This window comes from Acinetobacter sp. 22323, assembly GCF_052044895.1.
Taxonomy (GTDB): domain Bacteria; phylum Pseudomonadota; class Gammaproteobacteria; order Pseudomonadales; family Moraxellaceae; genus Acinetobacter; species Acinetobacter schindleri.
Genome location: NZ_JBQEOL010000005.1, coordinates 1 through 115,343, shown reverse-complemented (window position 1 = coordinate 115,343; position 115,343 = coordinate 1). Strand labels below are relative to the sequence as shown.

The 115,343-nt window shown below is 42.2% G+C and carries 109 protein-coding genes, 1 rRNA gene and 2 riboswitches (1 of these 112 running past the window's edge); of the genes, 55 read left to right on the top strand and 55 right to left on the bottom strand.

All coding sequences use genetic code 11. From position 1 onward, the window contains the following. The 3 genes in view from ACTJIX_RS05100 to ACTJIX_RS05090 are tightly spaced (at most 8 nt apart) and all read left to right on the top strand, a layout consistent with a single transcriptional unit that may run on beyond the window. Positions 1–414, top strand: partial view of an isopenicillin N synthase family dioxygenase gene (locus ACTJIX_RS05100; RefSeq protein WP_184103867.1) — the end only. 594 nt of this gene lie to the left of the window's left edge; the window shows 414 of its 1,008 coding nt (coding positions 595–1,008); its start codon lies off the left edge, out of view; its stop codon occupies positions 412–414. Continuing rightward, positions 411–1,292 (top strand): hypothetical protein, encoded by an 882-nt coding sequence (locus tag ACTJIX_RS05095; protein WP_184103865.1) that lies wholly within the window; start codon positions 411–413, stop codon positions 1,290–1,292. The genes ACTJIX_RS05100 and ACTJIX_RS05095 overlap by 4 nt, the downstream gene beginning before the upstream one ends. An 8-nt stretch (positions 1,293–1,300) precedes the next feature. After that, positions 1,301–1,630 (top strand): DMT family transporter, encoded by a 330-nt coding sequence (locus ACTJIX_RS05090; protein ID WP_004280373.1) that lies wholly within the window; start codon positions 1,301–1,303, stop codon positions 1,628–1,630. A 66-nt stretch (positions 1,631–1,696) separates the two neighbouring features. On the opposite strand, the gene ACTJIX_RS05085 is transcribed toward ACTJIX_RS05090, so the two are convergent. The 4 genes from ACTJIX_RS05085 to ACTJIX_RS05070 are packed head-to-tail and all read right to left on the bottom strand — an operon-like array spanning position 1,697 to position 5,106. Continuing rightward, positions 1,697–2,719: an ABC transporter substrate-binding protein gene (locus ACTJIX_RS05085; protein WP_184103863.1), complete on the bottom strand. Its 1,023-nt coding sequence runs from the start codon at positions 2,717–2,719 to the stop codon at positions 1,697–1,699. Further along, positions 2,716–4,524 carry an allophanate hydrolase gene (atzF, locus tag ACTJIX_RS05080; protein ID WP_440611238.1) on the bottom strand — a complete coding sequence of 603 codons (1,809 nt, stop codon included), beginning with the start codon at positions 4,522–4,524 and terminating at the stop codon, positions 2,716–2,718. The genes ACTJIX_RS05085 and atzF overlap by 4 nt, the downstream gene beginning before the upstream one ends. 11 nt (positions 4,525–4,535) lie before the next feature. Further along, positions 4,536–4,979, bottom strand: coding sequence for a CopG family ribbon-helix-helix protein (locus ACTJIX_RS05075; RefSeq protein ID WP_004280384.1), 444 nt, complete (start codon positions 4,977–4,979; stop codon positions 4,536–4,538). After that, positions 4,972–5,106, bottom strand: a complete 135-nt coding sequence (locus ACTJIX_RS05070; protein ID WP_257220109.1) for a hypothetical protein — start codon at positions 5,104–5,106, stop codon at positions 4,972–4,974. Before ACTJIX_RS05070 ends, ACTJIX_RS05075 begins: the two co-directional genes overlap by 8 nt. Positions 5,107–5,717: 611 nt before the next feature. Between ACTJIX_RS05070 and ACTJIX_RS05065 the strand changes: the two genes are divergently transcribed. Beyond that, complete coding sequence (locus ACTJIX_RS05065) at positions 5,718–7,610, top strand: AAA family ATPase (protein WP_440611237.1); 1,893 nt, start codon at positions 5,718–5,720, stop codon at positions 7,608–7,610. Positions 7,611–7,970: 360 nt separating this feature from the next. On the opposite strand, the gene uca is transcribed toward ACTJIX_RS05065, so the two are convergent. The 4 genes from uca to ACTJIX_RS05045 all read right to left on the bottom strand — a co-directional run bounded on the left by uca (position 7,971) and on the right by ACTJIX_RS05045 (position 14,228). Further along, complete coding sequence (gene uca, locus ACTJIX_RS05060; protein WP_334136281.1) at positions 7,971–11,576, bottom strand: urea carboxylase; 3,606 nt, start codon at positions 11,574–11,576, stop codon at positions 7,971–7,973. Between the two features lie 3 nt (positions 11,577–11,579). Further along, positions 11,580–12,242 (bottom strand): urea amidolyase associated protein UAAP2, encoded by a 663-nt coding sequence (locus tag ACTJIX_RS05055; protein ID WP_005025112.1) that lies wholly within the window; start codon positions 12,240–12,242, stop codon positions 11,580–11,582. A gap of 11 nt (positions 12,243–12,253) precedes the next feature. Continuing rightward, complete coding sequence (locus tag ACTJIX_RS05050) at positions 12,254–12,991, bottom strand: urea amidolyase associated protein UAAP1 (protein ID WP_334136280.1); 738 nt, start codon at positions 12,989–12,991, stop codon at positions 12,254–12,256. A gap of 28 nt (positions 12,992–13,019) precedes the next feature. Continuing rightward, positions 13,020–13,131, bottom strand: a riboswitch (guanidine-I (ykkC/yxkD leader). Between the two features lie 203 nt (positions 13,132–13,334). Then, positions 13,335–14,228 carry a LysR family transcriptional regulator gene (locus tag ACTJIX_RS05045; RefSeq protein WP_004809417.1) on the bottom strand — a complete coding sequence of 298 codons (894 nt, stop codon included), beginning with the start codon at positions 14,226–14,228 and terminating at the stop codon, positions 13,335–13,337. A 281-nt stretch (positions 14,229–14,509) separates the two neighbouring features. Between ACTJIX_RS05045 and ACTJIX_RS05040 the strand changes: the two genes are divergently transcribed. Continuing rightward, complete coding sequence (locus ACTJIX_RS05040) at positions 14,510–15,220, top strand: HAD family hydrolase (protein ID WP_334136279.1); 711 nt, start codon at positions 14,510–14,512, stop codon at positions 15,218–15,220. Positions 15,221–15,301: 81 nt separating this feature from the next. Here ACTJIX_RS05040 and ACTJIX_RS05035 read toward each other — a convergent pair whose 3' ends face one another. From ACTJIX_RS05035 to ACTJIX_RS05015, 5 genes are all read right to left on the bottom strand, one after another. Further along, entirely contained in the window at positions 15,302–15,652 is a 351-nt protein-coding gene (locus ACTJIX_RS05035; protein ID WP_034434013.1) for a hypothetical protein, read from the bottom strand. 389 nt (positions 15,653–16,041) lie between these two features. After that, on the bottom strand, positions 16,042–17,205 hold the full coding sequence (locus ACTJIX_RS05030) for a fatty acid desaturase family protein (protein WP_334136278.1): 1,164 nt from the start codon (positions 17,203–17,205) through the stop codon (positions 16,042–16,044). A gap of 27 nt (positions 17,206–17,232) precedes the next feature. After that, entirely contained in the window at positions 17,233–18,255 is a 1,023-nt protein-coding gene (locus ACTJIX_RS05025; protein WP_005222217.1) for a flavin reductase family protein, read from the bottom strand. Positions 18,256–18,572: 317 nt separating this feature from the next. Then, a complete protein-coding gene (locus tag ACTJIX_RS05020) occupies positions 18,573–20,228 on the bottom strand; it encodes a long-chain-fatty-acid--CoA ligase (protein ID WP_005222219.1) in 1,656 nt (551 codons plus the stop codon). 258 nt (positions 20,229–20,486) lie between these two features. Beyond that, on the bottom strand, positions 20,487–20,654 hold the full coding sequence (locus ACTJIX_RS05015; RefSeq protein WP_004894933.1) for a hypothetical protein: 168 nt from the start codon (positions 20,652–20,654) through the stop codon (positions 20,487–20,489). A gap of 185 nt (positions 20,655–20,839) precedes the next feature. On the opposite strand from ACTJIX_RS05015, the gene ACTJIX_RS05010 reads away from it, so the two are divergent. Continuing rightward, positions 20,840–22,252 (top strand): aminotransferase-like domain-containing protein, encoded by a 1,413-nt coding sequence (locus ACTJIX_RS05010; RefSeq protein ID WP_005222221.1) that lies wholly within the window; start codon positions 20,840–20,842, stop codon positions 22,250–22,252. A 38-nt stretch (positions 22,253–22,290) separates the two neighbouring features. On the opposite strand, the gene ACTJIX_RS05005 is transcribed toward ACTJIX_RS05010, so the two are convergent. The 3 genes from ACTJIX_RS05005 to ACTJIX_RS04995 form a co-directional block, all read right to left on the bottom strand. Further along, on the bottom strand, positions 22,291–23,625 hold the full coding sequence (locus ACTJIX_RS05005) for a DcaP family trimeric outer membrane transporter (protein ID WP_171056680.1): 1,335 nt from the start codon (positions 23,623–23,625) through the stop codon (positions 22,291–22,293). A 111-nt stretch (positions 23,626–23,736) separates the two neighbouring features. Continuing rightward, entirely contained in the window at positions 23,737–25,107 is a 1,371-nt protein-coding gene (locus tag ACTJIX_RS05000; protein WP_005222225.1) for an MFS transporter, read from the bottom strand. Positions 25,108–25,522: 415 nt separating this feature from the next. Next, the gene (locus ACTJIX_RS04995; protein ID WP_005222226.1) at positions 25,523–26,437 is read right to left on the bottom strand and encodes a LysR family transcriptional regulator; all 915 of its coding nucleotides are present in this window, start codon (positions 26,435–26,437) and stop codon (positions 25,523–25,525) included. Positions 26,438–26,551: 114 nt separating this feature from the next. Between ACTJIX_RS04995 and ACTJIX_RS04990 the strand changes: the two genes are divergently transcribed. The 12 genes from ACTJIX_RS04990 to pcaD all read left to right on the top strand — a co-directional run bounded on the left by ACTJIX_RS04990 (position 26,552) and on the right by pcaD (position 37,808). Next, on the top strand, positions 26,552–27,661 hold the full coding sequence (locus ACTJIX_RS04990) for a muconate/chloromuconate family cycloisomerase (RefSeq protein WP_005222227.1): 1,110 nt from the start codon (positions 26,552–26,554) through the stop codon (positions 27,659–27,661). 23 nt (positions 27,662–27,684) lie between these two features. After that, the gene (gene catC / locus ACTJIX_RS04985; protein WP_004809440.1) at positions 27,685–27,975 is read left to right on the top strand and encodes a muconolactone Delta-isomerase; all 291 of its coding nucleotides are present in this window, start codon (positions 27,685–27,687) and stop codon (positions 27,973–27,975) included. Between the two features lie 162 nt (positions 27,976–28,137). Next, positions 28,138–29,058 (top strand): catechol 1,2-dioxygenase, encoded by a 921-nt coding sequence (catA, locus tag ACTJIX_RS04980; RefSeq protein WP_004894948.1) that lies wholly within the window; start codon positions 28,138–28,140, stop codon positions 29,056–29,058. Between the two features lie 75 nt (positions 29,059–29,133). Then, a complete protein-coding gene (benA, locus tag ACTJIX_RS04975; RefSeq protein WP_440611236.1) occupies positions 29,134–30,522 on the top strand; it encodes a benzoate 1,2-dioxygenase large subunit in 1,389 nt (462 codons plus the stop codon). Continuing rightward, positions 30,519–31,010, top strand: coding sequence for a benzoate 1,2-dioxygenase small subunit (gene benB, locus ACTJIX_RS04970; protein ID WP_179992594.1), 492 nt, complete (start codon positions 30,519–30,521; stop codon positions 31,008–31,010). The genes benA and benB overlap by 4 nt, the downstream gene beginning before the upstream one ends. 93 nt (positions 31,011–31,103) lie before the next feature. Further along, a complete protein-coding gene (gene benC, locus ACTJIX_RS04965; RefSeq protein WP_008307342.1) occupies positions 31,104–32,120 on the top strand; it encodes a benzoate 1,2-dioxygenase electron transfer component BenC in 1,017 nt (338 codons plus the stop codon). A 17-nt stretch (positions 32,121–32,137) separates the two neighbouring features. Beyond that, positions 32,138–32,923, top strand: coding sequence for a benzoate diol dehydrogenase BenD (gene benD, locus ACTJIX_RS04960; RefSeq protein ID WP_262478334.1), 786 nt, complete (start codon positions 32,138–32,140; stop codon positions 32,921–32,923). A gap of 58 nt (positions 32,924–32,981) precedes the next feature. After that, positions 32,982–34,202, top strand: a complete 1,221-nt coding sequence (gene benE, locus ACTJIX_RS04955; RefSeq protein WP_004894958.1) for a benzoate/H(+) symporter BenE — start codon at positions 32,982–32,984, stop codon at positions 34,200–34,202. Positions 34,203–34,239: 37 nt separating this feature from the next. Next, on the top strand, positions 34,240–34,911 hold the full coding sequence (locus ACTJIX_RS04950; protein ID WP_005222233.1) for a 3-oxoacid CoA-transferase subunit A: 672 nt from the start codon (positions 34,240–34,242) through the stop codon (positions 34,909–34,911). A 19-nt stretch (positions 34,912–34,930) separates the two neighbouring features. Next, positions 34,931–35,584 (top strand): 3-oxoacid CoA-transferase subunit B, encoded by a 654-nt coding sequence (locus ACTJIX_RS04945; protein WP_262478332.1) that lies wholly within the window; start codon positions 34,931–34,933, stop codon positions 35,582–35,584. A 171-nt stretch (positions 35,585–35,755) separates the two neighbouring features. Beyond that, a complete protein-coding gene (gene pcaF / locus ACTJIX_RS04940; protein WP_005222236.1) occupies positions 35,756–36,961 on the top strand; it encodes a 3-oxoadipyl-CoA thiolase in 1,206 nt (401 codons plus the stop codon). Positions 36,962–37,028: 67 nt separating this feature from the next. Then, a complete protein-coding gene (gene pcaD / locus ACTJIX_RS04935) occupies positions 37,029–37,808 on the top strand; it encodes a 3-oxoadipate enol-lactonase (protein WP_005222239.1) in 780 nt (259 codons plus the stop codon). A gap of 67 nt (positions 37,809–37,875) precedes the next feature. Here the strand turns inward: pcaD and ACTJIX_RS04930 are convergent, their stop codons facing one another. From ACTJIX_RS04930 to ureE, 9 genes are all read right to left on the bottom strand, one after another. After that, entirely contained in the window at positions 37,876–38,763 is an 888-nt protein-coding gene (locus tag ACTJIX_RS04930; protein ID WP_440611235.1) for an EamA family transporter, read from the bottom strand. A 100-nt stretch (positions 38,764–38,863) separates the two neighbouring features. Beyond that, positions 38,864–39,976: a hypothetical protein gene (locus ACTJIX_RS04925; protein WP_005222243.1), complete on the bottom strand. Its 1,113-nt coding sequence runs from the start codon at positions 39,974–39,976 to the stop codon at positions 38,864–38,866. A gap of 74 nt (positions 39,977–40,050) precedes the next feature. Then, positions 40,051–41,751, bottom strand: coding sequence for an urease subunit alpha (ureC, locus tag ACTJIX_RS04920; protein WP_262478331.1), 1,701 nt, complete (start codon positions 41,749–41,751; stop codon positions 40,051–40,053). Between the two features lie 15 nt (positions 41,752–41,766). Then, positions 41,767–42,075: an urease subunit beta gene (locus ACTJIX_RS04915; RefSeq protein WP_004809471.1), complete on the bottom strand. Its 309-nt coding sequence runs from the start codon at positions 42,073–42,075 to the stop codon at positions 41,767–41,769. A 9-nt stretch (positions 42,076–42,084) separates the two neighbouring features. Beyond that, positions 42,085–42,387, bottom strand: coding sequence for an urease subunit gamma (gene ureA / locus ACTJIX_RS04910; RefSeq protein WP_005222257.1), 303 nt, complete (start codon positions 42,385–42,387; stop codon positions 42,085–42,087). Between the two features lie 270 nt (positions 42,388–42,657). Further along, positions 42,658–43,539, bottom strand: a complete 882-nt coding sequence (locus ACTJIX_RS04905) for an urease accessory protein UreD (protein WP_005222259.1) — start codon at positions 43,537–43,539, stop codon at positions 42,658–42,660. 30 nt (positions 43,540–43,569) lie between these two features. After that, positions 43,570–44,184, bottom strand: coding sequence for an urease accessory protein UreG (gene ureG / locus ACTJIX_RS04900; protein WP_005222262.1), 615 nt, complete (start codon positions 44,182–44,184; stop codon positions 43,570–43,572). Between the two features lie 17 nt (positions 44,185–44,201). After that, positions 44,202–44,867: an urease accessory protein UreF gene (locus ACTJIX_RS04895; RefSeq protein WP_005222263.1), complete on the bottom strand. Its 666-nt coding sequence runs from the start codon at positions 44,865–44,867 to the stop codon at positions 44,202–44,204. Next, positions 44,854–45,336, bottom strand: coding sequence for an urease accessory protein UreE (gene ureE, locus ACTJIX_RS04890; protein ID WP_008307360.1), 483 nt, complete (start codon positions 45,334–45,336; stop codon positions 44,854–44,856). Before ureE ends, ACTJIX_RS04895 begins: the two co-directional genes overlap by 14 nt. 317 nt (positions 45,337–45,653) lie before the next feature. Here ureE and ACTJIX_RS04885 point away from each other — a divergent pair, with 317 nt between their 5' ends. Both ACTJIX_RS04885 and ACTJIX_RS04880 read left to right on the top strand, forming a co-directional pair. Next, positions 45,654–46,745, top strand: coding sequence for a zinc-binding metallopeptidase family protein (locus ACTJIX_RS04885; protein WP_005222265.1), 1,092 nt, complete (start codon positions 45,654–45,656; stop codon positions 46,743–46,745). Between the two features lie 209 nt (positions 46,746–46,954). Continuing rightward, a complete protein-coding gene (locus ACTJIX_RS04880; RefSeq protein WP_005222266.1) occupies positions 46,955–47,560 on the top strand; it encodes a TetR/AcrR family transcriptional regulator in 606 nt (201 codons plus the stop codon). 42 nt (positions 47,561–47,602) lie between these two features. On the opposite strand, the gene ACTJIX_RS04875 is transcribed toward ACTJIX_RS04880, so the two are convergent. The 4 genes from ACTJIX_RS04875 to cysK form a co-directional block, all read right to left on the bottom strand. After that, positions 47,603–47,797, bottom strand: coding sequence for a heavy-metal-associated domain-containing protein (locus ACTJIX_RS04875; protein WP_005222267.1), 195 nt, complete (start codon positions 47,795–47,797; stop codon positions 47,603–47,605). Positions 47,798–47,825: 28 nt separating this feature from the next. After that, entirely contained in the window at positions 47,826–48,257 is a 432-nt protein-coding gene (gene cueR / locus ACTJIX_RS04870; protein ID WP_004809488.1) for a Cu(I)-responsive transcriptional regulator, read from the bottom strand. A gap of 4 nt (positions 48,258–48,261) precedes the next feature. Beyond that, positions 48,262–50,946 (bottom strand): heavy metal translocating P-type ATPase, encoded by a 2,685-nt coding sequence (locus tag ACTJIX_RS04865; protein WP_005222269.1) that lies wholly within the window; start codon positions 50,944–50,946, stop codon positions 48,262–48,264. 148 nt (positions 50,947–51,094) lie between these two features. After that, positions 51,095–52,093, bottom strand: coding sequence for a cysteine synthase A (gene cysK / locus ACTJIX_RS04860; protein WP_005222271.1), 999 nt, complete (start codon positions 52,091–52,093; stop codon positions 51,095–51,097). Between the two features lie 283 nt (positions 52,094–52,376). Between cysK and ACTJIX_RS04855 the strand changes: the two genes are divergently transcribed. The 5 genes from ACTJIX_RS04855 to ACTJIX_RS04835 all read left to right on the top strand — a co-directional run bounded on the left by ACTJIX_RS04855 (position 52,377) and on the right by ACTJIX_RS04835 (position 57,421). Beyond that, on the top strand, positions 52,377–52,688 hold the full coding sequence (locus tag ACTJIX_RS04855; protein WP_004809492.1) for an ArsR/SmtB family transcription factor: 312 nt from the start codon (positions 52,377–52,379) through the stop codon (positions 52,686–52,688). Between the two features lie 200 nt (positions 52,689–52,888). Next, complete coding sequence (locus ACTJIX_RS04850; protein WP_262478328.1) at positions 52,889–54,640, top strand: SulP family inorganic anion transporter; 1,752 nt, start codon at positions 52,889–52,891, stop codon at positions 54,638–54,640. Positions 54,641–54,950: 310 nt separating this feature from the next. Then, a complete protein-coding gene (sstT, locus tag ACTJIX_RS04845; protein ID WP_005222275.1) occupies positions 54,951–56,147 on the top strand; it encodes a serine/threonine transporter SstT in 1,197 nt (398 codons plus the stop codon). A gap of 46 nt (positions 56,148–56,193) precedes the next feature. Further along, positions 56,194–56,868, top strand: a complete 675-nt coding sequence (locus ACTJIX_RS04840) for a YoaK family protein (protein WP_005222276.1) — start codon at positions 56,194–56,196, stop codon at positions 56,866–56,868. A gap of 16 nt (positions 56,869–56,884) precedes the next feature. Then, complete coding sequence (locus ACTJIX_RS04835) at positions 56,885–57,421, top strand: DUF2058 domain-containing protein (RefSeq protein ID WP_004809500.1); 537 nt, start codon at positions 56,885–56,887, stop codon at positions 57,419–57,421. Positions 57,422–57,496: 75 nt separating this feature from the next. Here the strand turns inward: ACTJIX_RS04835 and ACTJIX_RS04830 are convergent, their stop codons facing one another. Together ACTJIX_RS04830 and ACTJIX_RS04825 are read right to left on the bottom strand one after the other, a co-directional pair. Continuing rightward, a complete protein-coding gene (locus tag ACTJIX_RS04830) occupies positions 57,497–58,144 on the bottom strand; it encodes a ParA family protein (protein ID WP_005222278.1) in 648 nt (215 codons plus the stop codon). 155 nt (positions 58,145–58,299) lie between these two features. Further along, positions 58,300–59,079 (bottom strand): hypothetical protein, encoded by a 780-nt coding sequence (locus tag ACTJIX_RS04825; protein WP_005222280.1) that lies wholly within the window; start codon positions 59,077–59,079, stop codon positions 58,300–58,302. Between the two features lie 358 nt (positions 59,080–59,437). On the opposite strand from ACTJIX_RS04825, the gene ACTJIX_RS04820 reads away from it, so the two are divergent. From ACTJIX_RS04820 to ACTJIX_RS04795, 6 genes are all read left to right on the top strand, one after another. Next, positions 59,438–60,694 (top strand): mechanosensitive ion channel family protein, encoded by a 1,257-nt coding sequence (locus ACTJIX_RS04820; RefSeq protein WP_004809506.1) that lies wholly within the window; start codon positions 59,438–59,440, stop codon positions 60,692–60,694. Between the two features lie 254 nt (positions 60,695–60,948). Continuing rightward, positions 60,949–62,793, top strand: coding sequence for an ABC transporter ATP-binding protein (locus ACTJIX_RS04815; protein ID WP_005222282.1), 1,845 nt, complete (start codon positions 60,949–60,951; stop codon positions 62,791–62,793). A gap of 3 nt (positions 62,794–62,796) precedes the next feature. Further along, the gene (locus tag ACTJIX_RS04810; protein WP_004895014.1) at positions 62,797–63,246 is read left to right on the top strand and encodes a MaoC family dehydratase; all 450 of its coding nucleotides are present in this window, start codon (positions 62,797–62,799) and stop codon (positions 63,244–63,246) included. A gap of 152 nt (positions 63,247–63,398) precedes the next feature. After that, positions 63,399–64,427: an AraC family transcriptional regulator gene (locus ACTJIX_RS04805; RefSeq protein ID WP_180185187.1), complete on the top strand. Its 1,029-nt coding sequence runs from the start codon at positions 63,399–63,401 to the stop codon at positions 64,425–64,427. A gap of 72 nt (positions 64,428–64,499) precedes the next feature. Beyond that, on the top strand, positions 64,500–64,874 hold the full coding sequence (gene gcvH, locus ACTJIX_RS04800; RefSeq protein ID WP_004809515.1) for a glycine cleavage system protein GcvH: 375 nt from the start codon (positions 64,500–64,502) through the stop codon (positions 64,872–64,874). 230 nt (positions 64,875–65,104) lie between these two features. Further along, positions 65,105–66,283, top strand: a complete 1,179-nt coding sequence (locus ACTJIX_RS04795; RefSeq protein WP_262478326.1) for an MFS transporter — start codon at positions 65,105–65,107, stop codon at positions 66,281–66,283. 57 nt (positions 66,284–66,340) lie between these two features. Here ACTJIX_RS04795 and ACTJIX_RS04790 read toward each other — a convergent pair whose 3' ends face one another. The 5 genes from ACTJIX_RS04790 to ACTJIX_RS04770 form a co-directional block, all read right to left on the bottom strand. Further along, complete coding sequence (locus ACTJIX_RS04790; protein ID WP_262478325.1) at positions 66,341–67,546, bottom strand: PilT/PilU family type 4a pilus ATPase; 1,206 nt, start codon at positions 67,544–67,546, stop codon at positions 66,341–66,343. A gap of 407 nt (positions 67,547–67,953) precedes the next feature. After that, entirely contained in the window at positions 67,954–69,132 is a 1,179-nt protein-coding gene (locus tag ACTJIX_RS04785; RefSeq protein ID WP_262478324.1) for a PilT/PilU family type 4a pilus ATPase, read from the bottom strand. A gap of 244 nt (positions 69,133–69,376) precedes the next feature. Then, entirely contained in the window at positions 69,377–70,426 is a 1,050-nt protein-coding gene (locus ACTJIX_RS04780; RefSeq protein WP_004809523.1) for a 3-deoxy-7-phosphoheptulonate synthase, read from the bottom strand. Between the two features lie 521 nt (positions 70,427–70,947). Continuing rightward, a complete protein-coding gene (locus tag ACTJIX_RS04775; RefSeq protein ID WP_004809525.1) occupies positions 70,948–71,478 on the bottom strand; it encodes a hypothetical protein in 531 nt (176 codons plus the stop codon). Between the two features lie 205 nt (positions 71,479–71,683). Continuing rightward, the gene (locus ACTJIX_RS04770; RefSeq protein WP_004895024.1) at positions 71,684–72,796 is read right to left on the bottom strand and encodes an S-(hydroxymethyl)glutathione dehydrogenase/class III alcohol dehydrogenase; all 1,113 of its coding nucleotides are present in this window, start codon (positions 72,794–72,796) and stop codon (positions 71,684–71,686) included. 123 nt (positions 72,797–72,919) lie between these two features. Between ACTJIX_RS04770 and ACTJIX_RS04765 the strand changes: the two genes are divergently transcribed. The 3 genes from ACTJIX_RS04765 to ACTJIX_RS04755 all read left to right on the top strand — a co-directional run bounded on the left by ACTJIX_RS04765 (position 72,920) and on the right by ACTJIX_RS04755 (position 75,753). Continuing rightward, on the top strand, positions 72,920–74,476 hold the full coding sequence (locus ACTJIX_RS04765) for a phospholipase D-like domain-containing protein (protein ID WP_004895026.1): 1,557 nt from the start codon (positions 72,920–72,922) through the stop codon (positions 74,474–74,476). A 186-nt stretch (positions 74,477–74,662) separates the two neighbouring features. Further along, a complete protein-coding gene (locus ACTJIX_RS04760) occupies positions 74,663–75,100 on the top strand; it encodes a hypothetical protein (protein ID WP_017401702.1) in 438 nt (145 codons plus the stop codon). Between the two features lie 125 nt (positions 75,101–75,225). Further along, complete coding sequence (locus ACTJIX_RS04755) at positions 75,226–75,753, top strand: hypothetical protein (RefSeq protein ID WP_051005992.1); 528 nt, start codon at positions 75,226–75,228, stop codon at positions 75,751–75,753. Positions 75,754–75,896: 143 nt separating this feature from the next. Here ACTJIX_RS04755 and ACTJIX_RS04750 read toward each other — a convergent pair whose 3' ends face one another. The 3 genes from ACTJIX_RS04750 to ACTJIX_RS04740 all read right to left on the bottom strand — a co-directional run bounded on the left by ACTJIX_RS04750 (position 75,897) and on the right by ACTJIX_RS04740 (position 78,602). Beyond that, on the bottom strand, positions 75,897–76,481 hold the full coding sequence (locus tag ACTJIX_RS04750; protein ID WP_004895032.1) for a uracil-DNA glycosylase family protein: 585 nt from the start codon (positions 76,479–76,481) through the stop codon (positions 75,897–75,899). A 35-nt stretch (positions 76,482–76,516) separates the two neighbouring features. Next, the gene (locus tag ACTJIX_RS04745; protein ID WP_440611234.1) at positions 76,517–77,227 is read right to left on the bottom strand and encodes an SGNH/GDSL hydrolase family protein; all 711 of its coding nucleotides are present in this window, start codon (positions 77,225–77,227) and stop codon (positions 76,517–76,519) included. Positions 77,228–77,540: 313 nt separating this feature from the next. Continuing rightward, positions 77,541–78,602 carry a fatty acid desaturase gene (locus ACTJIX_RS04740; protein WP_004895036.1) on the bottom strand — a complete coding sequence of 354 codons (1,062 nt, stop codon included), beginning with the start codon at positions 78,600–78,602 and terminating at the stop codon, positions 77,541–77,543. 270 nt (positions 78,603–78,872) lie between these two features. Here ACTJIX_RS04740 and ACTJIX_RS04735 point away from each other — a divergent pair, with 270 nt between their 5' ends. Continuing rightward, entirely contained in the window at positions 78,873–79,403 is a 531-nt protein-coding gene (locus ACTJIX_RS04735; protein WP_184104671.1) for a hypothetical protein, read from the top strand. A 133-nt stretch (positions 79,404–79,536) separates the two neighbouring features. Here the strand turns inward: ACTJIX_RS04735 and ACTJIX_RS04730 are convergent, their stop codons facing one another. The 5 genes from ACTJIX_RS04730 to ACTJIX_RS04710 all read right to left on the bottom strand — a co-directional run bounded on the left by ACTJIX_RS04730 (position 79,537) and on the right by ACTJIX_RS04710 (position 83,946). After that, positions 79,537–79,878 (bottom strand): hypothetical protein, encoded by a 342-nt coding sequence (locus ACTJIX_RS04730; protein WP_440611233.1) that lies wholly within the window; start codon positions 79,876–79,878, stop codon positions 79,537–79,539. 179 nt (positions 79,879–80,057) lie between these two features. Next, a complete protein-coding gene (locus tag ACTJIX_RS04725) occupies positions 80,058–80,801 on the bottom strand; it encodes an SDR family oxidoreductase (protein WP_005222300.1) in 744 nt (247 codons plus the stop codon). A 36-nt stretch (positions 80,802–80,837) separates the two neighbouring features. Beyond that, a complete protein-coding gene (locus ACTJIX_RS04720; RefSeq protein ID WP_005222301.1) occupies positions 80,838–81,536 on the bottom strand; it encodes a histidine phosphatase family protein in 699 nt (232 codons plus the stop codon). Beyond that, complete coding sequence (locus ACTJIX_RS04715; protein ID WP_184104669.1) at positions 81,533–82,654, bottom strand: phosphotransferase family protein; 1,122 nt, start codon at positions 82,652–82,654, stop codon at positions 81,533–81,535. The genes ACTJIX_RS04720 and ACTJIX_RS04715 overlap by 4 nt, the downstream gene beginning before the upstream one ends. 50 nt (positions 82,655–82,704) lie before the next feature. Further along, positions 82,705–83,946: an acyl-CoA dehydrogenase family protein gene (locus ACTJIX_RS04710; protein WP_004895058.1), complete on the bottom strand. Its 1,242-nt coding sequence runs from the start codon at positions 83,944–83,946 to the stop codon at positions 82,705–82,707. 91 nt (positions 83,947–84,037) lie between these two features. Between ACTJIX_RS04710 and ACTJIX_RS04705 the strand changes: the two genes are divergently transcribed. Beyond that, on the top strand, positions 84,038–84,955 hold the full coding sequence (locus ACTJIX_RS04705; RefSeq protein WP_005222303.1) for a LysR family transcriptional regulator: 918 nt from the start codon (positions 84,038–84,040) through the stop codon (positions 84,953–84,955). A gap of 232 nt (positions 84,956–85,187) precedes the next feature. After that, on the top strand, positions 85,188–85,742 hold the full coding sequence (locus ACTJIX_RS04700; RefSeq protein WP_108675274.1) for a thermonuclease family protein: 555 nt from the start codon (positions 85,188–85,190) through the stop codon (positions 85,740–85,742). Between the two features lie 332 nt (positions 85,743–86,074). Here ACTJIX_RS04700 and ACTJIX_RS04695 read toward each other — a convergent pair whose 3' ends face one another. Further along, entirely contained in the window at positions 86,075–86,794 is a 720-nt protein-coding gene (locus ACTJIX_RS04695) for a hypothetical protein (RefSeq protein WP_262478323.1), read from the bottom strand. 254 nt (positions 86,795–87,048) lie between these two features. Between ACTJIX_RS04695 and ACTJIX_RS04690 the strand changes: the two genes are divergently transcribed. Both ACTJIX_RS04690 and ACTJIX_RS04685 read left to right on the top strand, forming a co-directional pair. Further along, positions 87,049–87,489: a MarR family winged helix-turn-helix transcriptional regulator gene (locus ACTJIX_RS04690; protein WP_005222306.1), complete on the top strand. Its 441-nt coding sequence runs from the start codon at positions 87,049–87,051 to the stop codon at positions 87,487–87,489. Beyond that, positions 87,482–88,678: an MFS transporter gene (locus tag ACTJIX_RS04685; protein ID WP_262478321.1), complete on the top strand. Its 1,197-nt coding sequence runs from the start codon at positions 87,482–87,484 to the stop codon at positions 88,676–88,678. Before ACTJIX_RS04690 ends, ACTJIX_RS04685 begins: the two co-directional genes overlap by 8 nt. 7 nt (positions 88,679–88,685) lie before the next feature. Here the strand turns inward: ACTJIX_RS04685 and ACTJIX_RS04680 are convergent, their stop codons facing one another. After that, on the bottom strand, positions 88,686–89,666 hold the full coding sequence (locus tag ACTJIX_RS04680; protein WP_034434244.1) for a GlxA family transcriptional regulator: 981 nt from the start codon (positions 89,664–89,666) through the stop codon (positions 88,686–88,688). Between the two features lie 113 nt (positions 89,667–89,779). Here ACTJIX_RS04680 and ACTJIX_RS04675 point away from each other — a divergent pair, with 113 nt between their 5' ends. Further along, entirely contained in the window at positions 89,780–91,567 is a 1,788-nt protein-coding gene (locus tag ACTJIX_RS04675) for an acyl-CoA dehydrogenase (RefSeq protein ID WP_262478320.1), read from the top strand. A 66-nt stretch (positions 91,568–91,633) separates the two neighbouring features. Here the strand turns inward: ACTJIX_RS04675 and ACTJIX_RS04670 are convergent, their stop codons facing one another. After that, positions 91,634–92,848, bottom strand: coding sequence for an alkane 1-monooxygenase (locus ACTJIX_RS04670; protein ID WP_248603751.1), 1,215 nt, complete (start codon positions 92,846–92,848; stop codon positions 91,634–91,636). 178 nt (positions 92,849–93,026) lie between these two features. Here ACTJIX_RS04670 and ACTJIX_RS04665 point away from each other — a divergent pair, with 178 nt between their 5' ends. After that, on the top strand, positions 93,027–93,959 hold the full coding sequence (locus tag ACTJIX_RS04665) for an AraC family transcriptional regulator (protein ID WP_262478363.1): 933 nt from the start codon (positions 93,027–93,029) through the stop codon (positions 93,957–93,959). Positions 93,960–93,971: 12 nt separating this feature from the next. Here ACTJIX_RS04665 and lpxB read toward each other — a convergent pair whose 3' ends face one another. Further along, positions 93,972–95,144: a lipid-A-disaccharide synthase gene (gene lpxB / locus ACTJIX_RS04660; protein WP_262478319.1), complete on the bottom strand. Its 1,173-nt coding sequence runs from the start codon at positions 95,142–95,144 to the stop codon at positions 93,972–93,974. A 559-nt stretch (positions 95,145–95,703) separates the two neighbouring features. On the opposite strand from lpxB, the gene ACTJIX_RS04655 reads away from it, so the two are divergent. The 3 genes from ACTJIX_RS04655 to ACTJIX_RS04645 all read left to right on the top strand — a co-directional run bounded on the left by ACTJIX_RS04655 (position 95,704) and on the right by ACTJIX_RS04645 (position 98,400). After that, entirely contained in the window at positions 95,704–96,594 is an 891-nt protein-coding gene (locus ACTJIX_RS04655; protein ID WP_262478318.1) for a sulfite exporter TauE/SafE family protein, read from the top strand. Between the two features lie 127 nt (positions 96,595–96,721). After that, entirely contained in the window at positions 96,722–97,813 is a 1,092-nt protein-coding gene (locus ACTJIX_RS04650) for a 3-deoxy-7-phosphoheptulonate synthase (RefSeq protein ID WP_111810749.1), read from the top strand. 62 nt (positions 97,814–97,875) lie between these two features. After that, complete coding sequence (locus ACTJIX_RS04645; RefSeq protein ID WP_262478317.1) at positions 97,876–98,400, top strand: protein tyrosine phosphatase family protein; 525 nt, start codon at positions 97,876–97,878, stop codon at positions 98,398–98,400. Here ACTJIX_RS04645 and ispF read toward each other — a convergent pair. Continuing rightward, complete coding sequence (gene ispF / locus ACTJIX_RS04640) at positions 98,388–98,876, bottom strand: 2-C-methyl-D-erythritol 2,4-cyclodiphosphate synthase (RefSeq protein WP_262478316.1); 489 nt, start codon at positions 98,874–98,876, stop codon at positions 98,388–98,390. The two genes, ACTJIX_RS04645 and ispF, sit on opposite strands and share 13 nt — an antisense overlap. Positions 98,877–98,975: 99 nt before the next feature. On the opposite strand from ispF, the gene ACTJIX_RS04635 reads away from it, so the two are divergent. Then, positions 98,976–99,635, top strand: coding sequence for an A1S_1983 family putative colistin resistance protein (locus tag ACTJIX_RS04635; RefSeq protein WP_262478315.1), 660 nt, complete (start codon positions 98,976–98,978; stop codon positions 99,633–99,635). A 46-nt stretch (positions 99,636–99,681) separates the two neighbouring features. On the opposite strand, the gene ACTJIX_RS04630 is transcribed toward ACTJIX_RS04635, so the two are convergent. The 5 genes from ACTJIX_RS04630 to ACTJIX_RS04610 all read right to left on the bottom strand — a co-directional run bounded on the left by ACTJIX_RS04630 (position 99,682) and on the right by ACTJIX_RS04610 (position 105,562). Beyond that, positions 99,682–100,929: a D-amino acid dehydrogenase gene (locus ACTJIX_RS04630; RefSeq protein ID WP_392390188.1), complete on the bottom strand. Its 1,248-nt coding sequence runs from the start codon at positions 100,927–100,929 to the stop codon at positions 99,682–99,684. A gap of 131 nt (positions 100,930–101,060) precedes the next feature. Then, positions 101,061–101,148: riboswitch (glycine riboswitch) on the bottom strand. Between the two features lie 240 nt (positions 101,149–101,388). After that, a complete protein-coding gene (locus ACTJIX_RS04625) occupies positions 101,389–102,297 on the bottom strand; it encodes an AEC family transporter (protein WP_340817530.1) in 909 nt (302 codons plus the stop codon). 405 nt (positions 102,298–102,702) lie between these two features. After that, the gene (gene aroC, locus ACTJIX_RS04620; RefSeq protein WP_248603746.1) at positions 102,703–103,797 is read right to left on the bottom strand and encodes a chorismate synthase; all 1,095 of its coding nucleotides are present in this window, start codon (positions 103,795–103,797) and stop codon (positions 102,703–102,705) included. 12 nt (positions 103,798–103,809) lie between these two features. After that, entirely contained in the window at positions 103,810–104,820 is a 1,011-nt protein-coding gene (prmB, locus tag ACTJIX_RS04615; protein ID WP_340817531.1) for a 50S ribosomal protein L3 N(5)-glutamine methyltransferase, read from the bottom strand. Between the two features lie 358 nt (positions 104,821–105,178). Beyond that, positions 105,179–105,562, bottom strand: coding sequence for a hypothetical protein (locus ACTJIX_RS04610; protein WP_005222329.1), 384 nt, complete (start codon positions 105,560–105,562; stop codon positions 105,179–105,181). Between the two features lie 199 nt (positions 105,563–105,761). Between ACTJIX_RS04610 and ACTJIX_RS04605 the strand changes: the two genes are divergently transcribed. The 10 genes from ACTJIX_RS04605 (at position 105,762) to ACTJIX_RS04560 (ending at position 114,520) form a co-directional block, all read left to right on the top strand. Beyond that, entirely contained in the window at positions 105,762–106,070 is a 309-nt protein-coding gene (locus ACTJIX_RS04605) for a hypothetical protein (RefSeq protein WP_005222330.1), read from the top strand. Between the two features lie 147 nt (positions 106,071–106,217). Continuing rightward, positions 106,218–107,591 (top strand): ABC1 kinase family protein, encoded by a 1,374-nt coding sequence (locus tag ACTJIX_RS04600; protein WP_004809593.1) that lies wholly within the window; start codon positions 106,218–106,220, stop codon positions 107,589–107,591. A gap of 246 nt (positions 107,592–107,837) precedes the next feature. Continuing rightward, complete coding sequence (locus ACTJIX_RS04595; RefSeq protein ID WP_005222332.1) at positions 107,838–109,133, top strand: acyl-CoA dehydrogenase family protein; 1,296 nt, start codon at positions 107,838–107,840, stop codon at positions 109,131–109,133. 28 nt (positions 109,134–109,161) lie between these two features. Next, complete coding sequence (locus tag ACTJIX_RS04590) at positions 109,162–110,361, top strand: acyl-CoA dehydrogenase family protein (RefSeq protein WP_005222334.1); 1,200 nt, start codon at positions 109,162–109,164, stop codon at positions 110,359–110,361. Positions 110,362–110,473: 112 nt separating this feature from the next. After that, complete coding sequence (locus ACTJIX_RS04585; RefSeq protein WP_005222337.1) at positions 110,474–110,959, top strand: GNAT family N-acetyltransferase; 486 nt, start codon at positions 110,474–110,476, stop codon at positions 110,957–110,959. A 133-nt stretch (positions 110,960–111,092) separates the two neighbouring features. Next, a complete protein-coding gene (locus tag ACTJIX_RS04580; RefSeq protein WP_005222339.1) occupies positions 111,093–111,674 on the top strand; it encodes a lytic transglycosylase domain-containing protein in 582 nt (193 codons plus the stop codon). A gap of 484 nt (positions 111,675–112,158) precedes the next feature. Continuing rightward, on the top strand, positions 112,159–112,518 hold the full coding sequence (locus tag ACTJIX_RS04575; protein WP_005222341.1) for a hypothetical protein: 360 nt from the start codon (positions 112,159–112,161) through the stop codon (positions 112,516–112,518). Between the two features lie 54 nt (positions 112,519–112,572). Further along, a complete protein-coding gene (locus tag ACTJIX_RS04570; protein WP_440611232.1) occupies positions 112,573–113,544 on the top strand; it encodes a hypothetical protein in 972 nt (323 codons plus the stop codon). A gap of 12 nt (positions 113,545–113,556) precedes the next feature. After that, entirely contained in the window at positions 113,557–114,093 is a 537-nt protein-coding gene (locus ACTJIX_RS04565; RefSeq protein ID WP_004895107.1) for a GTP-binding protein, read from the top strand. Between the two features lie 10 nt (positions 114,094–114,103). Further along, positions 114,104–114,520 (top strand): roadblock/LC7 domain-containing protein, encoded by a 417-nt coding sequence (locus ACTJIX_RS04560; protein WP_163165868.1) that lies wholly within the window; start codon positions 114,104–114,106, stop codon positions 114,518–114,520. Positions 114,521–115,253: 733 nt separating this feature from the next. Here the strand turns inward: ACTJIX_RS04560 and rrf are convergent. Continuing rightward, positions 115,254–115,343 (bottom strand): 5S ribosomal RNA (gene rrf, locus ACTJIX_RS04555); the annotation flags it as partial.

Here is a 115,343-nt window from a genome sequence, read left to right as displayed (position 1 = left end):
TGCTTTACCCTGCTGTTACCCACCGCGCCCGGCTTACAGGTTTTGAATAAAGCCGGCGAATGGATCGACATTCCACTGATTGAGAATACCCTGGTGATGAATATCGGTGACATGATGGAAATTCTATCGAATGGTAAATATCTCGCTACCAAGCACCGCGTGAAAAAGGTCTCGGAAGAACGTTATTCATTTCCGCTGTTTTGCGCCTGCAATTATGACACCGTGATTGAACCGATGATTCACACTGAAAATTCCAAATATTCTGCCCTGATCGGGGGCGAACATCTTTTTAATCAGACCGCCCAGACCTTTCAATACTTAAAACAGCGTATTGCTAGCGGTGAACTGGTCTTAAAAAATGCTGTACCACTTTCCTCTTTTGGACTTGAAGAACAGACGGAGACAGCATTATGAATCTGTTTGAAGTGATTAAGACTTTAAAGCCCACTATCCCGCAGCCAGAAATTATTCCGGGCTTTTTATACGGTGCTTTCCGGCGTAAAAGCATCAGTTTTTATAATGGTCTGACCGATGAAAACACCATTGTGTACTGGTTCCAGTCACGCAGCTTTACTATAGACCTGCGTTTAAAAAGCCAGACGGGAACTGCTGTTCAAGATCGTCAGGGCTGGATTGGCAATACGCTTTGGGATGAATCCAGCCAATTATTGTCCTGGGAAGTGCAAGACTACGCCAATTATCAGAATCATGTGCAATGGCCGGAACCAGCCAAGTTGCATGCAATTGGCAACTGCATTCTGGAATTTTCACCGAGCAATGTCTATGTGGAAGATTGGCGCCAGCAGGTACAGCACGGTTTATTTTTAGGCCTGCGACTGCACTCTGCGATTGATGTTCAATCTGGTCAGAAACTGGAAATGGATGGTGGCCTGATTATTTGTGATGATCATATTGGCTATGCCCTGACGCGTTTGCCAGAAGTGCAAAATGCAGTCGCTCAAATGGATTTGAAAGCAGCCGATCCGACTGTGTTTGCCTTGGTGGAAAGTTTTGAGGTTTCTATTGGCACGGATGGTCAAAGCAAAACTTACAGCACTCGCAGCAGTGAAACAGGCAAAACCTTTAATCTGGAAAATTTTGAAGTTCTCGATGAAACCCGCCTGGTTCAGCACGTAGTTCTCGATGACCGTGAAATCGATCTGATTTTTGAGCTGGATATATACCAGCCGGATTACCAATTTCAATATGCGACCCCCACGACTACACAAGCTGAAAGCTGGCTGAAGTCAGAACAGGATCACCTGATGCAGTATGCAGAACGGGTGTTATAGGAAGAAATATGTCTTTTTTATATCTTTCGATTGCCATTATTGCAGAAGTCATTGCCACTTCTGCATTGAAAGCTTCCAATGGTTTTAGCGTGCTCTGGCCTTCACTTGCCACCATTGCCGGTTATGCCGTTGCCCTGTTTTTCCTGTCACTGACCATGAAAACCATTCCGATGGGCATTGCTTATGCAATCTGGTCCGGTGCCGGGATTATCTTGATCTCAACGGTGGGCCTGTTGGTGTTTAAACAGCAGCTGGATCTTCCTGCGCTGATCGGGCTGGCGTTTATGATTATTGGCATTATTTTTATCAATGTCTTTTCTAAAAGTACGCAGCTTTAATTTATTAGTATTTATTTGATAATAAAAAATCCCCAATCTGGGGATTTTTTATTATCAAATCAGGCTTTATTGCAGCTCTTGTACCAGAGTTGGAACAATCACACCATCTACATTCATTTCTGTCGTATAAATGCCGTTGGCTACATTGAACTTGTTCACATGATAGCTGGAACCATAGATCGAATCGAAGCCATCACCCTTGGTAAAGACTTTCTTGTTGGCGGCCAGATCAAGTAAATGCGTACCATCAATGAACTGCATATAGGTTTTCGCATCGACACCAACCCGCTTGGACATGATCTGTGCAGCATCTTCACGAGTCGCCGGGTCATTGATGTATTTGACAGTTTTATCCCAAACCTGAATCACCTTTTTCCATTGCTCTTTATTGGCTTCCAGATGGGCAGGATTCACGGTCAAGGTATCGTAGATTAATCCTGGCTTGTCTTTAGAGGTGAAAATGATTTTTGAACCGGCCACCGCGGATAAAGCCTGATTCGCCACTGGCTGCCATACCGCAATTGCATCAATATCGGCAGTTGCAAATACCTGTGGCAATTCATTGGTCATGGTATTGACCAGTTTGACTTCATTCAGGCCAACTTTGGCATCATCCAGTGCCGTAGATAACAGTAAATGATCGACCAGACCTTTTTCAGTTGCTACGGTTTTACCGCGCAGATCCTGAATCGAATTAATACCATTCTTGGCAATAATCACGTCATTCCCGGCTGAATAATCGGTTGCCATGATCATCACGCCCTTGGTCCCACCAGAGCCTGTAACCAGATTATCACCATTCGTGACCATGACCGCATCCAGCTGGTTGGCGGCAAAGGCTGAAAGTGAAGCTGAATAGTCAAACCATTTAAAATCAGCATTGACTCCAGCTTCCTCTAACCAGCCTTTTTCAATCGCTACCTGCCAAGCCACAAAGCCCGGCCAGTCGCTATAACCAATACGGATAGGTTGAGTATTTACAGTACCTTCAGCCTTGGCATTCGGTTCAGGAACTTTGGCAGTATTGTCACAGCCCGCCAATAAAATTGCAGACAGCACAGAGACTGACATCAGTGCTTTTTTGATCATTTTGCGACTTCCCCTATGCATTCACATTTAAATTTGGTATTTGAAAGTTGTTTAGATTTCATAAATTCGCGCCAGCCACCGAAAAGACTGATATCTGTTGCATCTTCAAGTGCATAGCCTTCACAGATAAAGCCTTTGACCCAAGTACCATCAATCAGCTGGACATTACCGATCCCCAAAGGTGCCGGCACTTCTGCAACAATGTCCCCGAACAGTGCACGCGGAATATCCCAGACCTCGACTTCAATTGAACAACCTTTCGCGCTGTATTGCAGGCCGGGTTTTGGCGGTGTCGTATTTTTTAATGCATACAGTTTGTAATGCGAAGCAGTCCGGGTCTGCTTGATCAGGGTACCACCACGTGTGGTCAGCTGAAAATTCAGCGGCATTCCGCTTAGATGTGCACCGACGACAGCCAGTTTGACGCTGTGACCCGATGAGATTTCAGTTGTTTTTTCATAGCTAAATTCAGATGTGCCTAACTTTAACTGGCTCGCCTGCTGCCATTTTTGCCCGAATTTGGCCAGTGCTTCATCCATCCAGGCTGGTGCAATAAAGGTCACGCCCGTTGGCAAACCATCGACACGAATGCTATTGGGTAGCGCCAAAGCCGACAGATCGGCAAAATTGACAAAATTGGTATAAGCACCCATGTGGCTGTTTTTTACCAGAGGATCGGCTTCTACTTCTGAAATGCGATAAATGGTGGGTGCAGTAGGCACCATCAAGGCATCATAATCTACCAGTGTATTTTGAATAACGCGGCTCAGGCGGGCACGTTCATATTCATCTTGCATGGCATCGACCGCATTGAACCGGTCTGCCTGCGCAATAATCTGGCCAATTACCGGATGGGTCTGCTCGCGTTGCACCATTTTTTCTACGGCGCTGGTACGTTCAGCCACCCAAGAGCGGTTATACAGGGCTGCTGCCAGTTGCTGAAATGGCGCAAAATCAATTGGCTCTACCGTATAGCCCAAGCTTTGTACGCGCGCGATAGCCAGTTGAAATGCCTTTTCAGTTTCGGCATCGCCATAAAATTCCAGCGTATCGGGAACGGCGATTTTGCCTTTTGAAAATTGGTTCGGTACATTTTGAGGATGCATTCTGGAATAATCATCACTGGCATCATAGCCCTGCATGACTTGCGCCACCTGCCAGGCATCATCCACCGTTAAGGCAAAAATCGAAATCACATCGATGGTGCGACAAGCCGGAATCAGGCCTGTAGTCGAGAACCAGCCTTTGGTCGGCTTAAGTCCGACAATATTATTGTGCCCTGCCGGTACACGTCCTGAACCTGCAGTATCTGTGCCCAGACTGAATGGCACTTGTCCATTTGCTACAGCAACACTTGAACCGGAACTCGAACCACCACTGATATATTCAGGATTAAAGCTGTTCTTCACCGCGCCGTATGGGGAGCGCACACCGACCAGACCCGTCGCAAACTGGTCCAGATTAGTTTTACCCACGACAATCGCGCCGGCAGCTTTTAATTTGGCTACTGCTGTTGCATCGGAAGTCGCCAGATAAGCTGCTTCTTTACATGCTGCTGTGGTATAAAACCCTGCAACATCAATATTGTCCTTGACTGCAAACGGCACCCCATAAAGTGGCAAGCTTGCACTATCTGCACCAGTCAATGCATCAATTTGTGCCTGTAATTGTTCTGTTGTCGCAATTGAAATCCAGGCATGATCATCATTCTTAAACTCGGCAACATACTGAATCAGATCACTGAGCTGGATATTTTTATTCTGGTAAGCGTGTTGCCAGTCCTGTACAGTCCATAAGTTGTGCACAGCTGTTCTCCTTAAGTGTGTTCGGTATTTTGTGGAATAGGCGGCATGACAGCATCCATCAGTTCGAGATGCCCTTTAATCACGCCTTTCAGTGCAATAAATTGTTCGCTTATTTCTTTCAGATCACTGCTCGCGCCCTGCATCAGCATGACTTGCAGGATTTTTTCATCATCCAGCTGGATATGAAGTGAATTGATCACTTGTGCCAGATACTGCTGCTGCAGATCGACCAGCTGACTGCGCAGCGGCTTCAAACTGACGTCATAGAGCAAGGTAAGTGTACCGACCATGACTTCATCGCGGATCACCAGATCATCAATCAGGTGGCGGTTAATCATGTCGACAATGGCCTGCGAGCGGCTTTCATAGTGCTGCTCGACAATTTTTTGATCCATCGCATGTAGCGTGGTTTCTGGCACGGTGATACTGATCCGTGCCAATTTTTGTTTAGGCACGATGTTGATCCTTGGGTTGTTGGTATTGTGAAGACTGTTTAATGTGAAAGCCTGCGCGTACACTGAGCAGCTCAACCAGAAAGTGAAGCCATGGATGCATTTTTTTATTTGATGTCGGATTGTTCATGTGCATCTCCTTTGGATATTACAAAACTAGAATTTCGTATTACTTAGGAAAATGCAGAAAGCGTGCCAGTTTTTAGTTATTTGGATGAGGTGAATAAACTTTTATAAAGGGGCGAAAAAAAGCCCCATAACAGTGAGATAGGGGCTTGTTCTAAAGCAAAAGTAAGTTGTGTATTTCACCGGTTTATTCCATTTTGATTGCTCATGTCCTTGCTATTCTTTTTATACATGAATGGTTAACCGATATTTGTAATTGATTGATCAAGTGTATTGCTCTCCTCTATTTATGTTGTATATAAATAAATGCATTAAGCGTGCCACAATATAAAATTGAATAGATTTAAGCACAATGCTTTTAAAATCGGTCACATACATATATAAGCCAGAATAAGGATGATTTAATTTTATTAAGTGCGGCTAAAAAATAGCCCATTTTGCACCATTGGGGTTCGAGAGTGCATCAAAGTGTGGCTGAAAGATTCAGGCCGTTATCTATCTAGGGATTATACTTCTAAAACAAACACAACCAGATTTGAATTAATCACTATTTCGCAACTCATTTGAAAAGTAATGAATTAATGCTAAATTAGCTCCCATATTTGGGGGCTTTTTATGACTGAAAAATTATATTATTGGGCTGAAAGTTTAGAGAATTACATTTCTGATAATGAAGTACAAAATGATCAACTATTGGAAATAAAAAGGCTTAATTTTTTCATAGGAAAAAATAATGCAGGAAAAAGTAGGTTTTTAAGAACTCTTTTTATGAGTAATTACCCAAGTGGATTTTATAATTTCCCTGAATTAGTAAAAAATTTAAATATCCTTAAGATACGTTTACCAGAGTTAGAAGCAGAATTTGGCTACACCTCTAGCTTTTCAAATATAAAAAATAATTACCAAGATTTGATCAAAGATTTAGAACAAAGTAAGACAAGTCAGTTAATATTCCTAAACTCTTCAATCAAAAGTACTTTAGAACGAGATAGTAAAATAGCAAACTTGTTTATGAACTATAATTTTTTCGAAATAACCGATGAGCAAGTTTCTAAAATTTCAGAAGTATTTTTAAATCAATTTTACATCCCTATTCTACGTGGTATGCGACCTGTAACTGACCTTCAAAATAAGCAACCTTACATAGATCGTGCTCAAAAAGATTATTTTATTGATACCAATAAATTCAATGCCAAAAATATTATTACTGGTGAGTGTTTATATCATGAGCTAAAAATTCATCTTCTAGGTGAACCTGAACAACGTGAAATTATTAAAAGTTATGAAGAAAAATTAAGTCAATATTTTTTTGATAATGAACCTGTTTCACTCATACCTAAACATGATCAAGATGTTGTAAATATCAAGATTGGGAATGATGCTCAACGTCCTATATTTGAACTCGGTGATGGTCTGCAACAAGCAATCATTTTGACTTATGAAGCATATATAAAAAGCAAAGACAAAGAAGGTAACTTAGAAACTCATGCTTTCTTTATTGAAGAGCCTGAGCTTCACATGCATGCAGGTATGGTTCGTCAGTTAATGAACTTTTATTTGAATGAAACTAAACACTATTATTTCTTCACAACGCATTCCAATCATCTACTCGATATGGCAGATGAATCTGACCAAGTCATGATTCAGAAGTTTGTAAAGCAACCGAAAGAAGATAATCCAAACGAATTCGAATTTAAAATTTATCGTTGCGACCGTGATCGTGACTTACTTGCATCATTAGGCGTACGTCCTTCTTCTGTGTATTTGGCTAACTGTACGATTTGGGTCGAAGGTATTACAGATAGGCTATATATCACTAAATATATGGAAAAGTATTTAGCAGAATTAGAAAAAATTGATGAAGAGCTTTATAAAAATTATCGACGTTTTATGCCAAATTACCACTATACATTTGTGGAATACGCAGGAAGTAATTTAACACATTGGTCTTTTGATGATGATTATCCTAAAACTAGAGAAGAAAGGATCAGTTTTCTACAACAAGACCGAGGTCAAAGTGCGACTGCCGTTGCCAGTGATATGCTATTAATCGCTGATGGTGATATACAAAAAAATTCTGAGAAAATAAAATTCTTAAGAAAGGAATTAAACAAAGATAATTTAATTATTTTAGATTGCAAAGAAACCGAGAATACTTTGCCAAAAGACTCAATTATCCGAGTTGTTAAAGCAAAATTTCCTCGTCTTAAACAAGTCAAACCGAGCTATGATATTTCTTTAATTGATCATATTACTCAAGATGATTATTTCGATAATGCTCAATATGGTATTGGTCGATTAATTGATGAAAAAATTAAAAAACCAACATCAACTACAACCAAAACAGCTTTTGCTGATGGTATTGGCGTAGGAACTATTAAAGATAAATTAAAATTTTGTCGTGAAATTATTAAAGATTTTGATGAGTATTCTGATTGGAAACTTACACCTAAAGCTAAACAATTATGTGAAAGAATTTTTAATCATATTGAAAAGTGTAATTCATGATTTTTGAACACTTAGGCAAACGCCCCAAATTGGGAGCTGATCACACCAACGATACTCATTTGTACATTTTCAAACATGCTTGCCTGTTTGAATAATTTGTTGTTGCGATTTAAATTGATTGCTTCCTTCATAGATACCTCCAGTGACTGAGTTGATTGATTTAATAAGTTAAACTTTTTGTAGCCTAATTCATTACTGAGCATAATGCCCAACCATACAAACAGTGTGATCAGCCATATTAATGGAACGTCGCCCAAGCTCAACGCTTGCCTAAATATTCTCAAATAAAGATATACCAAAATTATTCTTGAAATTCAATAAGAAAACCGCCCTTACGGACGGTTTTTTATTTCTATTTCATCAAGCCACTGGCGCCAAGGTAAACAACACCTGCCCCGTTTTCACCGTTTGCCCTTTTTCAATAGTAATCGCTTCAACCTTCATACGCTCAGGCGCAATAATTGGAATCTCAATCTTCATTGCTTCAATCACGGCGAGCGTTGCACCTTCTTCCACAATATCCCCCGACTGACATTCAATTTTCCAAATTGAACCCGGCATGTGTGACTCAACCGCACAGCCCCCTTCAGGTACTTCAACGCCTTCACCATCATCCACAGCATCAAGGCTTTCAGACACATATTCTGCAAGCCCTGCTTCATGCCAGCGACGGCGCTCTGCATCAAAGTTAGCTTGTTGCACCGCTTTAAAGGCAGCAATCGATTTCTGGTTTTCTGTTAAGAAGTCGTTGTATTCTTTCAGGTTAAGTACACCCTCTTCAATACGCAGTTTTAAACGACCTGCTTTAAAGTCCTCACGCATGTGCATCAGTTCAGCTTCGGAGACTTCATAAAACTTAATTTGATCAAAGAAGCGTAATAACCACGGCATACCCTGTTCAAAATCAGGGTTTTTACGGTAGCGTGACCACATTTGCGAGGTACGACCGACAAACTGATAACCGCCCGGGCCTTCCATGCCGTAGACACACATATACGCACCGCCAATACCCACAGCATTTTCAGGGGTCCATGTCCGTGCAGGGTTATATTTGGTGGTGACTAAACGTTGACGCGGATCAAGTGGCGTTGCCACAGGCGCACCCAAGTACACATCACCCAAACCCATCACCAAATAACTCGCGTTATAAACCACATCTTTCACGGCTTGTTTGTCTTTTAAACCATTAATACGACGGATAAATTCGATATTGTCCGGACACCATGGCGCGTCAGGACGTACGGTTTGCATATAGCGTTCTGTTGCCAATTGGGTTTGTGAATCTTCCCACGCTAGCGGTAAATACACGGTACGTGATGGCACTTGCATCTCGGTCACATCAGGGAGTTGTGCTTCACCGACTTGGAGCATACGCAATAAATCAATCTGATCGAGCAGAGTCGAGTCAAAATGAATTTGCAGTGAACGAATGCCCGGTGTCAGATCAATAATGCCTTGGATGTTTTGATCTTTGACCCATTGCATCAGCGCATGAATACGGAAACGTAGGTTTAAATCTAAAACTAACTCGCCATATTCCACCAACATATAGTTGTTACCGGCAGGACGATACACCACATCAGGCGTGCCATTTTGACCTTTTAGGGTATCTAAAATGGCAGATTTCAGTGTGCTGATTTCAGGATAGAACGATTCATCAAAGGTGACTGCTTGTGTATCTTGAGCAGTTAATTGCGCATGATATTTTTCATTCAGCAATTTGGCTTGATGGTAGCTCACAGGCACAAACTTCACTTTATCGCCTGCTTTCAGTTGACCGAGTTTCCACAGTTCAGAATTGATCACCACCGCAGGACACACGAAACCACCAAGGCTTGGACCATCTGGCCCCAAGATAATTGGCATATCACCGGTGAAGTCAATTGCACCAATTGCGTATGCATTGTCATGAATATTCGATGGATGTAGACCTGCTTCACCACCGTCCTGACGTGCCCATTCAGGTTTAGGTCCAATCAAACGAATCCCTGTACGGCTTGAGTTAAAGTGAATTTCAAACTCGTTGGCAAAGAAGTTATCAATATCGTTTTTGGTAAAGAAATCCGGTGCGCCATGTGGACCATACATTACCGCAATTTCCCAAGAATTGGAAAATGTCGGGATTTGATCTTGGTTTAATGCTTTTACTTCATCCGATGTAAATGCCGTGATTGGAAGCATATCGCCAATCAATAAATTACGCCCTGCATGACCGCCAAACTGACCTAAGGTAAAGGTTGCTTGTGAACCCAAATAGTCAGGCACATTGAGACCGCCTTTAATACCGATATAAGTACGGCAACCTGTGGCGATCTTGCCACATTTTAATACCTGACCTTTACGCACATTCACGGTCTGCCACATTGGTACAGCCACGCCATCCAAAGTCGATGGCATATCACCACCTGCAAGCACGATTTGGCTATCGCAATGGAATTTTAAACTAGGCCCTTGTAGCGTACATTCCAAACCTGCGGTATTCGGTGCATTGCCTAATAATTGGTTCGCAACATTTAAAGACAGTGGATCAATCGCACCTGATGGCGGAACACCAACATTCCAATAGCCCAAACGACCTGTGACATCTTGCACAGCAGTTTGAATGCCTGCTTGCAGGACTTCAATCTTTTGGGTTTTCCACTCAAAGGTATTTAAGAAGCGTGTGGTTTGCGTACCCGCTTTAAATACATCACAGTCGATAATGTTTTGTAGATATTCAAGGTTGGTTTCAATGCCTGCCACAGAAGTTTTGGCAAGTGTATCGGTCATGGCTTGAATGGCAGAATCACGATCATCCGCAGTCACAATAATTTTGGCAATCATTGGATCATAGAATGACGATACGTTGGAGCCTGTTTCTACCCACGTTTCATTACGGGCATTGGCATCAAACTCGACATGAGTCAGTAAACCTGCGCTTGGTTGGAAGTTTTTAATTGGGTCTTCAGCATATAACCGCACTTGAATAGAATGACCTTTAGAATCAAGCTGTGCTGTTGGTGGCGTCCAATCACCACTGCCTAAAGTCACCATCCATTCAACCAAGTCCACACCAAACACTTGTTCGGTGACACCATGTTCGACTTGTAGACGAGTATTCACTTCCAAGAAATAGAATTCTTGCGTGTCGGTATCCATCACAAATTCAACCGTACCTGCCGAGCGGTAGTTCACCGATTGCATCAGTTGGATCGCAACATTTTGAATATAGGCACGTTGTTCATCGTTTAAATGTGGTGCAGGTGTTTCCTCAATCACTTTTTGGTTACGACGTTGTACCGAACAATCACGCTCGCCTAAAGCCAAGACTAAACCGTGACCATCACCAAAAATTTGCACTTCAATATGACGGGCATTTTGCACGAACTTCTCTAAGTACAAACCTGCATCTTTAAAGTTGGCTTGCGCTAAATATGACACCGTTGCATAAGCATCTTTCAGCTCTTCAGCATTCCAGACCAAACGCATGCCGATGCCACCACCGCCTGCGGTACTTTTCAGCATCACAGGATAGCCAATACGTTCCGCTTCTAGCAGTGCTTCGGCTTCATCAGCCAACAATTGACTGCCCGGAAGTAATGGCACATTGGCTTGAATTGCCAATTCACGTGCGGTGTGTTTCAGACCAAAAGCTTTCATTTGTTCGGCATTTGGCCCTAAGAATACGATGCCTTGTGCTTCACACAGATTACAGAATTCGGCATTTTCAGAGAGGAAGCCATAGCCCGGGTGAATCGCTTCTGCACCGGTTTGTTTTGCGACTTCTAAGATTTTATCGACATTTAAATAGCTTTGGCTCGCAGGTGCATCACCAATGAAAACAGCTTCATCTGCTAAAGTCACATGTAATGAATCACGGTCGGCTTCTGAATAGACGGCAACCGATTGGATGCCTAATTTTTTAAGGGTACGAATAACACGACACGCAATTGCACCACGGTTGGCGATGAGAACTTTATTAAACATGGCTTATTCCTCGCCTTCACGGACAATCAGTTGAATTTTTGTTGGGTTATAGGCATTACACGGATTATTCAGTTGTGGGCAGTTTGAAATGAGGACAATCAAATCCATCTCCGCTTTAATCTCCACATATTTCCCCGGAGCAGAAATACCATCATCAAATTTCAAATGACCATCTGAAGTTACAGGTACATTCATAAAGAAATTAATATTTGGACCGATATGGCGCACATTCAAATCATGCTTTTTCGCAATCGGATGTTGTGACAATGCAATCATGAAATTGTTACGGCAACTGTGCATTGGGTATTTGTCATGGGCATAGCGCACTGTGTTACTTTCACATGAACATGCACCGCCTAAGGTGTCATGGCGACCGCAGTTATCATCGTTGATGGTGGCGATTTTATTGCCAAAATTGGTGTATAACGCTGTGCCTTTTTCTAAATATATTTGACGATTCATCGCCAAAGTATCGGTTGCGCTATAACGCTCTTCAGGGTTATGTGCGGAGATAAATAAGGTATCTACCGCCTGGTTGCCTTCTAGATCTACAATACGGAAATACTGTCCTTTTTTGACTTCGCACATCCACGCTTCACCGGCAGGACAAACTTCGCTGAGTACTGGTTTTTCATGATTTTGTGTTGGGTTTACGAGTGCAGTCATGATCATTCCCCTTAAGCAGTTAAAGCGTAGTAGCGGTTATTATTTTGGAATGCACGCTGATTTTGCGGGCATGAATCACGGCAGACATCTGTCTTGCCTAAAGGAAGTGCTTTAAAGAGTGATAGTTGAATATCAGCTGGTGCATATTCAGATGAGTTATCTAAGGCATGCGGTGCACTCGATAAAAACACCAGACAATCCATTTCAAAACGTAGTTCAATCACTTGATGAGTATTGTCAGATGCCACATAGCTGAGGTTGCCGTTATCATCAGGTTGAACTTTAGAAAACAGATTTAAAGTACTGCTGAGGTCAGTTGCCGATAATCCAAATTTGGTCATTTCCAGTAATAAACTGTCTTTGCCGTTGCGGTACATCTCATTACGGGCATCTTGAAACGTTTTTGAACCAAATTGTTTTTCGATTTGTTGTACGGTGCTCGGTGCACAAAAAGCATCATTCCAACCGTGATCATCTTTCACAATCGAGATCATGGCACGACCCAAATCAGAGGCTAAAATGTGCCCTATACTTAGAAATGCGGTATGTTGCCCTTTTAAGCTGTCTGGCATGTTATAGCGTTCAAGTTTATCTTCACTGTTGACGCAGTACAGTGCGACATTGGCATTTTTGCCTAAAGATTTCAGTTGTAAGACTGCGCCGCGCTGAATGCGTGCAGACCAGTGATGTCCACCCGGTAAACGTTCAGTCCATAGGACCTGATCTTCGTGATAAGTTATTGTGCTCATATGCATCTACCCTAATCTTTGACGGTTTACCTCCCGGGCTTTTATCCCTCCGTGTAGCGATCAGTGTTTCCTTTCGCCGTGAACTCTCGGTCTCAGACATACATGAAACTTCATGTATCGGAACCCTAGATCACTTTATGATGTGTTTGATAGATGCAAAGGCTGTGCCAATTTAGTAATACTGTTTTTCCATTTAGTAATACTTTTTGGGGTTTTAACTGATCAATTCAGGTGCAAGAATCTGTTATAGGCATCAAGATGCACCAAAACACAAAAATCCCAGCATAGGCCGGGATTTTAAAATTTATAGATGAGGGCTAAGTCCGGGTCTATAGCTGCAGGATTATTTACTTAAAATCTCATGCAATATATTGCGTAACCATTGATGACTGGTTTTATGATGACAGGACATGTGCCAATACTGCTTCACAGAATAGGTCGGGAATGCAATCGGCGCATTAAAAATCTTGAGATTGCCACGCGATAGTAATACTTCACTCAAATAATAAGGCACAGTCGCAATTGCATCGGTTTCCTGCACCACCAGTCCTACGCCTAAATAGCTTGGCAAGCGCATCAGAATGTCTCGCTTGAGTTCCAGATTCAGCAATTCGTTTTCAATATGGTAATGTCCCATCCCGGCATCAATATCAATATGCGTTTCACGCAAATACTCTTCAATAGTCAGGCTGTCGCCAACCAGCCGTGGATGGTCTTTGGCTGCAATCACTACATAATACTGTTCAAACAATTTCTGCTGATAGAAACCATTTTCCAGATTCGGCAAAAAACCTAAAGCCAGATCAATTTCTCCATTGGCCATTTGATAGCTGGTTTCTGAAGTAATTGGACGCACATTCAGACGAATATGCGAAGCGTGCTGTTTTAGATATTGTGAAATTTTTGGCAACAGGACCAGATGCGATACATCGGTCATTGCCAGAGTAAAACGCTGCTGGGACGTGGCCTGATCAAAATCAATAGTAAAATTATTGATGGTTTCGACTTTACTTAGCGCCTCACTGACCAAAGGAAATAGCTGCTTTGACAGATCCGTTGGCAGCATTTCATTGCCAATACGCAAAAATAAAGGATCATTATAATGCTGACGGATTTTATTGAGCAGGTTACTCACCGTCGGTTGGCTCATATCCAGATAATCGGCTGCATGGGAGACGTTCTTAAATTTGTAGACATAATAAAAGATGCTGAGCAATTTACAGTCAAGTTCAAACACAGAAACACATTTCCTTCAATTTTTTAATCATTTTGGCGGATCTATCATCCGCGCAATTTGATCTAGTGCCAATGTCCAAATATAACACTTTGTAACTATCTATATGATCATTCAGGATGTGTTTTGCAATAAAAATACTGTTTACCCGATCTGTAACTCTGTCAAATACCACTTCATGTAAAATGGATAACCCTTATCTTTTATTTCAGCTGAAACACTTAAGTCGCATGTTATATACTCAGCCGCACAGAATAGACTGTGGAAATTAAGGGAAAAGTGTCATGTTTCAGAACAAAAAATTGGTATGTTTTGACCTAGATGGCACCCTGATTGATTCAGTCGGTATCTGGAACCAAGTTGATGCAGCCCTGATTCATGAACTTTCCGGTATAAAAGCCAATTTAAAATTGATCCAGCAGCAGCGGGATCTACAGTTGACAGCCTTTCGACATTTGCCTGATCCTTATCTGGAATATTGTGGTTATTTAAAAGAACTATACGGTTTTGAACTAAACAAAGAAGACGTCAAAAACCGCCGTTACAGTATTTCACGACATTTTCTGGATCATGTGGTCGAATTAAAACCTCAGGCGGAACTTATAATCCAGGCCCTGAAAAAACAAGAGATTCCACTGGCCTTAACCACAACCACTAGTTTATTCAATGTGCAACGTTATCAGGACAATAATCAAAATATTAACGCTAAAATCAGCTTTGATGATGATTTTGCCTTAATCCTCACCCGCGAAAATGTCCAGAACATCAAGCCACATCCAGAAATTTATCTGAATGTTCTTGAGCATTTCAAAATTGAAGCCAAAGATTGCCTGATTATTGAAGATTCTTTAATTGGTGTAGAAGCTGCGAATAATGCAGGAATAGAGGTAGTGGCAATTTATGATCAGTATTCTGCTCATGAAATCGAGCTGATTAAAGCCAGAGCAAATTATTTTGTGCAGGATTTTACCGAATTATTAGGGCATATTGCTTAAATATCTATATAAATAAATGTCATGAATAATTCCATTTCATGACATTTATGTTGTTATTTCTAAACGGATTAGATTAGAGTATTATTTGGCTTTTTTATAGACTGAACCTGACCCTACAAGGTTGCCAGTTTTCTCATCAATTACAAAATCAACCATTCCTGCCCCTGCATTCAACTGAAGCATGCCATTTTCATTCACAGCCGCGGGCATCGGGTTCTTTTTCTCTGTTTTACCAGTTTCTTTATCTTTGATGGTATTAGTAATCAGATAATTTTCACCATTTTTAGCAATTACCAGGATATTTTCAAGTTTTGGATTTTCCAGAGTGTTCTTCCAGTTGCCCTGATAATCTGGAGCTGGCGCTTCAGTGGTGTTACAAGCGGTTAATAGCAATAATAAGGAGATTCCTGAAAAATATTTAAGATATTTCAAAACTAAGACCCTGAATGTTAAGACGCCGCCATTATAAAAAGAACCTTCCTAAAGTTTAGCGAGTTGTTGTAGACAAAGCGTTTCAGCCGTACCAAGTCTGTTTTGCATGAGTGTTTTTTTGAAAAGAATTCTTCACATTTTATCCATAAAATATGATGTATTACTTAATTATTCTAATGAATCAAATATTTTACAATACTTGAATTTGATAAGGTATTGGCATTTTTTAAGCTTATTGGAACTAATATTACTAGATCCAAGACAATCTACAACCAAGTTGATATGTATAAGAAGCTCAGATAAAAAAATCCTCAATAACCCATCCAAAGTTATTGAGGAGTACCAAACTGGTTAAGAAACATCAATATAATGCTGTTAAAGAAAAGTGATTAAAAGAACTTGGCTTTTACAGCATTCAATATAGATTTTGCGCTTTGCACTTTTTCTGCAATTTGTGCATGCCATTCGTTTGGTACAGAGCATTTTGCAACGCGAACCCAAACGGTCGAAAACTGCTTCATAAAACTGGCTTCGTTATAGTGGATACCATATTCAGCACATAATGCTTTGATTTTTGGTGCCACTTCTGAATAACGGTTCGCTGGCATGTCCGGGAATAAATGGTGCTCAATCTGATGGCTCAAGTTACCACTTAGAATATGTAGCCATTCGGTACCACTGAAATTACTCGAACCGCGGATCTGACGCAGATACCATTCCGCACGGGATTCATTTTCTGTATTGTCCATTTCAAAAGTTTCAGCATCTTCCGTGAAATGACCGTTAAAGATCACAGCTGAAGCCCACAGACTACGAATCACATTGGCCACTGCATTGCCAGTAAATACTGGAATGGCATTTGGGCCGGCAATAATCGGGAAGAATACATAATCTTTTAGTACCTGACGGCGCATCTTTTTACGTAGTGGCGCTGCTTCATCCCAAACCTGTTTCCAGGTTTTAGTTTTGTAGGCAATGAGATCTTCCAGATGCAGGCGCTGTAGACCCACGTACCATTCGAAGAACACCATTAACTGAATTGTTAGTGGAATATTAAACAGAAAACGGGGTTCCCATTTTTGCGATTCACTCACACGAATCAGGCCATAACCAACATCATGGTCCATACCGACAATATTGGTATAAGTATGATGAATATAGTTATGAGTATATTTCCAGTCATCACCGGTGGCGATGGTATCCCAGTCATAAGACGAACCATTCAGACTTGGATCATTCATCCAGTCAAACTGGCCATGCATCACGTTATGACCAAGTTCCATATTTTCTACGATTTTGGAAATACCCAATAAGCCTGTACCGAGTAGCCAGACTGGTGGCAACCAACCGGCTACCATCAGCATGCCCCGGGAAGCAATTTCGCTATAGCGGACAAAATTACGGATTTTATAGATGTATTCAGCATCTTTTTCACCTAAATCATCCATCACCTCACGGCGGATCGCATCCACCTTGGCACCAAATTCCTGAATCTGTTCAGGGCTTAAAAATTGGGTCTTACTGTGCCGCTTAAAATCAATTTGCATATTCATGGGAGTACCTTCTTATTTTTCTAGGGATTAAAGATTAATCACCACAGGACTAACGGCCTGGGAGATACACAATTTGATCGGGGTATTACTCTCGTGATCGATTTCACCAGTCAAGATATTTTTTACTGAGCCACTGACTTTGGTGCAAGAACAGGTATTACAAATTCCCATTCGGCAACCATGTGCAGGACGCAAACCTGCCTGTTCAGCACTTTCCAGAATGGTAGAGCTGGCCTGAAACTCCTGATGCGATCGCTGGAATTGCACAGGTTGTGCTTTAACTTTTTCATCCACCACGATCTGGAAGTATTCAGAATGGAAACTGGATTTCACGGAAAGCTTTTCAGCAATACGGTGTGCTGTTTTCATCATGGCCGCTGAACCACAGGCATAAATTTCACGTTGCTCAAAATCAGGCACCAGCTTGTTGAGTAACTGTAGGCTTAGATGCTGCTTATGCTCCACAGTATTAAAATGATGATATTTCAGATGTGGATGCATCAGTGCCAAGGTTTTAATTTCAGCATGAAACGCATCATCACGGGTGAAGTAGATCAGATCAATCGGATGCTGAAACTGCACTACGGCTTTTTGCAGTAAGGAGTAAATTGCAGTGATGCCGCTGCCTGAGGCCAGCATTAAAATGGGTTTAGGGGAATTCAGCAGGGTGAATTCGCCCTGTGTCTGTGAAAGCTCTACCACAGCACCCAGTTGTGAGGAGCTCAAGGCACGGGATACTTTACCCTGCTGTTTAACAGCGATAATTACATCACCATTTTTTAGCATTGTAACGACAGAATAATGACGCTGATGCAAAATACCATCCAGCCTTAAAGTCACAGCCACATTCTGTCCTGGTTGAAATTTTTTAGCCTGAAAGTTGAAATTTGGACGTAGCTGGATCTTATAAAAATCATTGCCAATAACCTGGATGCTGATCACTTCTGCCTTCACTTTTTTCAATGCCAAAGTTGGATGAACTTTTTCAGCAATGAAATCAATGAAGTCTTCTCGGATCCAGTGAGGCTTGTAGCTTTGCATACTTGTCATTTTTATTACCTCATACAGAAACAGAATTAATGTACATCTGTCTATTTATTATGTATTCAGAATATAGGCTTTTATGATTCGTTCCATGTCAATTCGGGTCAAATCATGTTTCTGTCGGTAGAATTCCTGTTTTTTGTCGGACAAAATGATGTGCTTTTGATTAAAGTTCGGTTTCGGCATGTAAATCGGAAAGGCATTTCATGCCAGTTCGACTATTTGGATCGAATATTTTTCTATGAGCTTTATGGCTATAAATATGCAAAAGGCTGACCACATTTCTGTAATCAGCCTTGTTATTTTGGAAGAGTTTATAGGTATTATTCTACAGCTGGGCTGAGCTCTGTCTGCTGATCCAGCAATACTGTTCCAAACTTTTCACGCAAGTCTTTTTTCAGCATCTTGCCAGTACCACTCAGTGGAATTGCATCGACAAAAATTACTTTGTCTGGCACCTGCCATTTCGCCACTTTGTCAGCAAAATAATCCAGCAATTCTGGCTCGGTGAGCTGACTGTCAGGTTTTTTAATCGCAATCAGGATTGGACGCTCATCCCATTTCGGATGCTGTGCAGCAATGACAGCTGCCATGGCTATTTGTGGATGACCCATGGCCAGATTTTCCAGTTCCACCGAGGAGATCCATTCTCCGCCCGATTTGATCAGATCCTTGGCACGATCACTGATTTTCATAAAGCCATCTTCATTTAAGGTGGCAATATCCCCCGTATCAAACCAGCCATCAGCAGTTAAAGAAGATTCTTCCTTGCCAAAATAGTTATTGATGATCCAGTGACCACGAATCTGCAGATTGCCTGTGGTTTCACCATCGCGAGTAATTTCATTCGATCCATTTTCTTCATCAGTCAAACGCAAGTCGACACCAAATGGTGGACGACCTTGAGAAAGACGAATTTCTAAACGCTCTTCTTCACTCAAATCCAGATGTTTGGCTTTAATCTGATTGGCTGCGCCAAGTGGACTGGTTTCTGTCATACCCCAGGCATGAATGGTTTCACAATCAAACTGTTCTTTAAATACTTTTAGCATTGAAGGCGGACATGCCGAACCGCCGACGACATTGCGTTTTAAGCTTTCTAACTTGGAACCCGACTGTTGCGCTGCTGCAATCAAACCTTGCCAGATCGTTGGTACACCTAGTGCAACTGATACTTTATAGCTGTCAATTAAATTGACTAAACTTGCGCCATCTAGCCCTGGGCCTGGCAATATCAAAGTACAGCCGACCATCGCTGCTGCATATGGTGTCCCCCAGGCATTGACATGGAACATCGGTACTACAGGCAGCATGATATCTCGTGCAGATACATTCAGTGAATCCGGCAAACTGATCGCAAAACTATGTAATGTCGTTGAACGGTGACTATATAAAACCCCTTTTGGATGACCTGTAGTTCCAGAGGTATAACACAGTGAGCTTGCTGCATTTTCATTGAGTACAGGCCAATCAAAATCATCAGATTGATCGGCAATCAGCTCATCATAGAATTTCACATCTGGAAGAGCTTCAAGGATGGCCTCATCTTTTGCATCCAGACAGATAAAGTGCTCCACCTTGCTTAACATCGGTTTGACGGCTTTAATTAATGGTACAAAGGTTTTATCAAACAGGATTACGCGGTCTGATGCATCATTAATAATAAATACCAACTGTTCCGGGAATAAACGTGGATTAATCGTGTGGCAAACAAATCCACTTCCAGAAATGGCATACCAGGATTCCAGATGACGATGGTTATTCCATGCAATGGTCGCGACACGGTCGCCATGTTGCAGTCCCAGCTGATTCAGCACATTGGCGAAACGTTTGGCATTGTTACGAATTTCGCCCCAGGTCGTATGGGTCATGCTGAGATCAGTATTTTTTGAAATTACCGCAGTATCGGCATGATAGCGTCCTGCATGTTCAATCATGCTGCTGATCAGTAAGGGCTGAAACATCATATTTCCAAGCATGTTGTGCTCCTTTATCCTTGTTATACGTCCATATTGTTGTCGAGATTTTTAAATATTTTTATTTAAGCATGATGCGCAGATTAGCAGACACTGCAAAATAAACGCATCACTTGCTTGAATCTAGCAAGGAAAAATATGAAAGCAAGTAGCAAAATGTGACAAAAACTACGGCGTCTATGAAAGTATCAAAAACTATCATTTTTTATAATGGAATAATTATATGAATAAACATCCCGGTCATTAAACCGGGATTCTTTATTATTTGAGTCCTGAGAAGAACAGGTTATCAGCGTTGACCACTAAAACCACCCCCAGACAAAACAACCCTGCATAAATAGCGAACCAAATAATCATCTTTTTGAAAGCTTCATCAGAAATACTGCTGTCTGCATATTTCGGTGCTTTTTTCTGTTCGTCTGGAGTCATATGCTCACCTGTCGCTGGATTTAGGGACTATCCTTATTTTCAGCCCGATTGCAAAAAATGAGTAGATACAAATACTGCCTAAAAAAATATAACAGATAAATCATAACTGCTCCAACTGTTATATTTAACCTGACTAAATATGCTATATATGCAGATAAACTTCCATTTTTTATTTTTCTTGATGTATGTATAAATTTGAGAAACTCGCACTCAGTATTCGCCATATGATTGAAGATGGCATCTGGAAAGCCCATAACAAACTCCCTTCATTGCGTGAGCAGTCCGAACTTTCCGGTTATAGCCTGATGACAGTGTTAAATGCCTATCAGGAACTTGAGGCACAAGGCTGGCTGTATGCCAAAGATAAATCCGGTTATTACATTGCTGAACGTGCTGATCTTGCAATAACTTCCATTAAAGAAACATTAGCAGCTCACGAGAAAATACAGATCAATTCGGTGGTATTTAACTATCTTAAAGATACTCAGGCAACAGATATGATCCCGTTGGGATCGGCATTCCCCAATCCTGAACTGCTATTTAATAGCAAATTTATGCAGTTATTATCCCAGCATTCCAAACGTAAAAACAGCTATCTGAATCATCCAAATATGCCACCGGGTAATCTGGAGCTGCGCCAGATCATTGCCGGACGTTATCAATTACAAGGTATATCATGCCATTCAGATGACATTGTCATTACGTCCGGTGCGCTAGATGCTCTAAATTTGTCTTTACAGGCACTCACCCAACCGGGTGATTATATTCTTTTACAGGAAACCGTATTTTATGGAGCCTGGCAAGCTGCTGAAAGACTGGGACTAAATGTCATTACTCTTCCTGATGATCTTGAACGTGGTTTTGATCTGAAAGCTTTTGAAAAAGTCCTGAAACAATATCCGATCAAAGTCTGCTGGCTGATGTTGAACGCACAGAACCCGATTGGCTATACAGTTTCTACAGAAATCAAAGAAAATATTGCACAGTGCTTAGCTCAGTATCAGGTGCATCTGATTGAAGATGACGTTTATCAGGAACTGAACTTTGGCAAGGAAAAACCAGTTCCAGTGAAATATTTCGACCAGCACAATCTGGTACTGCACTGTGGTTCATTTTCTAAAACGCTGGGCATGGGTGCACGGGTCGGCTGGGTCTTTGCAGGCCCATATTCCAATGCCATTCAACATCTACAGTTGATGAGTACTCTGAGTGTGAGTCCGCTTTTACAGAATACATTGGTAGATTTTGTTGCGCATCATCATTATGAAAAGCATTTGCGTAGTTTGCGCCGTCATTTAAATCAGAACAAAAAACGTTTTTATCAGGAACTCAAAGCCAGATTACCTGAAGACTGTAAGATTCACTATTATCCAACGGGCTATTTTTTGTGGGTAGAGCTGCCTGAAGATATGGATTCGCAGCAGCTCTATACAGATTTGCTTGAACAGAAGATTTCCATTGCACCGAGTCTGCTGTTCAGGCCTAAACATGCAGCACAGAACTTTATTCGATTAAATTGTTCTTTTGAATGGACAGATGAACTTGCTCAAGCTGTAGAACAGATCATCGATCAAATTGAACACAATAAAAAAGCGTAAACTGGGTTCACGCTTTTCAAAATATAATCTGAGAAGTATTAAAAGCTATAGATCGCAACGGCGTTAATCCGGTTATCTTCACCCTTAGTGCTACCATTCGTGGCTGCACCTAATGCTTCACGTTCACCATATACATATTCAAAACCAAAGCTGAGTGGCTTGGAAGGGTTATAAAATACATTGGCCCATGCCTGCCAAAGGTCCTTGTTAATTGCTGTTGGATTCGCGGTAGCAGTAACATATCCATTATCTTGCTCGAAATTCATATAACCATAGCCCAAGGTACCACGTAACTTGTCATTAAACTGCTGGGTTAAACCGACAGTAATCGAGTCGAACTCACTCTGTAAAAGATCCCCGTTCGTCGCTCTGACTACACCAGGATTAGCATAAGACACAAAGCTGCTATCCCCTTTGACATGATAATAGTCGGCTTTTAAAGTAATACTGGGTACGACTTCATATTTTGCACCAAGTCCTACACCCCATGCCATTTTTTCATCTCCATTGACACGCTTTTCATTCCCCATGGCACGGGCACTGACGGAAAGATTATCAGCAAACTTATGATTTAGACGTACTGTCAAAGCCGGTAAACGCTGTTTAATACCAATAATGGTTCCATCTTTTGGATCTTCTACTGCAAGGACCAGATTGGTAGCAGGACTAAAGGTACTGGTATGACGAACCTGAGGCGTACGCTTTACTGCACCACCTGCATAAGCTAAAGCATCTACAGTTTCTGGCATATAATCCGGTATAGCAAAGTTTGACCAGGTCTGACCAATCAGCCAGTTGGCATAACTCATATAAGCATGACGGATACGTAAATTATCCAGACTTGCGCCACCCAGGAAATCTACTTCAACTTTAGCACTCAGGGCTTTGTCCCCAGCACCTACAGGGGCTTTAAAGTCCATCCCTAGACGGGTTGCAGAAAGTGTTGATTTGAACTCATCACTGCGCTCGCCTACACCCTCAAGTGGAACAGCATTAATCTGGTTGTACATACGTGTAGCTGCACCGCCTTCAGCCTGATAAGAGGCATCGGCACGGACATTCCCGTAAAGATTGAATTCAGCACCACTAGCAAGTTTCATCACAGGTTTGGCTGCTGGTGCTATAGCTGCCGGTGTTGTTGCCTGTGCTGTATATGTAACTTGTCGAGACTGTTGCTGTTCAAGCATGGCACGCAAGGCTTTGACTTCCTGACGTAACTGCTCGATTTCATCCTGACTGGATTGAGCTGTGCTTTGCGCTATAGCTGACAGGCTGATACCGCCTATACTTATTGCCATCATGCTCATCAAAACTTTATGTTTGAAGGTTGAATTGTTGATTGATTGTTGATTAGTGAATTGCGACATGTTCATCCTAAACTCGCTTTTTTATTATGCAATTTAATTCCAGTAACCGGTCACCACCATTTATGATGGTGACCTATTCCATTGAAATATTTAACTTATTAACTGATATTTTCTTTATTAATTCGCTTCTTTGGCAAGTATGGCTTCGCCCGATTCAGAGGTTTCAAGGACTTCACCATCTACAGAAGCTTTCAGGTTCACCAGAAAAATGGCCAGCGCTGCAATCACGCCCGGAATCGCGATGGCAAAGAAGTTCATTTGGTGTGGTAGTTCCATTGTCAGCAATGCACCTGTCAAAACGGGCCCAACGATGGCACCAATACGACCAATTCCCGATGCCCAACCCATTCCGGTAGAACGCACAGTAGATGGGTAATATTGTGCAACAAAGGTATATAACAAGATCTGTGAACCGATCGTTGCAGCACCAGCGATTGCAATCAGGGTATAAAGTACAAACTGCGGGCTGTTAAAACCAAGCAGAATTAAGGCAGATGCGCCACACAGGAACATAATGGTCAGCACTTTTTTGATATGGAATTTATCAGCCAGATAACCCCCGCCAATTGCGCCAATCATGCCGCCAATATTCAAGGCGAACAGGAAGATCATACTAGCACCCAATGAGTAACCCGCCTGAATCATCAGCTTTGGTAACCAGCTTCCCAATGCATACACCATCAATAGACACATAAAGAAAGCAATCCAGAACATGAAGGTACTGAATGTACGACCTTTCTGAAATAATGCTTTTAATGGTGCTTCATCACCCTTTTTCACTTCATTCAGGACAAATTGAGAATTTTCTGTAATATCTTGAGCAGGTGAAATCTTTTTAATGATGTTTCGTGCTTCTACAGTCTGATTTTTGACGGTTAGATACATCAACGATTCAGGCAGGAATTTCCAGATTAACGGTAAAGCCAATAAAGGAACACCGGCAATATAGAACATGATCTGCCAGCCAAACTGTGGTACCAGCCATGCACCTAAAAGTGCAGACGTCATACCGCCAATCGCATAACCACTAAACATCAGGGCAACCAAAGTGCTACGGATACGTTTTGGCGCATATTCGGTCATTAGCGCTACAACGTTTGGCATAACTCCGCCAATGCCAAGACCAGCCAGAAAACGTAAAATTCCAAACTCTACCGGTGAGCTGGCGAATGGCCCCAGGAAGGTAAATCCGCTAAAAATTGCCACACAGAGCATAATCGTTTTCTTACGCCCGATTTTGTCGGACAGCGTGCCGAAACTCATGGCACCAAACATCATGCCGAACAAGGCAGTACTAGCTAACATCCCTGCCTGTACCGCTGTTAAAGACCATTCCTGCATTAATAATGGTAAGGCTACTCCATAAATCACCAGGTCATAGCCATCAAAAATAATAATGATCAAACACCAGATCAGAACACCCCAGTGAAATGGTGTAAATTTCGCTTCATCAATTAATGTATTGATATTGACTTTGGTTGCTTCCATCTTTGCCTCCTGCAAATGCAACGTTCCAATTAATGGAGCAACAATGCAGCATGGCTGGATAAATGTCCAAAACCGAATATATCTATATCTATACCTTCAAAGTTGTTTACAGGCAGAATCGACCTTCCAGGACCGATGTTTTCATCATAAATCGGGTTTGCTGGCTGAAATACCTGGTTTTTATATAGGTTTAGGGTATGAAAGAACCTAAAAGGTTGAATGTCAGAGCACTTTGATCAGCAATCAAACAAAATAGGTATAAAAGGAGGATTTAAAATTTTCTTCTATATCAAAATTTCCCGATTGCACTAAAGTCGTAGATCACTGCATACTTTTTTTAGAGGGTAAGGAGAAAATTCCGCCCAAGCCTTAAACTTAAGTCTAAGGCGCGGTATATTCAGGGATAAATTCATGTCTAAAAACTGTTTCTATCATATTTAATTGCTTCCAAATCATACACTTGGTAAATACAATCAAATAAGGACATGATATCTTCACTCTCGTCCATATTGCGCATAGTCAGAAAAACCGGGCTGACTGCGCTCTCGTCCAGAATCGGGATATAGTTAAGGTGAGCTAACTGAATCGAATGAGCACTTTCCGGTACAATACATACACCCTCACCCGCTGCGACCAGTCCCAGCGCCAGCTGGATTTCCCTTACAATTCGGACATGTTGTGGTTCCAGATTATATTCTGAAAATAATCCCTGTACCTGGGTGGCGAAACTTGGAGAGGTATGGTTAGGATAGAGAAATAATTTTTCATCAACAATATCAGCAAGATATATCCCTTTATTATGGGAAGATAAAGGATGGCTGGAATGTACACCGAGTACCAGACGTTCTTCACGCAACAGTACCCGCTTTAATGCCGGATCAGAAATACGTAAACGCCCAAAGCCAACATCTATACGCCCTTCTTTCAGTGCCTTAACCTGTTCCATGGTGGTCATTTCCACCAGTTCAATTTTCAGGTGTGGCTGTTGCTGCCTATATAAGTAGACAATGCGCGACAGCAATCCATAAAGCAGAGATCCAACAAAACCCATGGTAACCGTGCGTTCCACCATACCAATACGCCTGGTCATGGACTTCACTTCTTCAGCATTGGCCAGAATTTTTACCGCATGCTGGTAGAAAAAATAACCAGCCTGAGTGGTTTTAAGTGGTCGACTGCCACGCTCAAATAACGCAATACCAAGTTCTGCCTCAAGATTTTGAATCTGACGGCTTAATGGGGGCTGGGCAATAAAAAGTTTCTCTGCAGCTTTAGTAAAACTTTGCTCTTCAACTACTGCTACAAAATACCTTAAATGTCTGAGCTCCATAACGTGCATACCTTTTAAATATAATAAAATGCAAAAATGGTCTTCGACAGCCATTTATGATTCTTTTAAGGTATATCAAGTCAAAGCATTAAAGCAAGAATGTGAACCCGTATTATGTATAAGTCAGTTGAAACCTTGCTGGTAGAAATTCCAACCATTCGTCCTCACAAGATGGCAGTGGCGACGATGCAAACCCAGACCCTGGTATTGGTCAAAATCACCACTGAAGATGGTTACATCGGTTGGGGTGAAGCAACAACTATCGGTGGCTTAGGTTATGGTGATGAAAGCCCTGAAAGTGTCAAAGTAAATATTGATACTTATTTTGTACCGCTTTTAAAAACATTATCAGGCTTAAATGTTGCACAGACATTACAAGCAATCAAAAAAAATATTAATGGCAACCGTTTTGCGAAATGTGCCATTCAAACTGCCCTGCTGGATATTCAGGCGCAGCGTTTAGGTTTACCACTTTCTGAACTTCTAGGCGGTCGTTTACGTGATGGCGTACCGGTCCTCTGGGTACTGGCTTCTGGGGATACTGAAAAAGACATTGCTGAAGCACAAAAGATGCTGGCTGCAAAACGCCATAACTTCTTCAAGCTAAAAATCGGTTCACGTCCAGTAGAAGCAGATGTTGAACATGTTCTGGCAATTAAAAAAGCCTTAGGCAATGACGTTTCTATTCGTGTCGATGTGAACCGTGCCTGGTCAGAGCTAGATGCGATTAAGGGCATTACTCTACTACAGGAAGGTGGCGTTGACCTGATTGAACAGCCTTGTGCTATTGACAATATTGATGCCATGCAACGTCTGACCCGTCGCTTTGATATTGCCATTATGGCCGATGAATCACTGATGGGGCCAAGCACTGCCTATAAGCTGGCTCGTACTAATGCAGCTTCTGTATTTGCAGTTAAAGTGGCGCAATCAGGTGGTTTGCTGGAAGGCCGTGATGTCGCAACAGTAGCTAACCTTGCAGGGATTGACCTGTATGGTGGCACCATGCTGGAAGGTTCAGTAGGAACAATTGCATCCGCTCACCTGTTCTCGACCTTTGAGAATCTGGCCTATGGTACTGAACTATTCGGCCCGCTACTGCTGACAGAAGAAATTCTGAAAACACCACTGCAATATCAGAATTTTGAGCTGCATCTACCGCAAGGTGCCGGTCTGGGCATTCAGCTGGATGAAGACAAGATCGACAATTTACGCCGTAAATAAGCAATTAGATTGAGGAGTGAGACATGCTGTTTCATGTACGTATGGATGTAAATATCCCGCTGGATATGCCTGCCGAGAAAGCCAACGAAATCAAGGCTGTTGAAAAAGCCTATTCACAGGATTTACAGCGCCAAGGTAAATGGCGCCATATCTGGCGCATCACAGGCCAGTATTCAAACATCAGTATTTTTGATGTGGAAAGTAACGAAGAGCTGCACAACATTTTGCAGGGCTTACCACTGTATCCATATATGGATATCGAAATCATGGCACTAAACCGCCACCCTTCTTCAATCCGGGAAGATGACACCTGATCACAATGACCGAGACCTGGAACATGCCAGGTCGGTCAAATCTGAACACATCCGATGAGGGTATTCAGAGGGTAATTAACAAAGGACTGTGGCAGCCAAGTTTCAGCCATAAGGATTGAAACAACAGCCACCAATAAACAGACATACTTAAGGAGCAATAGTATGAACCGTCAACAAATTGATGCATTAGTTAAACAAATGAACGTGGATACAGCCACAGGTCCTGTAGACGAGCGTGTCCAGCAAATCGTTGTGCGCCTGCTAGGTGACCTTTTCCAGGCGATCGAAGATCTTGATATTTCTCAGTCAGAACTGTGGAAAGGTCTGGAATACTTTACCGATGCCGGTCAAGCTAATGAATTGGGCCTACTGGCTGCAGGCTTGGGTCTGGAACACTACTTAGACTTACGTGCTGATGAAGCAGATGCCAAAGCAGGTATTACTGGCGGTACGCCACGTACGATTGAAGGTCCGTTATATGTGGCGGGTGCTCCTGAATCTGTCGGCTTTGCCCGTATGGATGATGGCTCTGAAGAAGGCAAAATTCCGACACTGATCATTGAAGGTACAGTTAAAGATACTGACGGCAATATCATTGAAGGTGCCAAAGTTGAAGTTTGGCATGCCAACAGTCTGGGTAACTACTCATTCTTTGACAAGTCACAGTCTGACTTTAACCTACGCCGTTCTATTTTCAGCGACCAGGATGGTAAATATGTGGCTTTAACCACTATGCCAGTAGGTTATGGCTGTCCTCCAGAAGGCACGACTCAATTCGTACTGGACAAATTAGGCCGTCACGGTAACCGTCCATCACACGTGCATTACTTCGTTTCTGCACCGGGTTACCGCAAGCTGACAACTCAGTTCAACATCGAAGGCGACCAGTACCTGTGGGATGACTTTGCATTCGCTACTCGTGAAGGCCTGGTTGCAACTGCGGTTGATGTAACTGATGAAGCTGAAATTGCAAAACGTGGTTTGAAAGGTCCTTTCAAACATATTCAATTTGATATTGAACTTGTGAAAGAAAAAGCAGACGCACCTTCTACTGAAGTTGATCGTCGCCGCGCAAGCGCTTAATGCAAAATGGATTCGGGGTGTAATCATTAGATTCATCCCGATGACTTCCCCTCCTTGGAAAGTCGGAGAACGGACATGCCTCGTATTCCTGTAATTAACACCAGTCATCTTGATCGTATTGATGAGCTTCTAGTTGACGATTTTGAATCTGGTGAATTTAAACTTCACCGGTCTGTATTCACAGACCAAGCTCTGTTTGACCTGGAGATGAAATACATCTTTGAAGGCAACTGGGTTTATCTTGCACATGAAAGCCAGATTCCAAACAATAACGACTTCTATACTACCTATATTGGTCGTCAGCCGATCATCATTGCACGTAACCGTCAAGGTGAACTGAATGCCATGATCAATGCCTGTTCGCATCGCGGTGCACAATTGTGCCGTAACAAGAAAGGCAATAAAGCAACTTATACTTGCCCATTCCATGGCTGGACATTTAATAACTCAGGTAAGTTATTAAAAGTCAAAGATCCGGCTGAAGCGGGTTATTCAGACTGCTTTAACAAAGACGGTTCACATGACCTGAAAAAGGTTGCCCGTTTTGAAAACTATAAAGGTTTCCTGTTCGGCAGCTTGAATCCGGATGTTCCTTCTCTGGAAGAATACCTGGGCGAAGCGACCAAAATCATTGACATGATCGTGGGTCAGTCTGAGCAAGGCCTGGAAGTTTTACGTGGTTCTTCGACTTATACCTATGAAGGTAACTGGAAGTTGACTGCTGAAAACGGTGCCGATGGTTATCACGTGTCTGCAGTACACTGGAACTATGCTGCAACGACTCAGCAACGTAAAGAAAAAGAAGCTGGCGATAACATCCGTGCTATGAGCGCAGGTTCATGGGGCAAGCAAGGCGGTGGTTCTTACGGCTTTGAACACGGTCATATGCTGCTTTGGACGCAATGGGCTAACCCGGAAGACCGTCCTAACTTTGCCAAGAAAGATGAATACACTGCGCAATATGGCGAAGCTATGGCGAAGTGGATGATCGAACGTTCACGTAACTTGTGTATCTATCCAAACGTTTACTTCATGGATCAGTTCGGTTCACAAATCCGTGTCTTACGCCCGATTTCTGTCGATAAGACTGAAGTGACGATTTACTGTATCGCGCCTGTAGGCGAAGAGCCTGAAGCACGTACTCGTCGTATCCGTCAGTATGAAGATTTCTTTAATGCTTCAGGTATGGCGACACCAGACGATCTTGAAGAATTCCGTGCCTGTCAGGCCGGTTATGCTGGGATCGCGCTGGAATGGAATGATATGTGCCGTGGTTCTAAGCACTGGATTCAAGGGCCAGATGATGCAGCCAATGAAATTGGCCTGAAACCAAAACTGTCTGGCATTAAAACTGAAGATGAAGGCCTGTACCTGGCTCAGCACCAGTACTGGCTAGAACTGATCAAAAAAGGCATTGCGACTGAAAAAGAAATTGCTGCAAGCACTGAAGGAGAAACCGCATGAGCGACATCACTTTAGAAAATATTGCACAGTTCCTGTATCAGGAAGCCCGCTTTTTAGATGATGAGCAATGGGATGACTGGTTACAGTGCTACGCCCCTACTGCTTCTTTCTGGATGCCAGCCTGGGATGATGATGACCGTCTGACTGAAGATCCACAGTCTGAAATCTCACTGATCTACTATCCAGATCGTCAAGGTTTAGAAGACCGTGTATTCCGGATCAAGACGGAACGTTCATCTGCCACCATGCCGGATACCCGTACCAGCCACAACATCTGCAATATTGAAATTGTGGAACGTGATGGCGACAAGGTCACTGTACGTTTTAACTGGAATACCCTGAGTTTCCGCTACAAAACCAGTTACAGCTACTTCGGTATGTCTCGTTATGTAATCAATTTTTCAGGCGAAAAACCACAGATTTTAAGCAAATACGTGGTGCTGAAAAACGATTACATCAACCAGGTTATCGACATCTATCACCTTTAAGACTGTTTTTATTACAGCCAGGTAAAACCTTTCAGCCAGATGGAAAATTGGCTGAAAGGTCCAGTTACAAAGATTTATATAGGATATTCAGCCATGTCAAACCACAATGTTGCACTTCAATTTGAAGATGGCGTTACACGTTTTATTTCTGTTGCCCAAGGCGAGACCCTGTCTGATGCAGCTTACCGTCAAAAGATCAATATTCCTTTGGACTGCCGTGATGGTGCTTGTGGAACGTGTCGTGCGTTTTGTGAATCAGGTTCATTTGACATGCCTGAAGAAACTTATATTGAAGATGCATTAACCCCAGAAGAAGCAGCTGAAGGCTACATTCTTGCTTGCCAATGTAAACCGACCTCAGACGCCGTATTTCAGATCCAAGCTTCTTCGGAAGTATGTAAAACTGAAATTCACGCATTCCAGGGTACTTTGGCGCGTGTCGAAAACCTGTCTGACTCGACCATTACCTTTGATATTCAGTTAGATGAAGGTCAACCAGACATTCACTTCCTTGCTGGTCAATATGTGAACGTGGGTATTCCAGGTACAACTGAAACCCGTTCTTATTCATTCAGCTCTAAACCAGGCAACCGTTTAACCGGCTTTGTGGTACGTAACGTACCGAACGGTAAAATGAGTGAGTTCTTGAGTGCCAATGCCCAAGCTGGCGACAAGATGACCTTTACTGGTCCATTTGGTAGCTTCTACCTGCGCCCTGTGACCCGTCCAGTATTGATGCTGGCGGGTGGTACAGGTATTGCACCATTCATGTCGATGCTGCAAGTGCTGGAAGAAAAAGGTTCAGAACATCCAGTGCGTTTAGTATTTGGTGTGACCAATGATTTCGACTTGGTAGCGATTGAAAAACTGAATGAACTACAAGAAAAATTCTTATGGTTCGAATACCGTACAGTGGTTGCTAACCCGGAATCGGCACATGAGCGTAAAGGCTATGTGACCGGTCATATCGAAAACGAATGGCTGAATAGCGGCGACGTAGACATCTACCTATGTGGTCCAGTACCAATGGTAGAAGCGGTTCGCGGCTGGTTAGATGCTGAAGGCGTTAAACCTGCAAGCTTCCTGTTTGAAAAATTCTCTGCCAACTAATAGAGGGAATTTGTTCAATGTCTAACCGTCAAAGATTTGAAAATAAAGTTGTAATCGTGACCGGTGCCGCGCAAGGCATCGGTCGCGGTGTCGCGCTGCAAGTGGCGAGCGAAGACGCCCAAGTCGTCATGGCTGACCTTTCCCCTTATGTAGAAGAAGTTCTGGCTGAAATTGAAGCGACTGGCGGTGATGCGATTACGGTCAAAGCCAATCTGGAAACGTTTGCCGGTGCTCAATCAGTCGTTGAAAAAGCGCTAGAAACCTATGGCCGTGTCGATGTCCTGATCAACAACGTCGGTGGCGCGATCTGGATGAAACCTTTCGAAGAATTTTCTGAAGAGGAAATTATCAAGGAAGTGAACCGTTCATTGTTCCCGACACTGTGGTGCTGCCGCGCAGTTCTTCCGGAAATGATTAAAAATCAGAAAGGTACCATTGTAAACGTATCTTCTATTGCGACACGCGGCATTAACCGTGTGCCATATTCAGCATCCAAAGGTGGTGTGAACGGCCTGACCGCTTCCCTTGCATTTGAACATGCCAAAGACGGCATCCGTGTCAATGCAATCGCGACGGGTGGTACAGAAGCACCGCCACGTAAAGTACCGCGCAATGCCAATCCACTGACTGATTCTGAAAAAGAATGGATGCAGCAAGTGGTTGTTCAGACCATTGACCGTACTTTCATGGGACGCTACGGTACGATTCAGGAGCAAGTGAATGCGATTGTATTCTTGGCTTCGGATGAATCATCTTATATGACAGGTACAGTGGTACCGGTCGGTGGTGGTGATCAGGGCTAATCCTGATCATCACGATTTTTAACAGGCTCATGGTTCGACGCAAGGAGGCACATCACCAATGAACACCCTGTTTCAGACATTAAAAAATGATTGGTCAATTTCAGCAACTGTTGCAGGATTTTTAGCAGTGCTGATCTCCTATTCGGGGCCACTGATCATTTTTTTCCAGGCGGCACAGCAAGCTCAAGTTTCCCCGGACATGATGATTTCATGGATTTGGGGAATTTCTATTGGTGCTGCGCTAGCAGGTATCTTTTTATCCATTAAATACAAAATACCTGTCGTCACCGCCTGGTCTGCGCCCGGAACGGCTTTATTAGTCACGCTGTTTCCCGATATTTCGCTCAATGAAGCGGTTGCTGCCTATATCACCTCTGCTGTGGTGATTTTTTTCATTGGGATCACCGGTTATTTCGACAAATTGCTGTCCTGGATTCCTCAGGAAGTGGCTGCCGGGATGATGGCGGGGATTTTACTGCAGTTTGGTTTAGGGTTGTTTACCGCGACCGATACCATGCCCTATATCGTCTTTGGCATGCTGGCGGTATTTTTACTGGCCAAGCGTTTCAGTCCACGCTATGCCATGGTCTGGGTGCTGGTTGCTGGTGTGGTTTTAAGCATGCTCCTGGGCAAGATTAACCCGGTCACGGCAGATTTCAGTCTGGCGATTCCGCAATTTATTGCACCGGAATGGACCTGGAGTTCCACCCTGAATCTGGCCCTTCCCCTTATTCTGGTCAGTCTCTCTGGCCAGTTTTTACCGGGAATGGCGATTATCAAACTCAGTGGTTATGACATGCCAGCCAAGCCGATTATTAGTGCAACCAGTATTGCCTCGCTTGCAGTCGCCTGTGTGGGGGGTATTACCATCGTACTGGCCTCGATCACAGCTGCATTGTGTTTAGGCAAAGACGCACATGAGCTAAAAGAAAAGCGTTATATCGCCGGTGTGGCGAATGGGCTTTTTTATATTTTGGGCGGCTTATTTGCCGGCAGCATTGTCATGCTGTTTAGCCTGATGCCCAAAGAACTCATTGCAGCTTTGGCAGGACTGGCATTGCTCGGTGCGATTGCTACCAACATTTCCGTGGCCATGGGCAAAGAATCACAACGTGATGCAGCATTGATCACCTTTTTAGCGACTGCTTCCGGCATGCATTTCTTAGGACTGAGTTCAGTCTTTTGGGGAATTTGCATTGGCTTGGTCGCACATTTTCTGCTGTCACAGAAAAACCGTAACGCAGTTCCAGTTACAGCATCAGATTCAAAACGAGTTTAAAGACATCCATCAGTTTAGGATATGTAAGGACCAGATTATGATAGATAAAAGTTCATTATCATTGAAAGAAGCACTCTCCCAGATCAAGGACGGTTCTACCATTATGATCGGTGGTTTCGGTACAGCGGGTCAGCCTGCTGAACTGATTGATGGTCTGATCGAATTGGGTATTAAAAACCTGATTATTGTCAACAATAATGCCGGTAATGGCGATTACGGCCTGGCGAAACTGCTTAAAGCTGGCGCTGTCCGTAAAATCATTTGCTCTTTCCCGCGTCAGTCTGACTCGTGGGTATTTGACGAGTTATATCGTGCAGGCAAGATTGAACTGGAACTGGTGCCGCAAGGTAATCTGGCTTGCCGTATTCAGGCAGCAGGTATGGGCTTAGGTCCAATCTACACGCCTACCGGTTTTGGTACTTTGCTGGCTGAAGGCAAACCGACCATGAACTACGAAGGTAAAGACTACGTTTTAGAAAATCCAATTAAAGCTGACTTTGCTTTAATTAAAGCTTCTAAAGGCGACCGTTGGGGCAATCTGGTCTACCGTAAATCTGCGCGTAACTTCGGCCCAATCATGGCAATGGCAGCAGATGTGACCATTGCTCAAGTTTCTGAAGTGGTTGAACTGGGTGCACTGGATCCAGAGCACATCATCACCCCGGGAATTTTTGTTCAACACATTGTTCAAGTTAAGCCTGCACAATAATTGGCATCGGAGATAAATAATGAGCTATAGCAAACTGACCCGTGACCAGATCGCTGAACGTGTGGCACAAGATATTCCTGATGGCACTTATGTGAACTTGGGTATTGGTTTACCAACAAAGATTTCAAGCTATCTGCCAAGCGATAAAGACGTCTTCCTGCATTCTGAAAATGGCCTGTTGGCTTTCGGTCCTCCTCCTGCTGAAGAAGACCGCGATCCTGAACTGATTAATGCTGGTAAAGAATTCGTGACCTTACTTGAAGGCGGTTCTTTCTTCCATCATGGTGACTCTTTCGCAATGATGCGTGGCGGTCACTTAGACATCGCCGTACTGGGTGCTTTCCAGGTCGCTGAAAATGGTGACTTGGCGAATTGGCATACTGGTGCTCCAGATGCAATTCCTGCAGTCGGCGGTGCGATGGATCTGGCTGTGGGTGCAAAAAAAGTCTTTATTACCACAGATCACGTGACCAAAAAAGGCGAGCCAAAAATTGTGGCTGAACTGTCTTATCCTGCGACTGGATTGAAATGTGTCGACCGTATCTATACCGACCTGTGTGTGATTGATGTGACCAACGAAGGTATGAAAGTGATTGAGAAAGTCGAAGGTCTGTCATTTGAAGAATTGCAGTCATTGACTGGCGCCAAGTTGATTGATGCGACTCAAGGTTAAGACGCTTTAAAGAAATTTAAAATCCTCCTCATCCTCCTGAGCAAAACTTAAGCATTACTTTAAGTTGATGCGCAAGAAAGGGAGACTTTATATCGAAACTCAAAGCTTTTTGAGTCCGGGTAAGTCTCCCTCCTTTCAGGAGGGATTAAGGGAGGTAAAAGGATTAAATAAATGAAAAACGCATATATTATCGATGCTATCCGTACCCCATTCGGTCGTTATGCCGGTGGCCTCGCCCCTGTCCGTGCAGATGACTTAGGTGCTGTACCAATCAAAGCCTTGATGGAACGTAATCCATCGGTGAACTGGGAACAGGTCGATGACGTGATCTATGGCTGTGCCAACCAGGCTGGTGAAGACAACCGTAATGTCGGTCGTATGTCATCCCTGCTTGCAGGTGTGCCTTATCAAGTGCCGGCAACGACCGTGAACCGCCTGTGTGGTTCATCGATGGATGCAGTTGCGATGGCAGCACGGGCGATTAAAGCCGGTGAAGCCAATCTGATTATTGCCGGTGGTGTAGAAAGCATGTCGCGTGCTCCATTCGTGATGGGCAAGTCAGAAACGGCGTATGGCCGTAGCCAGAAGATTGAAGACACCACCATGGGCTGGCGTTTTATCAATCCGAAACTGAAAGAAATGTACGGTGTAGAAACCATGCCGCAAACGGCTGAAAATCTGGCGGAACAGTTCAACATCAACCGTGAAGATCAGGACAAGTTTGCCCTGACCAGCCAGCAACGTACCGCAGCAGCGCAGGCCAATGGTTTCTTTAAGAATGAAATCGTGCCTGTGGTGATTCCGCAGCGTAAAGGCGATGCGGTGGTTGTCGATACTGATGAACATCCACGTGCCTCTACCACAGCAGAAGCATTGGCAAAACTGAAACCAGTGGTGAAAGCAGACGGTACGGTAACGGCGGGTAATGCTTCTGGTATTAACGATGGTGCGGCTGCTCTTTTAATCGCATCTGATGAAGCGGTTGCTCAACACGGCTTAAAACCACGTGCCAAAATTATTGGCTCAACAGTTGTGGGTGTTGAACCACGTATTATGGGCTTTGGTCCAGCACCTGCCATCAAAAAGCTACTTGCTCAAACCGGCTTAACGCTAGAGCAAATGGATGTAATCGAACTGAATGAAGCTTTTGCTGCTCAAGCACTGGCATGTACCCGTGACTTGGGTATCGAAGAAGGTTCAGAGAAAGTTAATCCAAACGGTGGTGCAATTGCTTTGGGTCATCCACTCGGTGCATCTGGCGCACGTCTGGTGACGACTGCGCTCAACCAGCTGGAACAAACCGGTGGTCAATACGCTCTATGTTCAATGTGTATTGGTGTCGGTCAAGGCATTGCTTTGATTATTGAACGTGTTTAATTATTAAATGCTCTCTCGATCCTCCTTTCGTAAAGGAGGGATTGAGGGAAGATGAAGGATTTAAAAAATGCCAACATTTACATCGAATGATGCACAGATCAACTACCAGACCTTTGGTGATGCATCTAAGCCAGCCTTGATTTTTTCTAATTCACTGGGCACCAAATTCAGCATGTGGCAACCACAAATTGAATTTTTCCAGCAAGATTATTTTGTAGTGTGTTATGACACTCGCGGTCATGGGGCTTCATCTGCACCGCAAGGTCCGTATAGCCTTGATCAACTGGGTCAAGATGTTGTAAACCTACTTGATCATTTAAAAATTGAGAAAGCTGCGTTCTGTGGTATTTCAATGGGTGGTTTAACCGGTCAATGGTTAGCAATCAACAAGCCCGAACGTTTTAGCCACGTGATTATCTGCAATACTGCTGCCAAGATTGGTCAGGAACAGGCCTGGAATGACCGTGCCGCGCTGGTGCGTGAACAAGGTTTACAACCGATCGCATCGACAGCAGCATCACGCTGGTTTACCGATCCCTTTATCCAGAGCAACGCAGCGATAGTTGCAGAGCTTTCAAACGACCTTGGAGCTGGCAGCCCGGAAGGTTATGCGAGTTGCTGCGAAGCTTTGGCTAAGGCGGATTTACGCGAACAGATCAAAACCATTTCTGTGCCGGTACTGATTGTGGCTGGTCAGCAAGACCCTGTGACAACAGTTGCAGATGGTCAAGCCATGCAAGCTGAAATTGCACAAAGCCAGTTGTTTGAAATCAATGCCTCGCACATTTCCAGTGTGGAGCAACCGGAGGCCTTTAATCAGGCCGTTCAGAAATTTATTGCAGCTTGAACACTAGATGCAAAGAAAAAGCCACTGTTGATCAGTGGCTTTTTTTCTGGATCAAATTAAGTAAGAATTAAGCCCAAATCACTAAGATTGCTGCAATCACCACCAGCACCAGTCCCCAATGTTCAGCCTTGGCCAATTTATCTTTAAAGAAATACGCCGAGATCAGCATACTAAATAAAATCTCGATCTGCCCTAAGGTTTTCACCACCGGTACACTCATCATGCTCATGGCAGTAAACCAACCAAGGGATGCTGTGAAACTACAAAAGCCTACTTTCATAGTCAGTCCCATACGTTCACGCATAGCAACGAGTGTTTTACGGCTAAATAGGCTTAAATAAATGAGCATGCTGATGCATTGGAAGCCAATGACTAAAATTAATACCCAAGATGCACGGTGTAATACAGGCAAATTAGTTAGTTCTAGACTGGCTTCTCGAACTAAAAGGGACGTAATGGCAAAACAAAGCCCACTACCTACCCCGATCATCAACGTTTTAGCAGAAAGTCCACTCAGTTGGTTGTCTTTACTTAGTAAAAATACTGCATAACCGCCAATGAGTACGCCAATCCAGGCTAAGAACGATAAATGATCTGATAGAAAAGCCACGCCAATAATCGCGGCTAAGATAGCTTCACTTTTGGCTAAACCAACACCAATAGCATAATTTTTTTGTTTAAACAGTTGCACCATCAGTACAGTGGCAAGAATTTGGCTCACTCCTGCAATGAAAATATATATCCAATACTTTGCAGTAAAATGCACAGCTTCAATGACTGGGTAAAAATGGTACAGTAGTTGGATATATATAAATGCAAGTGGAAAACCAAACAAGAAACGCGCAAGCGTTACGCCCCAGACGTCAACAGTCGAACTCAGTTGTTTTTGAAATGCATTACGCCATGCCTGCATGAATGCAGCCATTAAGGTAAAGAAGATCCAACTGATTGCCATGTCTAATCTGCTGTTAGGTTAAAAGTGAAATAATTTTATGCCTTTGCAGATGAGATGACTAATTATAAATATGATCGGAATTGATAGCAGAAAGTTTGGATTACCTTCTAAATTCACTCACTAATTTGGCAAGTTGCTCCATTCCATCAAAAGTGGTGGGAATTTTATCGTCTGATGAAACTAATGGTGAGAAGATAATATTTTCAAATTTCTCAAAACCTGCTTTATTTTTAGTATGCAATTTTTCAGAGTCTTCTGCATAGTTATGAATAAACTGACAGAGTGCCATTCGAAGTTCGAGTTGCATCATTTGAGATTGAACTGAACGCACATGCTGCAATCCTACTCGAGTAAAATAAAACAGAAACAACATTAATGTCGTAATTGGTATTGCTAAAAACCACATTGATGCTAATTTAGCTTCGTAGCCTGTCAAAATTAAAATAATGATTGCAATAATTACAGCTAATGGCACACATACTAGGGTAGCTCCAAATTGCGAATAACCTTCTCTTCTTTCTTTTAACTCTAATTTTTTCTGTTCATAAAGCTCCTTAAAACCTTTATTTAATAAGACAAAATCATAAGTTTGCTTACTATGCTCAAGTTTATTTTCCAATTCTGAAACAATTTTTTGTTTATATTCAAAAGTTTCTTCCCATTTTTTTATCATTTCAAAAGTTGTTGTGTTGGTTTCGACAAAGCTTTTGAACTCTGAAAAATCTTTTTCCTCTAAAAAAATTCTGATTTCATTTAATCTCGTATCACTATATATCTCTTTGCAAATTCTGTATGGTAATTCATCTAAATAATCAAAGTATATTTTATATTTTTGATATTCTTCTTTTTTTAAATCATAAACTTTATCCTTAAACTTATTAAAAACTATATTTTCACTATATTCACCTAATCTAAAATATGCTTCTTGAAAATAAATAAAAACAATGATCGTAGTTACTTTCAATAGTTCTAAATCATTATTTTTATTATCAGCATATGCGTCGACTAAATTAAATAAATTCCATTTCTTAGTTTCATGTAAGTTATTTTCTAGTTGCTCTATGGATTCATTATTAAATACAAAATCAACTCTCAAAAGGTTTTGAGCCCAATCTTTAAGAATCGGATCAGATGATTCCATAGCTTTGCTAATTACTGCTTGGATACGATTGATTGCACTAGTAAAATCATTACTTTGTAAAGAAAATCCCACAATTGCCTCTTATTTTTATTTAAGTAAATAATTTAACTATAAATTAAAAGCCCCAATTTTTGGGGCTTTTTATATCAAAACAAGAAATACCTTTGCGCCATCGGCAATACTTCCGCGGGTTCACAAGTCAACAATTTCCCATCTGCCCGAACTTCATAAATCTCCGGGTCAACTTCCATCACAGGACAGTAAGTATTCAACTTCATATCTTTTTTCTGAATATCCCGTGTGCCTTTACACGGACTAATCAACTTTTTCAGACCGAGCTTTTCATGCACACATGCCTCTATCGCCACTTGCGATAAGAAGGTAATACAGGTGTTATGCACACCACGCGCATTGGCACCGAACATCGGACGATAATGCACAGGCTGAGGTGTTGGAATGGACGCGTTAATATCGCCCATTGGCGCAGCTGCAATCATCCCACCTTTAATAATCATCGACGGTTTAACGCCAAAAAATGCAGGTTTCCATAAGACTAAATCGGCAAGTTTACCTACTTCCACCGAACCAATTTCATGACTTAAACCGTGCGTGATGGCAGGGTTAATCGTATATTTGGCGATATAACGCTTTACACGATTATTATCATGTGTGGCATTGTCACCCTCCAAAGGTCCACGCTGCACTTTCATTTTATGTGCGGTTTGCCATGTGCGAATCACGACTTCACCGACACGCCCCATTGCTTGCGAGTCTGATGACATCATGGCAATTGCGCCCAAATCCTGCAAAATGTCTTCCGCTGCAATAGTTTCACGGCGAATACGACTTTCCGCAAATGCCACATCTTCAGAAATTGCAGGGTCTAAATGATGGCACACCATCAACATATCCAAATGCTCATCAATGGTGTTGATGGTATATGGACGGGTTGGGTTGGTCGAAGATGGCAATACGTTCGGCTGACCAATAGCTTTTAAAATATCAGGCGCATGTCCGCCACCAGCGCCTTCAGTATGGTAGGTATGAATGGTCCGGTTTTTAAATGCTGCCAAAGTTTCTTCTAGAAAGCCGCTTTCATTTAGTGTGTCTGTATGAATCGCCACCTGTACATCATACTGATCTGCGACGGTTAAGCAGTTATCAATAGCTGCAGGTGTTGAACCCCAATCTTCATGCAGTTTTAAACCGACCACACCCGCTTTAATTTGCTCGGCTATCGGTTCAGGTTGACTTAAATTACCTTTGCCCAATAAACCAATATTCATCGGTAAATCATCAATGGCTTGTAACATAGTCGAGATATGCCACGGCCCCGGTGTCACTGTGGTTGCTGATGTGCCTGCCGCAGGTCCTGTACCACCGCCAATCATGGTGGTCACACCTGACATCAATGCCGTTTCCACTTGTTGCGGGCAAATCCAGTGAATATGGGTATCCACACCGCCAGCAGTGAGAATCTGCCCCTCACCTGCAATGACTTCGGTTGCAGCACCCAATGGAATAGTAATATCAGGCTGAATATCAGGGTTGCCTGCTTTACCAATTTTCCAGATGCGGCCATTTTTCAAACCAACATCTGCTTTGACAATACCCCACCAATCGACAATTAGTGCATTGGTAATCACAGTATCAGCAACGTCATCGGCTAAAAGCTGAGATTGCCCCATTCCATCACGAATGACTTTACCACCACCAAATTTGACCTCTTCCCCATAGGTGGTGAGGTCTTGTTCCACTTCAATAAACAGTTCGGTGTCGGCTAAACGGACACGATCGCCAACCGTTGGACCAAACATTTCCGCATAAGCACGGCGTGACATTTTCATTTTATAAGTATTCCTTTAGTCCAACTTGCCCATGACCCGACCTGCAAAGCCATACACTTCGCGCTTACCGGCTAAAGCCACCAATTCAATATCACGGCTTTGTCCAGGCTCAAATCGAACGGCTGTTCCTGCTGCAATATTTAAGCGATAGCCATGGGCTTTTTCGCGGTCAAATTGCAAAGCATCATTAGCCTCGGCAAAGTGAAAATGTGAACCCACCTGAATCGGACGATCACCCGCATTAGCCACGGTCATCTTTAAAGTTTGTCTACCCACATTCATTTCAATATCAGTATCTGGCGTAAAAATTTCACCCGGAATCATATGACGCTCCTAGACAATCGGTTGATGCACAGTGACGAGCTTAGAGCCATCAGGAAAGGTCGCTTCAACCTGAACTTCGGCAATCATTTCAGGTATACCTTCCATGACATCATCACGGGTCAGTAAAGTCGTGCCGTAGTGCATCAACTCGCTCACACTCATGCCATCACGTGCACCTTCCAGTAAAGCAGCAGAAATAAAGGCAATGGCTTCCGGGTAATTTAATTTCAGCCCGCGTGCCTTACGGCGCTCTGCCACCAGTCCTGCAATAAAAATCAGCATTTTGTCCTTTTCAGTCGGATTTAGTTCCATGTCTATTTCCTATTTCTTCAATATTTTTAATGCAAAATGTGTGCACGTTATAGAAACCTCTCCCTAACCCTCTCCTTATAGGAGAGGGAAATTCACCTGTATGTAAAAACTCCTTCTCCCTTTGGGAGATGAGAAGCACTGCTTCACAAGGAGGGATTAATAAAATTGTCCTAAATCCATTTCTATAAATCTCCCCAATCTCTCTTTATGAAAGAGGGGCTTTTCTCCTCCCTTTTTAAAGGGTGAGTAGCACGGCTACGCAAGGAGGGATTACGTCCGCCAAATCCTCGGAAACTCTTCATCTAGTCCAAACCAGTAACGACGCAGTCGTGCACGAATCGCAGCAAATGCATCATGACACTGGCGCACGTCATCCCCGAGATAACGCGCCGTCAGCACATCATCCAGTAGTGTTAATGTCACCGGTACATCCATACGCATGAGGAGTTCACGAATCAGATCGATGTGCTCATCCAGATAAAAACTTGCACGATATTTTTCAGGCGGTACAGCCCATAGATTGCCCATCACAGCATGTCCATTCATACCCAGACAGGATTTTAGCCAGCGATCCTGTCCTGAGAATTTCAGCTGATCTGCGACCAATAGCTTTGCACCGCGATACAGTAAAAAACGGCTGCGATACCCGCCCTGCTCGAACTGCTCGTATCTTGCCTGACGGCCAATCACCAGCATGTCCCAACCAATAAAACTGGCAGTTTGATCTAAGTGAATGGTGGTGGACGCATGTGCATTGGCACCATCAAATAGCATGGTTTCCTGCGGCAGCCATTCAAAAATCCCTTTTTCTTCCACACGAATATCAATATGCTGATAGGCCTGTTTCAGATTAGTCTTGTACCATTTACCGGCACCTGGTGTGGTCACCAGTCCGTGCGCATTTGCTCCGACGCGCATATCGAAACTCAGATGATCTCCTCCGGCAATTCCGGCAGGTGGATGTACAATAATTGCATGACAGACTCCGGTTTTTTCAGGCCACAGCATTTTTTGCACACGAACCGGGCCCTCATGCTTGCGATGCTGCAGAATGGTTCGCCCATTACTGCAATCTGCCTCAAAACCCAGTTGCAAACGTGCAAACCAGAGTTTTGCTGCTGAGCCGTGTTCTGCTTCTACCACGCTATTCATTTCGTTGTGCACTTATCCTGACTAACTAACCTATGCCTTAAACAGACCTTGTTTTTCGATAAATTCAATAATTTGCTCAAGACCATCTTTGGTTTTCATATTGGAAAATAAAAATGGTTTCTCGCCACGCATACGTTTTGCGTCTTGATCCATAACATCCAAATTTGCCCCCACCATCGGTGCTAAGTCGGTTTTATTAATGATCAGTAAGTCCGATTTGGTAATACCCGGGCCACCTTTACGTGGAATCTTTTCACCACCAGCAACATCAATCACATATAAAGTCAGATCAGACAGCTCAGGACTAAAGGTTGCAGCCAGGTTATCTCCACCACTTTCAATAATGATCAGCTCCAGTCCATCAAACTTTTCACACAGGTCATCAATAGCTGCCAAGTTAATCGAGGCATCTTCGCGAATCGCAGTATGTGGACAGCCACCAGTTTCAACACCGACAATACGGTCAGGCGACATGGCTTCATTACGGGTCAGGAAGTTCGAATCTTCCTTGGTATAAATGTCATTGGTGACCACGGCCATGTTGTATTTATTTCGCAATACCTGACACAAATTCAGGGTTAAAGCAGTTTTACCTGAACCCACTGGGCCACCGATTCCAACGCGTAATGGACTACGTTCTGACATAATTTTTCCTTTAATTTTTAAGATCTAAATAAACGGGAATACTGATTTTCATGGCGCATGCTCAGCATGGCGTAATTCGGCAAAGCGCTACTCATCTCATCATCACTCAGGTTAATGGCACGCTCGATAAGTGCCGGAATTTCTCCATGCAGATGCCAAAGAATCCGCTGACCACTCATTTGCCCCAAAGGCACTGTTTTCACAGCGGCTAATACCTGATTTTCCAGAACAGCAAATGCATAAGCAGTCAGGACATCATCGACTTCTAAATGCAATTCGCCACACAACTGGGCATAGACTGGAACGTAGCCATACTGTTTTTTAACTTTTACTGGTCGCTTGAGTACATCGCGAATCCAGGCATTCAGCGAAAATGCCAGCTGCTGGGATTCTGCCAGTAATTCCTTACTTTCACGGCTTGCCCTGTAAATTTCAGCCCAATGCTGAAATATGATTTCATCGTCATAACTTTGCATTAAGCATTTTAAAATTGGCAGTTCGAACCGCAGCAATAGCATTTCCAACACTTCATTAAAGTAGGCAATGCTGGAAGCTTCGTCATGAATCAAGCCGGTATCAATCGCGCTTTCAACCCCTTGTGAATAGCAGTAAGCACCGACCGGTAGTGCCGTCGAAGACAGGGTTAGCAGGCTGAGTAGTTGCGAAGCCTTAATGTGCGACATGATGCAGTGACTTGATTGGGCTTAAACGGTGATCATGCTGGTGCTGTGCATAAGCGCCGCTCTCTGGTTCAAACGGATGTTGTACTGTATCTACATGTAAACCCAAACCTTCGACCATTTCAGCCAGCACATGATCCGGTTCAAAGTAGAGTGCCGTTGGTGTCAGCATCAGCGGCACATGACGGTTACCCAGGTGATAGGCTGCCTTCAAAAGATCAAATTCATGATCTGCGGTGACCTGCATCAAGGTTTCTGGCTTGGCATTAACACGCAGCAATTCACCACGATCGGTGGCGATGACTGAACCACTACGTAAAATCCCGGTACGTGGCAGGTCTGCACCAATATCGGTGCCATTTTTTAGCGTAGCGCGGAAACGGCTTTTTTGACGCGTATCAAAGCTAAGTTCAATGCTTTCAATATCAGTAGAGTGACTGGCATCTTCCAAACGTTGGGTAAAAATCTTCATCTTGGCCCTATATGCATCAATTTGATTCATCACGTTCCAAAGCGGAACAATTGATCAAAAAACAGAAAATATTGCATCAAAATAAAGCATTTATCGTGCCAAGATATTGGATTCAATTTTCTTACATAAAAATTACGAATGACATTTCACCTATCTTCAACTGCGGCTAAAATATAAGAGCAGCCAGCTGAGTTAAGAGTTTAGTTATTTTGATTCAAGTATCTGAATTATTTAGTTTTATTTAAATGAAATGATAGCAACTGGATTTAAGTAAAACTACTCGGGCTTAGCGGTTCCACGCTTTTCACGGAGTGAAAATGAAATATTTTGAATGTCCCAAATGTGAGCATCAGATCTTTTTTTATTCAACTGAATGCCATCACTGCAAATCTCCGATTGGTTATATCGCATCGGAAAAGGACATGTGCACTTTTGAAAAAATCAGTGAAGATGAATGGATTCCGCTGAAATCAGAATATCGTGCCACGCACTATAAGCCTTGCTATAACTATACCCATTATCAGGTCTGTAACTGGATGATTCCGGGCGATTGCGATGAGGATTACTGCGAGTCCTGTCAGCTGACCCATATTATTCCCAATCTGGATGATCCTGACGTTATTACCTACTGGCGGCGACTTGAAGAGGCCAAACGGCGCTTTTTATATCTTACTCAGCGCATGAATATGATGCCGCGTCCAAAACGTACAGATGATGATGTATTTGGTCTGCGTTTTCACTTTTTATTGCCTATGGATGGTAAGCCAGTGTTAACCGGACATGCCAATGGCCTGATCACCATGAATGCCATTGAAGCAGATGTGGTGTATCGGGAAACCACGCGTATTGATATGGGTGAAAATTATCGCACTCTTTTAGGTCACTTCCGCCATGAAAGTGGGCATTTTTATTTCAGTATCATGCAGCATCTTCATCCAGAACTAATTGAAGAATTTAGACTTTATTTTGGTGATGAACGTCAGCATTATGCCACTGCGTTGCAGCGCCATTATGAAGAAGGTGCGCCAGAAAATTGGCAAGAAAAATATATCAGCACCTATGCGACGGCACACCCATGGGAAGATTGGGCCGAAACCTGGGCGCATTATCTGCATATTATGGACACTCTGGAAACCGCTTTTTATGGTGGCCTGCGTGTTGATGGAAATGGTAAAACCTTGGCCAGCATGTCCTTTAATGAATGCCCGATTGGCGGCAAAGACATTGAACACATTCTGGATAACTGGATCACTTTAACGTTTAACCTGAACGCCCTGAATCGTAGCATGGGACTGGAAGATGCCTATCCGTTTACGCTTACCGAAGTTGTGAAAAACAAGCTGCGCTTTATTCATAGTCATGTACTGGACAAAGCATTTAAAGAAGCTGATTCAAAATTACCCAGTTAAATCGCTGCCCCGTCACGTCCTAAAACAATGAGAATTATCTTCTAAATTGCCGTTTAGCCACCAGATCCTGGTCATTTTTATGAATTTAGTCAGTAAATGATCAATTATCCAACAATTTTATTACCATGCACGACCATAGTTTGATATTCATTTAATCTGAAAATAATTAGGCTGTTATTGTTCTTTTTCGACACGTTAGTAAAGATAAGATGAGTAGTGTAAGACAACAGAACTTTCTTCTGCGTAAAGAAAAAATTCTGAGCATGGCCGAGAACCTGCTTCTAGATAATAACGAAGACATTACCCTGAATGAGCTTGCCAGTGAAATGGATATTGCCAAGGGGACCATTTACAAGCATTTTAAAAGCAAAAACCAGTTATATCTGGAACTGATTATTTTAAATGAACAGCGTCTTCTAGAGATTTCCAAACGTTTTAATACTGACTTCCGGACTTATGTATTGGAATATATGCTTTATCATTTGCACAATTCCAATCGAACCATTTTACTGCATATGATTGAGGAGCGCCTGACCAATACTGAAAAAGGTCTGAAAGAACTGTTTCAGGAACTGTATCAGGTTCGTGAAGAACGGATTCTGAGTATCCGTGACCTTACTCGTGAATATCTGGATGCCAATAACAGTAACATGTCGATCCGGGATTATCTGTCTTTTATCTGGACAGTGACCTATGGCGCTTCCTTGTTACTGAATTCAACCAGCTATCAAAAAGCTATCGGTTCTCGTGAACGATTGATTGAACTCTATGTCAATCAAGCTTTAATGATTGCACCCAACAATACCTCTGTATAAAAAAGCCTGACACACAGGTCAGGCTTGCTTTCGTAGCGCTACTTATACTGCTACAGGTGGAAAACCGTCTTCAGTCAGTGCAGCAACGATTTCATCCTGATGTACGCCAGTTTCTACTTCAACCAGCTTTTTCTCTACGTCGATTTCAACACGTGCATGTTCATCCAGATCCTTGATGGTTGCAGTAACACTACGTGCACAACCGCCACAGGTCATATTTTCAATACGAAATTTCATGCGCTTATCTCCTTAGGAATGATTTATTCTAACTTGAAGTTGAGTGATGGCTGGAGGGTGGATTTGTATCCAGTCCCTGCTCGATATCTTTTAAAATTGCACAATCGGCACGCTCATCACCAGCACAACGCGCGACAGATTGCTTCAAAATTTTGACCATGGCCTGCATATCCTGAATTTTCTGTTCCAGTATAGTGATATGTTTTTGTGCCAGCTGTTTAACTTCACTGCTCTGCCGCACTTCATTCTGCCATAGGCCTAACAACTCTTTCATCTGTTCCGAGGAAAATCCCAGCTCGCGTGCATGCTGGATAAAACCGAGCATACGGATATCAGCATCACTATAGTCACGATAGCCACTTTCACTACGTTTCGGCGCAGGTAACAGACCAATCTCTTCATAATAGCGAATCATTTTGGCCGAGATACCGGATCGTTTGGCGGCTTGTCCAATATTCACTGATTTACTCCTGTGCTGATAGTGGCTGATACAGCTTTAAACGCAAGGCATTGCTGACAACAAATACCGATGATAAAGCCATTGCACCTGCGGCAAACATTGGCGAAAGCAGGATGCCAAAGAATGGATACAGGATACCCGCAGCAATTGGGATCAATGCAATATTATAGACAAAGGCCCAGAACAGGTTCTGTCGAATATTCTTGATGGTGGCCTGACTGATGCCAATGCCGGTGGCGACATGCTGCATATTGCCAGACATGAGCACTACATCTGCCGCTTCAATTGCAACATCAGTCCCCGTACCAATCGCCATGCCGACATCTGCTTGCGCGAGTGCCGGTGCATCGTTAATACCATCACCCACAAAGGTTACAATGCCATGCTCTTTTTGCAGCATTTTTACGGCATCGACTTTTTCATGAGGTAAGACTTCAGCAATCACATGATCAATCTTGAGTTGTTGTGCTACCGCATTCGCCGTATGTGGGTTATCACCCGTAATCATTGCGACTTTCAGACCTTGACGATGCAATTCTTCAATGGCTTTAAAGCTGGTATCTTTAATCGGATCAGCTACGGCAATAATAGCTGCCAGTTTTCCATTGAGCGCTGCATACAGCGGTGTCTTGCCTTCTTGTCCCAATTTAGAGGCTATTCCAGCAAAGTGCTCGGTATTTAAACCCAGCTGTTGCATCAATCGTTCAGCACCAATCTGGATATCCTGATTATTGATCTGTGCTTTAATCCCGGCGCCAGTAATCGAATCAAATTTACTTACTTCGATTAATTCGATCTGCTGCTCTTTTGCAGCCTGCACAATCGCATAGGCAATCGGATGTTCAGACTTGGCTTCTACCGAGGCGATCAGTTGTAAAACCTGCTGTTTATTAAAACCTTCTAGCACGTGAAAATCAGTCATGACAGGTTTTCCTTCTGTCAGTGTTCCGGTTTTATCGACTGCCACAACTTTAGTTTGCTGCAATAACTGTAGAGCTTCGCCTTTACGGAACAGTATCCCCATTTCTGCCGCACGACCGGTACCGACCATAATCGAGGTCGGTGTTGCCAGGCCCATGGCACATGGACAGGCAATAATCAGAACTGCCACGGCATTAACCAGTGCATAACTCAATTGTGGCTCAGGACCAAGCAGGAACCAGACTATAAAGGTCAATAAAGCCAGACCCATTACCGCAGGCACAAACCATAAGGTAACTTTATCTACAGCTGCCTGAATCGGCAGTTTGGCACCTTGCGCCTGCTCGACCATTTTAATGATCTGCGCCAGTACTGAATCTTCACCCACGGCGGTCGCACGGATTTGCAAGGTTCCATTCTGGTTAATAGTGCCGCCAACCACTCTATCATCAGTATTTTTGGCCACAGGCACCGGTTCACCCGTCACCATCGCTTCATCGACATAGCTATGACCGGAAGTCACTACACCATCTACTGCGACTTTTTCACCCGGGCGAATTTCGATGATCATATCCTGCTGGACTTCGGAAATGGGCAGGTCCAGCCATTGTCCATCCTGTAAGACACGTGCGGTTTTAGGCTGCAGGCCAATCAGGTATTGAATCGCCTGTGAGGTTTTGCCTTTGGCACGTGCTTCCAGGTAGCGACCTAACAGGATCAAGGCAATAATGACCGCTGCCGCTTCAAAATAGACATGTACGGTGGCTTGCGGCAATAAAAATGGGAAGAATGTTGCGATAACGGAAAACAGATATGCTGCCAATGTACCCACCGTTACCAGCGAGTTCATATCAGGTGCCAGTCGCAGTAAAGCTGGAATCCCATGCTGGTAGAAACGCCGCCCCGGAAACAATAATACCAAAGTGGTCAGTACAAACTGGATATACCAGCTGTTCTGCGTACCAATATTATGCACAACAAAATGATGGAAGGACGGAAGCAGATGTGATCCCATTTCCAGAATAAATACCGGTAATGCCAGCGCCAGGGCAATCCAAAGATCACGATACAATGAAGCTGTTTCTTCAGCTTTTTTATGCTGGAAATTCTGCTGCTCGGTGAAATTCACTTTTGCAGTTTTTAGCTGTGCCTCATAACCGGCTTTTTTAACCGCTTGGATCAGATTAGCAATATTCAGGTTTGAACCAGAAACCTGTGCCGTTTCAGTGGCCAGATTGACACTGGCCGCAGTGACGCCTTCCACTTTATTGAGTGCTTTTTCCACCCGAGCGACGCAGGATGCACAAGTCATCCCTTCAATATTTAGTTCAAGCTGATCTGCTTTGACATCAAAACCGGCTTTCTGAATGGCTTTGACCAAGACCTGTTGCTGTAAAGAACTGACTGCAGTGACATAAGCCTTTTCGGTAGACAGATTCACATTGGCTTCCAGCACTTCTGGAATTTTTTTGAGGGCTTTTTCAATTCGGGCAGTACAAGAGGCACAGCTCATGCCTTCAATATCCAGTTCGAATTTCTGTTGTACCACCTTAAAGCCAGCACGCTCTATTTTCTGGATAATCTCGGCACAGGGAATCACATGATCGGCACTAATCGATGCCTTTTCCGTAGATAGATTGACATGAGCCGAAACTACGCCTTCAATTTTCTTTAAAGCCTTTTCTACCCGTGCCACGCAAGAAGCACAGGTCATACCTTCAATCTGTACAGTCGTTTGATACAGTTGAGTATTCGACAGTTCCTGCATGGCACATATCCTTTATATTATTGATAGTTTGAATTTAGTTTATAGCTTAAACCTTCCCATAGTTGGAAGGTCAAGTCTTTATGTGAAAATAAAAAAGCCCGGATCATAAACCCGGGCTTTTAACGTATTGTCAAATACTTGCTAAAAATTATTCCGCAGAAATATCTTCAAATAATATCGATGACAGGTAACGTTCACCACCATCTGGCAAAATTACCACAATGTTTTTACTTGCATTTTCAGGACGCGCTGCAAGTTGTGCAGCCGCAGCCATCGCAGCACCACTTGATATACCCACCAAAATACCTTCTTGCGATGCCGTTTTACGTGCCCATTCCACTGCCGTAGTACTGTCAATCGCAATGACTTCATCTACCAGATCAAGATCAAGGTTACCAGGAATAAAGTTCGCACCGATCCCCTGGATTTTATGTGGTCCAGGCGTCAATGATTCACCACGTTTCGCCTGAGTAATAATTGGTGACTCAGCTGGCTCAACGGCAACCGAATAGATCGGCTTGTTACGGACTTTTTCGAAGTAACGTGAAATACCTGAAATGGTACCGCCAGTTCCTACACCAGCAACCAGAATATCAACATTACCGCCAGTCGCTTCCCAGATTTCTGGGCCAGTCGTTTCTTCATGAATTTTCGGGTTAGCGGGGTTTTCAAACTGTTGTGGCAAGAAATATGTTTCAGGCTGTTCAGTCACTAGACGAACCGCTTCATCTACTGCACCTTTCATGCCTTTCGCAGGTTCAGTCAAAATCAGGTTAGCGCCAAAGGCTTTGACCACTTTACGGCGTTCGATACTCATGCTGGCTGGCATAGTCAGTGTAAGTGGATAGCCTTTTGCTGCAGCAACGAAAGCCAGTGCAATACCGGTATTGCCACTGGTTGGTTCAACAATGTGCATGCCTGGTTTTAACTTACCAGATTTTTCAGCATCTGCAATCAGCGCTGCACCAATACGGCATTTCACCGAAAATGCCGGATTACGGCTCTCAACTTTCGCGAGTACAGTTGCTCCACCTGTGATGGCACGGTTAATGCGCACAAGAGGTGTATTGCCAATGGCTTCTGCATTGTTACTGTAAACCGCTATTCCCAGATTGTTGGGCGTAGGAAATGCTGCATCTGTACTCATTAGTATATCCCTGATGTTATTAGCTCGAAGTGCACTATCATCATACAAGTATTTTCAGATTTTGTAGAAGAAAGTGGAATCTGTACTCTATTATGGCAAATCAACTGTTATATAAGTTATTAATATACAATAAAAATAACTGATTACTTAATGTCAAATATATAATTTTTATTGATATTTAAATTCACAAAAAGCCATAAAAATAAGTGATTTTTACCAAATGTTTAAGGATTCAGACCTTTATAATCATTCGCGCTGTATTTTATCTCTATGGACATTCTGAATGAATACCGATCTTGAAATCACCACCATGCGTGATTCAGCTGATCAGGTGGTTGGCATCCTGAAATCTCTTGCAAACACTGACCGTCTCATCATCCTATGTCATCTTTCCCAAGCGGAACTCAACGTTTCCCAAATTGAAAATCTCACCCACATCCAGCAACCTACACTTTCCCAGCAATTGATGATGTTACGTAAAAGTGATGTGGTCAGTACCCGCCGCGATGGTAAGCAAATTTTCTATTCTATTAAAGATCAGAATCTGGTGGTCATCCTGAATACGCTGTATCAATTGTACTGTGCAAAAGCTTAAGCATTTTATCTAGAGTCTAAACATTCCTCTTAGCACTGGAGATGATCTTCAATATGTAGATCATCTCTTTGAGACAGAATTATTGCTAAGAACTGGTCAGGTCATTTTTTATATGAGGGTTGATCAAGCTCCACTTTTATCCATGATTTCTTAGCAGAAAATGTGCATAATATATCTATATTTGTGATTTAGACTTTTATATGTCCAATTCGAAGTCAAAACTGCTGCAATTATTACCGGCCTGGTCATGGTTAAGCCACTATAGTCCGGTTAAATTCAAGTCCGACGTGCTGGCTTCGTTAATTGTGGTTGCCATGCTGGTGCCGCAAGGTATGGCGTATGCCATGCTGGCTGGATTGCCGCCGATCATGGGGCTATATGCCAGTATCCTGCCTATGATTCTGTACGCTATGCTAGGTAGTAGCAGTACCTTGTCGATTGGTCCTGTGGCCATCATTTCCATGATGACCTTCGCCACGCTGAATCCTTTATTTGAAGTCGGTTCACCCGTCTATATCGCAGCAGCAACTTTATTGGCGCTGATGGTCGGAATCATTTCCCTATTATTAGGCTTAATGCGTTTTGGTTTTTTGATTCAGCTGATTAGCCATCCGGTAATTCAGAGTTTTATTATTGCTTCTGCGCTGCTGATTGCGGTTGGACAGTTTAAGTTTCTGGTCGATGTGCCATTACAAGCCAATAATCTTCAGCAATTTGTGTTTAGCCTGTTGGAATATCTCCATCTGATTCACTGGCCAAGTCTGGTTTTTGGGCTGCTGTCCATTGGCCTGCTGATCTATCTTCCAAAAATTCTGAAATCCCAGTCTGTACAAAGCCGGATTGGATCGACTGATTTTCTGGTGCGTGCTGTACCATTAATGCTAGTCGCTTTAGGTATTTTGGCTGTGGTGTATCTAAATCTGCAAATACAAGGGATCAAAACGGTAGGTGCAATTCCTTCCGGATTTCCACCTTTAAGTTTTCCACACTGGAACTGGGATTTAGTGCTCACCTTGCTGCCAGGCGCGACCATGATTGCGATGATCAGTTTTGTGGAATCGCTGTCTATCGCGCAAGCAACAGCATTACAGCAACGTAGCCAGCTAAACAGTAACCAGGAACTGATTGCACTGGGTATTGCCAATATTAGTGCCGGAGTCAGTTCTGCCTTTCCAGTTACTGGTAGCTTGTCACGTACTGTAGTCAACGCAGATGCTGGTGCCAGAACGCCAATGGCGGGTGTACTGTCTTCTCTGCTGATTATTTTGGTCAGCCTGTTTTTTACTGGTTTCTTTGAAGAGCTGCCACTGGCGATTCTTGCAGCCACGATCATTGTATCGATCTGGAAACTGGTTGATTTCCAGCCCTTTATGAACGCTTGGCGCTATTCCAAAGCAGACGGGATTGCCATGTGGGTAACTTTCTTTGGTGTGGTGCTGATTGATATCTCGACAGGTCTGATTATTGGCATTATTTCCACCTTCGTGCTGATGCTGTTGCGTATTTCCCGTCCGCATATTGCAGTAGTCGGCCTGATTGAAGGCACCCAGCATTTCCGCAATGTGCAGCGCCATCAGGTGCTGACCTCAGATCAGGTGCTTTCCTTGCGTATTGATGAAAATCTAAGCTTCCTGAATGCTAATGCCTTTAAAGGCTTTTTGATTAATGCAGTCAGTGGTAAAGACCAGCTCGAGCATGTCATTTTGAACTGTTCCAGTATCAGTGCCATTGACCTTAGTGCTCTGGAAATGCTGGAAGATCTGAATACAGAACTGTCCAAACTCAATATTCGTCTACACTTTGCGGAAGTGAAAGGACCAGTCATGGATCGCTTACAGGAATCCAAATTGCTTAAACATCTCAGTGGACAGATTTATCTGACGCACTATCAGGCAATTCGGGATCTCTCTCCCGATCTGTTTAATGATCACAGTAAAGATTATTCCATTTAACTCATTTGACTGTTCCAGGAACAACGTGATTAATTTTGAAGGCATCTCGTAGTATCAGCAAAATTGATCACTTTTTTAAGAGCATTTCTATAATAAATATATGGTATACATTTTCATCTTAAAATTTTGTCCAAAACTTGATTTTGATTAAATTATAGACAAAAAATATAGGTGGTTTTCTATAATTATTATTTATTTTCATAAACTTATATTTAAACTAAAAATATATTTTAAGCACATAGAATTTTAAGTATAAAATAACGCAAATTTTTTCCGCATTTAGCCCTCGTAATTTACACAAGGCAACCTTATGTTCTCTGCCCTTTCGCGTATGAGTTTAGTCTCCCGAATCATCATTGCCATTATACTTGGTATTGGTGTCGCGCTGGTTTTTCCAGAATATGCGCCCTACCTCAGTCTGCTAGGCGACCTTTTTATTAAAGCTCTTAAATCTGTCGCTCCTGTCCTCGTTTTCATTTTAGTTCTGGCTTCCATTGCTAACTTTAAAGTGGGTCAAGGAAACTCCCGTATGCGCCCGATCATGTACATGTATGCGATCGGCATGTTCCTGGCCGCAGTGAGTGCTGTAATTGCCAGCATCATGTTTCCAAGTACGCTGTTCCTGGACGTCGCTGCACAAGGTGACTTACAGCCACCAGGCAGTTTAAGTGAAATCCTGAAAAATCTGCTGCTCAGCTTTGTTGCGAACCCGGTGGTTGCAATTGCTGAAGCAAATTTCATTGGTATTCTGGCTTGGGCTGTGGCACTGGGCATTGCATTCCGTCATGCATCTGAAACCACTAAAACCGTATTAAATGATGCAGCAAATGCCATTAACCATGTGATCCGTCTGGTAATTAGCTTTGCACCTGTCGGTATTTTTGGTCTGGTAGCAGTTACTTTTGCCGAAGCGGGTCTGGAAACTTTAGAAAGCTACGGTCATTTGCTGGCAGTATTGCTTGGTACGATGGCCTTCGTAGCACTGGTGGTGAATCCATTACTGGTTGCATTGGTGACACGTGCCAATCCTTATCCACTAGTCTTTACCTGCTTGCGCGAAAGTGGCATCACTGCATTCTTTACCCGTAGCTCAGCTGCAAATATTCCGGTAAATCTGGATCTGGCGAAACGCTTAGGTGTGTCTGAATCCACTTCAAGTGTAGCCATTCCACTGGGTGCAGCCATTAACATGGCGGGTGCATCTGTAACCATTACCGTGTTATCGCTTGCAGCGGTAAATACGTTAGGCATTCATGTTGATTTAACCACCATGATTATTCTTTCTGTGGTTGCAACTGTTTCTGCCTGTGGTGCCTCTGGTGTTGCCGGCGGTTCATTGCTGCTGATTCCAGTTGCATGTGGTCTGTTTGGTATTTCTTCTGATATCGCAATGCAGGTCGTTGCAATCGGTATGGTGATTAGCGTATTGCAGGATTCAACTGAAACTGCACTCAACTCATCAACTGACGTTTTATTTACTACAGCTGTAGACCGCGCATCTAATTGATCTTATATTGATAATTCAATATTTTGCCAATAGATGTTGAGTTCTTATGCCATTACAGCGTTTACCCATCTGGGTTCAACTGGGTGCATTTTTTCTTGCCGTGAATGCCGGCATGATTAATGTACTCGGTCTGGTTACTCTCCTGCACCAATCCGTTTCCCATATGACCGGCAATATCAGTATGCTGGCCATGGCACTGGTGCAATGGCAGCCTGAACAGATTCTCTATCTGTGCCTGGTTACTGCGTGTTATGTCATTGGCTCAATGTATAGCGGTCTTATCTTGGGAAATAGCCACTTTCAGCTAGGCCGCCGTTATGGATATCCGCTTAGTCTGGTGGCTCTTTTTATTATCCTGTGCTGGATCTTGTTACCATATTTTCCTCATTATGGCTTGCTGTGGGCCTGTGTGGCGATGGGTGTGCAAAATGCCATGGTCAGTCACTATAAAGGCACGATTATCCGCACTACGCATTTATCTGGTGTATTAACCGATCTTGGGCTGTCATTAGGCTATAAGTTGCGTGGACTGGAAGTCGAATTTCGACGGACTATCCTTCATTTACTGATCCTGATCGGATTTTTAATTGGCGGTGTTCTTGCCAGCTGTATTTATCCTTATTTAAAATTAAACGCATTCCTGATCCCGGCAGCACTCAGCCTTAGTCTAAGCCTGATTTACTGGATCATTTATTTACGTTATCGACGCTTAAAGCATTAATTCTCTGGAAATACTCATGGTTAAAAACGCACTACAGGCACAATTGTTAAAGGCAGGTCTGGTCGATAATAAGAAAGCAAAAAAATTGTCAAAGCAGGCCGTTCATGAAAAGCGCACTGGTGATAGCAGTGAAGCTGAAATCAAGGCGAAAATTGAACAGGCCAAACAGGAAAAGCTGGCAAAAGATCAGGCCATTGAACAAGAGAAAAAGGCAGCGCTGCAGGAAAAAGAACTCAAAGCTGCCATCATGCAAATGATCAATCAGCATAAAATTCGGGATACTGATGGGGAGATTTCCTATCAGTTTATTGATGATTCTAAAATCAAGAAAGTCTATCTGAATCAGCAAATTTATAATGCCCTGGTTGCAGGCAGTTTGGTGATCGCCCGCGAAAATGACAGCTATGCTTTCCTGCCTAAAGCGCTGGCGGATCGTATCAATGCCAAAATGGAAGGCTTCATCATTGTGAATAATTCTGAGAAGAATGAACAGACCACCGATGAAGAAGATCCATATGCAGCATATGTGATTCCGGATGACCTGATGTGGTAATCCATGAAAGCCAAAAGCTCCCTATTTCGGGAGCTTTTTTTAAGCACTATTAACATAATGATTCGAGGTAGACAATCAAACTGGCTGTGCTGTATCAGCCATTAGCTCCTGAATAAATTGATCAAAACGTTGCCCTTGTGCTGGTGAATGTTCCCAGATGCTACAGCCCAAGTTTTTTGCATCATCAAAGGCTTCATCCTCATAAATAATAGTATTCAAAGAATGTGCACCAGGAATGCCTTTGAGTAAATTCTGATTTGCTTCAATTTGCGAGATTTCGATCTGCTGAGGTACACGCATCAGTATTCCATAGACTTTTAACTGGGTATTGAACTGTGCAACACTGATGGCCAGTTGCAGCATCTCAGTATACATCTCCTGCTCTTCAGCCTCTGCTGACATAGGAATAATCAGTTTATCTGCTCGCATTAACACCGAGCGCAATGCATAACTATCATGCCCGGCGATATCAATCACGATATCATCATATTGAGTTTTGACCTGTTCTACACGCCGCATTAACTCATCTGGATGGTCTTTTAAAGAAATATGTTCAAAGCCAAAACCTGTACGATGCAAAGCCACCCATTCAAAATTCTGCTTGTCGTCATCAGTATCAATATAGAGTGTTCTGGCTTGAAGACGCAGATATTCTGTCAGATTCATCGCCAAGGTACTTTTACCTGACCCTCGTTTCGGGCTGGTCACCACAAAGATCGTCATGTTATTCCCGCATTTTTAATCAAAAATATTATTAAATACTTAAAATAATTATGGTTTTAAAATGAATGATTTAATTTAAAAAGTCAAAACTCATTTTCATTAGACTGTAAAAAAGCACCCTCAGATGCTTTGTTTAAAAAGCTTTCTAACTGAGATCAATTTTGAGTTTTCTGTCCAATAAACAGAATTGCATCCTGCTGATTGCTGTTCTCGGCCATCATATAAATTGACTGGCTATCAATCTGATTCAGCAATATCCCATCTACTTGCTGTGCCCCATTCAAACAGTCGGAACTTGCAGAACCTGTTAAGACCAGATGAATATTAAAATATGGTGCATTGTTTTCCGAACTCACTCTTCCTGCAAATGCACATTTGTCCTGATCGCCGACAATTCCTGTCACCACTCCGCTACGGTCGATATTGACTGTAGTAATTACATTATTGGTTAAAGTTGTAGTTCGACCGCTATAGCGCCCTTGCAGGCTGGATATACTGGTATTGTCACGACTGTAATCTCTATTATAAATAAGGTTAAAAGGCCGATTATTGGTATTATTGACATTTCCCTGCAGGTTCTTTTCCGGCGTATAATGACCATTCAGGGTTACACTAGCAGTTTGATTGAAGGCAAAATTATAGTCGCGAATGTTGGTCGCACTAAAGCGATTGCCCGATAAAGAAAACTGCCCACGCATGATACCGGTATAACCATTATCTGCTGGCAGTGAATACAATAACCAGAAATTACTATTTTTCTCGATCACACCCAGAATAGAGCGCGGACTCAGATTTTCATCTGTAAAACTGCCGAGATAGACACCTGTCAAGCGGCTTGAGGATGAACCATCTACACCTCTAAAAATATCATCATTCCCATCACCGCAGGCATTCAGCGCTAAGGCTAGACCGACAATTGCTAACTGTTTTTGCATAATTCTACCCTTTGTATTTTTGTAGGAGGGTGATCTTTGATGTGCATCTTTGTCATAGCTGGGCTACTTAGAAGCTGATATGAAATGCCGATAAAGTCTCCTGTTCATCTGATGTAATTAACAGTTTTAAAACTTTCCTGATCATTTCAACAAGTCATAAGGATGACCGCTGGTTAATCAAATTTTAAATAAGCAGGATCTGCTTCTCTATCCGTTTTTGTATCTTTTTATAAGCATAATATTGAAGGATCAAAATGCTGTAACGGGACAGATATGTTTTAAAACGTTATTCAAGGTTAATAAATAATTTCTAAGCCTATAAACTGTATGGCATTTTTACATTGAAGAGAAAGATCAGTTGGAACAGTTTAGATTTATTCAGAACATTCAAGATTGGGCAGATCAATACCCTTGGCTGGAAATGCTGTCTTCTTTAAGCATTGTGATTGCGGTGGCTTTTATCGCCAATCTGTTTGCCAAACAGGTTGTTGTTCGTGGAATTCGTAAACTGATTTCCAAATTACCTTTTGCCAACAACACGATCTTTGCGGAACACAGTGTAATTCGCCGTATTGCCAATATTGTACCCGCCATTGTGATTATGAATGGGATCAGCACGGTTCCACACTTGTCAGATAAAGTGCAGACCTTTGTACAGATGGGCGCTCAGGCTTTTATTTTTCTAACCATTGCCCTAGCACTGGGTGAATTGCTGAATATTTTTAACCTGATTTATCAGCGCAACCCCAAATCACGCAATAAACCGATTAAAGGCTATTTGCAGCTAGTGAAACTGCTGATTTTTATTGTCTGTGGATTGATGATTCTGGGTACCTTCCTGAAAAAGGATGTGTTTACTTTGCTGGCGGGTTTCGGTGCGATGGCTGCCGTGCTGATGCTGGTGTTTCAGAACACGATTCTTTCATTGGTGGCTTCAGTACAGATTTCTTCTTATGACATGGTGCGTATCGGTGACTGGATTGAAATGCCTTCACTGAATGCGGATGGTGATGTAATTGATATGTCATTACATACTGTGACCGTGCAAAACTTTGACAAAACTGTTACGACCATTCCAACCAATAAGTTAGTGACGGATACGTTTAAAAACTGGCGAGGAATGCAGGAAGCTGGTGCGCGTCGTATCAAACGTTCGATTCATATTGATCAAAGCAGCGTGCATTTTATGAGTGAGGAAGAACAGACCAAACTCAAAAACTTTATCCTGCTGGATCATTATCTGAATACCAAGACTGAAGAACTGGTCAAATTCAACCAGCAGTTACAGCATAATTCCCAATATAATCAGCGCCGTTTAACCAATTTAGGAACGTTCCGTGCCTATCTGGAATTTTATCTGCAACAGCATCCGGGTATTACTAAAGACTTTTCTCTAATGGTGCGTCAATTACAGCCGACCAGTGAAGGCTTACCGCTAGAAATCTATGCCTTTACCAATACCACGGTGTGGACTGAATATGAGAATATTCAGTCTGATATTATGGATCATGTATTGGCAATTATTCCGGAATTTGGCCTGAAAGTGTATCAGGCACCTTCAGGCAGCGATTTTAAGGAAGTATTTACAGCGCCTGCTTCGCCAATTATTACTTAATTTAAACGCAGTTACTCCAAGCCTGAAATGATACGTCATCTCAGGCTTTTTTTATTGACGTAGCTATGCAATTTCATCGATGTTTTTTTAAATTTTTTATTTACCTGAAATCAACTTTTCTAGGTTTTAAACTTTGCAACCTAAAGTTTGATTTAGTTAATCATTTTGTGGCAATTTCACCTTAATTCAGCCTTATAAAAACAGAATCCTTTATAATCCGTGAAAAGCAAAATGCATGAGAAAAGAGCACACTAATGTTTCGATGGCTTGAACGGCTGGTAGATCCCTATCCCACCAAAAATCTGAACCAACCCTTGCCCACCAGTTTTTTCCCTTTTGTCTGGCAAGCGGCTTATGGCGTACGCCGTTATCTGTTGATTCTTGTCCTTTGTACTGCCGGTGCAGCCAGTTTCGAGGCCTTGCTATATGCTAAAATTGGCGATCTGGTCAATTGGCTCAGCCAAAGTCAGCCAGACACCTTTTTGGAGCAACATGCGGCCAACCTGACTTTACTCACTGTAGTCCTGCTGGCCAATATTTTCTTTGCCAGTGCGCAGTCCTTGATCAAGCACCAGATTTTATACAGTAATTTCCCAATGCGTTTGCGCTGGCGTTTCCATAATCTGCTGCTCAAGCAAAGCCTAGATTTCTTCCACAATGACTTTGCCGGTCGTTTATCTGCCAAGGTCATGCAGACCTCACTAGCGATCCGTGAATTCTGGGTCATTCTCGGCGATATGCTGGCCTATGTAGTGATTTATTTCATTACCATTAACATCGTACTCGGTTCAATTTCTGCTTATCTGATTATTCCACTGATGGTGTGGCTGCTGCTGTTTATCTGTGCTGCCAGCTATTTTATTCCCCGTCTCAGCAAAATCTCACATGAACAGGCCGATGCCCGTGCGGTAATGACTGGCCGTGTGACCGATGCCTATACCAATATTCAGACCGTTAAACTTTTTGCTCATGCAGGCCGTGAAAGCCAGTATGCCAAAGCATCCATGCAAGAGTTTATGGTGACGGTTTATAAACAGATGCGACTGGGTGCCCAGTATGAAATCAGTATTTTGCTACTGAGCCTCGTACTCTATGGCGGTGTATTAGGGACAGCGATCTGGTTATGGATGGAAGGTCAGGCTCAGCTCGGCATTATTGCTGCAACTACGGCGATGGTACTGAAACTGAACAGTATTGCCGAATTCCTGATGTGGCAAACCTCGCAATTGTTTGAAAATGTCGGAACCATTCAGGACGGCATGGGAACTCTGGGTAAATCAATTTCGATTCAGGACAAGCCGGATGCCAAAGAACTGGAACTGAAACAGGGTGAAATCAAATTTGATAATGTTTGCTTTGCCTATAATGACAAAAATGTGATTGATGGTTTGAACCTGACCATACGACCAGGTGAAAAAATCGGTGTGGTGGGTCGTTCTGGTGCCGGTAAATCTACCCTGATTCAGCTATTGCTGAATTTCTATCGTATTGACCAAGGTCGTATTTTAATCGATGGACAAAATATTGAAGATGTGACTCAAGATAGCCTGCGCAAGAATATTGCCATGGTGACACAGGACACTTCACTGTTACATCGTAGTGTGGCTGAAAATATAAAATATGGCCGTCCGAATGCGACAGATGAAGAAATGTTTGAGGCGGTGCGTAAAGCTGAGGCAGAGGAATTCATTCCGCAACTAAGCGATATGCGCGGTAAGCGTGGTTATGAGGCCTATGTTGGCGAGCGTGGCGTCAAGCTGTCTGGTGGTCAGCGTCAGCGTATTGCGATTGCCCGTGTCTTTCTGAAAGATGCACCTATTCTGATTCTGGATGAAGCAACCAGTGCACTGGATTCAGAAGTTGAAGCAGCAATTCAGAGCAGTCTGGATGAGCTGATGAAAGGTAAAACTGTGATTGCGATTGCTCACCGTCTTTCTACTATTGCGCAAATGGACCGGTTGATTGTGCTGGATCAGGGTAAGATTGTTGAACAAGGCACACATGATGAACTGGTGGCATTGAATGGAATTTATGCGCATCTGTGGCAACGTCAGACTGGCGGATTTTTAATGGAACACGACACAAAAAAACAAGGATAGAACATGTTATATCTGGAAGACCTGCAGATTGGTGATGAGTTTAAAAGTCGTTCTTACCGCATGAGTAAGGACGAAATTCTAAAGTTTGCTCATGCCTATGACCCGCAGCCGTTTCATGTCGATGCGGAACAGGCCGAACAGCATCCGATCTTCCGGGGTCTGGCCGCCAGTGGCTGGCATACTGCTGCAGTGGTCATGCGTTTATGGACCGAATGTTTCCCGGTTGCTTATGGTCTGATTGGGGCGGATTCGCATGTGCGTTGGCCCTGCCCGACCCGCCCTGATGATGAAATCCGGGTGATTGTGACCATCACTGATATTCAACCTTCCAAACGTAAACCTGATCGTGGCATCGTTCGCTATGAAACCCAAGCCTTGAACCAGCAAGATCAGGTTCTGTTTAATTCAACCACAAATATTCTGGTATTTAAGCGAGAATTTACAGCAGTTTAGTTTGATTTTTACCCACATTTCAGGCTAATCTGCTTGAAGTGTTTGGGTAAGGCTCGGCATTTTGTCCAACAATTTTAAAGATAAAACTGGCTAGTTCATGCCAATATGGGCACATAAATAGAAAAAATTTGACTGAGTGCAACGGATCGCGCATGAAGATGATTGTTCCACGCCAAGACCAAGGCATCCCGGGTGTTTATGGTCTTTTGCTTCTCGACGTTATCTCCCGCTGGGGCTATAACGATGAGTCGCTATTCAAACCTTTTGGGCTAACCAGCGAACAGCTGGCAGACCCTGAGTTCCGAATTCCAACTGCCATTGCCAATGATATGGTTAAACACGCACTCAAGCTGACGGGTGAACCGACCTTGGGCTATCACCTCGGCACACAGATGCGTATTTCTATTCATGGCTTTATTGGCTATGCCATCATGACGGCAAACAATATTACCGAAGCTTTGGTGCTGGCCAACCGTTTTATTCAGTTGCGTTTGCCCTTCCTGCAACTGTTCTTCTCGACCTTTGGGGTCAAGGCCACAGTACAGCTACAAACTGATATTCAGATGGAACCGCTGCGTACTGAAATTTCAATCGCCCTGATGATCGGTCTGATCAGTATGGCTAAAGCCATTACCGGGATCAGCGATGCAACCGGAGAAATCGATTTCGATTTTAAAAAGCCGGAAGGTTTTGAACGCTTTATGGTGAAATTCCCCACGCATCAGTTCCGTTTTGAACAGCCACATCTGTTACTTAGCTTTGATAAAAGCTATCTGATGAACAAACTGGTGCATGCCGATCCAATCGCCAGCCAGATTGCGATTAACCAGTGTGAAACAGAACTTTCTGCCCTGGGTGAACGACATCGTATTGCCATGCGGGTACGGGATATTTTGACCAATTCAGAACAGCATTATCTTAGTATTGAAGCAGTCGCCGACCGTCTGCATATGTCGGATCGTACCTTGAAACGTCAGCTGGCCGCAGAAGGCACTTCTTTCTCGACACTGGTCGATGAAGTACGTTATCGTCATGCAACTTCCCTGCTTTCACGAACAGACTTCACTCTGGAACAGATTGCCGATGAACTCGGCTATAGTGATGTCGCCAACTTCAGTCGTGCCTTTAAACGCTGGAGTGGTCGCAGTCCAAGCAACTGGCGTAAAGATCCGTATCTATAAGCCTTTTGTTTTGCAGCAAAAGAATGTATAAATCATGTCAAAAATGAACCTAAGCGATTTAAGGAGTTATCAATGAATCATCCTTCAGAATTAAAGTACGCAAGTACACATGAATGGGTACGCATTGAGGGTGATCTTGTGGTGACCGGTATTTCTGACCATGCACAGGATGCTTTAGGTGACCTGGTCTATGTTGAAGCGCCAGATCTTGATTCACACGTGACCGCAGGTCAGCAAGCAGGTGTTGTCGAATCTGTAAAAACTGCGTCAGATATCCATGCGCCTGTTTCTGGTATCGTTGTTGAAATTAACCCGGCACTGGAAGATGATCCGGATTTCATTAATGATGACCCGTATGGCAAAGGCTGGATTTACAAAATCAAGCCAGATAATATCGCGGATGTCGAAAAACTGCTCAGCAATACTGAATATGAAGCAGGCCTTTAATTTAACCTGTTTTAAGAATCAGCCTGCGGGCTGATTTTTTTATACCTAAATTTTTAAGACCTTTTACATATTAAAATGACCCCACATTTGTCGGTTTTTATTGTATTATTCACATAATCTCCCATATAGTCTTCGTGACGCGCTTTGTTGCTGAATATCGCATTCAGCATGTTCCATAAAAAAAATACTAATTTTGGCCTAGCGTTTCACATTAAAATTTCTGGATCATGATGAACGCAACTGTAACGCCGTTGTGGACAAAGTCCTTTTTGCTTTGTCTGGCAAATAATCTGTTTTTGTTTATTTTTTATTTTGCCCAGACTACGATTTTACCGATCTATATTCTTAAAGAACTTGGGGGCAGTGTAACCCAAGCCGGATTAACCCTGACGCTATTCATGGTTTCTGCGATCTTGATTCGCCCATTTAGTGGTTTGATTATTGATAAATTGGGACAGCGTCGTACTTTAATTATCTCCGCGACGATGTTCTGTTTCATTGCTTTTGGCTATTTATTTATTAGCAATATGACCAGTTTATATATCCTGCGTTTAATCCACGGGGTCTGGTTTAGTATCCTTACTACCGTCTGTGTTCCTGTGGTAAACCAGTTTATTCCCGATAGTCGCCGAGGCGAAGGCATGGGTTATTATGCCATGTCGGTGAATCTCGGAATTGTACTCGGCCCCCTCATTGGCCTAAGTCTTATTCCTTATTTAAGCTATACCATGGTGACTGCTGTACTGGTGGCCATGATCTTTATCGGTTATATCTTCTGCTTTCTAATTCCGGTGCAAGAAGTCAAACAACCAGACAGTGAAGCTGAAAAAACCAAGTTGGGTTTAAGTAATTTTATTGAGAGAAAATCCCTGACTGTTGCCTTAATGGCCATGATGATTTCCTTCTCATATGCCAGCATCATGTCTTTTATTGCCCCCTTTGCCAGTTCAATTCATCTGATGCAGTACGCAGGCTTATTCTTTGTGGTTTTTGCCATTTCCATGATGAGCCTACGCCCGATTACTGGCAAAATTTATGACCGTAAAGGTCCACAATATGTAATTTATCCTGCGGTTCTTACCTTTAGTCTGGGGCTATTGGTTTTAAGTCAGATTCATACCCTGACTGGATTTATGCTGGCAGCCGTACTGATCGGATTAGGTTTTGGTAGTGCTCAACCTTGCTTGCAAACTCTCGCCATTCAACGTGCTCCCAAGCACCGGATTGGCTATGCCACTTCGACTTTCTACACCTGCTACGACATCGGCATTGCCATTGGCTCATTAGTCGTTGGGATGATGATTGCCAAGCAAAGCTTTAGCTTCGCCTTTATTATTTGTGCCGCTCTAACAGCCTTGAGCCTGCTGTATTTTAAATTCGTGGTTCAACGTACAACTGTTATAGCTTAATCCAGTAATAAAAACCGACCTTATTTCATGTCGGTTTTTAATTTAAGCCTCTCAGATTTATGAGCTTTGTTCTGTACTACTGGCATCTTCATCCGTTTCATTATCCGGCTTTTTCTCTTCCATCATGCTAAATGCGGTGGCCGTATTATTCATGGCTGGATTAGCACGCGTACTTTTCAGTTTGATTTGCAGACGAAGTTCATTGGTCGAATCAGCATTACGCAATGCTTCTTCATAAGAAATCGCACCTTCATTATAAAGATCAAATAATGCCTGATCAAAAGTCTGCATACCAAGTTCACGTGATTTGCCCATAATTGCTTTTAATTCATGGAAATCACCTTTCAGAATAAGATCTGATACCAATGGTGTATTCAGCATAATTTCGACTGCGGCACGACGTCCCTTGCCATCTTCAGTACGGACCAAACGCTGAGAGACAATCGCTTTCATATTGGAAGATAGATCCATCAATAACTGATTACGGCGTTCCTCCGGGAAGAAGTTAATAATCCGGTCCAGTGTCTGGTTGGCATTGTTAGAATGCAGTGTCCCCAGACAGAGATGCCCTGTTTCGGCAAAGGCAATCGCATGTTCCATGGTTTCCGTATCCCGGATTTCACCAATCAGAATCACATCGGGTGCCTGACGCAAGGTATTTTTTAAGGCATTATGCCAGGAATGGCTATCTACCCCGACCTCGCGATGGGTGATCATTGACTTCTTATGTTTATGTACATATTCCACCGGGTCTTCTACGGTAATGATATGGCCAGCTGAGTTTTCATTACGATAATCAATCATCGCAGCAAGCGAAGTCGACTTACCTGAACCTGTACCGCCCACGACGAGTACCAGACCGCGCTTTTCCATAATCACATGCTTGAGTGACTCTGGCAATTTTAACTTCTGGAAATTCGGAATTTCTGCAGTGATGGTCCGGATCACCATACCGACATTGAGTTGCTGCTGGAATACGTTGACACGGAAACGTGAAACGCCTGGTACAGTAATGGCAAAGTTACATTCCAGTTCTGCTTCATATTCTCTACGCTGCTTTTCGTTCATCAGCGCATAGGCAAACAGTTTGGTTTTTTCTGGGGTAAGTTCCTGTTGCCCAAAAGGTTTCATTAATCCTTGATGTTTGATACTCGGAGGAAAGTCTGCGGTAATGAACAGGTCTGAACCACCATATTCAACGACCTTGGTCAGCATATGGTGCATAAACTTACGTGCTTCTTCTAATAACTCTGCCGTGAACATATTTTCCTCTGTAATGCACAATGGTATAAATCTTCAAAAAAGACTCATATCAATATATTTTGATTTTATTGTGCAGCGTTTTTTCAAAAGCCTCAAATACATTTGATTTATAAAGATAATTTTTTCAAATAATTCTGTGACCTGATTCAAGAAAAATAAAAATAAAGGGAAATGATCTCAATGAAATTAAAATCTAATAGTTATAACTATTGATAAACTAGAGTTCAGATTTTAGAAAAGTAAATTGGAAACCCATCGAAATGAATCCGTCCACATATTTTTTTAAATAAGGAAATTAAATTAAAAGCCTTGATGGCTAAAGCGTTGTGATCTTTAAACCACCGTGGACAAACTTATCATCCAACTCAACTGCATTTGAATGCAGCTTGATTTCAGCAAAATGCTGGTCAGATTCTGGAAAGTGTAGTTTCCTTGGATTGTTCCAGTATCGTCATCCTACTCCCTTCTTCCTGAAGAGCGGGATTGATGCGACTGCTTTTTAATTTGATCTGCAAACGCATTTCATTACTTGAATCCGCATTACGCAAAGCTTCGTCATAAGAAATAATTCCCTGGTTATACAAATCAAATAATGCCTGATCAAAGGTCTGCATGCCGAGTTCACGCGAACGCGCCATAATAGTTTTCAGCTCGTAAAAATCTCCTTTACGGATAAAATCAGACACCAGCGACGTATTCAATAAAATTTCAACGGCAGCACGACGACCTTGCCCATCCTCGATACGGATCAAACGTTGCGAAATCACAGCTTTCATATTGGCGGATAAATCCATTAACAGCTGATTGCGGCGTTCTTCCGGGAAGAAATTAATAATGCGGTCTAAAGCCTGATCGGCATTATTAGAATGCAGGGTGGCCAAACACAGATGACCGGATTCAGCAAAGGCAATCGCATGCTCCATACTTTCGGTATCCCGGATTTCACCAATCACGATCACATCCGGTGCCTGACGCATGGTATTGATCAGCGCGTTATGCCAAGAAACACAATCTACGCCAATTTCACGTTGGGTAATCATGGACTTTTTATGTTGATACACGTATTCCACCGGATCTTCCATGGTAATAATATGTCCTTCAGAATAGGTATTGCGGTGATCAATCATGGCTGCCAGTGTGGTGGATTTACCAACACCTGTCGCACCTACAATCAGAACCAGCCCACGTTTTTCCATAATCACTTGTTGCAAAGAGTTTGGTAGTCCTAATTGCTGAAAGCTTGGAATCTCCGTAGTAATGGTTCTGATTACCATCCCAACATTATGCTGTTGCTGAAAGACATTGACCCGGAAGCGTGATACACCCGGTACACTGATACCGAAATTGCATTCCATCACTGATTCAAATTCCTTGATCTGTCGTTCATTCATTAAAGCATAGGCAAACAAACGGGTTTTATCCGCTGCCAGTTTTTGCTGACCAAAAGGTTTCATCAAGCCCTGCTGTTTGATACTTGGTGGAAAATCTGCGGTAATAAAAAGATCGGAACCTCCATATTCAACCACTTTGGTCAGCATATGGTGCATAAATTTACGTGCTTCATCGAGCAATTCGGGTGTATACATATCCAGGTCCCTCAGATCATGTCCATCGCGCGATATAAAACGGTTTGATGCAGATCCTGAAAAATTATTGTTATTGTGAAATCACTTATTTTTTGATGTATTTATAAATATATTTTTTATGATTATTATTCTGTATGTTCTACATAGTAACGGTGCTGATCGAAACTTTATAAGCAGTCTTCCTCTCAGTAGCATTCACTCATGCCTTTCCCCCAACAGTGTGAGGAAAGGCATGACCGTAAATTTAAGCACTACGCTTTAAACCTTCCAGTCGCAGTGAATCTGTCATATTTAACAACAGTTGTTCGGTTTTTGTCCAGCCCAGACATCCATCTGTAACCGACTGTCCGTAAACCATACCATCTGAAATTTTCTGATTGCCATCAACCAGATGACTTTCCAGCATCACACCGCGAACATTGGTCTGTAGGCGTTCTGCCACGATCTGCTCTAAAACTTCCGGTTGTAACATCGGATTTTTGGAACTGTTGCCATGGCTACAGTCAATCACTAATGCTGGCAATTCCGCTGAATGTTTGGCTTTGATTTTCTCGATTTCAGATAACTGGTAGTTCGGACCACTATTTGATCCACGCAGAATCAGATGGGCTTTTGGATTGCCTTTGGAATTTAAAATACATGGTAAACCCGATTGGCTCATGCCCAGGAACTGATGCGGATGTGAAGCTGACTGAATCGCATCTAAAGCAATCTGAATCGAACCATCAGTGCCATTTTTGAAACCGATGCTGTATGGCATTTGGCTAGAAATTTCGCGGTGGATCTGAGATTCACTGGTACGTGCACCAATCGCACCCCACGCCAGTAAATCATCAAAATACGCCGTCGCCATTGGACTGAGGATCTCCGAAGCAATCGGTAAGCCCATGCCAATAATGTTCAGGTAAAGTTCGCGGGATTTTTGCAGACCCAGCTGCATATTGGATGAACCATCCAGTGCAGGGTCGTATAGAAAACCTTTCCAGCCGACTGTGGTACGAGGCTTTTCAATGTAAGCTCGCATGACCAGGAAAATCTGATCAGAAATTTGAGCCTGTAACTGTTTTAATTTTTCTGCATATTCAAGTGCGGAGGCTTCATCATGGATGGAGCATGGTCCGGTAATCACCATCAGACGGTGATCTTTACCCTCTAGAATGTTCTGTATGGTTTGTCGCTGTCCGGCAATCTGTTCAGCCAATTGTGGAGACAATGGCAATTGTGCTTTCAATTCTGCCGGCAGGCTTAATAGAGTTTCAGTTTGCTGTTGTTGTGATGTAATAACGCTATTCATGACTTTCATCCTTTGGACTGATCAATACAGTCCGAACTTTTATTTGAGCTTTATGGGTCTATGTGTCTGTGTGCTAAGGTTCATCAACTGGTTAAAGTAGAACCAATAAAAGTTGCTAAAGTATGAATAGTTAAAGTAAGTCATGGCTGTCTCCAAAATTAGTAAATATAACAAGCATAAAAAAACCTGATCAGGGTTGCCGATCAGGTATAAACTGGGTGGGCAACCTTTTACTTGCCCGAACGCATTCAGGCAATCATCTAAACTGCCAGAAATAATAATAAGCGTTTAAGTTTACAGGTTGCTTGAGCATGTTATGTAATTCATAAAAATGTGAATATGAAATTTAAAATACGCGGTATATCAGTATTTGACAAGTAAAAATTGTAAAAAAAATATTTATTAGTGTGGCTATTTTTATTTATCAATCCACCTATTTGTCATAGCTATACCAAAGTTTGACAAGATCTGAAGCTACCTCAGACCTTGTCAAGATTCAGTGACTCATTATTAAAGCAGAATCAACGTGAAACACGGTTCCAGGCATCGCGGATCGCATATTTAGCCTGCTCCCAGTTCAGACGCGACTCGCCTTTTACCTGTTCCCATTTGATTCTTAAATCGGATTCGGCATCTTCAAAACGGGTGTTAGCATCATAATGGGCACGATTTTCATAACCGACCTGATACGCCGTATGATAATCACGATCATAATCCAGATCGCTATAACTTGTACGTGCTTCAGTATAATAAGGCGTATTTAATGAATTTTCACGCCAATATGCTTCTTCTTCGGTTGGGTTTACCACTTCACCTACACCATGACCCGCTAACCCGCCAACCACTGCACCGACTACGCCACCGACAGCAGTTCCAACCGGACCTGCAGCAGAACCAATTGCTGCACCTGCAGCTGCACCGCCTGCAGCACCGACACCTGTACCTACCGGATGCGCACCCGGTTCACCAGTAATTGGATCGGCATTTAAATCATCACGTACTTCTTTCGGAGAATTCTTGATTAAATCACGATCAAAATTATCATTCGACATAGAGCTTATCCTTATTGTTGAAAATGGTTTTCTTAACGCATATCAATATGCTTTCATCACTATAAAGCTCTGAACCAAAATGACTTTAGAAGGCTTGTGCGGATTCAGTTAAGCTCTGTGAGGGTTTGAGAGGCAAATGTATCCAATTTAAAATAAATAAACATAAAAAAGACCGGTATTTACCGGCCTTTTAAAATTGATCCGCTTAGTCAAAATGAATCACTGTACGGATCGACTTGCCTTCATGCATCAGATCAAATGCTTCGTTAATCTGCTCAAGCGGCATAGTATGGGTTACAAATGGTTCTAGCTGGATATCACCTTTCATGGCCTGCTCAACCATTCCTGGCAATTGTGAACGACCTTTTACGCCACCAAATGCAGTCCCCATCCATTTACGGCCAGTCACGAGCTGGAATGGACGGGTCGAAATTTCTTTACCTGCACCAGCGACACCAATAATGACTGATTGACCCCAGCCACGGTGTGCACATTCTAGTGCAGAACGCATTACGTCGACATTACCGATACATTCAAATGAATGATCTACACCCCAGCCTGTCATTTCCACAATGACTTGCTGGATTGGCTTGTCATAGTCTTTTGGATTTAAAAAGTCGGTTGCACCGAACTGTTTTGCCAGTTCAAATTTGTCAGCATTGGTATCTACTGCAATAATACGGCTGGCTTTGGCTTGACGGGCACCTTGTACCACTGCCAACCCGATACCACCCAGACCGAATACTGCAACCGTATCGCCTTCCTGTACTTTTGCTGTGTTATGTACTGCACCAATACCTGTAGTGACACCACAGCCTAATAAGCAAACGTGTTCATGATTTGCTTCCGGATTGATTTTCGCCAGAGAAACTTCAGCAACCACGGTATATTCAGAGAATGTTGAACAGCCCATGTAATGGTAAATTGGCTCGCCATTATAAGAGAAACGGGTCGTACCATCCGGCATTACCCCTTTACCCTGAGTTGCACGTACAGCAACACACAAGTTAGTTTTGCCAGATTTACAGAACAGACATTCACCACATTCAGCAGTATATAGAGGAATCACGTGATCACCCGGTTTTAAGCTGGTGACACCTTCACCCACTTCAACCACCACACCTGCACCTTCATGGCCCAGAATTGCCGGGAATACACCTTCAGGATCTTCACCAGATAAAGTGAAGGCATCAGTATGACACACGCCCGTATGGCTAATTTTTACCAGAACTTCGCCAGCTTTCGGTGGTGCGACATCAACTTCAACGATCTGTAATGGCTCGCCTGGACCGAACGCTACCGCTGCACGTGATTTCATTTAAAACTATCCTTTGTTTGCTGATTTAACAGATGACTAACAGTAACCTCTTTCTATTCTGAGATTCAACCATTAACATCCTTAATATGGGAAGAATAAAGCCAAATAATTAATGGAAACTCAATGACTCACCGAACTAAAATACTTTGTATCAGTTTTATTAGCTTATCCATTTTTTTGACAGGCTGTGAGTTAGATCCAAACACATCGACTAAAGCAAAAATTACACCGGTACAATCCCAGCACTGGATTCAAAAAACCGAAGCCCGGGAAAATGTTCAGGAAGGTTTAACCGCTTATTTACCGCTATATGACGGTTTCATGAGTATTGCAGCACGGCTACACCTAATCAATCACGCCAAGCATCATCTTGATTTGCAATATTATATCTGGAACGATGATTTTATTGGCAATCTGGTATTGTCCCAGTTGCTGAATGCCGCCGATCGCGGAGTTAAAGTCCGGCTATTAATTGATGACCAGAATGGTACTCAGCTGGATGATAAACTGCTTGCGCTGAGCCAACATCCTAATATCGAAACCAAATTATTTAATCCTTATAAATTTCGTCACTTTCGCGCCCTAGATTATGGGCTGCGTTTAAAGAAAGTGAATCACCGTATGCACAATAAATTGATCATTGCCGATGGCAGTGTGGCTGTCACCGGTGGCCGTAATATCAGCAGTGAATATTTTGAAGCCAGCAATGATTTTCAGTTTACCGATGTCGATATTTTCTTTGCCGGCAATGCGGTCACAGATGCCAACCAGTCTTTTATCGACTTCTGGAATGATACGCTGAGTTATGATATCCAGCAGATCTTAGAGGAAAGGTCTAAACCGGATGATTTGGTTGAATTAAGAAAATTATTTGCTCAAACCCGTTTGGATGCCAAGGAAACCCAGCGTCGCGTCAATATTGCCGAGCAACAAATTGCCAAACAATTACAGTCACAACCTGTGCAATGGGCCAGTGCGCACTTTGTTGCCGATTCCCCCAGAAAAGCACGTCACACGATAAATGATGAAGACTTCATCTATACCCAGATGTTAGATCTGATGGGTGAACCAAAAAATCAGTTAGACCTGGTGTCTTCCTATTTTGTTCCCACCCAATGGGGAACGGATTATCTGAGCAAGCGTGCCCGAAATGGCTTGAAAATTCGGGTAGTCACTAACTCATTTTTGGCGAATGATGTGCCTGTGGTACATGCCTACTATCAGCAATACCGTAATCAATTGCTCAAAAATGGTATAGAAATCTGGGAATTTAAACCTTATATCGAACGTCGGGAACGTACCTGGTATGAAAAAATGACAGGTAATGTGATTCCAGCTAAAAATAAAAACAGCTCCAGCCTGCATGCCAAGTTTTTCCATGCGGATGGCAAAGTCTTTATCGGCTCTTTTAACTTTGATCCCCGTTCAGCACGCCTGAATACTGAAGTCGGACTGGTGATCGAATCAGAGAAACTTCAAAATGAAATTGCAGCATCGTTAGATAAATATCTGCCACGTATTGCTTATCAACTTAAGCTGAATGATAAAGGGGAAATTATCTGGCTGGACCAACAGAAAGACGGAAAAATTTTAAAATTTACCCATGATCCTGAAACAACCCGATTCCAGCGTTTTATGATGCATTTGGTCACGACTTTTCCGGCTGAATGGGCAATGTGATGACAACCAGATGACAAAATTAAATTTCCACCTCATTTTAGAGATTGTTAATTTTAGGATTAATTGAAAATTGTGCAGGTTTTAGACGTTTATTCGATCAATGCGGTCATGATCTGTACCACAGCTCTAGATTGCCTTAAAATTACACTTTTCCAGTTTTATGCGAAGTTTTTTCGCCACACTCCCATGCAATTTTTTGATTTAAGCCGCCAGTTTAAGTTAAGTGATATCCTCACACCAAACAAAACCCTTCAAGAATTATCCGCTCAGGAATGGTTTCTCGCCAAAATCCGTGTAGAGCATGATTGTATTTCTGATACAGAAGTGATTGAAGGTCAGGTTATCATCCAGTCCAATGAAAATATCCAGATTGAAATGGAATGGCTGATTCAGGATTCTGGCTATGATCTGCAGGTGCTCTTTAAAGGTGTAGAAACTGAAGTCAATGAAGAAACTTTGGTCGTCGTCAAAGGTGCGAAACTGGTTGATGAGCAGCAACAATTACTATCTTCACAAGCTTTGAGTTTATGGATCGATGGCACGCTGTTGCCTTTATTACCGAATATTCGTCGTGAAATTAAATCTCGTTTAAATCTTTGGGATTATGTGGAATATGATGGTTAATATTTAAAGCCATCACTAAAACATTTAAGGGCGATTCAATCGCCTTTTTTATTTTAAAATTTCTATAGAGATGAATGGTAAGTCGTAATGTCTCGGCAATTTTATATATGCTCTATGCTATGTTAATGAAAATAATAAAAAATGAAGATAACCTTATGATGGTAAATATTCAGCCTCAAGATTGGCTTAAGATCCGGAATGTCTTTGCTGATGCCCAGCGTGCTGCCATGCACTGCTCGGTATCTACAATCACCTCTGATGGATTTCCTACAAGCAGTCCCATCGGCACTTTATTTTTACATGAATATAAACCCACAGGCTTTTTCTTTGACCGCTACTGTACCAGCCTGAAACAGAACCTTCCACATAGTTCGAAAGCGTGTATTCAAGCAGTAAATAGTAGCCAGTCATTTTGGCTAAAATCTTTAATGAGCGGTAAATTTAGCAGTTATCCAGGAGTACGTTTATATGCGGAAATCAGTGAACTGCGACCTGCAACTGAAACTGAACTGGAGCTGGTCCATCGCAGAATAAAACTATTAAGATGGACCAAAGGCAGCCGCCTGATCTGGTCTGACTTTAGCCATGTTCGGGATTTTCAGGCGCATGGTTTTAAATGGGTGGAATATCCACAAATGATGCCGGATACATAGATTTAATACTTACTATTAGTTGGTAATTAACTATAAATATGCATGCATTTTATTTTCTTAATCCCAAAATGAAATATGTGCTTCAATCAAGATAGATTTAACGTAAACAGTATAAGTATTGCATTCACCTTTATTGCTAAAACCTAAATCAGTCCAGCATCTCTAAACAATTGCCGATAGGCTTCCGCCTTTTTCTCCAAAGCCAATGGATAGGCTCGTGATGATGATGGCATTCGATAGAGTTTTAGTTCACGTCCAGCAAAATGTGCTTTACTCGGCTGCCCGATAGCAGGTTTTTCTGTGCCTTCAGGCATGGATAGCATCAGGGTTTCGGTCGCTTTATCGCCTGTGGTCATAATGCTATGACATAAAGGCATCTGAACAAGCAGTTTGTTGAGGTCAGTTGGCGTAACAATTTCCAGAAATTTATCTGAAGCATTCCCTTTCAATCGCCGGATCTGATACGCCGTATCAAAAATCGCAATACCTTTTTCCAGCAAAAATTCCCGAATCAGCATCTCCTGAAAATTCTTATTGGCAATATCCAGAAAGTAATCTTTATTATGAAAGAAAATTAAACCAAATATCCGCCACATATCATTTTGATAATTTGGATAATAGAAACGCATTTTCCAACGTGTTTCTGGTGGCGGAAAACTGCCCATCATCAGAAGTTTGGAATTTTCCGGTAAAAAAGGTTCTAGAGGATGGGTTTCAATATCCGACATAAAATTCCACTAAATTAGTGTATAGAAATTCTATTCTAAAATTTTTGGCGGATTTTTGTAGCAACTTCCTGTCCCCAAAGCGTATAAACTTCTTTACTCGGGTGAAAACCGTCTTTGGCCATTTCCAGATTGAGTGCCTGATATTGTTTGATATCGTACTCAATCCACTGCATATTGGCTTTCTTGCTGACAAATTTCTCCAGCTCAGAGTTCATGGCTTTGGCATAATGACCAAATAACCAAGCTAATGGATTTGGTAAAGCCGGGAACATGTTCATTGGTGGAACACCGGCCGCGATAATTAACTCAGGACTAAAGCGACTTTCAATCGCCTGATAAAGTTTCTGCTGCTTTTTAATCCACACATCTGCGGGTATCAGCTTGGTAACATCATTTACACCGACTGAAGTCACTACAACATCATAGTGTTCAGCCGGAATTTTTTCTAATACGCGAATGACGTTGGAAGTCGCATCTCCCGTTTTCGCCTGAAGTTTCCAGCGAATCTGATAATCTTGCTGGAGCTGATTTAAGATTGCCCCAGTTAATGCGTCTTCTTGATGATCTACCCCGACACCGGCTGCTGCCGAATCTCCAACAATCAGGATGGATAAAGGTTTCCCTTGCCCAATCAAACCTTCGCGTTCCCCAGCAGGTTCTGGTAATCGTAGCGTTTTTTTCTTGACGCGATTACCCTGGATGACTAGAGCAGGTATTAAGGCAATCGTAGCAGCTTTGAGCAACATAATGGATTAATTTATATAAGGATAGGATTAATTTTACCCCAGTTTATAATCTTCAAGTAACAACTTAATAGTCACTTTTTATGAATATTCACATATTTATATTTCTATCCATTTCTATGCCTTGTCCCCTAATAATGGCTGTAGTATTTTAAAAAAGTATTCGCCATTATTATAAAAAACAATTAATAATCAAAAAATTAAAACACAATATCAATATATACCGCTTAAAATTCTTCTTAATAATTCTGTATTAAAATTAAAGTATAGAAATAAAAAAATCCCGCTTATAGCAGGATTTTACTTCATTATTATTTTACTTAGCTTTGATTTCATTCCAGCGATTTAAACGACGGAATGTTCCAATATCATTAAAGCGCACACCTACTTCTTTCATGACTTTATGTGCGGTCTTGGCAGTCATATGACGGATATAAAATGGCTCTTTTACGACAAAATGATGGATCGCATGTGTTGCACCAAAGTTAAAGCAGAATAGCTGAAATGGCATCATCCACCATGGGTTCAAGACTTGGGTTTGTTTGATTACATCACGCGGGTCAATATCGCCGTAATAATGCATATTTGAACTGACAAACTGTAAACTAAAAGAACGGATAAAGTTGGGAAGCACCCAAATGACTGCCATTAAATTAACCCATGGCATGGCCTCGATTATGCTTTGTGACCACAGCATTTCATAACCAAACATGGGTACGATCGCATTGGAAATATGAAATACTGCAAATACATAACACAAACCGTAGTAAACAATACTTAAAGGCAAAAAGCCAAGCAGCTGTGAAATTTGTGCAATTTTACGTTCTTTTTCAGGCTGCTTTTCCAGAAACAGGTGGATCATTTTGAACATCTGAAATGGCCGCAGATAGACTGACATCAACTGGTCACTGATCACTAAAATACGTCGAGTCCCCCACGGCATACCATTACTGATACCACGTTCTTCCAAGTCACTTTCAGTCCCTGAATATTTATGATGATGTAGATGCAGGCGACGACGTGCCCACGGACTGATCGTATTCGGACGTGCCAACCATACCAAAGCCAGCATTAAATGATGTGCCCATGGCATTTTTTTGAAATACATGTAATGGATCAAATCATGTTCCAATTCATGTGTTAAGGATGCAAATATGGCAATCAGTGGAATGGTGATCCATGCGGTCAGATATCCATAATAAAAGGCCAACGCAGATATAATCATGCCTGACCAGGCAAAAGTCAGAATACTCGCACCAATGAAATTTTGATGTTTCAGGATGGGATATCGTGCTCGCAGGTCCTCGCCAGCCTGCATGACCACAGTTCTGACTTTGGCAATCCGCTGCTGACTGGTCATATCCGAGGATGAAGACATATGTACAACCTTTAATTTATGGACAGGTGTACATTAAAGGAAAATACGGAAAATAAAAGTTGATATCTCTAGTTTTCAAAGCAGGATGTTTAGAAAAACAGCAGTTGTTACAAAATAAATTTCACTCTAATAATATTGTATTTTATTTAAGCGATTTCACTTTTAAATAATTTAGTAGATATATTCCTAGACTAAAGGTGAATTTTCATACATATAAAGTTGAATATTAAAATATAACTTCATTTTTTTCCAATAACTTAACTTATATTTATGAAAATTAAATTAGCTATTTTAGCACTAACTCTAACTGTTAGCTCAACGGTTCTCGCGGAAGGTATTAATTGGGGAAAAGTTAAAGATGGTTTATATACTTATGTTTTAAACCCAATGCTTCAGACTAATAATCCTGAATTAATGAGAGGAAAAGTTATTGGTCAGGAGACTAATACAAAGCCTCAAATTACCGTAAATATGACAGCAGGGCAAATCATACATGCTTTAAATTATTACGAAAAACAGTATGATAAAAAAATCGCTGAGTATGTTCAAGCAAATCGGGATGACCTACATTTTAGTAAAAAGACAAAAATTTTATGTGAAGCAGAAAGTGCAGCTATAGCTGCTATAAATGTTATGCAATTAGACGCTAACAGGAATAGAAAAGACCTACCTGCTTCACTACTAGCCACAATTTCGGAAAAACACAACTACTATGATGAGCAACGTAAAGAAATGGTGTATGAACAACAACGTCTTAATCAGTCTAATGTAAATTGTTTTGACTATTTCCCATATCAATAAACATATCTAAAGGAATATAGAGTCAGAATCTATATTCCCTTTAAATGATCAAAATTTTATTAAATATTTTGATTTAAAATAAAAATCTATTAGGTAAACTTAAATAGTGATGTCACATGAATCGTTGAATTTATTAGAAATGATTGCTTTTAAAGACTAGATCACATTTACCCGGTATCTGTTCACCATTTACATTCATGACAAGAGTCGAACCACGTGCTTTGCTCTTACATGCATTTTGCACAGCGGGAGCGCGTATTGCTTCATAGTGCAAGGCATTTACTTGAGCAGGTTTAAAGCCGATCTGACATGAGCCTTTTATGGTATGACCCTCAATTTTAACCGTAAGCTTTACATGAGGTCCTTTTCCCTCACACAATCGGGTCGTATCCGGATTTTTTCCTTCATCAGATGCTGCTTGAGCATATGGCATTGCTGTCAATACCAGAATAATGATAAAAGCTAATTTTTTCATTTGGTTATAAGCCCATATACATATATTCACCAACCCTTAGCTATGCTAAACCATAATGTATAATCATATTTATAAAAAATAATTTCCAGACATTATTTTCTTAATTTTTAAAGTCAAAATGTTTCAATTCCAAAAATAAAAAAGCCCCGTTAGGAGCTTTTTGATCATCCAAACAAGAATTATCCTAGTTTATTCACCAGTTTTAGTGGCAATACTTTCATAGCCAAGCCCAACGGTAACCAAGGCCATTTTGGTACATACGCTTTAACCGGCGCTTTTTCAATTTCAGCAGCCAATAAACGCGAACCCGTTTTTTCGTCTACCTCAAAAGGCAGTTTTTTCGCACCTTCATTAATTTCAGTACGAATATAACCCGGGAAGATCGTCGTCACTTTAATAGGTGTATCAATCAGCTCTGCACGAATTCCTTCTGCCAGATGCGCGACTCCTGCCTTACTAGCCCCGTAGGCGGTCAGGTGTTTTGGCATACCACGCATTGCGCTCATGGATGAAATCATGACCAAATGACCTGAGTTTTGCGCACGAAAAATCTCCACTGCAGCTTCACACTGGGCTAAGGCAGAAATAAAATTGGTTTCCACCGTAGCTTTGTTAATAGCAAAGTTACCTTTTCCAATACGACGACCTTCACCAACGCCAGCATTCACGATAATTCGGTCAATGCTACCAAACTCTTCCTTAAAGGCACGGAATACTTCAAAGACCTGATCATAGTTGGTCACATCCAGGGTTTTGGCAATCACTTTGATCCCGTACTGGTTTTCCAGTTCCTGCTTTAAAGCTTCCAGACGTTCCATACGACGCGCACAGATTGCCAAATTATAACCTTTTTGTGCAAATTCACGTGCCATACCTGCACCAATTCCGGAACTTGCCCCGGTAATTAGAATTGTTTTAGCCATTTTTTATTCCTTTAAAATCATTTTGTTCCAGATCTTTTAGATCCAGGTGAGTAATTCTGGTTGATTTGCCTTAATAAAATGATGTTCATTCAGACTAAGTAACTGCGGTTCATTACCCACCAAACGCAAAGTCGTCATGCTGGTATTGGCAATGGCCCAGTTTAAGGCAAAAGTTTTGCTCGGACTCAAGCCTAGAATTTTCCCTGCTGCCACAGAGATAACGCCACCCGAAGTAAACACTACAGCATAGCGCGGTCTTTTCTCAGCCAGTTCATTGCATAGATCTTGCAATGCAGATTCAATACGGTTTTTAAAGTCTGGCCAGGATTCTTCATATTCATGGTGATAATCTCCCCCCGTCCAGCGTTCAATTGCCCCTTCAAAGATTTTGCTTAAATACGCTCGAGGATTGGCATGTTGTGCCACATCTTCTTTTAATAATTCCGGCTGATTAAATCGCGGCTCATACCTGGCAAAGACTTGAGTATGATTAAATTCATTCCAGGCAGAATTGGTAATCAATTCACTTTCAGGAAAACATTCATCCAGACACAATTGCGCTGTTTGCTGATGACGTTGCATTGATCCAGCCATCACCACAGGTGCTTCTTTAAGAATAGAATCGAAATAACGTCCAAGTAACTTGGCTTGCAGCTCACCGTTGGGAGAAAGCTGATCATAGCTTTCTGCTCCAAAAGATGCCTGGCCATGTCGAATCAGGTAAATGGTGGTCATTTTGGCATTAACTCTTTAAATTTGTTCATATACTTCTGGGCAAGATCATTGGCTTCGATCTTTTGTTTGCCAATCAGCTTTAAGGCGCGGATATGCAATGCATGAATTACCACCCAAAAATCTTTAAACGCCGGGTTATTGGTTTGTTTATGGTAGTAACGATAATAAATCTGCTGGGCAATTACCGCTAAACGGAAAATGCCAAATACTTCATAGAAGGTCCAATTCTCTGGCTGTAATCCAGTTTTTTCCAGGTAGTAATCCACAACCTCCTTACGGGTAAACATCCCTTTTAGATTGGTCGGCTGACGGCGGGTTGCCTTAAAAATTGCATTGTCAGTCTCTTCCACCCAATAAGCCAAGGCAGAACCCAAGTCCATAAGTGGATCGCCTAGAGTCGCCATTTCCCAGTCCAGTACCCCAATCACCTGTGTTGGATTGTCAGGATCCAGAATAACATTATCAAAACGCCAGTCATTGTGAATCACACAGGTTTTAGAATCGGCAGGAATATTATCTTTTAACCAGTTACGTACGTACTTGAATGAAGGTACGTTAATCGTTTTAGCTTTGTCATAACGGCTATCCCAACCTTCTACCTGACGTCGGCAGTAACCCTCACCTTTGCCTAACTTTTCCAGTTCAGTACCGTGATAAGGAACCTGATGCAACTCGATCAGTTTATCAATGACATTGATACAAAGTTCGCGTACCTGAGCTTCACTGAAGTCCAGATCTTTGGGCAAATTCGCTCGTGGAATAATGCCTTCAATGCGTTTCATCACATAGAAATCACAGCCAATCACTGATTCATCCTGACATAGCAACAACATTTCCGGAACAACTGGATAGTGATCAGCCAGTGCCCGTTGCACATGATATTCACGCGCCATGTCATGTGCAGATTTGGCCTTGGTGCCTTTAGGTGGACGACGCAGAATTAAATCGGCATTGCTATATTTCAGCCGATAAGTCCAGTTCGACGCACCACCAGAATATTGAGTGACTTCAACTGGACCTTTAATATTTTCACCGTGTTCAATCAGCCAGTTTCCTATAGCGCGGACATCCAGTTCTTCACCCTCACGAACTTTTCCACCGACATCAATGACTGCCATAATATTTCCTTAAAATCTTTTTACTATCTAAATATCTTTAAACTTAAGACTTATTTTTTACGACGCGTACTATAACCACGTTTTGCCAACTCTAATTTTGCAATCATGCCCTTATGTACTTCATCCGGGCCATCTGCCAAACGTAGCGCACGTGCTTGGGCAAAGAATCCGGTCAATGGTGTATCACGTGAAACACCAGCGCCACCATGAATCTGGATTGCCATATCCACGACTTTTTCCAGCACACTTGGTGCCACGACTTTAATGGCCGAGATTTCTGTCAAAGCCGCCATGTTCCCTAAAGTATCCATTTTATAGGCAGCATACAAGGTTAATAATCGCGCCTGATCAATCGCAACCCGTGCTTCTGCGACCCGTTCCAGATTGCCACCCAGTTTCAAAATTTCTTTACCAAACGCCGTGCGGCTCATACCACGGTCAATCATCAGTTCCAGAGATTTTTCTGCTGCACCAATACAACGCATGCAGTGATGAATACGACCTGGGCCTAAACGACCTTGGGCAATTTCAAAGCCCTGACCAGCGCCCCCAATAAAATTGCATACTGGTACCCGCACATTATCAAAACTAACTTCGCCGTGGCCATGTGGAGCATCATAATCACCAAAGACGGGCAACATACGCTCGATTTTCACGCCCGCAGTATCGACTGGAACTAAAACCATGGAATGCTGATGATGACGGTCTTTAGTTTCATCGGGAGTATGTGCCATAAAGATAATGATTTTGGCATTTGGATCACCCAGACCAGATGACCACCATTTACGGCCATTTAATACAATTTCATCACCTTCAATGACCGCCGTTGCCTGCATATTGGTGGCATCACTGGAGGCCACTGCGGGTTCAGTCATACAGAATACCGAGCGGATTTTTCCCTCTAATAACGGCATGAGCCATTGCTGTTTTTGTTGTTCAGATCCATAACGCCATAATACTTCCATATTGCCGCTATCTGGAGCATTACAGTTAAATACCGTTGGTGCAATCAGACTACGTCCAGACAGTTCAGCAATATGCGCATATTCATTGACCGACAATGCTTGACCCAATTCAGCACATGGCAGGAACATATTCCATAACCCTGCTGCTTTGGCTTTGGCTTTTAAATTTTCCAGTTCAGCCGGCCATTGCCATTTGGTCCAGTCACCGCCCTGATTCAGCTCATGCACCTGATGCCAGAAATCTGCCTCAATTGGCTCGATCTCATCTCTAATAAATTTTCTGGTGCGTTCAACGTAGTCCTGTGCACGTGCTGATAGCTCAAACATGGCAACTTTCCTCTGGATATGATTATTCTGCTTTACAAGACCTTAACCTAAAACCTATTATGAATAAAATGATTTTATTCCATAGTTTAATATGCAACAGATTCATAATGAAAACAGTATTGATCTTCGCAGTTTCCATCGGATCGATATCAATTTATATCCACTTTTTGTTGCTGTCTTTGAACAGAAAAGTATTTCCCGGGCTGCCCAAATCCTGTCAATTACCCAGTCTGCTGCCAGTCATGCCTTACAGCGTCTAAGACAGCATCTGCAGGATGATTTGTTTGTACGGACTGGCAGTAAAATGCAGCCAACGCCGTTTGCGGAACAGATTTATTCAGAAATTAAACATGCCCTCATCACCATCCAGAATATTTCCATCCAGAACCAGCAATTTGAGCCAACCTTGGTACAAAATCTAAAGATTGCTGTGCATGATGAAATTGAACCGATGATCTTGCCAAAACTGGTCGCACATTTTCAGCGTTTTAATCTAGATATTCAGTTTGTCAGTATTAAACTGGACCGAAAGAATATTGTTTCTGATTTGGCAACCCAGCAAGTTGATTTTGTGATCGATCTGGAACAGCCTTTGGGCGACAAAATCCAGTTTGAATTACTGGATCAGGATGAGTTTGTCGTCTGTACTCAACAGCAACAAGTCACGGAAAAAAGTTATCTCGCCTCCCCACATATTGGTGTGTCTTCGCGCCGGACTGGCGTATTAGTTGAAGATCTGTATTTAAGCCGTAATCAACTATCTCGACAGATTTTCCTGCGTTGTCAGCATTACTCGACGGCGTTACAGATTTTGCAGCAGCATCCCTTAGCGATGCTCACCATTCCCCGAAATGTTTTAAATCATTTGCATATTGATAAAAGCCTGAAAATTTTTGAAGTTCCTGTAAAACTGCAGAAAATTAATATGGGGATGTATTGGTATAAGGATTTACAAGAGAATAAGAGACATCAATTTTTACGGAGTGAAATTAATAAAATTTTTGCTTAGGCTATTTTTATAAGTGAATTTTAAAAATACTTAGGCTATTTATAGAGCCTTTAAAGTTTATTCCTAAGAATCGCAGCTTGGTTTTTTGTTATTTGCTTAGGCTATTTTGTTTGCTTAAAAAATCTTCGTATAAACGGTTACAGAGCCTTAAGACGTGAGGCTTTGATCTAGAATGAACACTTTATAAGTCAGCTATTTCTTCACCTGACTGCGCTTCTTCTGGATTTTAATTTTGTTGCATCTCTCAACTTCTTGGCAAATTGTACTTGGCCTTGTGGCTCTATGTTTCTCCTATTATTTGCTGCACAAACTTGTGGTGTTTTTACAAGAACTGTTCCGCCCCTTCAAAAAAGGCAAAAAATACTGGTGTCGAGTTAAGGCCGTCAGCGATGGCGACACCCTCACCTGCTATCGTTTCAATATCCGTCGTTCAGAAACCCGCTTACGCTTTGCCTATGTGGATGCACCTGAATCCAGTCAGGCCTATGGCAAGGAATCCCAGCAGCTGGTCGCAAAAATGATCAAGAATAGACTGGTCCGTGTGCAAATTACCGATATTGACCGTTATGGACGCTGTGTTGGAGTCATTTACCGACGTCGTAAAAATGTCAATGAAGAACTCATCAAGCGTGGTGCGGCTTGGGTTTATGAAGAATATATCCGTGACAAGAAACACCTCTCCTATCTGATGAGCCTGCAAAGCAATGCCAAGAAAAATAAGAAAGGTCTCTGGCGCGGCACACACCCGGTACGACCAAGTATTTACCGTAAACAGAAAAAATCCTGAGCAGAATAAAGAGCCTTTTGGCTCACTACCGTCCCACAATTTTAATCAGGATATATATTAGGTCATCATAGCAACTCAATAATGTTTTAAATTTATGATATTCATAAATATTTATAATTATGTATTGCACAGCTTTATCTTCTCTTTAAAAGTCTAAGTGGCTGTGTGCAGGCAGAACCTTACTTTGGAAAAACTCAAAGTAGGCAAAAGTCTTTTATTCCCCCATTACGACGTCGTGTCGTGATGGGGAATGTGTGGCATCTCTGCCACCGCGCGCATATCTAAAATCTAATCACTACAACTCTGAGACAATAATGCCTTTCCGCTATCTTTTATTTTAGCTGATGCTTATAAATAGTTTCGGTAAATTCGCCAAAGACTGAGACTTTTTCGAACAGATGCTCGCTATACATCAAGTCATCAATTAGACGCTCGGCATCGGCATGCTGTATTCCGCTAAGTTGAGTAACTAATTCAATATTAGCTGACGTGATCTCTTCACAAGTGACGGCAACTGAATCTGTCTTCCTTTTCCATAACAGTTTTTTAAATTCAATTTCAGTTAAATCAAAATTCTGTTGTATCAATTTGTGTTGGATAACCTGTATACCGAATGATTCGAGTAATATTTTCAACTCAGCATCCAGTTCATTTCCAATGACAATCAGGCTCTTACAATTTCGCTCAAGTAAGGCCTTGAATACAGCATAGCGCTGTAAATCTGGCATGGAACAACCATCAATTGCCAAATCAAAGCAAATATCCATTTCCTGTAAGGCCTGGGTATGGTTTAGTTTCAGCGCTTCTACCCGGAAATATTCCCCCAGCACCTGTTGCAGTTCAGTATTGGCTGGAGCGATAAAGATGGTTTTATGTTTTAGCACGGACAGAATAAGCGGACTAAAGACATAACTCAGTCGTGAAGCATCAAATTGATCCAGCAACATTACATGATGAATTGTTTCAGTATATGCGCGTGTTTGTGCTGCCTCTTTAACTGCGTGGATCAGCTGTTCAGGTAAGGTAATTGCTGGTTGATGTAAATCCATCATTAAATTAGAACTGCTTTTAAAACATTCACTGATAATTGTTGTTAGGTCTAAATCCTGCATAAATCCACCTTAGCCACTGCTCGCATCCAGATTTGCATGTTAAAGAAAACTAAAGATTTTTCCCACCAGATTAGCTCATTTACTCCTTGAAATATCTGTTAAGCCATATCGAAGCAACTGATACATCACTTGAATTTTCATGTTTATAAGCGTAAATTATCCACATTTAGTTAACCAGGTTAACATTATTCCTTATGGATACTACCTCCCGCTTTAGATTTGCATTATTACGCTGTGCAAGATTGCTCGGGGATGAAATGAATGCGGTGTTAATTGAACATGGCTTAAATTATTCCTTATGGCAAAGTCTGGTCATTATCAAAATGAATGGTCAATGTACGGCGCTGGATATCGCCCAGGAACTCAGGATTTCAAAACCTGCTGTAACCAAGCGTTTAAATACTTTGATGGAAATGAACTTTATTGAATCACAACCCATGACAGATAAACGCCAGAAATTACTGCAGCTGTCTAAAATGGGTAAACAACAGTTCCAGCAATGTTGTGGCAAGATTGATGTTCTGGAAGCAGAATTACTGCAAGACTTCAATAAAGATGAGCTGAAACGTGCTCATGCTTTTGTTTTAGAGTTTATGCATTCCCTTCAGGCGAGAAAGGAGCTTCAACATGACTGAAGCTCCATCCAAACTTTGGACGAAAAATTTTATTTTTCTCAGTGCAATGAACTTCCAGCTGGTTCTGGTGTTCTATCTACTGGTTATTGTCAGTGTTGGTTATGCCTTAGCTGAACTGGATGCCACTACTGCACAAGCAGGGTTAATCTCCGGTGTATTCGTGGTTGGGACTTTAGTCGGCCGATTGCTGATAGGAAAATTCCTGCCCAATCTGGGTGCCAAAGCCAGTCTGGTTGCCGGAGCTTTGGGCTTTTTCCTGTTCTCTGGTCTGTATTTTATTCCAGTGGATGTACCTTATCTGATTGCGATCCGCTTTGCTCACGGCTTTATGATGGGTGTCGCAGGGACTGTTATTGGAACTGTCATTGCCCAGACCATTCCAGCAACCCGACGTGCTGAAGGTATTGGCTACTTCAGTACCAGTAGTACACTAGCCACTGCAGTTGGTCCATTCCTGGCGATCTGGCTAATGTCACAATATGACTATAAGGTGATTTTTACTTTTACTTCTATTGTGGCTTTCACCTGTCTGTTCTTCAGTTTTGGTGTCGATACTTCAAAAGTAAAACTGGCTGCAAAAGCTGGTACGCAACAGTCTGCTCCGCCTACTTCATGTCTCGCGCAGTTTGTTGAGCCTAAAGCTTTTCCTATTGCGGTTATTATCCTGATTGCTGGTGCATGTTATTCCGGTGTACTGTCTTTTCTTAACCTGTATGCCAAGGAAATTGACCTCTTGCAGGCAGCTTCATTCTTCTTCCTGATGTATGCAGCCGCAATTTTGATTTCTCGCCCATTTACCGGCCCATTGATGGATCGTAAAGGCGAAAATATCATCATGTATCCTGCGATTGTGATTATGGCAATCGGTATTGGTTTACTCAGTCAGGCACATAATTCATGGATGCTCCTCACCAGTGCAGCGTTATTAGGTTTTGGTTATGGCAATATTCAATCCATTTGCCAGACCATTGCGGTAAAAAGTACCACAATAGAGCGTATGGGACTGGCAACATCAACTTTCTTTATTGCTCTTGATGCTGCACTTGGTTTTGGACCGTATTTTATTGGCCAGTTTCTGGATCAGATCGGTTATCAGTATTTGTATTTGTATAGTGCGGTCATTACACTCAGCTGTCTGCTTTGGTATTACCTGCTGCATGGACGTAAAGTCAAAGCTGCTGCAACTTGATGGCATGCTAAAAGCGCCGGCTAAATCGACGGCGATATTCTAACGGGGTTAACCCCGTTTTTTTATGGAATAATCGCCTGAAAGAGCTTGGATCATGGTAACCGACATGTTGCATGATCAGATCCACCGCCTGTTCGGTTTCTTCCAGCCGTTTACGGGCTGCTTCAATCCGGATAGCTTGCAGATACTGATTGGGTGGCACATCCAGTGCCTGTTTAAAACGCCTAATCAAAGTACGTGTGGTGAGGTTAAAACGTGTCGCCAGTTGTTCCAGATTAAGCGCTTCATGAAAATGCTGTTCCAGCCAATCTTGTACTTTTTGTACCAGCTCGTCATGATGCGGCTTGCTAATTTTCAGTAAGGAATAAGACAGCTGGCTGTCACGCCGATAATCAATCACAAAGGATTTGGCTGACTGCATCGCCAGCTCAAAACCATAGTAGCGTTCAATCAAGTGCAGTCCTAAGTCAAACCAGGCCAGACCACCACCTGCACAGTAGATATGCTGATCCCGACTAATCAGCTGATCGGCATGAAGCTTTACTTTAGGGTAAAGAGTCTGAAACATATCCTGAAAGCCCCAATGCGTGGTCGCCTGGCGATCATTCAAAATACCGGCTTCAGCCAAAAAGAAATTCCCCGTACAGTTTCCTGCAATCACTTTCTGCTGCCGGTCTGCTTCCTTTAAATAACGGATCAGTTCCAGATTCTGTTGCAAGGTTTCGATAATCGGTCCGGCAATCGTAGGGACAATAGCAATATCTACATCCTTGATATCTGCATAAGCTAAATGTGCCTGGATCAATACCCCATTAATACAACGGATCGCCTGCCCTTGGGCACTGGCAATTTCTACCTGAAACAGACGATGAATTTCCTGCTGCTGAATCCGGTTCCAGCTCACGCCCGCCATGGCAAATAAATCCACGACTCCAGTAATAGCCGATGCTAAAGCCCCATCAAAACCTAAAACCACCACCTTTTTCATCTGAATATCATTGTCACTTTTCACATCTTAAGTGTCATTATTGACAATTCTAAAAAATAAAAGCAACTACTAGTCTTAAACACATCATATGAACACTCGATTTAAAACTAAATATGACTCAACTTATCAATGACAAAGACCTAAATTTCCTGCTGTATGACGTTTTTAAACTGGAACAGCTGACCCAACTTGAACGTTATCAGGAACATGATAAAACCACCTTTGACAGTATTTTAGATACGGCCCAAGGCATCGCTACCGATTATTTTGCGCCGCACAATGCCAAAGCAGATCAGCACGAACCAACTTTTGACGGCAAAAAAGTCGAAACCATTGCTGAAGTCAAAACCGCATGGAAACAGTTTGCCGATGCCGGGTTACTCTGCGCTCAACATGATTATGATGCCGGCGGTATGCAGTTACCAATTCTGGTCAATATGGCGTGTAATGCCTTTTTTATGTCTGCCAATCCATCAACGGTGGCTTATTCTTTCTTGACCGCTGCCGCAGCCAATGTGATTCAGGCTTTCGGCACCGAGGAACAAAGACACACGTTTGTACCCCATATGTTCAGCGGCCGTTTTTCTGGCACCATGGCACTGACAGAACCGGATGTTGGTTCATCCCTTGGTGATCTGACCACGAAGGCCATCCCTCAGGCAGATGGATCCTATCGGATTAAAGGTCAAAAGATGTTTATCTCTGGGGGTGACCAGGACATTACTGAAAATATTGTGCATCTTGTGCTTGCCCGGCTTCAGGATGCACCTCAAGGCGTGAAGGGTATTTCCCTGTTTATTGTGCCAAAATTCAAGACCCGTGCCGATGGTTCACTTGATGAGTCTAATGATGTTCAATTGGCCGGCCTACTGCATAAAATGGGCTATCGCGGGACTACCTCGACGGTGCTGAGCTTTGGGGAAAATGACAATTGCTTAGGCTATTTACTTGGTGAAGCAGGTCATGGTTTAAAATATATGTTCAAGATGATGAATGAAGCACGTGTCGGTGTGGGACTTGGTGCGGCAATGATTGGCTATCGTGGTTATCTGGAGTCTCTGAATTATGCCAAAAACCGTCCACAAGGACGTCCGGTAGCCGATAAAGATCCAAACAGTAAACCAGTGAATATTATTGAGCATAGCGATGTTAAACGTATGCTGTTGACCCAGAAGTCCTATGTTGAAGCATCACTGGCACTGTGTCTGTTTGCAGCCCGCCTGATTGATGAACATCAGGCAGCTCAGGATGAAGAGAGTGCTATTTTGCTGGATCTGATTACGCCAGTGGTCAAATCCTTCCCTTCTGCCTATGGCCCCAAAGCCAATGACCTGGCGATTCAGGTCTTGGGTGGTGCAGGCTATACCCGTGAATATCCGATTGAACAATGCTACCGGGACAACCGTCTGAATCCAATCCATGAAGGCACTTATGGCATTCAGTCTCTAGATCTACTCGGTCGTAAACTGTGGCAACACAACGGTAAAGGTTTAAGCCTGCTCATGCAGCGTATCCAGAAGACTTTATCCGAGATTCAGGATCATAAGTTAGCTGAACTGGCAGAAACTTTTAAAAAGCATCTTGCGACTGTGCAAAAAACCACGCAGGTTTTAGGTCAGGCTTTGCATCAAGGCCGAGTTGATGCAGCATTGGCGAATTCAGGTTTATATCTGGATATGATGGGTAAAACCATTATTGCCTGGTTATGGCTGGAAATGGCGAATCAGGCACAGTTAAAATTTGCCTCGTCTGACTATGCCGAAGATCAACAATTCCTGACAGGAAAAATGCAGGCAGCTCAATATTTTATCCGCTGGGAACTGCCTGAAGTTGAACATCAGGCACAATTACTGATGAACTTTGATGATACCTGCCTGAATATGCAGCCAGAATGGTTTTAAGATTTAACGAAAATGAATAAAAAATGCGCCCTGAAAGGCGCATTTTTTATTCAAAACTGGAAATAGTTAAGCTGCATTATCTTGTATGCCAAATTTTCTGAAAATCTGCTTGCGTTTAGCAGGCAAGATATTGGCTTTGTTCAGGTCGCCTTGATAATGTTGATACACACGCTTATCCATCATTTTGTACCATAGTGGTGGTATCAAAGCTGGAATCAGCATGGTCGCATAACCGCTTGGCAAGACAGGTGCTTCCTCAAAATTGCGCAATGCCTGAAACGGTCGGCTTGGAAACGCATGATGATCAGAATGGCGTTGTAACTGATACAGAAACAGGTTGGTAACAATATTGTTATTGTTCCAGCTGTGTTCAGGCAAAGTACGCTCGTATTTACCTTTCTCAGTTTCAGCACGCTTCAAACCATAATGTTCAATATAATTGACAATTTCAAACAGGCTGATGCCATAAAATGCCTGTGTTAACGTATATGGAATAATCTTCTTGCCAAAGGTTTTCAGCATCAAGCCATGATAAGCAGCACTCATCCCCCAGCCATGAAACAATTCATTTTCCTTGCTAAAGAAACTCAAGCCTTTACGCTGTAAACGGCGTTTTTCAATTTCAATTGCAGATTTAAGTCCGCCAAACACCGTACGCGGCCAGAATTTGTAGAATGATTCCCCCATTTTTGATGAGGCGGGATCTTCAGGCGTCGCGACCCGTTTATGATGTCCATAAGGATGTTCAATCCGGAAATGGTTATAAGCCAGTGGCATCAGGCTGGCATGTGACCAGTAGTGATCAGATTTATTCGGGCGGTGACTCAATTCATGGGCGGTGTTTACGCCAACCCCATTAATTGCACCCATCGAGATCCCGAGTAGAACCTGATCGGTCAATGAGACATTGGGGCGTGATACCACATAGCCTGCAAAAGCATTAGCAGCCATTTGCAAAGGAATAAACAATTTTACGATACGGTCATAATAAGGATCTTTGATCAAAGCTTTGATCTGATCATCGCTGGGATTATTTTCATCTTCGCCAATCAGAGCATCTAGTGTCGGAATGATGACATGCAGTAATAATGGCCCACCCAAGGCAAAAACTTTCTTGGTGGCTTTCGGTCCAAAATGGTAGCCGGCCAAAATACCCATACCGATGACTGGTAGACCCGGACTCAACAGCCATCCGAAACGTTTTTTATCTAGCTGGCGGCCCTTCAGCAACTGAGCGTCCTGCTCCAGGTGAATATTTGTGATTTTTGCAGGGGCATTCATTGCGACCCTCCTGTTTTATGTTACCCTGCCCTTATAGTTGAATAATTCAGCGCATGTGCACAGTTGTCAGCGTCCAGAAAAGCTATGTCAGCGTCTTTGTCCTGATCAGCCGATTTCTGACCTCAATTCACATGCAGACTTAAATAAAAATATCTTTTTAATTCAGAATAGAACACGCATGGATGCGCTTAGTAAAATTTTTGATGACATACATTTAGCCAAATCAGAATATATCTACCTGAATGTTCATCACCCTTATCGACTGTTATACAGACATGAACCGTCCATGCTGGCCTATGTGATTTTGCATGGACAGGCACAGCTCAGCTTTGAAGATTCAGACCATGTCATTGTCTTACAGCAGGGTGATCTGATTCTGCTTCCATCTGCCAAAGCGCACCAGCTGCATTGTCCAAATGATCAAGAACTAACACAAAGTAGTCCCATTAACAGCTTCTTTGCTTCGCATTCACAGCAAAGTATTGATTTCGGTCAGGTCCAGCCACAACGCAACTTTATTCTGGCGATTCGTTCAAAAATGGATATCCAGATGGCGCGACCGCTAATTACCTCTTTGCCGGATTATCTGCATATCCAGCATATTTTGAGTGATTCAGCCCCGGAATGGTTACAGATCGGATTACAGTTCCTGGCTTTAGAAACCCAGAATACACGTCCGGGCCGTGACCGTATTCTCGATCATCTGGTCAGTATTTTACTTATTGAATGTGTGCGGGATTATATTTTGAATGCCCGGCATGCCTCCAGCTGGTTAAATGCCTTAAGCCATCCTGAACTTTCCAGTGCCTTAGCTGCCATTCATGGCCAGCCAGAACAGAGCTGGACCGTTGAAAGTCTGGCTGAACAATGCCATATGTCACGTTCCAAATTTGCACAATTGTTTACGCAAGTGGTCGGTGAAACGCCTTTGGCTTATCTGCAACAGCACAGGATGCGTCTGGCAGCACGTTATTTAAGAGATGGCTTAATGACCGTGCAACAGATTGCGCATCGCGTAGGTTATTCTTCAGAAACTGCATTTAGTCAGAGTTTTAAAAAGCAGTTTGAACTGACCCCGAGCCAGTATCGTCAGCAGCATCAGGGTCAATAATAGCTGAGAAGATTATTTTACCAGTTCTAAAATGGCAGTCACAGGATCTTCACTATTCCCTGAAAGTAGTTGCTTATGCATGGTCAGATGCTGCATCGCCTGAATCTGTGCTGCTTCAACATTCATTAATGCTTCAATTTCGGCAGCAAGATTCTCAGGGGTTGCTTCAGATTGAATCAGCTCTTGAATCACTTTCTTGCCAGCAATAATATTTGGCAATGAATAGTACTGAATTTTCACCAGAAGTTTAACAATACGATAAGTCAACCAATGCAGCTTATAGAAAGTCACCATTGGACGATGTAACAACATTGCTTCCAGAGTTGCTGTTCCCGATGCCAAAGCGACGATATCTACTGCATTCATGACCTGACGACCGATTTTGGAATCGCTACCGGTATTTTCCATCAGACGAATTTGGGCCTGTAAGCTTTCTGGATAAGTTTGTAGTAAGGCTTGAATTTGCTGCTTGCGTGCATCATTGATGGCAGGAATCAGGAAGATATATTCAGGATGTTTTTGTTGCAAAATTTGTGCAGTATCCAGCACCAATGGCCCAAGACGTTCAATTTCTCCACGCCGGCTGCCTGGCAGCAAGGCAATATATTTCTGGGCAGGATCGAGTCCCAGCTCCTGCTTTGCTTCAGTCAGTGGATTTTGTATCGGCAATTGACTCGCTAATGGATGTCCGACAAATGCAGCGGATACCTGCCATTTTTGATAAAAGACTTTTTCAAATGGAAATAAACACAGTACCAGATCGATACTGGCTTTAATGCCATGTACACGTCCCTGACGCCATGCCCAGACGGATGGGCTGACATATTGAACGGTTTTGATTGGCAACTGTCGTTGCTTGATGCTCTTGGATAAACGCAGGTTAAAGTCTGGTGCATCAATGCCGATAAATACATCGACTGGGTCTTTCGTCCAATTCTCCACCAGTCCATCACGTACAGCAAACAGCTTACGGATATCTTTTAAGACTTCGACAATACCCATCACTGACAGAATATCCATTGGATAATAGCTTTTAAAACCTTCTGCCATCATCTGTGGACCACCAATGCCCTCAAATTCAGCATCAATACCCTGCTCACGAAAACGACGAATCAGACTGGCACCTAAGGTATCTCCCGATACTTCACCCACGACGATTCCAATTTTAAGCTTCCGTTTTTGCAAGATGTGATCCTCAGAGAATTGCTGTCAGCATATTAGCATAAGACGAAAAACTTAAGGCTGAACTTGATCCCGATCTGCATGAAATGGTTTAAAAATGATGAATGTAAAAATTTAAAGCGCTATATCTACAAATATAATGATGACTACTGGGATTTTCTGAATTCACTTTAGATAAGAATAACCAGGATCACCATGACTACAAATATGCTCGATTGAAAAATGATATAAGGGATGATCTACCAAATTTCTAATTTCCCTTATCACGAAAAGCCTATTTTTAAATCAAATAAATCTGCTTATTTTAATAAAGAAGAAATTTTATACTGTTAATCATATTTCATGAATTCGATTTCACCTATCTTCATCGTATTTCCTAACTATAAGAAAATTCTTTGGAAAGCGTATCGGACTTATCCTTTAGACCAATTTTGTCGCTGAAAAAATACCTCCTTAATCACTTGCTTTATCTTATTTTGGAATAAGCAAATCATTAATCAAGACAACCACTTATCTTTAATAGTCATAAGATATGCTCGTTTTTTGATATTGGCATATATAGATGTTTGGTCCGATTGAGTTTATTTTAGCAGGTGTGTTAGTTGGTTTCTGTGTAGGAATTACTGGTGTCGGCGGTGGTTCACTGATGACCCCAATTTTGATCAGCCTATTCCGGATTGAACCGCACATTGCAATCGGTACTGACCTTCTATATGCCGCAATCTCTAAATTCTGCGGTTCTTTTGTCCATGCAAAAAAAATGAATATTGTCTGGCCCATTGTGATCTGGCTGGCAATCGGCAGTATTCCTGCCTCATTTGCAACCCATTGGGTACTTGAGAACTATCTCAGTCAATCTACCCATTATAAAGCAGTACTCACCATGGTACTCGGTTTTATGCTAACGCTGACCGGTATTTCTATTATATTCCGCGCTTCAATTGAGAAGTTCTTTAATAAATACCGTAAACAAGAATTGCCAGATATGACCCAGGATCTGGAAAAAGTCGATTTTAAATCTGGCAAAAAACGCGCTCTGATTATCATCATGGGAATCGTGCTTGGTGTTTTTGTGACCTTGTCTTCAGTGGGCGCAGGGGCATTCGGTATTATGGCATTGATTCTGATGTTCCCGAATTTGCCGATGATTCGTATTATCGGTTCTGACGTGGTGCATGCCGTACTTCTAACTTTAGTCGCAGGCTTGGGCCATATGAGCGCAGGTAATGTAGACTTTGCTTTGTTAGGCTGGTTACTGGTGGGTTCTATTCCTGCAATCGTGATCGGCACATTGATCAGTTCACGTATGCCTGAGAAAATTATCCGTAAAATTCTGGGTGTTACCCTGTTCTGTCTGGGTGTAAACTTTATGCTCAATCCAGTCAAATCCAAACCTGCCCAACCAGCTCAACCCGAGTTGGTAACGGAAGCAGAAAAATCTCAGGCCGTTTAAACTAAACCTCAGATTCATCACTTTTTTTTCAAAGATTTATTCATCTTTTTTATAACAAAGTGACGCATCATTCATGTTATATTCGGGCTATTAAACAACCTTTTGTATGATCGAACCAGTGACGGCAATGAATACACTACAGTCAAATCCTATTTCACAATCAGATATTGATGATGTGAATATCCAAAGCATGATTCCTCTTGTAACTCCAGCACAATTAAAGACTGAGTTGCCTTTGACTGAGAATGCTTATCAAACCGTACTGAAAGGTCGTGAAACGATTCGCAATATTCTTGATGGCAACGATAAACGTCTTTTTGTCGTGATTGGTCCATGTTCAATTCATGACCCTGAAGCTGCCAAAGAATATGCCGAGCGCCTGAAGGTGCTGAGCGAAAAAGTAAAAGACAGCCTGTATCTGGTAATGCGTGTGTATTTTGAAAAACCACGTACTACCATTGGCTGGAAAGGTCTGATCAATGACCCAGACATGAATGACTCGTTCAATATTGAAAAAGGTCTACGCATTGGCCGTAAGCTTTTACTTGAGCTGAATGAAAAAGGTCTGCCATGTGCGACTGAAGCACTTGATCCAAACTCACCACAGTATTATCAGGATTTAATTTCATGGTCAGCGATTGGTGCACGTACTACCGAAAGCCAGACTCACCGTGAAATGTCATCTGGCCTGTCTTCACCAGTAGGTTTCAAAAACGGTACTGATGGCGGCCTGACTGTTGCAACCAATGCCATGCAATCCGTGAAACACGGTCATAGCTTCCTCGGTCTGAACGATCAAGGTCAGGTTGCAGTCATTCGTACTTCTGGTAACCCATATGCTCATGTAGTACTTCGTGGTGGTAATGGCAAACCGAACTATGATGCAGGTTCTGTTGCAGAAGCTGAGACTGCTTTGGCAAAAGCGAAAGTTAGTACCAAGATCATGATTGACACCAGTCATGCAAACTCAAACAAAGACCCGTACTTACAACCATTAGTGCTAAAAAACATCACTGAACAAATTATTGATGGAAATAAATCAATTGTTGGTATTATGGTAGAAAGTCATCTTAAAGGTGGTCGTCAGGATATCCCGGCCAACCTTTGTGATCTAGAATACGGCAAATCAGTGACTGATGGCTGTATCGACTGGGAAACGACTGAAAAGGCATTACTTGATATGCATGAGGCGTTAAAGGACGTTTTACCAAATCGCTAAGCGATTGATCAAAACGCCATCGTAAGATGGCGTTTGCATTTCTACATAAGGAAAATGATCTGATGAATGAAATTGAAACTGCACTCTGTCAAATCAATAATTTTCAATTCATCCATGAGCACCTGTTTACTTCAGGCCAGCCAACAGCAGAACAGCTCAAGCTGATAAAGGAATACGGGATCTCGACCGTTATCAATGTAGCTTTGAGCGATGCAGAGCCTCACCTGGACCATGAAGATAAAATCTGTCTGGAGCTTGGTCTCAACTATATCCAGCTGCCAATTTCCTGGGAAATACCATCCGATGATCAGTGCCTGCTAGTGCTGGACATGATTGATCATCTAGTCAAGCAACAAGCCGTTTGGGTACATTGCAACCAGAACTTGCATGTCAGCAGCCTGATGTATTTATATCGTCAATACTATATGGATATGGATCTACCAACGGCGCAAGCAAGTCTGCATCAGGTCTGGGAACCGAATGACACCTGGACGGGTCTATTGCATGCTGTTGCCTTACAGCTACAAGGCCGTAAAGCAACTGAAGAACTTAAACTGGCAATGATTAATCCTGATCACTTTGCATGAGCGATCAGGACCGTCGCCATAGACAGAATGCCTTCCTGACGCCCGGTAAAGCCCAGCTTTTCTGTTGTCGTCGCCTTAACGCTAATTTGGGTTACATCTACGTCTAATACATCTGCAATGCTTTGACGCATTTCCAGATTATGCTTTGCCAGTTTTGGACGTTCACAGGCCACAGTAATATCAGCATTATTCAACACATAACCACGATCCAAGATCAGCTGATACACGTGCTTCAACAATACACGACTGTCAGCACCTTTAAAGTCAGGATCCGTATCCGGGAAATGCTGACCGATATCTCCCAGCGCCAATGCACCTAACAAAGCATCACATAATGCATGTAACACAACGTCACCATCCGAGTGTGCTTTGAGGCCATGGGTATGTGGAATTTTCACGCCTGCCAGTGTGACAAAATCACCTTCTTCGAATGCATGCACATCCAGCCCCTGACCAATTCGAATTTGTGCAACCACTGTTTTCATCCTTACAAATAACCAATTGAAATCTTGTACACTTCGTTTCTATTTCGCTATAGTTAGACCAAGCGTAACACAGTGAAAGTATAAGCGATCATGCTGCTGAAAACTGATATAAAAATGATGAAACTTCTAGGTCTCATGCTGGGTTTGAGCACTTTGGCAACAGGTGCTACAGCATCCGTACGTCCGCTAGAATGTTCAGATAGCTCACAAGCCAGTAAAGCAACTTCGACGCTGTGTTCCATGCCTCTGGCTGAATTTAGAAAAAATCTGGCGAGCCAGTATCTCACGGCCTACCTGATTACTGATGCACCTTTAAGTATTATTCAGGATACGCATCAATTATGGCTAAACCGCTTACAACAGTGCAAAACACTAGACTGTTATAAACAGCAGTTTGATGTGCGTCTAGATGATCTGAATATCTTTATTTCTTTGAATCAAAGCCTGACCCAGCATTATTTAAAATTTGAACAGGGCCAGATTGCCAAACAGCCGGTACACCTGAAAGTCCATCAGCTCAGTAAAGACCGCATCAAGATCGAAGGTATTGCCTATCGCAGTCCTAAAAACCGTATAGATACTCAAACTATCCCTTTTTTAGCTTATACCACTCCTGAAGCTAAAACTGAAATCACTGATAACGAAAACGACTGTAAGTATGAATTTCACTATACCAAGGCCATTCTTTCGGTAAAAACCCAGCAGAAAGGCTGTGAACGCTTTAGCGGTGTCTATCGCCTATATGACTAAACCCATTCAATTAAAAAAAGATCATCCGAGGATGATCTTTTTTGTTTCAAGCTACAGGATAGGTCTGAGCCACCTGCTGGCTGATCATTGCTGCTGTCGCAGCAGAGAGCGTCCAGCCTAAATGTCCATGTCCGGTATTATAAAACACCCGCTTGTGTTTTCCTTGACGCACGACTGGCATCATATCCGGCATCATTGGCCGTAATCCGGTCCAGGGAATCACATATTCAGTGGAAATATCAAAATTACGATGTGTCCAATCAATTAAAGGCTGAATCCGGTCAGCACGAATGTCGCGGTTATAACCATTAAACTCTGCCGTACCCGCAATACGCAGCCGGTCCTTACCCAATCGGGAGAGCACAATTTTAGCGCTTTCATCCAGCAGGCTGACCCACGGCGCATTTTGCTGACTTTGTTCATCGTTAAGCTGTACGGTAATTGAATATCCTTTCACCGGATAGACATTGACCCGGTCACCCAACAGATAAGACAGTTGATAACTACCCACACCGGCACAGACCACGATGGCATCAGCTTTCAGTTCCAGTCGTTCTTGCGGATTGGTATTGGAATTTTCACTGCTCGGCATACAACTGATCCGGATATAATCATCCTTCTGCTCTATTGCCTGTACATTCTGACCAAACAGGAAAAGTACACCTTTGTCTGCACAAGCCTTGGCCAGACCTGTAGTAAATTTATGAATATCCCCGGTAGCATCGCTACGGCTAAAGAAGCCGGCATAATAATCACCGGTTAAAGTGGGTTCAATCTGTTTAATTTCTTCATTGGAAATCGCATTGCGTTCCAGCCCGCCACTGCAAAGCAGATCATTGACCTTCATCGCGACCTTATAATCCTGCTCGGTATGATAAAAATGCAAGATTCCCCTTTTTTCCAGATCAAACTCAATCTGTTCTGTTTCAGCAATTTCAAATAAACGTTTACGGGCCAATAACGCCATTTTTACCGTTTCCCGGGTATTGGTTTCGTAATGACGAATATTCCCCATAAATTCCATTAGCCAGCTGTATTTATGCACACTAAAAGACGGGTTGAGCAGTAATGGGGCAGTTTTTTGCGACATCCATTTCAGGCCTTTCAGTACCGTCGCTTTTTGGTTCCAGACTTCTGCATTACAGGCGGAAAGTTGCCCGCCATTGGCATAGGAGGTTTCCATGGCAGGGTAAAGATGCTGGTCAACAACAGTGACCTGATAACCTAATAAAGCCAGTTCATAAGCTGTGGTTACGCCGGTAATCCCGGCGCCAATGACAATTACATGACGCATAGACATCTCCTTTTTTATTATGATGTCTGCCCCATCTGTCATTTTTACCTGAGAGCTTTGATTTCAGTATCGGAGATCAATACCTTAACCTTCCCCTTCGGTGAGTGATTCAACACTTCTCTCCAGAGTTTTGCATTATTACAGTCCTTCTGCCTGAGAGTTTCCGGGGTCGTTGCTCCTTCGGCGAATGCGGGTGCATTTCTCTCCTGCAATAATGTGCATATGTATTGTTTTGCAATTTATATACCATGCTATAGAGCTTAATAAAAAATTACTGTGCAAAGTTGTAAAGACACAGTAATTAGTAAAGCTACGTTATCCTCGCTTAGCTATAAAATGAAATCTAAATGAAGGTGCAGATATTTGATTAGATTTTTGAAACAGGATTATAGGTTAATTAAAAATTTTAATTTGCTTAGGCTATTTTGAGTGAAAAATTTCTCTATTGGATTCTTTTAACTAGATGATAAAAGTTAAGAATAATGGCAAGGTTAATCCTGCAACCAGGGTTTCCACACTAATAACTTTCGCCATAAGTTCACTGTCTCCACCCAGAACTTTGGTCAATACATACGAAGCAGAAGCTGTGGGTAACGCGAAAAACAGTACCAGCACTTGAGTGGTCAGCGTGGATATTCCGAGTATCTTGCATACCCCCAAGCCAAGCAATGGCATGCAGATCATACGCCCAGTTGTGTTCCAGACGATGCGCCATAAATCCAGATTAATTTGCCCAAATTTTAATGCTGCCCCAACACACATCAAACCTAAAGGCAAACTGCATGCTGCCATCTGTTTCAATAACTGGTTCATCCCCTGCCATATCCCCAATCCGGACAGATTATAAAGCCCACCCACCAGACAGCCTAAAATCAGTGGATTTTTCGCGAGGGATATGAAAATTTTTCCAAACTGCATATCAGCCGGTTTAGTAAATGCCAGCACAGAAACGGTATTTACGACTGGAATAAAGAACACCATAATGACGGCAAATACTGTCATCCCTGCCTGACCAAATAAGGTGCTGACCGCAGCAATGCCAATATAGGTATTAAAACGCAGCATGCTTTGTACATAGACCCCAAATCGGGCAAAGTTAATTCGGTATATCGCTTTTAGACTGTACAGCACTGCACAAACCAGTACAGTAATGATTGAAATAACCAGCACCACATCCTGAATAATATCTATCTGAATCTGAGCAGTAGCCAGATTCAGGAATAGCATGATCGGAAATAGTACATAGTAGTTTAGCTTTTCTGCTCCCCGCCAAAATCCGTCTTCTAACCATTGCCTTTGTTTTAATGTATAACCCAGGGTAATTAGGGCAATCAGTGGAAACAGGACGCTGAAGATAGTATGAAGCATTGAGCCACTCGTAACATGCAATTTTGTGGCAATCGAACCCAATTGCCTGTCAATGATTAAGGATACAACAACCGAAGAGTTTCAGGAGAAAAAGTAGTGGAAAAATCAACGAATAATAAGTTAGAGAAAGTCTCTCATGCGTTTTAATGAATAATAAACCAATTAAGTCCAGCTTTCTTCTTTTGCAATATTTAATACCTCCTCTTTAAGCTTTTCCTAACTCATTAAAAATTTTTGAATCAATTTTTGGACGAGTTTTCGAATTTTATTTTTAATCAACCTAAACTTTTTAAAAGCATAAGAAAAATAAGTTTCTCTTCACCTAAATCATCTATTGCCTTTGCAGATATAAAAAAAGCCAGACCGAAGTCTGACTTTTTGGATTCACTTCAGATCAGAAGCGAATTATTTTGGTTCAATTGGTGCAAACGGCGCAACCACATCGGCATTTTGTGCACGATGGCGCATAAAGTGATCCATCAATACAATCGCCAGCATTGCTTCAGCAATTGGCGTCGCACGCACACCCACACAAGGATCATGACGGCCTTTGGTCAACACGTCAGTATCTTCACGATTGATGGTGATGGTTTTACCTGGAGTCGTGATTGAAGCGGTTGGTTTTAGTGCAATCGATACGCGAATGTCCTGACCGCTAGAAATCCCACCCAAAATACCGCCTGCATGGTTTGCCAGGAAACCCTCCGTCGTTAATTCATCACGCGTTTCATGACCAAACTGCTCAGCAACGCCAAAACCATCACCAATCTCAACACCTTTAACGGCGTTAATCGACATCATGGCATGGGCAATATCGGCATCCAGACGATCGAATACTGGCTCACCCCAGCCTACTGGGACTTTAGAGGCAATAATTTCAAGGCGCGCGCCACAACTGGTGCCTTGTTCACGCAACGATGTGACTAGTGCCTCAAAACGTGGAACGGCATCAACATCACCACAGAAGAACGGATTATTTGGAACTTCATTCCAGTCCAGTTTCTCGGCTTTTTCAGTGCCAATCTGGGTGACATGACCGCGGATTTCAATACCAAATTTCTCAAACAGGAATTTCTTGGCAATCGCACCCGCTGCCACACGCATTGCAGTTTCACGTGCACTTGAACGGCCACCGCCACGATAATCACGGAAACCATACTTCTGGGTATAGGTATAGTCTGCATGACCCGGGCGGAAAGTCTGCGCGATATTGCCATAGTCTTTCGACTTCTGGTCAGTATTGCGGATTAAAAGACCGATTGAAGTGCCGGTGGTTTTACCCTCAAACACCCCGGAAATAATTTCCACTTCATCCGGCTCTTTACGCTGCGTTGCAAATTTCGATGTACCCGGCTTGCGGCGGTCCAGATCCTTTTGCAAATCAGCTTCAGACAGTTCAATTCCTGGTGGAACCCCATCAATGATCGCCATCAGGCCAACACCATGAGATTCACCACAAGTCGTTACACGGAAGAGTTGCCCTATACTATTACCTGCCATGTGAACGACTCCTTATGCATTAACCGATTGAATAAATAAATCGCGATATTGACGGCATTGGGCTGCAGTCAATGCGAAGATACCTGAACCACCACGCTGGAACTGCAACCAGTGGAAATCAACTTTATTGAAGTTTTGCTTCATTGCCCATTCAGAGTTGCCGACTTCAATTACAATCAGACCATCTTCAGTCAGGTAATCAGCCGCTTGAGCCAGCATTTTACGTACTAGATCCAGACCGTCTTGACCAGCAGCCAATGCCAGCTCTGGCTCATGATGGAATTCATCAGGAAGATCAGCCATATCCTCTGCATCCACATATGGAGGATTCGACACGATTAGATCATATTGATTTTCAGCTGGAATTTTTGCGAACAGGTCCGATTCAAGCAATGCCACTTGATACTGCTTGTTATGATGCTCACAGTTGATCTGCGCTACTTCTAAAGCCTCTTTAGACAGATCGGTTGCATCCACTTCAGAATCTGGAAAAGCGTATGCCAATGCAATCGCAATACAGCCTGAACCGGTGCACATGTCCAGAATACGTTGTGGTGTTTTTGGATTCGGATTTTCTGGCAGGTTATTTACCGCTGCACCCATTTCACCATTTTCGCCCAGGCAATATGGTGCAAAACGGTTTTCAATCAGCTCAACGATTGGTGAACGTGGAATCAGTACACGCTCATCCACATAGAATGGCTTGCCAAAGAAATAAGCCAGATTTAATAGATAAGATGTCGGCATTCTTTCATTGATACGACGTCCTAACAGATTCAAAAACTCTTCTTTTTCGCTTGGAAGTAGTTTTGAATCCAGAATTTCTGGATCAGCATTCCAGTCCAGAGAAAGGGTTTGTAAAACCAGTGCTGAACTTTCAGCAAAATAATCTTCTGTGCCTTGGCCCAAGTGCGCATCGTATTGACGTAATGCTGTAACACCAAAACGGATAAAATCACGAATGGTTGTTAGATTTTCAGCGGCTTCCTGCAAATGTTCAGGGCTAATAGTCGGTCGATCCACTTAAGGCGTCTCCAGAGGTCATATTTTAAAACGCCTTATGATACCTTGTTTCGCCTGCTTTTATAATGCTAAAACCATGAAAAATACGAAAACAGCACGACTCCACCCTGGCTGAATCTGGTTTTAGAAGCCTGTTATTTGATGATGAGAATGGTCAACAATAGATCGCTTTAATCCGGATTTGAATGCTTTAAAGTATGAGAGATAAATCGAACGTTTTATGAAGTAAGTGATAAATAATACTGACTCACCTATTCAGCGCTTTTGTCCAGTCTTAATAAATCTCAAATTCTCGCCATAATTTAAAAAGCATAACAAACTTACATGTCCGTTATGCTTTTGAGTACCGATCAGCTCCTCAGCGTTTTCCGACAAAAGAACGTGATTGATAATAATTGGACTGCTCAATTACCATGGCTAGGGCACATTGCCCTTGCTGGATTTTGGTATAGTTTCCAGCACGGATACGACCACATTGCTTATCCAGTCTGGATTCAAACAAGGCATAATGGTTTTTTACTACAGCAGCATTATTTGCGTTTAATTTAAGATAATTTTTATAGCTTTTTTTCAAGATTTTAGTCTGCCCTTTTAATTCCTTAGCAATACATTTTTCAGTCTTGGTACGGTCACCATAGGTGAACTTCATACACTGTGAATATTCCCTTGAATAATCCTGAGCTGCTTGTGTATATACAGCTGTACCTGCCAGAATAGCAGTTAATAAACATGCAAAACGCATACATTCCCCTTTGCCAAATTGGCATGATGCTTACAATCGCACTCATCAATTTTGTTTTAAGTTATATTCCGATACTACCTGAGTCCAGTGAAAATTCCTATTCCTTTATAAGCATCGATTTTATGCAAATAAGCAATTGAAACTCTCAGAATTGTCTCCATTATATAGCGAAGATATACAAGTAAACGAGTTGAATGTTATGAGCTACAAGCATAACAACCTGATGGCCATGCGCCTGAATTATTGGGATGATATACAGTCTCATAACGTGCAGCAGGAAAAGGCATTTTTGCAAGACATGTTAATTCAGCAGGGTGTTTTTCAGCAGGCAACGCTAGAAGATGCACGCTATCTGTTTTTTAGTTTACCCAGTATCGTGATTGTTAAAGGTTATGCTCTGGGCTTTCAGCATGAGTCCGTGATTACATTGATTCAACAGCACATTCAAACAAATATCCAACAGTTGCAACAAAGAACTGAATTAAAAATTCAATTTCAGATGCCATAATGCCTTGGCTAATATAAATACAGGTCATCGAGCCTGATCATGTTTAGCGTAAATTCAATCTGTTAAAACTTTTTTAATACGTGAAGACAGGTTAATATCCGCTACAATGATTTATTCTGCTATATGCTGGGAAAGGATTTATTCTACATGTCAGATCAGAACGATAAGCTCAAACAACTGAAAACCTCATCCATGGATCGACGCTTATCGATCGCCAAGGCATCCCTACTTGCAGGCACCCGCTGGGCAGCATCAAATGCCACTTCAATGTTCTCGAGTGAAGAAGAGAAAGAGAAAAAACGCAAAAAAGCCATGAAAGAACAGGCAGATTATTTGGTTGCAGAAATCGGCAAGCTGAAAGGTTCTATCGTCAAGATCGGCCAAATGATGGCGCTCTATGGTGAACATTTTCTGCCCGAAGAAATCACTCAGGCATTAAATACATTAAATAATAAGACTGTAGCCTTGGCCTGGCCTGCGATTAAAGCGCAGTTACAAGCGCAGCTTGGTTCAAAACTTGATGATTTAACCATTGATCATGAACCTTTAGGAACAGCCTCACTGGCTCAGGTACATCGCGCCAAACGCAAATCTGACGGGCTGGAACTGGTACTGAAAATCCAGTATCCAGGCGTTGCAGAAGCGATTGACTCAGATATGAGCCTGTTTAAAAACATGCTCAAATTGACCCGTATGGTGCCGCAAACCCGTGAATTTGATCAGTGGTTTGATGAAGTTCGTGAAATGATGCATCGTGAAGTGGACTACAAAATTGAAGCTGCAACAACCCGCCGTTTCCGTCAACGTCTGCAAAATGATCCACGTTATATCGTACCGACCATTATTGAAGATTACTCGACCGATCGCGTGCTCTGTATGACCTATGAGCGTGGTGTACCAATCAATAGTCCGGTCATGCTGTCTCTGCCACAGGAACGTCGTAATAAACTCGGTGAAGCTTCCTTAGAAATCGCAGTACGCGAGATTTTCGAATGGGGCGAAATGCAGACTGACCCGAACTTCGGGAATTATCTGGTACGTTTGGGCAATGGTGATGACGCACAGGATAAAATTGTCCTGCTCGACTTCGGTGCAATCCGTCAGTTTGACCAGCATCTGCTCAATGTGGCGCGTAATCTGATTCAAGCGGGTTATCATCATGATTCAGATATGATGGTCAAAGCCATGACTGGTTATGAATTCTTTGACTCGATTCCGCAAAGTATCAAACCAGATATGGCCAAGGTTTTCTTGCTGGCTACTGAAGCATTTAGCTCGCCAATGAACAATAAAGACCTGCCAGCCGGCGTAATGGATGCACAAGATCGCTATGACTGGAAAAAGAGTCAGTTGCATAGCCGTGTCATGCAACAAGCCTCTAAATCGATGGCATCACGTTATTTCAGCGTTCCACCGAAAGAGTTTATGTTCATCAGCCGTAAATTTATTGGTGCCTACACCTTTATGACCGTGATTGATGCCAAAACTAATGTGCGTGCCATGATCAAGAAACATCTCTAAAGAGAATCAAGTGATATTTTGAGTTGACCCGGCTGATATCTGTCATCCGGGTCAATTTTTTGCATTCTAATATTTTTAAATAACATAATTATATTAATAATTTCATAAACTTGTTAGCAAATTTTATATAATAAATTTCCTTCATTATTGTCAATCAATCATGTCATTCCTGACATGGTTTTTTATCAGGCAACCTGTCAGCATAATTCTGAAAATATCTAAAACATTTATAACAGGATAATGATAATGAGCAATATGGTGAATAAGGCCCAAGGAGTTGGCTTATCCATACTGACTAAAATTGCAGGCAGTGAGCTACTGGATCAGTTTAAGCTACGAAAATTCGTTGAAAAGTCCCTGTATCAAAGCTCTAAGGCAGGTTTTAAAACCCTAAGCCAGACACAAAAGCTGCTGAAATCAGGACAAAAAATTAAAAAACAGCGCCTGCCAAATCAGAATAAATCCCTGTTTGATCTTAGCCTGACTGAAGAGCAGCAGATGACCGTAGATGCAATGGAGCAGTTCTCAGCCGAAGTACTTTATCCGCTTGCTCACGATGCAGATCACGCTGAAATCTTTCCAGAGGTTCTGTGGCAACATGGTACCGACTTAGGACTTAACTTCTATGCCTTGCCTGAGTCCTTAGGTGGTGTAGCGACTGAAAAGAATATTGTAAGCAATGTGCTGATTGCTGAATATCTGGCTAAAGGAGACTTCAGCCTGACTGCTGGCCTGCTTTCAACCTTTAGTGTGATTAATGCCCTGACTCAATGGGGCTCAGAACAGATTCAATCCGACTATCTGGCTTCTTTCGCAAATGATAAAGGTATTCGAGCCACATTTGCCACGCAGGAAAATATACCGGCTTTCAATCCTTTTAGGCTTACAACCCAAGCAACACCACACCAAGATCATTATCTGATTCAGGGTGAAAAAACACTGGTCTTACTCGCAGCCACTGCAGACATCTATCTGGTCAGTGCCATGCTCAATGGTCAGCCGGATGTATTTGTGGTGCAACGTGATCCGAGTATCAGTATTCAAAAGTCAGCTGCGATGGGTCTTAAAGCAAATGAAACTGCCACACTGCATTTCGACAATACACCAGCACAACGTCTCGGTGATGAAGATTTTGATTACACCGCCTTTATCGATCTGGGTAATCTGATGTGGTGTGCCATGGCTGTCGGTACCTGCGAGGCTGTCAGGAAATACTGTATTCAATATGCCAATGAACGTACAGCGTTTGGTGAACCCATTTCCCATCGTCAAGGGGTTGCTTTCATGATTGCCGATATGGCAATTGAAACAGATGCTATGCGTATGCTGGTGCTGAACGCTGCCAGTCTTGCAGAAGCAGGTAAGCCTTTCCATCGTGAGGCATATTTGGCCCGTATTCTCTGCGCAGAAAAATCAATGAAGATTGGCACAGATGGCGTGCAAATCCTGGGTGGACATGGCTATACCCGTGAACATCCTGTGGAACGCTGGTATCGTGACTTACGCGCGACTGCTGTCATTCAAAGTGGGCTGCATGCCTGATCATTGACATGAATATGGAATAATTATAATGAATCTGCAAAATCCAAAAAAATTTAAATTACTGATTGATCAGGCCCATGAAGTTGCGCTGAATGTATTACGTCCAATTTCCCGTAAATATGACAAGGCTGAACATGCCTATCCTAAAGAGCTGGATATGCTGGCTTCTGTTGTGGATGGCATGAATGCTGGTAGCGAAGGTATGAATGCTGGTGCCGCAGTCAATAAACGTGGTGATACGGATACGTCTAATAAAAATGGCGTCAACATGTCAACTGCACTGAGTATTATTGAGATGTGTTATGGCGATACAGGTCTGCTCCTGTCCATGCCACGCCAAGGTCTGGGTAACTCGGCGATTGCAGCGGTGGCAAATGAGGAACAATTGACACGTTTTGAAGGCACCTGGGCAGCAATGGCGATTACCGAGCCAGGTTGTGGTTCAGACTCTGCTGCAATCCGTACTACGGCAACCAAAGATGGTGATGACTATATCCTGAATGGCGAAAAAATCTTTGTCACCTCAGGTGAACGTGCAGATTCTGTAGTGGTGTGGGCAACTTTGGATAAAAGCCTGGGGCGTGCTGCAATCAAATCCTTTGTGGTACTCAAAGGTACGCCTGGGATGAAAGTCGAGCGTCTGGAACATAAACTTGGTATCAAAGCTTCGGATACCGCCGCAATCAGCTTTGTAGACTGTCGTGTGCCTGCGGCAAATCTGTTGGGTAATGCAGATATTGATGTTGCCAAAGGTTTTGCTGGCGTAATGGAAACCTTTGATAATACCCGCCCACTGGTTGCTGCAATGGCAATTGGCTGTTCCAAAGCATCTCTAGAACGAATCAAAGAGATATTCAAAGACCAGCTAGATACGGATTACGGTACACCCTATTTACAGACCTCCCATATTGCAGCGCAGATTTACCGGATGGAAGCAGAATGGGAAGCAGCTCGACTGCTGATGCTGAAAGCAGCCTGGATGGCAGACAATCGTAAACCCAACTCTCGCGAAGCTTCAATTGCCAAAGCCAAGGCTGGTCGTATTGCTAATGAAATCACTTTAAAATGCGTCGAGTTAGCATCTTCTGCAGGTTATAGCGAGACTGAGCTACTCGAAAAATGGGCTCGTGACTCAAAAATCCTCGATATCTTTGAAGGTACCCAGCAAATCCAACAGCTGATTATTGCTCGTCGTGAGCTGGGTAAATCATCTAGTGAGCTGAAGTAGGTTGCAGAATCTCGAACATGCTGACTCGTTGATGGATTTATAAGCTATAAAGATGGATTTTTTACAGTTTTAGGACTATAAAACCTCCATCTTTTTTTATGTTTCATGATTTATGTATTCTATTCGACCGATCCAGCCTAAGGATAATCCCCAAATTGCCAAAATTATTCGTGAAGTTTCTATTGAATTTGGTCTTGCTGCTGAATCCGGTTTTGCAGTAGGTGATTCTATTCTGGACAGCTTATATCAGGTTTATCAACAACCAAATGCTGCTTACTGGGTTATTGTCGATGAAGATGATCAAGTTTATGGTGGTGGTGGCATTGCTCCCCTACAAGGTGATAATAGCATTCTAGAACTCCAGAAAATGTACTTCCTCTCAGCCATTCGTCAACATGGGTTTGCCAAGCAGATTTTGAATCTGGCTTTTGATTTCGCACAACAACAGAAATTTCATAAGATTTATCTGGAAACGACAAAATCCCTTTGGCAAGCTGTCAAACTCTATGAAAAACTGGGCTTTGAACATCTGGCATATCCTGAGGGCAATACGGGGCATAATGAAGCGTGTGAAATCTGGATGCTGAAAATTATATAAAAGTGCCTCAAGTAAAGATCAAGCTAAAAAGCTGCAAAAATTATTATAGCTCAGGTTTAAAAGGTTAATCAGCTTGACGCTGAACCGTTCATTTTTTAGTATCAAATTAATTTTATAATGCGGATATTTAATTTTGACCTACTTTAAGTCATTTACCTTAAAACGTCTTTTATCTCATTTTTTTACACCCTCGCATTTCAAAAAACTCATCCTCCTAGGCAGTGCAATTACTTTAACTGCATGTTCTTCTTTAGGTGGAGGTTCCATAGAAAAACGCTCAGCTAAACTTTCCAAAGGGATACAAAGTGCATATTCTATCTCTCCAGAAACAGCAAATCGCGTATCGCCACTGATTATTAAAAGTGCCGAACAGCACAATTTAGATCCACTCTTAGTCGCAGCAGTAATCCGACAAGAATCTACCTATCGTCCGTATGTCAGCTCACCTGCTGGTGCTGTGGGTTTAATGCAAATTATTCCACGTTATTGGCAAAGCAGTTGTGGAGCTGATTTATTCCATGAAGCCACCAATGTCCAATGTGGCTCCTATATATTAGCGCGTTATCAACAATCTGCAGGCGACTTAAAAAAGGGGCTAGGATATTATAATGTCGGTCCATCTGGTTTTGAAAATAATCGCAAGATGCGTAAGCAAGGTAAAAAATACGCTAAACAGGTACTTAATCATAAAAAAATTTTAAAAAATTCAATTTAGTTTTTCTAATAGATGTAATTAAGCATAATTATAGATTATGCTTAATTATTCATCTAAACCATGATTTTCCACTTTTATAATATTATTTGACCCACATCACTATTAAATTTTTATATACCATTTAAATCACATTTTGATTTAAATATATCAAAACCTATATTGTTTATTAATACAACATTTAAAATTATTTGTTATATTTTTTTATATTATTTAAAATTTACAATATTAATACATAATGAATCAGTTTATACATACAATTAGTTATTCAAATATGATGTTAATATTTAAAATTAATAAGAATTAAGTCACATAAAATCATTTTTAAATTAATTTTAAATAATACTCTATTTCAATTAATAGTTTTCATATAAGCTAATTTCTAAATATTTTCAATTTATTTTAACTTGTATTCTTGGTTCTTTTATATAAACATTCTTGCGATAATTTTTTTATCTTCATTATTTAAAATTTTCCAGGGGATAGTATGGCCAAGCTTACTTTAGATGCACTTACAGATATTGATGGTTTCGTTGCAGCAGCACTCGTAGACAACGAAAGTGGTCTTGCATTAGCAACTCTTGGCAATAATACAATTGATCTTGAGCTCGCAGCTGCAGGCAACACAGAAGTTGTACGTGCTAAACGTCGTGTAGCAGCGAGCCTGAATCTGAATGATTCTATCGAAGACATTCTAATCACTTTAGGCAAACAATATCACTTGCTACGCCCACTTGATTCAAATGAAAATTTATTCCTTTATCTAGTTCTTGACCGTAGTCGTTCAAACCTGGCTATGGCACGTCATGAATTGAAACACTTTGAAAAAGGTTTAGATTTTGCTTAATTAAGCTATTTGAGGGTTACTTTTTCCGGTAACCCTTAAATTGAGCACATCCTCATGAAAGATACTCTCTATATTTCCATTTTTGGCCTCAGCCTATCTTTAATAAATGTATTTAAAAGTACAATGGTTGATGTTTTAAGTGAAAAATATAATCTGGTATGGACCAATCTTACTGACCAGAAACTACAGCTTTTATTAGTAAATGCTGATTTTGTCGATTTACCCCATATTCAAAAAATTAAAAGTAATAATCTTACACTTCTACAAGTTGAGAAAAACCCTACATTGTCATCTCAGGTGATTGAAAATACATTGTTCTTACCCTTTGAACACCCTCATGCTTTAATTGAATGGTTACAACGTGAGTTTTTATCAGGCACTCAATTGCCTCATTCAATTGAACAACCCATATTAATAGTACCCTCTTGTAGCGCCAAAATAGCATATCAGTCATTTAAATTAATACTAGATGAGCTATTTCAGCCATCAGGTCATAGCAAATATATAATCAAAAATAGTGATAAACGTGTAGCTCTTATCGATCTGGAACAACATTGCTTCTATCCAGCAATCGACTGGTATCCGCAACCTGATTCAGAATTCAGCATTGAACCTGCCGATTTAAATAGTATTGTGCAATTTCGCACTCAAGTGCGCCCAGAAGATCTTAACCAAGGGATCTGGAATTTTGTATGGCATCATCTGCAATTTGCTGAACTTGAATATCCAGACTATTACCGCTTAGCTAAATGGCCACAAATTAAAGATTTCGACCAGCGCAAAGATCTATTCAAATTAGCTGCCCTTTTCAGTGAAGGTGCATCAGTTGCCTATGTACAACAACAGTTAAAATTAGGTGAAAAATATATTCATCAATTTCTATGTGCTTCACAACTAGCCAATATACTTGAACCGATCTCATCAGATCAAGCCAAATTCACACAGCATGCAACCACCGCTGTTCAAAAGGAAGCTAATAAAATGATGGGTTTCTTTAGCAAATTACGTAAAAAGCTCGGTATCTAGGAGTAATTCAGTTTGATCTTGCACCAATTTAAATTGGTATTTGCCGGTAGCATGGGTGCTGGCAAGACTACAGCCATTCGCACCATTTCTAATATTGATGTATTAAGTACCGAAGCAATTAATACCGACCTTGAAGCACACCAAAAATCACTAACAACAGTCGGTATCGATTATGGTGAACTGGTCCTGGAAGATGGGGTCAAAGTCGGCTTATATGGCACACCAGGCCAGCAACGCTTTAATTTTATCTGGAACGTAATTACACAAGGCGCTATTGGAGTAATATTACTGATTGATGACAGTATTGATGAGCCACTAGAAGAGCTAGAATTTTATCTAAATTACTTCAAAGATAAAGTTAAAAACGTTGTGATTGGCATTACGCATATTGATAAGAAAGCTAAAAATAATGCTGCTCTCTATCATGGCTGGGCTGAAAAGCAAGACAGTACTTATCCAATGTTCTTTATTGATGCCCGTGAAAAAAATGATGTTTTAATGCTGGTTGATGCCTTGATCGCCACAGCTGAAGTTCAACTTACTGTCTGAAGAAAATTCCATGTCCTTAAATGATCTTGCAAAACGTACTGCTCCCCAAGAATTAACTGAATTTGCAGCCAAGCAGATTCAAGCACTCTTATTCAATGTGCAAGGTATAGAACTTACCATGCTGTGCTCTTCTGATGGATTTGAATTAGCCTCATTTGAAAAAATTAAAACTAACGGTAAAGGAAAACTTGCTGCGGTAAGTAGTTCTATTGTGGCTATGGTCCAGGCATTTATGCAGGAATTACAACTGGAAGGCTGTCAAAGCATTACACTGGATGCTAATAATGGTAAAGCGATCCTAACTGCAATTCCGCATCCAAAGTTTCCTATGCTGATCCTAGCCATGACCACTAATGATGTACTTTTAGGTCAACTGTTATATTGCACGAAAAAAATTGCTCAGGATATTTCTAACTTTCAAATCTGATTCCATATGAATATTACAAGCTTGAATCAGGCTTGTAATATTATATAATCAAGATTCATAATAACTGCTCATAATTCCAGTCAAAATTCCTGCAAGAAAAGCATATTTAAATATATGATCGACTATACCTGAAATGATTAAAAGTAAGACAAATAAAATGGCAGAGCCCAAACTAGCCATCACGGGAGCAGCTGTTACTTCTGCCTGATTTATATGATATTACTTAATCACAATTTTAATTTAACTAATCCTGATTAAAGAACCAGCAATTTAATAATCTAAGTTTCTATCTAAATGTACAACATATGACTAAAAATAATATTTATATGTAAATCTTTCATCCTTTATAAAACATACTCTGTAAATATCAATACCCTTCATATAAGGCGTTTGAGTCTATATAGCTACAAGTCTATTTACCGATAGCCCGCAAAACGTTTTATTACCACCAAGGTGGTAATAAAACAAAGTTATTCACCTTCCACCCGCCCTCCGAGGCACTGTAGCAAAGTATTTAGTAGCGATGCAGAGTAGTACCTAGCATCAGTTAAAAACCACTACCAAAATCAATTACAGGGAATCCATCCTAGAAGATAGCAACCACTATGAATTTATATAGTGTGCAGATTTTCTGCTATGGGTTTAGATTAAAAATCAATATTTAGATACTTTCTTAAATCCTAGCCATAAAAAAACACCCCCTGTCATTTGACAGGGGGTGTTTAGAATAATGAGCTGGCGATGACTTACTCTCACATGGGAAACCCCACACTACCATCAGCGCTAAGAGGTTTCACTTCTGAGTTCGGGAAGGGATCAGGTG

Coding starts and splice junctions, on each gene's coding strand:
- ACTJIX_RS05095 (WP_184103865.1), top strand. CDS start 411: ATGAATCTGTTTGAAGTGATTAAGACTTTAAAGCCCACTATCCCGCAG.
- ACTJIX_RS05090 (WP_004280373.1), top strand. CDS start 1,301: ATGTCTTTTTTATATCTTTCGATTGCCATTATTGCAGAAGTCATTGCC.
- ACTJIX_RS05085 (WP_184103863.1), bottom strand. CDS start 2,719: ATGATCAAAAAAGCACTGATGTCAGTCTCTGTGCTGTCTGCAATTTTA.
- ACTJIX_RS05070 (WP_257220109.1), bottom strand. CDS start 5,106: ATGAACAATCCGACATCAAATAAAAAAATGCATCCATGGCTTCACTTT.
- ACTJIX_RS05065 (WP_440611237.1), top strand. CDS start 5,718: ATGACTGAAAAATTATATTATTGGGCTGAAAGTTTAGAGAATTACATT.
- uca (WP_334136281.1), bottom strand. CDS start 11,576: ATGTTTAATAAAGTTCTCATCGCCAACCGTGGTGCAATTGCGTGTCGT.
- ACTJIX_RS05055 (WP_005025112.1), bottom strand. CDS start 12,242: ATGACTGCACTCGTAAACCCAACACAAAATCATGAAAAACCAGTACTC.
- ACTJIX_RS05050 (WP_334136280.1), bottom strand. CDS start 12,991: ATGAGCACAATAACTTATCACGAAGATCAGGTCCTATGGACTGAACGT.
- ACTJIX_RS05040 (WP_334136279.1), top strand. CDS start 14,510: ATGTTTCAGAACAAAAAATTGGTATGTTTTGACCTAGATGGCACCCTG.
- ACTJIX_RS05030 (WP_334136278.1), bottom strand. CDS start 17,205: ATGAATATGCAAATTGATTTTAAGCGGCACAGTAAGACCCAATTTTTA.
- ACTJIX_RS05025 (WP_005222217.1), bottom strand. CDS start 18,255: ATGACAAGTATGCAAAGCTACAAGCCTCACTGGATCCGAGAAGACTTC.
- ACTJIX_RS05020 (WP_005222219.1), bottom strand. CDS start 20,228: ATGCTTGGAAATATGATGTTTCAGCCCTTACTGATCAGCAGCATGATT.
- ACTJIX_RS05015 (WP_004894933.1), bottom strand. CDS start 20,654: ATGACTCCAGACGAACAGAAAAAAGCACCGAAATATGCAGACAGCAGT.
- ACTJIX_RS05010 (WP_005222221.1), top strand. CDS start 20,840: ATGTATAAATTTGAGAAACTCGCACTCAGTATTCGCCATATGATTGAA.
- ACTJIX_RS05005 (WP_171056680.1), bottom strand. CDS start 23,625: ATGAACATGTCGCAATTCACTAATCAACAATCAATCAACAATTCAACC.
- ACTJIX_RS05000 (WP_005222225.1), bottom strand. CDS start 25,107: ATGGAAGCAACCAAAGTCAATATCAATACATTAATTGATGAAGCGAAA.
- ACTJIX_RS04995 (WP_005222226.1), bottom strand. CDS start 26,437: ATGGAGCTCAGACATTTAAGGTATTTTGTAGCAGTAGTTGAAGAGCAA.
- ACTJIX_RS04990 (WP_005222227.1), top strand. CDS start 26,552: ATGTATAAGTCAGTTGAAACCTTGCTGGTAGAAATTCCAACCATTCGT.
- catC (WP_004809440.1), top strand. CDS start 27,685: ATGCTGTTTCATGTACGTATGGATGTAAATATCCCGCTGGATATGCCT.
- catA (WP_004894948.1), top strand. CDS start 28,138: ATGAACCGTCAACAAATTGATGCATTAGTTAAACAAATGAACGTGGAT.
- benA (WP_440611236.1), top strand. CDS start 29,134: ATGCCTCGTATTCCTGTAATTAACACCAGTCATCTTGATCGTATTGAT.
- benB (WP_179992594.1), top strand. CDS start 30,519: ATGAGCGACATCACTTTAGAAAATATTGCACAGTTCCTGTATCAGGAA.
- benC (WP_008307342.1), top strand. CDS start 31,104: ATGTCAAACCACAATGTTGCACTTCAATTTGAAGATGGCGTTACACGT.
- benD (WP_262478334.1), top strand. CDS start 32,138: ATGTCTAACCGTCAAAGATTTGAAAATAAAGTTGTAATCGTGACCGGT.
- benE (WP_004894958.1), top strand. CDS start 32,982: ATGAACACCCTGTTTCAGACATTAAAAAATGATTGGTCAATTTCAGCA.
- ACTJIX_RS04950 (WP_005222233.1), top strand. CDS start 34,240: ATGATAGATAAAAGTTCATTATCATTGAAAGAAGCACTCTCCCAGATC.
- ACTJIX_RS04945 (WP_262478332.1), top strand. CDS start 34,931: ATGAGCTATAGCAAACTGACCCGTGACCAGATCGCTGAACGTGTGGCA.
- pcaF (WP_005222236.1), top strand. CDS start 35,756: ATGAAAAACGCATATATTATCGATGCTATCCGTACCCCATTCGGTCGT.
- pcaD (WP_005222239.1), top strand. CDS start 37,029: ATGCCAACATTTACATCGAATGATGCACAGATCAACTACCAGACCTTT.
- ACTJIX_RS04930 (WP_440611235.1), bottom strand. CDS start 38,763: ATGGCAATCAGTTGGATCTTCTTTACCTTAATGGCTGCATTCATGCAG.
- ureC (WP_262478331.1), bottom strand. CDS start 41,751: ATGAAAATGTCACGCCGTGCTTATGCGGAAATGTTTGGTCCAACGGTT.
- ACTJIX_RS04915 (WP_004809471.1), bottom strand. CDS start 42,075: ATGATTCCGGGTGAAATTTTTACGCCAGATACTGATATTGAAATGAAT.
- ureA (WP_005222257.1), bottom strand. CDS start 42,387: ATGGAACTAAATCCGACTGAAAAGGACAAAATGCTGATTTTTATTGCA.
- ACTJIX_RS04905 (WP_005222259.1), bottom strand. CDS start 43,539: ATGAATAGCGTGGTAGAAGCAGAACACGGCTCAGCAGCAAAACTCTGG.
- ureG (WP_005222262.1), bottom strand. CDS start 44,184: ATGTCAGAACGTAGTCCATTACGCGTTGGAATCGGTGGCCCAGTGGGT.
- ACTJIX_RS04895 (WP_005222263.1), bottom strand. CDS start 44,867: ATGTCGCACATTAAGGCTTCGCAACTACTCAGCCTGCTAACCCTGTCT.
- ureE (WP_008307360.1), bottom strand. CDS start 45,336: ATGAAGATTTTTACCCAACGTTTGGAAGATGCCAGTCACTCTACTGAT.
- ACTJIX_RS04885 (WP_005222265.1), top strand. CDS start 45,654: ATGAAATATTTTGAATGTCCCAAATGTGAGCATCAGATCTTTTTTTAT.
- ACTJIX_RS04880 (WP_005222266.1), top strand. CDS start 46,955: ATGAGTAGTGTAAGACAACAGAACTTTCTTCTGCGTAAAGAAAAAATT.
- ACTJIX_RS04875 (WP_005222267.1), bottom strand. CDS start 47,797: ATGAAATTTCGTATTGAAAATATGACCTGTGGCGGTTGTGCACGTAGT.
- ACTJIX_RS04865 (WP_005222269.1), bottom strand. CDS start 50,946: ATGCAGGAACTGTCGAATACTCAACTGTATCAAACGACTGTACAGATT.
- cysK (WP_005222271.1), bottom strand. CDS start 52,093: ATGAGTACAGATGCAGCATTTCCTACGCCCAACAATCTGGGAATAGCG.
- ACTJIX_RS04855 (WP_004809492.1), top strand. CDS start 52,377: ATGAATACCGATCTTGAAATCACCACCATGCGTGATTCAGCTGATCAG.
- ACTJIX_RS04850 (WP_262478328.1), top strand. CDS start 52,889: ATGTCCAATTCGAAGTCAAAACTGCTGCAATTATTACCGGCCTGGTCA.
- sstT (WP_005222275.1), top strand. CDS start 54,951: ATGTTCTCTGCCCTTTCGCGTATGAGTTTAGTCTCCCGAATCATCATT.
- ACTJIX_RS04840 (WP_005222276.1), top strand. CDS start 56,194: ATGCCATTACAGCGTTTACCCATCTGGGTTCAACTGGGTGCATTTTTT.
- ACTJIX_RS04835 (WP_004809500.1), top strand. CDS start 56,885: ATGGTTAAAAACGCACTACAGGCACAATTGTTAAAGGCAGGTCTGGTC.
- ACTJIX_RS04830 (WP_005222278.1), bottom strand. CDS start 58,144: ATGACGATCTTTGTGGTGACCAGCCCGAAACGAGGGTCAGGTAAAAGT.
- ACTJIX_RS04825 (WP_005222280.1), bottom strand. CDS start 59,079: ATGCAAAAACAGTTAGCAATTGTCGGTCTAGCCTTAGCGCTGAATGCC.
- ACTJIX_RS04815 (WP_005222282.1), top strand. CDS start 60,949: ATGTTTCGATGGCTTGAACGGCTGGTAGATCCCTATCCCACCAAAAAT.
- ACTJIX_RS04810 (WP_004895014.1), top strand. CDS start 62,797: ATGTTATATCTGGAAGACCTGCAGATTGGTGATGAGTTTAAAAGTCGT.
- ACTJIX_RS04805 (WP_180185187.1), top strand. CDS start 63,399: ATGAAGATGATTGTTCCACGCCAAGACCAAGGCATCCCGGGTGTTTAT.
- gcvH (WP_004809515.1), top strand. CDS start 64,500: ATGAATCATCCTTCAGAATTAAAGTACGCAAGTACACATGAATGGGTA.
- ACTJIX_RS04795 (WP_262478326.1), top strand. CDS start 65,105: ATGAACGCAACTGTAACGCCGTTGTGGACAAAGTCCTTTTTGCTTTGT.
- ACTJIX_RS04790 (WP_262478325.1), bottom strand. CDS start 67,546: ATGTTCACGGCAGAGTTATTAGAAGAAGCACGTAAGTTTATGCACCAT.
- ACTJIX_RS04785 (WP_262478324.1), bottom strand. CDS start 69,132: ATGTATACACCCGAATTGCTCGATGAAGCACGTAAATTTATGCACCAT.
- ACTJIX_RS04780 (WP_004809523.1), bottom strand. CDS start 70,426: ATGAATAGCGTTATTACATCACAACAACAGCAAACTGAAACTCTATTA.
- ACTJIX_RS04775 (WP_004809525.1), bottom strand. CDS start 71,478: ATGTCGAATGATAATTTTGATCGTGATTTAATCAAGAATTCTCCGAAA.
- ACTJIX_RS04770 (WP_004895024.1), bottom strand. CDS start 72,796: ATGAAATCACGTGCAGCGGTAGCGTTCGGTCCAGGCGAGCCATTACAG.
- ACTJIX_RS04765 (WP_004895026.1), top strand. CDS start 72,920: ATGACTCACCGAACTAAAATACTTTGTATCAGTTTTATTAGCTTATCC.
- ACTJIX_RS04760 (WP_017401702.1), top strand. CDS start 74,663: ATGCAATTTTTTGATTTAAGCCGCCAGTTTAAGTTAAGTGATATCCTC.
- ACTJIX_RS04755 (WP_051005992.1), top strand. CDS start 75,226: ATGAAAATAATAAAAAATGAAGATAACCTTATGATGGTAAATATTCAG.
- ACTJIX_RS04750 (WP_004895032.1), bottom strand. CDS start 76,481: ATGTCGGATATTGAAACCCATCCTCTAGAACCTTTTTTACCGGAAAAT.
- ACTJIX_RS04745 (WP_440611234.1), bottom strand. CDS start 77,227: ATGTTGCTCAAAGCTGCTACGATTGCCTTAATACCTGCTCTAGTCATC.
- ACTJIX_RS04740 (WP_004895036.1), bottom strand. CDS start 78,602: ATGTCTTCATCCTCGGATATGACCAGTCAGCAGCGGATTGCCAAAGTC.
- ACTJIX_RS04735 (WP_184104671.1), top strand. CDS start 78,873: ATGAAAATTAAATTAGCTATTTTAGCACTAACTCTAACTGTTAGCTCA.
- ACTJIX_RS04730 (WP_440611233.1), bottom strand. CDS start 79,878: ATGAAAAAATTAGCTTTTATCATTATTCTGGTATTGACAGCAATGCCA.
- ACTJIX_RS04725 (WP_005222300.1), bottom strand. CDS start 80,801: ATGGCTAAAACAATTCTAATTACCGGGGCAAGTTCCGGAATTGGTGCA.
- ACTJIX_RS04720 (WP_005222301.1), bottom strand. CDS start 81,536: ATGACCACCATTTACCTGATTCGACATGGCCAGGCATCTTTTGGAGCA.
- ACTJIX_RS04715 (WP_184104669.1), bottom strand. CDS start 82,654: ATGGCAGTCATTGATGTCGGTGGAAAAGTTCGTGAGGGTGAAGAACTG.
- ACTJIX_RS04710 (WP_004895058.1), bottom strand. CDS start 83,946: ATGTTTGAGCTATCAGCACGTGCACAGGACTACGTTGAACGCACCAGA.
- ACTJIX_RS04705 (WP_005222303.1), top strand. CDS start 84,038: ATGCAACAGATTCATAATGAAAACAGTATTGATCTTCGCAGTTTCCAT.
- ACTJIX_RS04695 (WP_262478323.1), bottom strand. CDS start 86,794: ATGATGGATTTACATCAACCAGCAATTACCTTACCTGAACAGCTGATC.
- ACTJIX_RS04690 (WP_005222306.1), top strand. CDS start 87,049: ATGGATACTACCTCCCGCTTTAGATTTGCATTATTACGCTGTGCAAGA.
- ACTJIX_RS04685 (WP_262478321.1), top strand. CDS start 87,482: ATGACTGAAGCTCCATCCAAACTTTGGACGAAAAATTTTATTTTTCTC.
- ACTJIX_RS04680 (WP_034434244.1), bottom strand. CDS start 89,666: ATGAAAAAGGTGGTGGTTTTAGGTTTTGATGGGGCTTTAGCATCGGCT.
- ACTJIX_RS04675 (WP_262478320.1), top strand. CDS start 89,780: ATGACTCAACTTATCAATGACAAAGACCTAAATTTCCTGCTGTATGAC.
- ACTJIX_RS04670 (WP_248603751.1), bottom strand. CDS start 92,848: ATGAATGCCCCTGCAAAAATCACAAATATTCACCTGGAGCAGGACGCT.
- ACTJIX_RS04665 (WP_262478363.1), top strand. CDS start 93,027: ATGGATGCGCTTAGTAAAATTTTTGATGACATACATTTAGCCAAATCA.
- ACTJIX_RS04655 (WP_262478318.1), top strand. CDS start 95,704: ATGTTTGGTCCGATTGAGTTTATTTTAGCAGGTGTGTTAGTTGGTTTC.
- ACTJIX_RS04650 (WP_111810749.1), top strand. CDS start 96,722: ATGAATACACTACAGTCAAATCCTATTTCACAATCAGATATTGATGAT.
- ACTJIX_RS04645 (WP_262478317.1), top strand. CDS start 97,876: ATGAATGAAATTGAAACTGCACTCTGTCAAATCAATAATTTTCAATTC.
- ACTJIX_RS04635 (WP_262478315.1), top strand. CDS start 98,976: ATGCTGCTGAAAACTGATATAAAAATGATGAAACTTCTAGGTCTCATG.
- ACTJIX_RS04630 (WP_392390188.1), bottom strand. CDS start 100,929: ATGCGTCATGTAATTGTCATTGGCGCCGGGATTACCGGCGTAACCACA.
- ACTJIX_RS04625 (WP_340817530.1), bottom strand. CDS start 102,297: ATGCTTCATACTATCTTCAGCGTCCTGTTTCCACTGATTGCCCTAATT.
- aroC (WP_248603746.1), bottom strand. CDS start 103,797: ATGGCAGGTAATAGTATAGGGCAACTCTTCCGTGTAACGACTTGTGGT.
- ACTJIX_RS04610 (WP_005222329.1), bottom strand. CDS start 105,562: ATGCGTTTTGCATGTTTATTAACTGCTATTCTGGCAGGTACAGCTGTA.
- ACTJIX_RS04605 (WP_005222330.1), top strand. CDS start 105,762: ATGAGCTACAAGCATAACAACCTGATGGCCATGCGCCTGAATTATTGG.
- ACTJIX_RS04600 (WP_004809593.1), top strand. CDS start 106,218: ATGTCAGATCAGAACGATAAGCTCAAACAACTGAAAACCTCATCCATG.
- ACTJIX_RS04595 (WP_005222332.1), top strand. CDS start 107,838: ATGAGCAATATGGTGAATAAGGCCCAAGGAGTTGGCTTATCCATACTG.
- ACTJIX_RS04590 (WP_005222334.1), top strand. CDS start 109,162: ATGAATCTGCAAAATCCAAAAAAATTTAAATTACTGATTGATCAGGCC.
- ACTJIX_RS04585 (WP_005222337.1), top strand. CDS start 110,474: ATGTATTCTATTCGACCGATCCAGCCTAAGGATAATCCCCAAATTGCC.
- ACTJIX_RS04575 (WP_005222341.1), top strand. CDS start 112,159: ATGGCCAAGCTTACTTTAGATGCACTTACAGATATTGATGGTTTCGTT.
- ACTJIX_RS04570 (WP_440611232.1), top strand. CDS start 112,573: ATGAAAGATACTCTCTATATTTCCATTTTTGGCCTCAGCCTATCTTTA.
- ACTJIX_RS04560 (WP_163165868.1), top strand. CDS start 114,104: ATGTCCTTAAATGATCTTGCAAAACGTACTGCTCCCCAAGAATTAACT.